89 protein-coding genes and 1 pseudogene are annotated in these 94,477 nt (G+C 64.4%); 47 read left to right on the top strand and 43 right to left on the bottom strand.

All coding sequences use genetic code 11. The annotated features are described in order from the left end of the window. Positions 1–232, top strand: a 232-nt coding sequence (locus tag UNPA324_RS11485; RefSeq protein ID WP_502705452.1) for a glutathione S-transferase family protein, incomplete at its 5' end; no start/stop codon positions are given. Between the two features lie 143 nt (positions 233–375). Here the strand turns inward: UNPA324_RS11485 and UNPA324_RS11480 are convergent. Then, complete coding sequence (locus tag UNPA324_RS11480; protein ID WP_128917332.1) at positions 376–810, bottom strand: hypothetical protein; 435 nt, start codon at positions 808–810, stop codon at positions 376–378. Positions 811–1,271: 461 nt separating this feature from the next. Between UNPA324_RS11480 and UNPA324_RS11470 the strand changes: the two genes are divergently transcribed. The 3 genes from UNPA324_RS11470 (at position 1,272) to UNPA324_RS11460 (ending at position 2,560) form a co-directional block, all read left to right on the top strand. Next, positions 1,272–1,655 carry a RidA family protein gene (locus tag UNPA324_RS11470; protein ID WP_128917334.1) on the top strand — a complete coding sequence of 128 codons (384 nt, stop codon included), beginning with the start codon at positions 1,272–1,274 and terminating at the stop codon, positions 1,653–1,655. A 154-nt stretch (positions 1,656–1,809) separates the two neighbouring features. Further along, entirely contained in the window at positions 1,810–2,070 is a 261-nt protein-coding gene (locus tag UNPA324_RS11465) for a hypothetical protein (protein WP_128917335.1), read from the top strand. Between the two features lie 238 nt (positions 2,071–2,308). After that, positions 2,309–2,560, top strand: a complete 252-nt coding sequence (locus UNPA324_RS11460; protein ID WP_128917336.1) for a hypothetical protein — start codon at positions 2,309–2,311, stop codon at positions 2,558–2,560. A 69-nt stretch (positions 2,561–2,629) separates the two neighbouring features. Here the strand turns inward: UNPA324_RS11460 and UNPA324_RS11455 are convergent, their stop codons facing one another. After that, a complete protein-coding gene (locus UNPA324_RS11455; RefSeq protein WP_128917337.1) occupies positions 2,630–3,115 on the bottom strand; it encodes a J domain-containing protein in 486 nt (161 codons plus the stop codon). Between the two features lie 111 nt (positions 3,116–3,226). Between UNPA324_RS11455 and UNPA324_RS11450 the strand changes: the two genes are divergently transcribed. After that, a complete protein-coding gene (locus UNPA324_RS11450; protein WP_128917338.1) occupies positions 3,227–3,994 on the top strand; it encodes an SDR family NAD(P)-dependent oxidoreductase in 768 nt (255 codons plus the stop codon). Positions 3,995–4,332: 338 nt separating this feature from the next. Beyond that, positions 4,333–4,581: a helix-turn-helix domain-containing protein gene (locus tag UNPA324_RS11445; protein ID WP_128917339.1), complete on the top strand. Its 249-nt coding sequence runs from the start codon at positions 4,333–4,335 to the stop codon at positions 4,579–4,581. On the opposite strand, the gene UNPA324_RS11440 is transcribed toward UNPA324_RS11445, so the two are convergent. After that, positions 4,578–4,820 carry a hypothetical protein gene (locus UNPA324_RS11440; protein ID WP_141934723.1) on the bottom strand — a complete coding sequence of 81 codons (243 nt, stop codon included), beginning with the start codon at positions 4,818–4,820 and terminating at the stop codon, positions 4,578–4,580. The two genes, UNPA324_RS11445 and UNPA324_RS11440, sit on opposite strands and share 4 nt — an antisense overlap. Before the next feature lie 159 nt (positions 4,821–4,979). On the opposite strand from UNPA324_RS11440, the gene UNPA324_RS11435 reads away from it, so the two are divergent. Beyond that, positions 4,980–5,501 (top strand): collagen-like domain-containing protein, encoded by a 522-nt coding sequence (locus UNPA324_RS11435; RefSeq protein ID WP_128917341.1) that lies wholly within the window; start codon positions 4,980–4,982, stop codon positions 5,499–5,501. Positions 5,502–5,634: 133 nt separating this feature from the next. Here UNPA324_RS11435 and UNPA324_RS11430 read toward each other — a convergent pair whose 3' ends face one another. Further along, complete coding sequence (locus tag UNPA324_RS11430) at positions 5,635–5,850, bottom strand: hypothetical protein (protein ID WP_128917342.1); 216 nt, start codon at positions 5,848–5,850, stop codon at positions 5,635–5,637. Positions 5,851–5,947: 97 nt separating this feature from the next. Further along, positions 5,948–6,214, bottom strand: a complete 267-nt coding sequence (locus UNPA324_RS11425) for a DUF2277 domain-containing protein (protein WP_126255206.1) — start codon at positions 6,212–6,214, stop codon at positions 5,948–5,950. Positions 6,215–6,343: 129 nt separating this feature from the next. Here UNPA324_RS11425 and UNPA324_RS11420 point away from each other — a divergent pair, with 129 nt between their 5' ends. The 3 genes from UNPA324_RS11420 (at position 6,344) to UNPA324_RS11410 (ending at position 8,596) form a co-directional block, all read left to right on the top strand. Next, positions 6,344–7,405 carry an alpha/beta fold hydrolase gene (locus UNPA324_RS11420; protein ID WP_141934722.1) on the top strand — a complete coding sequence of 354 codons (1,062 nt, stop codon included), beginning with the start codon at positions 6,344–6,346 and terminating at the stop codon, positions 7,403–7,405. Between the two features lie 166 nt (positions 7,406–7,571). Next, entirely contained in the window at positions 7,572–7,916 is a 345-nt protein-coding gene (locus tag UNPA324_RS11415; RefSeq protein ID WP_141934721.1) for a hypothetical protein, read from the top strand. Positions 7,917–7,993: 77 nt separating this feature from the next. Beyond that, positions 7,994–8,596: an MSMEG_1061 family FMN-dependent PPOX-type flavoprotein gene (locus UNPA324_RS11410; protein WP_141934720.1), complete on the top strand. Its 603-nt coding sequence runs from the start codon at positions 7,994–7,996 to the stop codon at positions 8,594–8,596. 208 nt (positions 8,597–8,804) lie between these two features. Here UNPA324_RS11410 and bfr read toward each other — a convergent pair whose 3' ends face one another. The 3 genes from bfr to UNPA324_RS35695 all read right to left on the bottom strand — a co-directional run bounded on the left by bfr (position 8,805) and on the right by UNPA324_RS35695 (position 10,164). Further along, on the bottom strand, positions 8,805–9,293 hold the full coding sequence (gene bfr, locus UNPA324_RS11405) for a bacterioferritin (RefSeq protein ID WP_024339472.1): 489 nt from the start codon (positions 9,291–9,293) through the stop codon (positions 8,805–8,807). Positions 9,294–9,427: 134 nt separating this feature from the next. Continuing rightward, positions 9,428–9,700: a (2Fe-2S)-binding protein gene (locus tag UNPA324_RS11400; protein ID WP_128917347.1), complete on the bottom strand. Its 273-nt coding sequence runs from the start codon at positions 9,698–9,700 to the stop codon at positions 9,428–9,430. Positions 9,701–9,861: 161 nt separating this feature from the next. Further along, the gene (locus tag UNPA324_RS35695) at positions 9,862–10,164 is read right to left on the bottom strand and encodes a hypothetical protein (RefSeq protein ID WP_128917348.1); all 303 of its coding nucleotides are present in this window, start codon (positions 10,162–10,164) and stop codon (positions 9,862–9,864) included. A 135-nt stretch (positions 10,165–10,299) separates the two neighbouring features. Here UNPA324_RS35695 and UNPA324_RS11390 point away from each other — a divergent pair, with 135 nt between their 5' ends. Beyond that, positions 10,300–10,623 carry a hypothetical protein gene (locus UNPA324_RS11390; RefSeq protein WP_128917349.1) on the top strand — a complete coding sequence of 108 codons (324 nt, stop codon included), beginning with the start codon at positions 10,300–10,302 and terminating at the stop codon, positions 10,621–10,623. A gap of 226 nt (positions 10,624–10,849) precedes the next feature. Then, positions 10,850–11,131 carry a hypothetical protein gene (locus UNPA324_RS11385; RefSeq protein ID WP_128917350.1) on the top strand — a complete coding sequence of 94 codons (282 nt, stop codon included), beginning with the start codon at positions 10,850–10,852 and terminating at the stop codon, positions 11,129–11,131. A gap of 81 nt (positions 11,132–11,212) precedes the next feature. On the opposite strand, the gene UNPA324_RS11380 is transcribed toward UNPA324_RS11385, so the two are convergent. From UNPA324_RS11380 to ettA, 3 genes are all read right to left on the bottom strand, one after another. Beyond that, complete coding sequence (locus UNPA324_RS11380) at positions 11,213–12,400, bottom strand: lytic murein transglycosylase (RefSeq protein WP_246667296.1); 1,188 nt, start codon at positions 12,398–12,400, stop codon at positions 11,213–11,215. Positions 12,401–12,453: 53 nt separating this feature from the next. Continuing rightward, positions 12,454–12,654: a hypothetical protein gene (locus UNPA324_RS11375; RefSeq protein WP_128917352.1), complete on the bottom strand. Its 201-nt coding sequence runs from the start codon at positions 12,652–12,654 to the stop codon at positions 12,454–12,456. Between the two features lie 74 nt (positions 12,655–12,728). Further along, on the bottom strand, positions 12,729–14,378 hold the full coding sequence (gene ettA / locus UNPA324_RS11370) for an energy-dependent translational throttle protein EttA (RefSeq protein WP_128917353.1): 1,650 nt from the start codon (positions 14,376–14,378) through the stop codon (positions 12,729–12,731). A 234-nt stretch (positions 14,379–14,612) separates the two neighbouring features. On the opposite strand from ettA, the gene UNPA324_RS11365 reads away from it, so the two are divergent. Together UNPA324_RS11365 and UNPA324_RS11360 are read left to right on the top strand one after the other, a co-directional pair. Next, on the top strand, positions 14,613–14,828 hold the full coding sequence (locus tag UNPA324_RS11365; protein ID WP_063201904.1) for a hypothetical protein: 216 nt from the start codon (positions 14,613–14,615) through the stop codon (positions 14,826–14,828). A 130-nt stretch (positions 14,829–14,958) separates the two neighbouring features. Beyond that, the gene (locus UNPA324_RS11360) at positions 14,959–15,921 is read left to right on the top strand and encodes a D-2-hydroxyacid dehydrogenase family protein (RefSeq protein WP_141934718.1); all 963 of its coding nucleotides are present in this window, start codon (positions 14,959–14,961) and stop codon (positions 15,919–15,921) included. Between the two features lie 57 nt (positions 15,922–15,978). Here the strand turns inward: UNPA324_RS11360 and UNPA324_RS11355 are convergent, their stop codons facing one another. Continuing rightward, positions 15,979–17,184, bottom strand: a complete 1,206-nt coding sequence (locus tag UNPA324_RS11355; protein ID WP_181769362.1) for a L,D-transpeptidase — start codon at positions 17,182–17,184, stop codon at positions 15,979–15,981. Positions 17,185–17,505: 321 nt separating this feature from the next. Here UNPA324_RS11355 and UNPA324_RS11350 point away from each other — a divergent pair, with 321 nt between their 5' ends. Beyond that, entirely contained in the window at positions 17,506–18,375 is an 870-nt protein-coding gene (locus tag UNPA324_RS11350) for a hypothetical protein (protein WP_141934716.1), read from the top strand. Between the two features lies 1 nt (position 18,376). Here UNPA324_RS11350 and sseA read toward each other — a convergent pair whose 3' ends face one another. The 3 genes from sseA to UNPA324_RS11335 all read right to left on the bottom strand — a co-directional run bounded on the left by sseA (position 18,377) and on the right by UNPA324_RS11335 (position 21,190). Next, positions 18,377–19,237: a 3-mercaptopyruvate sulfurtransferase gene (sseA, locus tag UNPA324_RS11345; RefSeq protein ID WP_141934715.1), complete on the bottom strand. Its 861-nt coding sequence runs from the start codon at positions 19,235–19,237 to the stop codon at positions 18,377–18,379. A gap of 140 nt (positions 19,238–19,377) precedes the next feature. Continuing rightward, entirely contained in the window at positions 19,378–19,791 is a 414-nt protein-coding gene (locus UNPA324_RS11340; RefSeq protein ID WP_128917358.1) for a rhodanese-like domain-containing protein, read from the bottom strand. A gap of 223 nt (positions 19,792–20,014) precedes the next feature. Beyond that, a complete protein-coding gene (locus UNPA324_RS11335) occupies positions 20,015–21,190 on the bottom strand; it encodes a vWA domain-containing protein (protein WP_141934714.1) in 1,176 nt (391 codons plus the stop codon). 123 nt (positions 21,191–21,313) lie between these two features. Between UNPA324_RS11335 and UNPA324_RS11330 the strand changes: the two genes are divergently transcribed. Together UNPA324_RS11330 and UNPA324_RS11325 are read left to right on the top strand one after the other, a co-directional pair. Next, positions 21,314–21,559 (top strand): GlsB/YeaQ/YmgE family stress response membrane protein, encoded by a 246-nt coding sequence (locus UNPA324_RS11330; protein WP_128917360.1) that lies wholly within the window; start codon positions 21,314–21,316, stop codon positions 21,557–21,559. Between the two features lie 95 nt (positions 21,560–21,654). Then, positions 21,655–22,497: an AAA family ATPase gene (locus UNPA324_RS11325; RefSeq protein WP_128917361.1), complete on the top strand. Its 843-nt coding sequence runs from the start codon at positions 21,655–21,657 to the stop codon at positions 22,495–22,497. 1,100 nt (positions 22,498–23,597) lie between these two features. Here the strand turns inward: UNPA324_RS11325 and UNPA324_RS11310 are convergent. From UNPA324_RS11310 to UNPA324_RS11295, 4 genes are all read right to left on the bottom strand, one after another. After that, positions 23,598–25,244 carry a GMC family oxidoreductase gene (locus UNPA324_RS11310; RefSeq protein WP_128920082.1) on the bottom strand — a complete coding sequence of 549 codons (1,647 nt, stop codon included), beginning with the start codon at positions 25,242–25,244 and terminating at the stop codon, positions 23,598–23,600. 16 nt (positions 25,245–25,260) lie between these two features. Continuing rightward, the gene (locus UNPA324_RS11305; protein ID WP_128920083.1) at positions 25,261–25,854 is read right to left on the bottom strand and encodes a GNAT family N-acetyltransferase; all 594 of its coding nucleotides are present in this window, start codon (positions 25,852–25,854) and stop codon (positions 25,261–25,263) included. Between the two features lie 200 nt (positions 25,855–26,054). Then, complete coding sequence (locus tag UNPA324_RS11300) at positions 26,055–26,981, bottom strand: SMP-30/gluconolactonase/LRE family protein (protein ID WP_141934713.1); 927 nt, start codon at positions 26,979–26,981, stop codon at positions 26,055–26,057. A 139-nt stretch (positions 26,982–27,120) separates the two neighbouring features. Beyond that, the gene (locus UNPA324_RS11295) at positions 27,121–27,966 is read right to left on the bottom strand and encodes an AraC family transcriptional regulator (protein ID WP_128920085.1); all 846 of its coding nucleotides are present in this window, start codon (positions 27,964–27,966) and stop codon (positions 27,121–27,123) included. A gap of 171 nt (positions 27,967–28,137) precedes the next feature. Between UNPA324_RS11295 and UNPA324_RS11290 the strand changes: the two genes are divergently transcribed. Beyond that, the gene (locus tag UNPA324_RS11290) at positions 28,138–29,241 is read left to right on the top strand and encodes a mandelate racemase/muconate lactonizing enzyme family protein (protein WP_141934712.1); all 1,104 of its coding nucleotides are present in this window, start codon (positions 28,138–28,140) and stop codon (positions 29,239–29,241) included. Positions 29,242–29,250: 9 nt separating this feature from the next. Here the strand turns inward: UNPA324_RS11290 and UNPA324_RS11285 are convergent, their stop codons facing one another. Beyond that, on the bottom strand, positions 29,251–29,607 hold the full coding sequence (locus UNPA324_RS11285; RefSeq protein ID WP_141934711.1) for a hypothetical protein: 357 nt from the start codon (positions 29,605–29,607) through the stop codon (positions 29,251–29,253). A gap of 185 nt (positions 29,608–29,792) precedes the next feature. Between UNPA324_RS11285 and UNPA324_RS11280 the strand changes: the two genes are divergently transcribed. After that, positions 29,793–30,017 (top strand): hypothetical protein, encoded by a 225-nt coding sequence (locus UNPA324_RS11280; RefSeq protein ID WP_028138161.1) that lies wholly within the window; start codon positions 29,793–29,795, stop codon positions 30,015–30,017. Between the two features lie 279 nt (positions 30,018–30,296). Here the strand turns inward: UNPA324_RS11280 and UNPA324_RS11275 are convergent, their stop codons facing one another. Beyond that, positions 30,297–30,953 carry a glutathione S-transferase family protein gene (locus UNPA324_RS11275; protein ID WP_141934710.1) on the bottom strand — a complete coding sequence of 219 codons (657 nt, stop codon included), beginning with the start codon at positions 30,951–30,953 and terminating at the stop codon, positions 30,297–30,299. Positions 30,954–31,107: 154 nt separating this feature from the next. Here UNPA324_RS11275 and UNPA324_RS11270 point away from each other — a divergent pair, with 154 nt between their 5' ends. Beyond that, positions 31,108–32,331 carry a polyhydroxyalkanoate depolymerase gene (locus UNPA324_RS11270; RefSeq protein ID WP_128920089.1) on the top strand — a complete coding sequence of 408 codons (1,224 nt, stop codon included), beginning with the start codon at positions 31,108–31,110 and terminating at the stop codon, positions 32,329–32,331. Between the two features lie 30 nt (positions 32,332–32,361). Here the strand turns inward: UNPA324_RS11270 and UNPA324_RS11265 are convergent, their stop codons facing one another. From UNPA324_RS11265 to UNPA324_RS11210, 11 genes are all read right to left on the bottom strand, one after another. Then, on the bottom strand, positions 32,362–34,191 hold the full coding sequence (locus UNPA324_RS11265) for a sensor domain-containing diguanylate cyclase (RefSeq protein ID WP_502705465.1): 1,830 nt from the start codon (positions 34,189–34,191) through the stop codon (positions 32,362–32,364). A 246-nt stretch (positions 34,192–34,437) separates the two neighbouring features. Further along, positions 34,438–36,630, bottom strand: coding sequence for a glycosyltransferase (locus UNPA324_RS11260; RefSeq protein WP_141934709.1), 2,193 nt, complete (start codon positions 36,628–36,630; stop codon positions 34,438–34,440). Between the two features lie 12 nt (positions 36,631–36,642). After that, positions 36,643–37,923 carry an HlyD family secretion protein gene (locus UNPA324_RS11255; RefSeq protein WP_245471845.1) on the bottom strand — a complete coding sequence of 427 codons (1,281 nt, stop codon included), beginning with the start codon at positions 37,921–37,923 and terminating at the stop codon, positions 36,643–36,645. A 304-nt stretch (positions 37,924–38,227) separates the two neighbouring features. Then, positions 38,228–41,548: an adenylate/guanylate cyclase domain-containing protein gene (locus UNPA324_RS11250; RefSeq protein WP_181769360.1), complete on the bottom strand. Its 3,321-nt coding sequence runs from the start codon at positions 41,546–41,548 to the stop codon at positions 38,228–38,230. Positions 41,549–41,865: 317 nt separating this feature from the next. Beyond that, entirely contained in the window at positions 41,866–42,381 is a 516-nt protein-coding gene (locus UNPA324_RS11245) for a hypothetical protein (protein WP_128920092.1), read from the bottom strand. 341 nt (positions 42,382–42,722) lie between these two features. Then, entirely contained in the window at positions 42,723–44,585 is a 1,863-nt protein-coding gene (locus tag UNPA324_RS11240) for an ABC transporter ATP-binding protein (RefSeq protein ID WP_141934707.1), read from the bottom strand. 200 nt (positions 44,586–44,785) lie between these two features. After that, positions 44,786–45,712, bottom strand: coding sequence for a 2-hydroxyacid dehydrogenase (locus UNPA324_RS11230; RefSeq protein ID WP_141934706.1), 927 nt, complete (start codon positions 45,710–45,712; stop codon positions 44,786–44,788). A gap of 7 nt (positions 45,713–45,719) precedes the next feature. Then, positions 45,720–47,048, bottom strand: coding sequence for an NAD(P)/FAD-dependent oxidoreductase (locus tag UNPA324_RS11225; protein ID WP_141934705.1), 1,329 nt, complete (start codon positions 47,046–47,048; stop codon positions 45,720–45,722). A gap of 41 nt (positions 47,049–47,089) precedes the next feature. Next, on the bottom strand, positions 47,090–47,965 hold the full coding sequence (locus tag UNPA324_RS11220; RefSeq protein WP_141934704.1) for an ABC transporter permease: 876 nt from the start codon (positions 47,963–47,965) through the stop codon (positions 47,090–47,092). A gap of 3 nt (positions 47,966–47,968) precedes the next feature. Further along, the gene (locus tag UNPA324_RS11215; RefSeq protein WP_141934703.1) at positions 47,969–48,919 is read right to left on the bottom strand and encodes an ABC transporter permease; all 951 of its coding nucleotides are present in this window, start codon (positions 48,917–48,919) and stop codon (positions 47,969–47,971) included. A gap of 27 nt (positions 48,920–48,946) precedes the next feature. Continuing rightward, positions 48,947–50,638, bottom strand: coding sequence for a peptide ABC transporter substrate-binding protein (locus UNPA324_RS11210; protein ID WP_128920098.1), 1,692 nt, complete (start codon positions 50,636–50,638; stop codon positions 48,947–48,949). A 218-nt stretch (positions 50,639–50,856) separates the two neighbouring features. On the opposite strand from UNPA324_RS11210, the gene UNPA324_RS11205 reads away from it, so the two are divergent. Both UNPA324_RS11205 and UNPA324_RS11200 read left to right on the top strand, forming a co-directional pair. After that, complete coding sequence (locus tag UNPA324_RS11205) at positions 50,857–51,489, top strand: cupin domain-containing protein (RefSeq protein ID WP_141934702.1); 633 nt, start codon at positions 50,857–50,859, stop codon at positions 51,487–51,489. Between the two features lie 132 nt (positions 51,490–51,621). After that, positions 51,622–53,487, top strand: coding sequence for an ATP-binding protein (locus UNPA324_RS11200; protein WP_141934701.1), 1,866 nt, complete (start codon positions 51,622–51,624; stop codon positions 53,485–53,487). A 10-nt stretch (positions 53,488–53,497) separates the two neighbouring features. Here UNPA324_RS11200 and UNPA324_RS11195 read toward each other — a convergent pair whose 3' ends face one another. Continuing rightward, positions 53,498–54,523 (bottom strand): AraC family transcriptional regulator, encoded by a 1,026-nt coding sequence (locus UNPA324_RS11195; RefSeq protein ID WP_128920100.1) that lies wholly within the window; start codon positions 54,521–54,523, stop codon positions 53,498–53,500. A gap of 189 nt (positions 54,524–54,712) precedes the next feature. Between UNPA324_RS11195 and UNPA324_RS11190 the strand changes: the two genes are divergently transcribed. Both UNPA324_RS11190 and UNPA324_RS11185 read left to right on the top strand, forming a co-directional pair. Beyond that, the gene (locus UNPA324_RS11190; protein ID WP_027560751.1) at positions 54,713–55,162 is read left to right on the top strand and encodes a cupin domain-containing protein; all 450 of its coding nucleotides are present in this window, start codon (positions 54,713–54,715) and stop codon (positions 55,160–55,162) included. A 104-nt stretch (positions 55,163–55,266) separates the two neighbouring features. Further along, positions 55,267–56,757, top strand: coding sequence for a flavin-containing monooxygenase (locus UNPA324_RS11185; RefSeq protein WP_128920102.1), 1,491 nt, complete (start codon positions 55,267–55,269; stop codon positions 56,755–56,757). Here UNPA324_RS11185 and UNPA324_RS11180 read toward each other — a convergent pair. Continuing rightward, positions 56,742–57,467 carry a GntR family transcriptional regulator gene (locus UNPA324_RS11180; protein WP_128920103.1) on the bottom strand — a complete coding sequence of 242 codons (726 nt, stop codon included), beginning with the start codon at positions 57,465–57,467 and terminating at the stop codon, positions 56,742–56,744. The genes UNPA324_RS11185 and UNPA324_RS11180 overlap by 16 nt on opposite strands. Before the next feature lie 174 nt (positions 57,468–57,641). Here UNPA324_RS11180 and UNPA324_RS11175 point away from each other — a divergent pair, with 174 nt between their 5' ends. From UNPA324_RS11175 to UNPA324_RS11145, 7 genes are all read left to right on the top strand, one after another. Next, positions 57,642–58,544: a VOC family protein gene (locus tag UNPA324_RS11175; protein WP_141934700.1), complete on the top strand. Its 903-nt coding sequence runs from the start codon at positions 57,642–57,644 to the stop codon at positions 58,542–58,544. Then, positions 58,541–60,148 (top strand): bifunctional 3-(3-hydroxy-phenyl)propionate/3-hydroxycinnamic acid hydroxylase, encoded by a 1,608-nt coding sequence (locus UNPA324_RS11170; RefSeq protein WP_141934699.1) that lies wholly within the window; start codon positions 58,541–58,543, stop codon positions 60,146–60,148. Before UNPA324_RS11175 ends, UNPA324_RS11170 begins: the two co-directional genes overlap by 4 nt. Next, positions 60,145–60,993, top strand: coding sequence for a fumarylacetoacetate hydrolase family protein (locus UNPA324_RS11165; protein ID WP_141934698.1), 849 nt, complete (start codon positions 60,145–60,147; stop codon positions 60,991–60,993). Before UNPA324_RS11170 ends, UNPA324_RS11165 begins: the two co-directional genes overlap by 4 nt. Positions 60,994–61,107: 114 nt before the next feature. Beyond that, entirely contained in the window at positions 61,108–62,433 is a 1,326-nt protein-coding gene (locus UNPA324_RS11160; RefSeq protein WP_141934697.1) for an MFS transporter, read from the top strand. Between the two features lie 104 nt (positions 62,434–62,537). Beyond that, entirely contained in the window at positions 62,538–63,611 is a 1,074-nt protein-coding gene (locus tag UNPA324_RS11155) for a hypothetical protein (RefSeq protein ID WP_141934696.1), read from the top strand. A gap of 409 nt (positions 63,612–64,020) precedes the next feature. Continuing rightward, complete coding sequence (locus UNPA324_RS11150; RefSeq protein WP_141938825.1) at positions 64,021–65,139, top strand: alpha/beta fold hydrolase; 1,119 nt, start codon at positions 64,021–64,023, stop codon at positions 65,137–65,139. 195 nt (positions 65,140–65,334) lie between these two features. Beyond that, complete coding sequence (locus UNPA324_RS11145) at positions 65,335–65,922, top strand: MarR family winged helix-turn-helix transcriptional regulator (RefSeq protein ID WP_283810237.1); 588 nt, start codon at positions 65,335–65,337, stop codon at positions 65,920–65,922. Between the two features lie 111 nt (positions 65,923–66,033). On the opposite strand, the pseudogene UNPA324_RS11140 reads toward UNPA324_RS11145, so the two are convergent. Then, positions 66,034–66,824 (bottom strand): annotated as a pseudogene (locus UNPA324_RS11140) (transporter substrate-binding domain-containing protein). 235 nt (positions 66,825–67,059) lie between these two features. Between UNPA324_RS11140 and UNPA324_RS11135 the strand changes: the two are divergent. Next, on the top strand, positions 67,060–68,253 hold the full coding sequence (locus tag UNPA324_RS11135; RefSeq protein ID WP_164936344.1) for an efflux RND transporter periplasmic adaptor subunit: 1,194 nt from the start codon (positions 67,060–67,062) through the stop codon (positions 68,251–68,253). Positions 68,254–68,262: 9 nt separating this feature from the next. Beyond that, positions 68,263–71,421 (top strand): efflux RND transporter permease subunit, encoded by a 3,159-nt coding sequence (locus tag UNPA324_RS11130; protein WP_141934695.1) that lies wholly within the window; start codon positions 68,263–68,265, stop codon positions 71,419–71,421. A 171-nt stretch (positions 71,422–71,592) separates the two neighbouring features. On the opposite strand, the gene UNPA324_RS11125 is transcribed toward UNPA324_RS11130, so the two are convergent. Together UNPA324_RS11125 and UNPA324_RS11120 are read right to left on the bottom strand one after the other, a co-directional pair. Further along, the gene (locus tag UNPA324_RS11125; protein ID WP_128920111.1) at positions 71,593–73,854 is read right to left on the bottom strand and encodes a cation:proton antiporter domain-containing protein; all 2,262 of its coding nucleotides are present in this window, start codon (positions 73,852–73,854) and stop codon (positions 71,593–71,595) included. A 405-nt stretch (positions 73,855–74,259) separates the two neighbouring features. Further along, entirely contained in the window at positions 74,260–75,432 is a 1,173-nt protein-coding gene (locus UNPA324_RS11120) for an MFS transporter (RefSeq protein ID WP_141934694.1), read from the bottom strand. A gap of 62 nt (positions 75,433–75,494) precedes the next feature. On the opposite strand from UNPA324_RS11120, the gene UNPA324_RS11115 reads away from it, so the two are divergent. After that, the gene (locus tag UNPA324_RS11115) at positions 75,495–76,292 is read left to right on the top strand and encodes an AraC family transcriptional regulator (protein ID WP_164936345.1); all 798 of its coding nucleotides are present in this window, start codon (positions 75,495–75,497) and stop codon (positions 76,290–76,292) included. A 290-nt stretch (positions 76,293–76,582) separates the two neighbouring features. Then, positions 76,583–77,935: a malonyl-CoA decarboxylase gene (locus UNPA324_RS11110; protein WP_141934693.1), complete on the top strand. Its 1,353-nt coding sequence runs from the start codon at positions 76,583–76,585 to the stop codon at positions 77,933–77,935. A 135-nt stretch (positions 77,936–78,070) separates the two neighbouring features. Here the strand turns inward: UNPA324_RS11110 and tarD are convergent, their stop codons facing one another. From tarD to UNPA324_RS11085, 5 genes are all read right to left on the bottom strand, one after another. Further along, positions 78,071–79,240 carry a D(-)-tartrate dehydratase gene (tarD, locus tag UNPA324_RS11105; protein WP_141934692.1) on the bottom strand — a complete coding sequence of 390 codons (1,170 nt, stop codon included), beginning with the start codon at positions 79,238–79,240 and terminating at the stop codon, positions 78,071–78,073. Between the two features lie 144 nt (positions 79,241–79,384). Further along, a complete protein-coding gene (locus UNPA324_RS11100; RefSeq protein ID WP_164936347.1) occupies positions 79,385–79,627 on the bottom strand; it encodes a DUF3297 family protein in 243 nt (80 codons plus the stop codon). Between the two features lie 11 nt (positions 79,628–79,638). Next, complete coding sequence (locus UNPA324_RS11095; RefSeq protein ID WP_128920117.1) at positions 79,639–80,115, bottom strand: glutathione peroxidase; 477 nt, start codon at positions 80,113–80,115, stop codon at positions 79,639–79,641. A 2-nt stretch (positions 80,116–80,117) separates the two neighbouring features. Beyond that, positions 80,118–81,518 (bottom strand): amidase family protein, encoded by a 1,401-nt coding sequence (locus UNPA324_RS11090; RefSeq protein ID WP_128920118.1) that lies wholly within the window; start codon positions 81,516–81,518, stop codon positions 80,118–80,120. 235 nt (positions 81,519–81,753) lie between these two features. Next, positions 81,754–82,011: a DUF6894 family protein gene (locus UNPA324_RS11085; RefSeq protein ID WP_128920119.1), complete on the bottom strand. Its 258-nt coding sequence runs from the start codon at positions 82,009–82,011 to the stop codon at positions 81,754–81,756. Positions 82,012–82,289: 278 nt separating this feature from the next. Between UNPA324_RS11085 and pqqA the strand changes: the two genes are divergently transcribed. From pqqA to UNPA324_RS11035, 10 genes are all read left to right on the top strand, one after another. Further along, positions 82,290–82,370: a pyrroloquinoline quinone precursor peptide PqqA gene (gene pqqA / locus UNPA324_RS11080; RefSeq protein WP_007595659.1), complete on the top strand. Its 81-nt coding sequence runs from the start codon at positions 82,290–82,292 to the stop codon at positions 82,368–82,370. A gap of 131 nt (positions 82,371–82,501) precedes the next feature. Then, positions 82,502–83,431 (top strand): pyrroloquinoline quinone biosynthesis protein PqqB, encoded by a 930-nt coding sequence (pqqB, locus tag UNPA324_RS11075; RefSeq protein WP_128920120.1) that lies wholly within the window; start codon positions 82,502–82,504, stop codon positions 83,429–83,431. 20 nt (positions 83,432–83,451) lie between these two features. Then, positions 83,452–84,207: a pyrroloquinoline-quinone synthase PqqC gene (gene pqqC / locus UNPA324_RS11070; protein WP_430641959.1), complete on the top strand. Its 756-nt coding sequence runs from the start codon at positions 83,452–83,454 to the stop codon at positions 84,205–84,207. Between the two features lie 12 nt (positions 84,208–84,219). Next, positions 84,220–84,531: a pyrroloquinoline quinone biosynthesis peptide chaperone PqqD gene (gene pqqD / locus UNPA324_RS11065; RefSeq protein WP_128920122.1), complete on the top strand. Its 312-nt coding sequence runs from the start codon at positions 84,220–84,222 to the stop codon at positions 84,529–84,531. Next, positions 84,528–85,709: a pyrroloquinoline quinone biosynthesis protein PqqE gene (pqqE, locus tag UNPA324_RS11060; RefSeq protein WP_128920123.1), complete on the top strand. Its 1,182-nt coding sequence runs from the start codon at positions 84,528–84,530 to the stop codon at positions 85,707–85,709. Before pqqD ends, pqqE begins: the two co-directional genes overlap by 4 nt. Further along, entirely contained in the window at positions 85,699–86,685 is a 987-nt protein-coding gene (gene pip, locus UNPA324_RS11055; RefSeq protein ID WP_128920124.1) for a prolyl aminopeptidase, read from the top strand. Before pqqE ends, pip begins: the two co-directional genes overlap by 11 nt. Positions 86,686–86,698: 13 nt before the next feature. Then, entirely contained in the window at positions 86,699–87,376 is a 678-nt protein-coding gene (locus UNPA324_RS11050; RefSeq protein ID WP_128920125.1) for a DUF4286 family protein, read from the top strand. Between the two features lie 236 nt (positions 87,377–87,612). Further along, positions 87,613–89,412, top strand: a complete 1,800-nt coding sequence (locus tag UNPA324_RS11045; RefSeq protein WP_141934691.1) for an FAD-dependent oxidoreductase — start codon at positions 87,613–87,615, stop codon at positions 89,410–89,412. Next, on the top strand, positions 89,382–91,229 hold the full coding sequence (locus UNPA324_RS11040) for a 2-oxoacid:acceptor oxidoreductase subunit alpha (RefSeq protein WP_164936348.1): 1,848 nt from the start codon (positions 89,382–89,384) through the stop codon (positions 91,227–91,229). Before UNPA324_RS11045 ends, UNPA324_RS11040 begins: the two co-directional genes overlap by 31 nt. 127 nt (positions 91,230–91,356) lie before the next feature. After that, entirely contained in the window at positions 91,357–92,412 is a 1,056-nt protein-coding gene (locus UNPA324_RS11035) for a 2-oxoacid:ferredoxin oxidoreductase subunit beta (RefSeq protein WP_141934690.1), read from the top strand. A 42-nt stretch (positions 92,413–92,454) separates the two neighbouring features. Here UNPA324_RS11035 and UNPA324_RS11030 read toward each other — a convergent pair whose 3' ends face one another. After that, complete coding sequence (locus UNPA324_RS11030; RefSeq protein WP_128920129.1) at positions 92,455–93,027, bottom strand: STM3941 family protein; 573 nt, start codon at positions 93,025–93,027, stop codon at positions 92,455–92,457. A 201-nt stretch (positions 93,028–93,228) separates the two neighbouring features. Between UNPA324_RS11030 and UNPA324_RS11025 the strand changes: the two genes are divergently transcribed. Next, entirely contained in the window at positions 93,229–93,852 is a 624-nt protein-coding gene (locus UNPA324_RS11025; RefSeq protein ID WP_141934689.1) for a hypothetical protein, read from the top strand. 41 nt (positions 93,853–93,893) lie between these two features. Continuing rightward, positions 93,894–94,343, top strand: a complete 450-nt coding sequence (locus UNPA324_RS11020; protein ID WP_141934688.1) for a DsrE family protein — start codon at positions 93,894–93,896, stop codon at positions 94,341–94,343. The last annotated feature ends 134 nt before the right edge of the window (positions 94,344–94,477 follow it).

Here is a 94,477-nt window from a genome sequence, read left to right as displayed (position 1 = left end):
TAAAGGGCTCGGCGATTTGTCCCGCCACATCAGCGATGCCGACTGGCTCGACGGCGCCTTCAGCGCCGGCGATCTCATGATGGTGACGGTGCTGCGCCGGCTGAATACGTCGGGCCTGCTGGAGGAATATCCTGATATCGCCGCCTATGTCGCCCGCGGCGAAGCGCGGCCGGCGTTCCGGCGGGCGTTCGACGCGCAGTTGGCGGTATTTACGGCCGCATCGCGCTCGTAGCGTGAGTCAGCTGCGCGGCGGCGCGAAGCGGAGCCCGCGCGGCGTAACCCACCGCTTCTCTTTCCGCGGTGACAGAAGTGGTGGGTTACGCCGAGCGATTACGCTTTGCGCAATCGCAGGGCTAACCCACCCTACGCACCGCCCTACCGCATCGTGATCGCAAGGCCGCTGAGATCTGCGTTCGCCATCAGGCCGACCTGCGTTCCCGACAGCTCCAGCACAGCGCCCTTCTGGTTGGTCAGCACGATGGCGCGGGCGCCGGCGCCGACGGCAAGGCCGGCACCGGCGGCGCCATAGACCCCGGCGACGTCGGAGGGGCGGTTGATGTTGCTGACGCGGCCGCGCAGCACGGTCTTGGAGCCTCCGAAGACGAGGCCGTAATCGAGGCCGCCGGTGGAGAGCCCATAGGTGCGGCCGCGGAAGCTGAGGACTCCGCTCCCGCCAGAGCCGCCGATGATCCAGCCCGCCTTGTAGATCGTCAGCGTCACGAAACCGCTGTCGGCCTCTGCCGCGGTCGAAAGTCCGGCCAGGGCGGCAATGGCGACCAGCGCGGCGCGAAGGGTGGATGCGAGCTTCATGGGGGTCTCCGGGGGGCTATTTTTTAGGGGGGACTCGAATCAGACGCGGCGAATGTATCTGATTGATCGGGGCGGCAACATGATGGGGGCGGCGTCAGTCGGGTTGTTCGCCAGACACTCAGCTGTCATCGCCCGGTTCAACCGGGCGATCCAGTATTCCAGAGGCCTTCGTCGGAGGGCTCGCTCTCGCCACGTCTGCCGCGGCGTACTGGATGCCCCGGTCAAGCCGGGGCATGACGACGGAGTGAGGGGCCATCGTCGAAGCCAACCGCATCATGCCATTCTGCCCCTGTCTTGCCCGACGGAGCAAATCCTCATTTTCGCTCTTCCCGAATTTGAAAAGCCCAATGATTTCCATCTCATGCCTACTGTGCATGGGGTTGTTTTCGCATTTTTTGGTTTGAGCGCCCCTCGCCTGCGGCTACCCTCAGGCCTTAGCGAACGTCTTTCGAGGTGATCCCATGCCGATCCAGCATTTCGCGCCCCCGCCGCACGTCAAGGCGCCGCCGCTGTCCTTTGCGACGCGCGTCGGCGATCTCCTGTTCGTCTCGGGCATTCCCGGCTTCGACGTCAATGGCGCGCTGCCTGATAGTTTCGAGGCGCAGTTCGCCAATGTCGTCGTCAACATCAAGCGCGTGCTGGACGAGGCCGGCGCCGGAATCCGGGACCTCGCCAAGGTCAACGTGCTCCTGACCCGCGCCTCCGACGTCGCCGCCATGAATGCGCTCTATGCCGGCGCCTTCGGCCCGCCGCCTTATCCGGCGCGCACGACCTGCGTGGTCCATGCGCTGCCCGATCCAAAGATGCTGATCGAAATCGAGGCGGTGGCCTCGCTAGCGAAGTGAGCCGCGCCTTGCGCGTGTGACTTGCCGGGCACTCCGCCAAACCAAGTGCCCTGCGCAGTCTGACATATCCGTGAACGGCCGCTCCCCGGCTTGCAAAGGACCTGCTTTTACCGCACGAATTTTCGGGTCACTCTTCCCCACAAGGAGATATTCCATGCGTCGCGTTCTCGCGCTCTGTGCCGTTGCCGGCATCGCTTCGTCCGTGTTCGCCGGGCCCGCATCCGCGGCGGTCGGCTATTACGTGATCCGCTGGGACAACACCGGCATCTGCCAGGTCTGGAACGAGGACCTGAAGTACAAGCCGTTCCAGTTTGGCGTGTCGACCTACAAGGTGGTCAGCAAGCCGCTGCCGACCTTCCAGGCCGCGTCCGACCTCCAGATCAAGCTGCGCGCCGAACGCCGCTGCACGCTCTAGGCTTGACGCGACAAGACGGATTTCAAGGACGGATCGCGCAAGCGGTCCGTCCTTTTCTTTTTGCAGGACCGCGGATTTGTCCCGCCGAAGTCAGCCATGGCGCGCGCGTTCTTTGAACCTGATCAACACGTCCAACTACTCACATCTTGTCCGGCGCGCATCCCCAAAAGCGTCCGGCACCAGCCCTCCCCGTCATTGCCGGGAGGCGCATCACATCATTCATTTCGAGGAGCTAATCATGCGTCGTATTTCCCTGCTGTGCGCTGCCGCCGGACTTGCCGTCACCTCGTTCGTCGCGGCGAGCCCCGCGGAGGCCAGCTATCACCTGATCCGCTGGCAGGACACCGGCTTCTGCCAGATCTGGGACGAGAGCATCCCGACCACGCCGTGGCCCTCCGACTATTCCCGCGTCAGCGCGAGCGTGCCGACCCTTGGTGACGCGCTCATGTTGAAGGATCATGCGTTGAAGAACGGCCACTGCAGCTGGTAATTCGATCGGCGGACGAAGGGCGGGCAAGGGCGCCAGCGTCCTTGCCCGCTCGTTTTTGATGAGACGCTCTCACGCGTCCTTGTGCGCGCCGGGATGGATCAGGACGTCGCGGGCGGCGGCGAGGTCGATGAAGGCTTGCGTGCTGCCGCCGTGGTCGGGATGCATGCCCTTGGCCGCGCGGCGATAGGCCTGGTTGATGTCCTCGCAGGTCAGCTGCACCGCGAGCGGCAGGCCCAGCATCTTACGGGCGCGATCCTCGCTGGAGAGCTGCTTCGGCTTGGCGTTGCGGCGGCCGAAGCGCGGCGCGGTCAAATCATGGACGACCTCGAGCACCACGCCGAGACGGCGCTGCGCCGCCAGCGTGACGCCGTCGTCGTCATTGTCGACCGCCTGGCGCAGCACCGGAAGCGCCTGCTCCGCCGCCTGACGCAGCGTGGGGTCAACGCTCATCCGCGCGATCTCGGCCACGAGCCGGACCGCCTCGGCGAAGTCGGCCGATGGCGCCGACCGCAGCCGTTCAAGGGCGAGTTTCCAGGAGTCGAGCCGTTCCATCATGCGCGCAACGTTTAGCAATCGAGATCAGTATGCCAAGGCTGCCGTTTCCGACCCCTTAATTTCGAGTTAGCGTTTCGTGAAACTTCGACAAGAAATCGGGAGGAAAATGTCATGGCATTGCTTGCAAACCACATCGCCGTCGTTACCGGGGCCGGTTCCGGCATCGGCCGCGCGATCGCCGCCGGCTATGCGCGGGAAGGCGCGCAGGTGGTGCTGCTCGACGTCAATTCCGAGACCGTCGCGGAGGCCGCCCGGGAGATCCGAAAATCGGGCGGCACGGCGGAGAGCTTTGCGCTCGACGTGACCCGGCGCGAGGATTGCTTCGCGCTGGCAAAGCAGGTCGCGGACAAGGTCGGGCAGGTCTCGATCCTCGTCAACAATGCCGGCATCACCCGCCGCAACGCCTTCACCGCCGAGACCGAGACGGTGGCGAAGGACTGGAACGACATCATCTCGCTCAACCTCAACGGCGTCTTCAACATGACGCAGGCCTTCCTCGCACCCTTGCGCGCCAGCAAGGGCCGCATCGTCAATATCGGCTCGATCCAGTCCTTCGTGCATCTGCGCACGCCGAGCTCGGCGGCCTATACGACCTCGAAACACGGCGTGCTCGGCTTCACCAAGGCGCTTGCCGTCGAGCTCGGCAAGGAAGGCGTGCGCGTCAACGCGATCGGTCCGGGCTTCATCGAGACCAACATCAACGCCAATGTGCGCGCGACCAATCCGGCGCTGGTGCAGGCCTTCGTCGACCACACCCCGCTGGCGCGCACCGGCAAGCCCGAGGATATCGTCGGACCCGCGCTCTTCCTCGCCTCGGATCTGTCGGCCTATGTCACGGGAACGATCGTGATGGTGGACGGCGGCTATCGGACGGTGTGATCAGAGGTTCTCACCATTTGCTCGGTGTCATCGCCCGCGAAGGCGGGCGATCCAGTATTCCAGAGACGACAGTGAGACGCCGAGAGTCCGCGGCGTACTGGATGGTCCGCTTTCGCGGACGATGACACCGTATTTGCCGCGCGAGATAGGTCCGCATCACCATTCACCTTCTGCCAATCGCGGCGGCTTCGCGGCATTCCCGAGGTCATCTGGTGCTGACCGCGGCGAATTAACCTTTCATTAACCAAACCCGACCACCGTAGATCCACGGCTTGGGGGTCGTTTGTTCTCGATCCGCTTCCAACGATGGAAGCGGGCGTTGATCGGGGAGTGTATTGATGACCACTGTTCATGTCGCTGCGTCCGAGCCGGGCGCGCAATTTCTTGCTCCTAACCAGATCGTTCCGCTTCTGATCGGCGCCACGGTCGACGAGGTCGAGCGCGAGCTCGTGCTCCAGACGCTCGCGCGCTGCGACGGCAACCGCACGCGCGCCTCGCGCGTGCTCGGCCTGTCGGTACGCACGCTGCGCAACAAGATCAAGCTCTACGCCGCCTCCGGCATCGACGTGCCCGCCTACCAGGATTAGCGTCCGAGAAGTCGCCGCTGAACCAGTCCGCCGACGATGACCGCCAGCGCGATCATCGCGACCGAGGCGGCGATGATCTCGACCGCACGGAGGAAGAAGGCCGTCATGACAGCCCATGACGGCTGCGGCTCCTCGGCGAATGCGACCGCCACGACGTCGGGCACCAGTTGGTGAGCGACGCCGAGCGCCGCTGCAAGGACGACGGCGAACAGGCAAAAGACTTTCCACGCGGCGCGCATCGGTCGGTCCTCGCGAGAGTTGGGTCTGGCCGTGGGATCGATGGCACAGGGCGCGTGCCGCCAATTGATGTTGATCAAGCCCGGCGTGCCGCGCGGGCGGAATTGCTGCTGTCGTCAAACGCCGCTAAGTAACTTGCTTCCGGTCAAGGGAGCAGCGGCGTGGCAGACGATCAGGGACGACGGCAGGGACCTCAAGGACCGCGCGGACGGCAGGGCGAGCCGGGACGGCCGGGACCGCAGGGTCATCCGGGCCGGCGCGGCCCCGACGGCACGCGTGGCAAGCCGGGTCCGCAAGGCAAGCCGGGGCCGATCGGAAAGGCGGGACCTCAGGGCAAGCCCGGTCCGCAAGGCAAGCAGGGCGAGGCCGGCCCGCGCGGGGCAATCGGCGCGCAGGGGCCTGTTGGACCGCAGGGACCTGCGGGGCCGCAAGGCCCGCGCGGCGAGCCGGGACCTGCCGGTCAATTACCCTCGATCGAACAGGTGCTGCCGTGGCTCGATCAACTGTTCGACGCCTGGGACGAGCGCCGCCGCCAGCGCGAACGTGAAGCCACCGAGCGCGAGGCACTCGCAGCCGCCGTGCAGGAGCCCGACGCAGCGATCGTCGACAACGAGAGCGACGACGGCGATGGCGACGAGCCCAGGAAAAAGAAGAAAAAGAAGAAGCACGGCCAGAAGGATTAGAAGTAAGCGGCAAGTTGGTTGCGTGCCCCGGACGCAGCGCGGCATGCAATGCTGCGCGGCTCGCGATTTTCTGGGCCCGGCTCTGCGTCGCAGCGTTGACGCGCTGCGCCGCGTCCGGGACACGAGCCTCGGTTCAGGCCGATGGATCATCCTTGTGCGGGAGCATGCCCATGCGCTCGAACTGCCAGCGCATGGCGCGGTACCAGAGATAGCCGACCGCCGCGCCGCACAGGGCCAGGATGATCACGCTCGCGCGCGAGGCCGAGCCGCTCCACCACATCATCCACGCCGTCCATAGCAGCGTGAAAACGATGGCACCTGCTTTCAGAGGAAGTAGGGGGCGGTTCATGGTCGTGCTCCGGGCTGTCAAAACCCCGGCAGACATCATTGCGGAGTCAGGCGCTCCATACCGTGAGCCAGATCACGGAACGAGTGGCCGGCGCCCACTAACCGAAGCGCAGCCGCGAGCGCTCCCTGGCCCTCTCCGCCTCGACCTCGCGGTCGCGCGCCGGCGCATGGGTATGCAGCGAGCTCAGCAGTTTTCGCGCGGCCTCCGAGACCTCCGCCACGGCACGGTCGAAAGCCGCCTCGTTGGCCTGCGACGGCTTGTTGAAGCCGGACAATTTTCGCACGAATTGCAACGCGCTGGCGTGGATCTCATCCTCCGTCGCCGGCGGCTCGAAGTTGAACAGCGTCTTGATGTTGCGGCACATGCAGGCCTCTCTCCGGATGTTTCCATGAAGACGATCGGCGGAGCCGAAATCCTACATCCTTCCCGGCATTTCTGCTAAGTTTCGTCCTAACGCGGCCGCCGACGACGAGCCGCAACGGGGAGAGAAAACATGAAAGCCACTTGCGCGGCGTTGTCGGCCATCCTGCTATCCGTCTCGACATCCGTATTGGCCGCAGATTATCCGGCCCCGAAGCAGGGCGACTGGATCGCCAAAGATTTCAAGTTCCACACCGGCGAGATCATCCCGGAGCTGAAGCTGCACTACACGACCGTCGGCGAGCCGACCGGCCAACCGGTGCTGGTGCTTCACGGCACCGGCGGCTCGGGCGCAAGCATGCTGTCAGCGGCCTTCGCGGGCGAACTGTTCGGCTCTGGGCAACCGCTCGACGCCTCCAAATATTACATCATCATTCCCGACGCGGTCGGCCATGGCAAATCGTCAAAGCCGTCCGATGGCATGAAGACCGGCTTTCCGAAATACAATTACGACGACATGGTCGAAGCGCAGCATCGCCTGGTGACGGAAGGCCTCGGCGTCAAGCATCTGCGGCTCGTGATCGGCAATTCGATGGGCGGCATGCAAACCTGGCTGTGGGGCGAGAAATATCCGAAGGAGATGGACGCGTTGGTGCCGATGGCTTCGCAGCCGACCGAGATGGCATCGCGCAACTGGATGATGCGGCGGATCATGCTCGACACCATCCGCAACGATCCCGAGTACAATGGCGGCAACTACACCAGCCAGCCGCGCATGATGAAATACGCCGTCACTGCCTACGGCATCGCGAGCATCGGTGGAACGCTGGCCTATCAATCGCAGGCGCCGACCGCGGCCAAGGCCGACAAGATGGTCGACGACCGACTGGCGGCACCGATCACGGCCGATGCCAACGACTTCGTCTACCAGTGGGAGTCCTCGCACGACTACAATGCCGGCGAGAAGCTGGAAGCGATCGAGGCCTCGCTTCTGCTGATCAATTCCGCCGACGACGAGCGCAACCCGCCCGAGACCGGCATCACGGACGCAGCGATGAAGCGGGTCAAGAACGGCAAGCTGTATCTCATCCCCGCAAGCACCGAGACGCGCGGCCACGGCACCACCAGCAATGCAAAGTTCTACAGCGAGCAGGTCCGACAATTGCTGCAGACCGCACCGGAGCGGACGATGTAAGACGGCAGACCACTCATATCGCAACGCATCATGTGCGGCGTCTCGGCGCCGCATATTATTTGAGCATGCAATGCGCCGACAGCTCGGGCTTAATCGCGTCGACGATACGAATCGAGGCGCGGAACAATGGCGCGCCACGGCACGACACGCGATGGGGGAGGATCGCATGCACAGGTTCGCACTGTGCGTTTGGCTGGCCGCGCTGACGAGCGCTGCGTTCGCATTTGACAACGGGCAGTACGATCACGTCCCGCCCGACATCCGTGCCTGGTTCAAGAGCGTGATCGCGCCGAACGGCGTGCCCTGCTGCGACATCTCCGACGGCCATCGCACCGACTACGACGTGCGCGCGGGCCGCTATTGGGTGCCAATCGAAGGACAATGGATGGAGGTGCCCGAGCGCGCCATCATCCGTGACCGCGGCAATCCGGTCGGCGAGGCCGTCGTGTGGTATGTTCACCACCGCGGAGCCATCATCATCAGCTGCTTCGTGCCGGCGGATGCCGTGTAACGCGTCTTCATCGATTCCATTGGCTGGCGGCGGCCCGATCGGGTAGGTTGCCGCCAATCCGATGCGGAGGCACGCCGTTGACCGATCTTTGCGCCGAAGACCTCGCCACCTTCTATGCCAAGCCGAGCCCGCGCGTGATTGCGAAGGCGCGTCCCGCGATCGACGCGCATGCGAAGAAATTCATCGAGATGTCGCCGTTCTGCGTGCTCGCGACATCGGGCAGCGATGGCAGCGTCGATGCCTCACCGCGCGGCGGCGGCATCGGCTTCGTCCACGTCGCCGGCCCCAACCAGCTATTGATGCCCGACCGCTCCGGCAACAACCGCATCGACAGTTTTCGCAACGTCGTCGAAGGCTCGGGCTTCGTGCAGCTGTTGTTCTTCGTCCCCGGCATCGACGAGACGCTGCGCGTCGGCGGACGCGGCACGCTGTCGGCCGACCCGGGTCTGCTCGCGTCCATGGTCGAGTTCGGTAAGCCGCCGCGCGCCGTGCTGAACGTTGCCGTCAACGAAGTCTATTTCCACTGCGGCAAGGCGCTGATGCGCTCGAAGCTATGGTCGTCGGAGAAGGTGCAGCGCTCGGTGATGCCGAGCATCGTCACGGTCATTCACGACCAGACCGGCCTCGGCGAACCGGCGAGCCAGGAGACCGTGGAAGAGATTTACAAGACGCAGTTGTGAGCGCTCCTACAATGACGGTGTCGTCCCGGACAAGCGCAGCGCAGATCCGCGACCTCCGCGCGAGCGCTTGCGCTCGTCGCGATAGCCACAGGGAGGCGTTTGGCGAAGATTCGGAGTTACCAGCCTCGCGCCACACTCCTCCCTGGAGTTATGGGTCCCTGCTTTCGCAGGGACGACACCGAGTGTGTGGCAGCGCTAGCGCGTCGAATTAATGCCCCTCGCCCTCGAGCCCGCCGACGTGCTTCTGGGTATAGAGTTCGAGGCCGATGCGGCCGATCAGGTCGAGCTGGGTTTCGAGGAAGTCGATGTGGTGCTCCTCGTCGCTCATCAGCTTCTCGAACAGGTCACGCGTGACATAGTCCTTGGCGCCGTGGCAGTAGGTCGCCGCTTCCTGGTAGAGCGCCCGCGCGCTCATCTCGGCGGCGAGGTCGCACTCGATGATCTCCTTGACGTTCTGGCCGATGCGCAGGGGATCGAGCACCTGCATGTTCGGGAATCCGTCGAGGAACAGGATGCGCGCGGTGAGCTTGTCGGCATGCTCCATCTCCTCGATGGACTCCTTGCGCCAGACCTTGGCCATGTCGAGCAGGCCCCAATTGTCGAGAAAGCGGTAGTGCAGCCAGTACTGGTTGATCGCAGTCAGTTCGTGACGCAGCGCCTTGTTGAGATAGTCGATAACTTTTGCGTCGCCCTGCATGATTCACTCCAGCTCTTGCAGTCCAAATCGGCCCCAACCGACTTTAGAACGTTTCTAAGTCAGTTTGCGGATGAGGGCAACTGGCTACCGAGAACGCAGCCGGGGAAAAGCTCAGCCAATCCGGCGGGAAGATTTCAGCAGGCTGCGAGGGCGAACTGGGCGGGCTCGGCCGTCTCGTCATTGGCTGCCACCGTGTGGTTGTGCGGGCAGCCGGTACAGCAGGACTGGGCGCAGGGGCCAAGCGCTTCGTCGATGATGGTCTTGATCGTCCGCGCGCAGCGGCCGCATTCGGCGCTACAGCCGAGGCATCCATAGACCTGCTTGGCATGGCGCACGGCGTCGTCGGACTCGGCGACGGCGGCGCGGATGTCGTCATCGCTCAGCACATTACAGGAACAAACGATCATGGAAGCGGCAGGCCCTTCGGTGATGCGACATCATCGATATTTAACGAGCCGGCCGGATGCAAAAGGAAAAACCGGTATTTGAAGCTATTCCAAACTGGCCCATTGGCAACCTAGAGCGGCTTCAAAACCCGGCGTTGCGCTGAATCAAGATTAGAGCGGATCTAGTCGCCGCCGCCCCCACCACCGTCGCCGCCACCTCCACAATCCCCGCCACCACCGCTGCTATCGCTGCTGGAACAGCTGCCGCCATCTGTCGAACTCCCTGAACCGTCGCCGGAAAACCAGCTCCCCAGTGAGAACCCGTCATTCGTCCCGCTGCAGGAGGTGTCGCTGCTGCTCCCGCCGTCGCCACCAGCGCCGGCGCGCGAGCGTCGGCCGCGGTTCTGGAGGTGGGTCAACCAGCCATAGCCGATCGCAAAAACGATCCCGGCAGCGATCAATGCGTTTATCATCGCGTTGCCCATTATCGCCTCCCTGGCAGAGCCGCGGTCCATTGAATTGGTCGTGCCCGGCAAAGGTGCCGTTCATTGATCATTCAAGCGAAATATGGAACTCTCCCCCCAAAGGGTCCCAGAGTGTTTGTACGAAAGGTCAAGCCAATGAAGAAATTGCTCCTGGCGGTCGCCGCCGTCGCCACCTTGGCCGTTGCGGCCGGAACGCCGGCCCAGGCCCAGCGCGGTGTCGCCGCGGGCGTGGCGGCCGGGATCATCGGCGGCGCCATTGTCGGCGGCGCGCTGGCATCTCCGTACTATTACGGACCCGGCCCGGGCTATTACGAGCCGGGCTACTACCCGCCCCGCTACTATGCACCGGGTCCCGGCTATGTCGCTGACGACTATTATGGCGGCGGCTGCGTCTGGCAGAAGCAGCGCTTCTGGGACGGCTATGGCTGGCGCGTCCGCCGCGTCAGAGTCTGTGGCTGAGGCGCCGCGGGCAGGGTTCGTTTGGACCGGTTCACTACGGATGCGCTGTTCATCTCGGGGCCTGAAAAAGACCGCTTTTTCACGTCACAGCTCCGTGTGCGTTTACCGTGGGTTGACCAATTGCGCGCTTCCTAGCTGCACGGCCAATTCCCTCAGCGTGTGCGTGAACCTTTGAAACCCGGGCGCCTCTAACAAGAGGACCCCATCTCCCAGGAGAGCCAAGAGCATGAACAAGACTTTAGTTGCCGCCCTCACGGTTGCGACGATCGCCGGTTCGCTGGTCACCGCCACGCCGCCCGCGAAAGCCGGTGACGGCGTCGGCGCCGGCATCGCGGCCGGCCTGATCGGCGGCGCCATCGTCGGCGGCGCCATCGCGTCGAGCCGTCCCGCCTATGGCGGGCCCGTCTACGTCGCCGAGCCCCCGCCGCCCGCGCCATGCTACTGGCGCCGTGAGCGCTATTGGGATGGCTACGGCTGGGTGAGCCGCCCGGTCCGCGTTTGCTACTGATCTGATCGCACCGCGCTCACGAGCGTCGCGATTGAAGCCCGGCCGAGACCATCGGCCGGGCTTTTTCTTTTTGCCGCTGCGCTATCGCGCCGCCTGGATCGAGCGCAGCACCTCTTCGCTCGGCCAGCAATCGACCTTGAGCCCCGCCGATTTCTGATAAGCGCCCAGCGCCGCGCGCGTCTGCATGCCGGCCTTGCCGTCGATCTTGTCCTTGTAGAGCCCGACGCGCGTGAGCCCGCGCTGCATGGTCTCGACGTCTTTCGTACGCAGCTGCTTGGAGGCCGACCAGGGCGTTGCGAACGGCAGCGGGCTCGTCATGCGGTCGCTGAGGTGGCCCACGAACAACACATAGAGGTCGGAGAAATTGTATTCCTTGATGACGAAGTAATTCTTCGTGGTCAGGAACGACGGGCCGTAGATGCCCTCCGGCTGCAGCAGCGAGGCCGGCTGCGCCTGCTCCGCCGCGCTGAGCTTTTGGCCGCGCACCGGCACAAAACCTTCGCGCAGCCACTGGCCGATCGGCTTCGTCATCTCGGGCACGCCAAGCGTGCAATCGATCTTCGCGGGCGCCTGCACTTCGTAGGCCCAGCGCACGCCGCTCTGCCAGCCCTTGTTGACAAGCTGTTGCGCGGCCGAGGCCAGCGCATCCGGCACCGAGTGCCAGATGTCGATGCGGCCATCGCCGTCGAAATCGACGCCATGCTTGTAATATTCGGACGGCAGGAACTGCGTCAGCCCGGTGGCGCCGGCCCAGGACGAGCGCATCTCCTTGCGCGTCACCACGCCGTCGCCCAGGATCTTCAGCGCGAGGATGAACTCGGTGCGGTACTGATCCTTGCGGCGCCCGACATAGGCCTGCGTCGCCAGCACGCGGACGAGATCGTAAGGCAGCGTGTAGCGGCCATAATCGGTCTCGCGGCCCCAGATCGCGAGCATCACGGTCGCCGGCACGCCTGACTTCTTTTCGATCTCGCTCAGCGCGGCGCGATATTTTTGCAGCAGCCGCTGTCCCTCGCCCGCGAGCCGCGCGATCGAGGCTTCCTTGACATAATCAGCGGGCACCTGCACGAACTCGGCCTGCGATGGCGCGCCAGTCGCGGGACGCCCGGGCAAGATCAGGTCGGGTAGCTTGTAGTCCGGCTCGAGACCGCGCGTCTGCTCGTCGAACGTCGTGCGCGAGACGCCTTCTGCCTGCGCCTCCGGCCAGAGCGAGGCGATGAACTGGGTAAAGGCGGCGTCGGCCGAAGAGGCCGAAGTGGGCACGAGCAATCCGAGGAACAGAGCGGACGCGACGGCCGCCAAACTCGATCGGCTCAGCCCGTTCACGCGTCAGCCAGATCGAGACGTCGCTCTATTCGCTCAATGCGAACATCCATACGGTCGAGCCGGTTCGACATATTGGCGTATTGGCTCTCCAGATTGCCAATACGCTGCTTCATCTCACGGATATCATCTCGCACATCGTCGACGGCGCCGCGAATGGGACGCAGGAGCTCGAGGACCATGTTGTCAGGCTCAACCATCGATCCACTTTATCACGGACCTGACCTGATGAAAATGCCAGCCAACGCCCCCGGAGGTGGCCGGCGTGCCGACATCACCGCGTCAGCTTCTTGTACTTCATACGGTGCGGGATGATGCTGTCCTGGCCGAGCCGGCGCATCTTGTCCTTCTCGTAGTCCTGGAAGTTGCCTTCGAACCATTCGACGTGGCTGTCGCCTTCGAAGGCCAGGATGTGGGTCGCGATACGGTCGAGGAACCAGCGATCGTGGCTGATGATGACGGCGCAGCCGGCAAAGTCCTCCAGCGCCTCTTCGAGCGCGCGCAGCGTGTCGACGTCGAGGTCGTTGGTCGGCTCGTCGAGCAGCAGCACGTTGGCGCCGGACTTCAGCATCTTGGCCAGATGCACGCGGTTACGTTCACCGCCGGAGAGCGCGCCGACCTTCTTCTGCTGGTCCGCGCCCTTGAAGTTGAACGACGAGCAGTAGCCGCGCGAATTCACTTCCTTCTTGCCGAGCAGGATCAGTTCGTTGCCGCCGGAGATTTCCTCCCACACGGTCTTCTTGCCGTCGAGCGCATCGCGCGACTGGTCGACATAGCCGAGATGCACGGTCTCGCCGACCGTGATCGTGCCTGAGTCCGGCTTCTCCTGGCCCGTGATCATCTTGAACAGCGTGGTCTTGCCGGCACCGTTGGGACCGATGACGCCGACGATGCCACCGGGCGGCAGTTTGAAGGTGAGATTGTCGATCAAGAGGCGATCGCCGAAGCCTTTGCTGAGCCCCTCGAAATCGACCACGTTGGCACCGAGCCGCTCGGCAACGGGAATGATGATCTGCGCGGTCTGGGTCTGCTTCTCGCTCGCCTGCTTGAGCAGCTCCTCATAGCGCTGGTAGCGGGCCTTGGACTTGGCCTGGCGCGCTTTCGGCGAGGAGGCGACCCATTCCTGCTCGCGGGCGAGCGTCTTCTGGTGGGCGGCGTCCTCGCGTCCTTCCTGCTCCAGACGCTTCTGCTTCTGCACCAGCCAGGACGAGTAATTGCCCTCGTAAGGAATGCCGCGGCCGCGATCGAGCTCGAGGATCCAGCCCGTGACGTTGTCGAGGAAGTAGCGGTCGTGGGTGACGATCAGGATCGCGCCGGGATAGTTGCGCAGATGTCCTTCCAGCCACGACACCGACTCGGCGTCGAGATGGTTGGTGGGCTCGTCCAGCAGCAGAAGCTCGGGCTGATCGAGCAGCAGCTTGCACAACGCGACGCGGCGACGCTCACCGCCGGAGAGCTTGGTCACGTCGGCATCGTCGGGCGGGCAGCGCAGTGCGTCCATGGCCTGGTCGACCTTGCTATCGAGATCCCAGAGGCCCTGGGCCTCGATCTCGTCCTGCAGCTTGGTCATCTCGTCGGCGGTTTCCTCCGAGTAGTTCATCGCCAGCTCATTGTAGCGATCGAGGATCGCCTTCTTCTTGGCGACGCCCTGCATGACGTTCTCGCGCACCGAGAGCTTCGGATCGAGCTGCGGCTCCTGCTCGAGATAGCCGACGCGGGCGCCCTCGGCGACCCAGGCCTCGCCGGTGTATTCCTTGTCGAGGCCGGCCATGATCTTGAGCAGCGTCGACTTGCCCGAGCCGTTGACGCCGAGCACGCCGATCTTGGCGTCCGGGTAGAACGACAGATGGATGTTATCGAGCACCTTCCGGGTCGGGTAACTCTTGGTCAGGCCCTGCATGAAGTAGATGAACTGGCGCGCCATCGGTCCCGAAAACCTTCGATTTGAGGAAATTTGCTTCGCCTGCGATGTAGCGATCCCGTCCCAAAAGGGCAACGTTTTCCGTCCGTTCACCACGGATGAATACGGACCGGACACCATCCGGCCATCGATCCGGACAATTGAAACCATCTTTTAATAAATCAGGCCGAAAGCTCGGTTTCGCGCGGAAACAGCGCCACCCGCTCAGAACGAACGGGAGCACAGCGAGGCCGCATCATGGCTCTGATCGAGACCCATTCTCTTCCTGTTCCGGCAGAAGCCGGCCACGTCTCCGACTTCGCCTCGGAGATCAAGGGATTCTGGAAGCGCTTCTTCGCCACCGCCTTCAATCCCTATCGGCCCGAACTGCACTACATGCGCGGCCCCGGCCCCGCCTGGCGCGCCAAGCACGGCATGGATGCGCCGTTCCGCCTGAAGCCCCGCGACCTCTGAGCGGCCTTTCCCTATCGGACTTTTGAAGACCGCAGCGACTTGCGCGCGGGTGCGATTGCGCGCAACCATGGCCTGATTTCGACGATGGCGCCCACCCAGCGCCCTCACCTCTCGCCATGGATGAACGCTGATGAGCCGGCTGCGCTGTGCAATTCTCGACGACTATTTCAACCTCGCGCTCGACGCCGCCGACTGGCAGAAACTGTCCGACCGCGTCGACGTCACCGTGTTCAGCCATCCCTTTGCCTCCGAACAGGCCGCGGCCAGCGCGCTGGCCGACTTCGAGATCATTTGCGCGATGCGCGAGCGCACCGCATTCCCCAAGAGCCTGTTCGAGAGCTTGCCGAAGCTGAAGCTGCTCCTGACCTCCGGCATGCGCAACGCCGCGATCGACATGGAGGCTGCCAGGGCGCGCGGCATCGTCGTCGGCGGCACGCAATATTCGCGTGACCCGACCGCACCCCTCGCCATGGGCCTGATCCTGGAGCTGACCCGCGGCATCGGCCGCGAGAATGCGCGCATGCATTCGGGCGAAGCCTGGCAGACCTTTGCCGGCGTCGAGATCGAGGGCATGACGCTCGGCATCATCGGGCTCGGCAAGCTCGGCAGCAAGATGGCTGGGATCGCCAAGGCGTTCGGCATGAATGTGATCGCCTGGAGCCCGAACCTGACGCCAGAGAAGTGCGCAGGCGCAGGCGTCGGCTACGCCACCAAGGAGGAGCTGTTCGCCAAGGCCGATATCGTCACCATCCATGTCGTGCTGAGCGAGCGCTCGCGTGGTCTCGTCAGCCGCGAGGACCTGGCCCGGATGAAGCCGACGGCTTTTCTCGTCAACACCGCGCGCGGGCCGATCGTGGACGAGCAGGCGCTGCTCGAAGCGTTGCAGCAGCGCAGGATTGCGGGCGCCGGCTTAGATGTGTTCGCAGTCGAGCCGCTGCCGGTCGACCATCCCTTCCGCAAGCTCGACAACCTCGTGCTGACGCCGCATCTCGGCTACGCCACCAAGGATGGTCTTGGCATCCATTACGGTCAGATGGTCGAGGCGATCGATGCCTTCACCAAAGGCAGTGATTTGCCGCGCAAGCTCGTCTGAAACGACGAAGGGCGTGCCGACGGCACGCCCTTCTGCAATCCAGTTCTCGCGAAGCTCTTAGCGCACGGTGACCGGCGCGGGCAGCGGCGGCACCACGGTCGGCTGCGTGCCCGGGACCGGACCAGCCTGAGCGGCCATCGGAGCCGGACCGGCAGCAGCACCGGAGGCGGGCGCCGCGGATGCGGTCGCCGTTCCCGGCGGCGGGCCGCCCGGCATCACGACCACGCGGGTGCCGACCTTGACGCGATCGAACAGGTCGGAGACGTCCTCGTTCAGCATGCCGATACAGCCCGACGAGACGAACTTGCCGATGGTCGAGGGCTGGTTGGTGCCATGGATGCGGTAGACGGTCGAGCCGAGATACATCGCGCGGGCCCCTAACGGATTGCCGGGACCGCCGGCCATGAAGCGCGGCAGATAGGGCTGGCGCTCGATCATCTCGGTCGGCGGATGCCAATCCGGCCACTCGGCCTTGCGGGTGATCTTCTGCACGCCGGTCCAGGTGAAGCCGTCGCGGCCGACGCGGACGCCGTAGCGGATCGCGCGGCCATTGCCGAGCACGTAGTAGAGATAGGTATTCGGCGTATCGACCACGAGGGTGCCGGCCGGCTCCTTGGTCTGGAACGAAACCTCCTGGCGGCGCAGGTTCGGCGGCAACTGCGCCGGCGCAGCGTCGGGCTGCTCCTCGGGCGGCAGCGAGGCAATCGTCACGGGACGGCCATCAGTGCCGACGGGCGGCTGGCCGGCCTGGACCGCTCCGGTCGCGGCGGGACCGCCGACAGCCTCCGGCGGACGCACGCCGTCACCGGCGGGAGCCTGTCCCTGCTGATCCGGACGATTGGCATAGATCACCGGCGGCGGACCGGCGGGGCGGCCATAGCGGGGATCGTCGGGCGACATCACGGGGCCCTGCGGCGGGGCGGCCGAATAGACCGGCGGAGCGCCAGCGGGGCGGCCATAACGCGGATCATCCGGCGACATCACCGGCCCCTGCGGCGCGGCCGAGTAGACTGGGGGTGCGCCGGCCGGGCGGCCATAGCGCGAATCGTCGCCCGGGCCGGGCGGCGGCAGCGATGCCTGCGGCGCCGCGTCGTCTTCGTCATCCAGCGCGTCGAAATTGGGCGTGCGGTCACCGGGCCGATACTCGGCCGGGGCGCCGTAGCTCGGGGCCTGCTGGACCGGATAGCTCTGAGCCTGCGCGAGCGAGGTTCCCGCCGCAGCGACTGTTGCGGCAGCGCATATCGTCAGAAAATGTTTGATCATCATCGCTCTTGTATAGTCCCCAAGCCCGATCGGACCGTTAACGGCCAGATGACGGAAGATAGCGGCACATTCAAGACATATCAGGCATATTTGCGCCGGTTTTGCCGATTTGTGATCCGCAAGACTACCGTTGCCCCGTTGCATCACGGGGCGGAAATCGCATCGTGTCGTGAATTGCCTGACACATCGGCCCCGAATTTAAGGGAACGGGTCGGAATCGTTGCGCTATGTTCGAATCAGCCTGATTCGCCGTCCATTTGAGCTCCCGATCTCCGCGCGGCGAACGCGGCAAACAGTACCGTCACCGCGTTCAGATGGCTCATGGGCCCTGGCACCCACGCCGCCGGGGCGGAAATTCGTAACCGCTCGATGCTTCCCGGCTTTCGCTTCCTGTTTGCCGCGATCCTGCTGTCAACCTCCATCCTGGTGTTCGGCCTGGGCGCCGCCGCGCTATTGCGGGCGAGCCACGAGCAGTATGCCAACAACTCGTCCTGGCTGAACGGGCCGCAGGAGCAGAGGTTCGCCCAGGCTCCCGAGCCTGCCCCGCCCGTGCTCGCGGTCCTTCGCGCCGAACCCGAGGTGATGGCCGAGCCGGAGCCGTCGTTGCGCGACCTCGTGCCGACCATTGGATTGCCGGCGAGTGAGCCTGAGCAAGCCGGCGCGCCGACAACCGAGGCCGAACTTCAGCCGCAGCTCACTCCGCCTCCGGCGGAAGCGGCGGCCGTCGAGCCGGTCCCGACCGAGACCACGGCGGAAGCCACCGTCCCGGCGTCCCCCGACACGCTCACGCCGGCCGATACCACGGCATCGATTCCCGAGATCAAGCCTGACATTCAGCCTGTCGCGGCCGCCAGCGAGCCGGCTCCCGCCAACTCCAATGCCGCCCCCGCCGCCTCGGCGCTCGAGATCGCCTCGGACAAGGTTGCGGCGCTGAACGCCCCGGCGACGACGGTCGTGAAGGACGTGCCGGCGAAGGCCAAGTCCGAGGCTAAGTCTGAAGCTAAGTCTGAGGCCAAGCCTGACAAGGCGGACAGCAAATCTGACGGCAAGGCGACGAAGCGGCAGGCGAAAGCGAAGAAGCGGCACCGCGTCGTGCGCCGTCCGCCGCCTCAGCAGTTGCAGCAGCAGCTCGATCCGTTCGGTCAGCAGCAGACGTTTGCGACGACGACGGCCACGAGGTCGCGCCAGTAATTTACGCCGGCCCGGTCGCGATTGCCGGGCCGCCCTCCTGGCCCCATTCCGACCAGGAGCCGTCATAGAGCGCGGTGTCGGTGACGCCTAAGCGATAGAGCGCGAGCGTCAGCACGCCGGCGGAGACGCCGGAGCCGCAGCTGGTCACGATCGGCGCATCGAGCTTGACGCCGGCGCCGGTGAAGGCGGCGCGCAGATCCTCGAGCGGCTTCATCGTGCCGGTCGCGGCGTCGAACAGCAGATTGTAGGGCACGTTGCGGGCGCCGGGGATGTGGCCGGAGCGGATGCCCGCGCGCGGCTCGGGCGCGCGGCCCTCGAAGCGGTCGGCGGCGCGGGCGTCGATCACCTGCTCGGCACGGCTTTCGACGTTGGCGATCAGCTGCTGCATGCTGCGCACGCGCTTTGGATCGTAGCTCGCCTTGAACGTCGCCGGCTTCGGCTTCACCTCGCCACTCTCCACGGGGCGCCCCTCGGCCCGCCACTTCTTCAGGCCGCCGTTGAGGATGCGCACGTTGTCGTGGCCGAAGGCCAGGAACATCCACCACGCGCGCGGCGCGGCAACCCAGCCTCCGGCATCGTAGATCACGACGGTATCGGCGTTGGAGATACCGAGATTGCCGACGTCACGTCCGAACTGCTCGGCGCTCGGATACATGTGCGGCAGCGGGTTGGAATGGTCTGACACCGCATCGACGTCGAAGAAGGCCGCGCCCGGCAGATGCGCGGCGAGATAATCGTCCTTCGGCAGCGGCAGCACGCCCGGCAGCTTGAAGCTGGCGTCGAGAATCTTGACGTTGGCGTCGCCCATGTGGGCGGCGAGCCATTCGGTGGAGACGAGGGGGTCGGTGGCGGTGTCAGTCATTGATGTACTCTCCGGCAGCTTTCTCGGTCGTCATGCCCGGGCTCGTCCCGGGCATCCACGTCTTTCGACCCGCAGGTGAGAACGTGGATGGCCGGGACGAGCCCGGCCATGACGGAGTGTGTGGTGTAGGTGTCGTACCCTCACCCCTTCTTCTTCGGCTCCCACTTCTCCACCGGCCCGCCGGCGTCGCGCCAGGCGGCGTAGCCGCCGGCGATGTGGGCGACGGGCTTGAGGCCCATGTCCTGCGCGGTCTTGGCCGCGAGCGCGGAGCGTAATCCGCCGGCGCAGTGGAAGACGAACTTCTTGTCCTCCTGGAAGATCGGCTTGGCGTACGGGCTCTGCGGATCGATCCAGAATTCGAGCATGCCGCGGGTGCAGGCGAAGGCGCCGGGGATGCGGCCGTCACGCTCGATCTCGCGGGGATCGCGGATGTCGACGATGACGACGTCGCCGTTCCTGGAGATCTCGATGGCATCCTTGGCGGTGAGCGTCTCGATTTCGGCATTGGCCTCGTCAATCAGCGCCTTGATGCCGCGGGTGATGTTTTGGGGCATGTGGTTCTCCCTCTTGTTACGTCGCCGTTCCGGGCGAACTGCCGGAGGTGGAGGTAACCTCTCCCGCTTGCGGGAGAGGTCGGCGCGCTCGAAGAGCGCGGCGGGTGAGGGCTCTCTCCTCTTTGGGGGACGTCGCTCGTGGAGAGACCCTCTCCCCAACCCTCCCCCGCAGGCGGGGGAGGGAGCGCAGTCCCGTCGCCGATCGAGCCGGACTAATCACGCATCAATGCGTCAATTCCTTCATCGCACCTTCCAGCCCCTCGATCGTGATCGGGTACATCCGATTGGCGAAGATGCGTTTGATGATGGTGGTCGATTCCGAATAATCCCAATGCTTCTGCGCGACCGGGTTCAGCCACACCGCATGCGGATAGGTGCGGATGATGCGGTCGAGCCAAACCGAGCCGGGCTCCTCGTTGACATGCTCGACCGAGCCGCCGGGCACCATGATCTCGTAAGGCGACATCGAGGCGTCACCGACGAACACGATTTTGTAGTCGTGCGGATATTTGTGCAGCACGTCCCAGGTCGGCGTGCGGTCGGTGAAGCGGCGCTTGTTCTGCTTCCACACGCCTTCATAGAGGCAATTGTGGAAGTAGAAATACTCCATGTGCTTGAACTCGCTCTTCGCCGCCGAGAACAGCTCCTCGACCTGCTCGATATGCGCGTCCATCGAGCCGCCGATGTCGAAGAACACCAAGAGCTTCACCGCATTGCGCCGCTCGGGGCGCATGTGGACGTCGAGATAGCCGTGATTGGCGGTCTCGCGGATGGTGGTGTCGAGATCGAGCTCGTCGGGCGCGCCGGTGCGCGCGAACTTGCGCAGGCGGCGCAGCGCCACCTTGATATTGCGGATGCCGAGCTCGACATTGCCGTCGAGATCCCTAAACTCGCGCTTGTCCCACACCTTGACGGCGCGGTTGTTGCGGTTCTTCTCCTGGCCGATGCGCACGCCCTCGGGATTGTAGCCGTGGGCGCCGAACGGCGAAGTGCCTGCGGTGCCGATCCACTTCGAGCCGCCCTGGTGCCTGCCCTTCTGCTCATCGAGGCGCTTCTTCAGGGTCTCCATGAGCTTGTCCCAGCCCATGGCCTCGATCTGCTTCTTCTCTTCTTCAGTCAGATATTTCTCGGCGAGCCTCTTCAGCCACTCCTCGGGGATCTCCGCCTTCTCCATGGCGTCGAGCAGGTTTTCCAGCCCCTTGAACACCGTGCCGAAGACGCGGTCGAACTTGTCGAGGTTGCGTTCGTCCTTCACCAGCGAGGCGCGCGACAGGTAGTAGAAGTTCTCGACCGTGTAGTCCGCAAGGTCAGCGTCGAGCGCCTCCATCAGCGTGAGGTATTCGCGCAGCGTCACGGGGACCTGCGCGTCGCGCAGAGAGGTGAAGAATTGCAGGAACATGGGTGACAGATTGCCCGTCGGGGGGCGAACGTCAAGGGGCGGAGTCCTTCGCGGGACTCTGGACCGGCAGGCTTTTTGCTCTAGAATTGGCGCCCTCACGGGGTTGTTTGGGGGACGTTTGCAATGGGAATTGTCGCAGCGCTCATCATCGGCGCGATCGCAGGCTGGCTTGCCGGCAAGATTGTCCACGGGGCGGGATTTGGGCTGGTCGGCAACATCGTCGTCGGCATCATCGGCGCGCTGGTTGCGAGCTGGGTGCTGCCACAGCTCCACATCGGGCTTGCCACCGGCACCTTCGGCGCCATCGTGGACGCCACCATCGGCGCGGTGATTGTGCTCGTCATCCTTTCGCTGATAAAACGGGTCTGAAAGCCTGACCGAACCAGGAACGGCCGCCGCGAGCGGCCGTTCGCTTGTCGCGACGAGGCGAGCGCCTCTCGCCGACAATGACCCAAGGACACGCAATGAAATTTACCGGCACCAAGGACTATGTTGCGACCGACGATCTCAAGGTCGCCGTCAACGCCTCGATCGTGCTCGAGCGCCCGCTGCTCATCAAGGGCGAGCCCGGCACCGGCAAGACGGTGCTGGCGGAGGAGGTGGCGAAGGCGCTGAACGCCCCGCTTTTGACCTGGCACATCAAGTCCACCACCAAGGCGCAGCAAGGCCTCTACGAATACGACGCGGTGTCGCGCCTGCGCGACAGCCAGCTCGGCGACGCGCGCGTCTCCGACATCAAGAACTACATCAAGCGCGGCAAGCTGTGGGAGGCCTTCACGGCCGAGCAGCGCCCGGTGCTTCTGATCGACGAGATCGACAAGGCCGATATCGAATTCCCGAACGACCTGCTGCTCGAGCTCGACCGCATGGAATTCCATGTCTACGAGACCGGCGAGACGATCAGGGCCAAGCAGCGCCCGATCATGATGATCACCTCCAACAACGAGAAGGAGCTGCCGGACGCCTTCCTGCGCCGCTGCTTCTTCCACTACATCAAGTTCCCCGACGCCGACACGATGGGCCGCATCGTCGACGTCCACTTCCCCGGCATCAAGAAGCGCCTGGTGGAAGAGGCGCTGCGCATCTTCTTCGAAGTGCGCGAGGTGCCCGGCCTGAAGAAGAAGCCATCGACCTCGGAGCTCTTGGACTGGCTCAAGCTTCTCCTCAACGAAGACATGAGCGTCGAGCAGCTGCGCGAGCGCGACCCGCGCAAACTGATCCCGCCGCTGCACGGCGCGCTGCTCAAGAACGAGCAGGACGTGCATCTGTTCGAGCGGCTGGCGTTCTTGAGCCGTAGGGAAGTGTGAGGGGAGCCGTGTCCCGGACGCGCTGCAGCGTGCAACGCTGCTGCGCAGAGCCGGGACCCAGAAGGCGACACGGCCTGCTCGGAGACATGGGCCCCGGCTCTGCAGCGCACCGCAAGGGCGCTGCGCCGCGTCCGGGGCACGAGAGCGGCGTGTGGGGCACACACTCTCCACGTCATTGCGAGGAGCTCTTGCGACGAAGCAATCCGGAATCTTTCCGCGGAGAGATTTCTGGATTGCTTCGCTTCGCTCGCAATGACGGAGTGTGACGCAACGGCTCCGCTCTTCCCGCTCCATCTCGCTTGCAGACACGCCTTCGCAGCCTCGCGGCTTAATTCGCCCGAGCTTTGCTTGCATTCCTCGCCCCACCAGAAAGAGGGCGCAGGGAAGGCCGGGTGCCGACATCGCACCCGCGGTCCGCTGCGCGAAATGCACACGCAGAGAAGACCGCACAGCAGCATACAGGTGGTGCCGATCACTCGGCCTTCCCTGCGCGATGGTCGGACGGCTTATGCCGTGATCTCCCGGGAGCCGAACTTTCCTTCTGGCCTCCCTCACCCCGCGAATTGGATGATGCAGTCTGCCCGGTTGGGCTCGCTCGCATCTCCGCGAAAGGCTTGACCGTAGCAACGACGGCCAGGACCACACGGTTTTGCCGTACGCGCTCAGCGCCGTTCGTCCGCACGCAGGGCGGGCTCACAGGGACTACCCGCCCTGCCCGCACCTCTCGTGCCGACGCTGCCGCGTCCACCGCAACCCGGCCCGCGTTTCGAACGACTCGCGAACCGCCCCTCTTCGTCGGGCCGGACTGTGTCGATCTATGCCGTAATTCCGAATTTCGGTAAAGTGGAATATTTTTGCAAAAGAGGGTTGACGCGGGAGCGACACAGCAAGCTGGTAGGGTGGGCAAAGGCGCACTTGCGCCGTGCCCACCACCTCTACAATATCGCAACAGAAGCGTGGGCACGCTTCGCTTTGCCCACCCTACGATACTGGGCAGAGCCGGGACCCAGACCTCACGTGGAGATCGTGGTGAGATGGGCCCCGGCTCTGCAGCGCAACGCTGAAGGAGCGCTGCGCTGCGTCCGGGGCACGGCATCCTCCTACGCCACCGCCGCGTCCGGAATCCTTGCGGCTTCCATTGGCGCCTTGCCGCGGATGAGGTCCGAGGCACGATCGGCGATCATCATGGTGGAGGCGTTGAGATTGGCCGAGATCATGCGCGGCATGACCGAGGCGTCGATGACGCGGAGACCCTCCAGGCCGTGGACGCGGAGCTGGTCGTCGACCACGGCCCAGGTGGAATCCGCCGGGCCCATGCGGCAGGTGCAGCCGGGGTGGAAGGTGGTGGTACCGCGCTCGGTGGCGGCGTGCAGGAACTCGTCGTCGGTGTTGACGTTGGGGCCGGGGAAATCCTCGTAGGCGTAATAGGGCGACAGCGGCGCGGACTTGAGAAGTCTGCGCGCGAGCTTCATGCCGCCGACGATGACGCGGCGGTCGAGCTCGGCGTCGAGATAGTTGGTCTGGATGATCGGCGGCGCGAACGGATCGGATGAGCGGATGCGGACATAGCCGCGGCTCTCCGGGCGCTGCTGCCAGGAGGCGACGGTCATGCCGGGCTCGTCCTCGAGCTGGCCCTGCACGCCTTCCTTGTAGGACGCCGGCGTGAAGGTGAGCTGCAGGTCGGAGCTTTCGGCGCTCTCGCCGGAGTGCCAGAAGCAATAGACCATGGTCGGCGACAGCGACAGCAGGCCGCGGCGTGCGGTCGCCCATTTCAGCGCCTCGATCCAGAGCGAGAGGCCGCGGCGGAGCTCGTTGATGGTCTTGATGTCCTTGACGCGCGCCACCGTGCGCGGGGCGTAATGGTCCTGCAGGCCTTCGCCGACCGGCAGCGCGTGACGCACGGCGATGCCGTGCTGCTGCAGCAGATCGGGCGAGCCGATGCCGGAGAGCTGCAGGAGCTGCGGCGAATTATAGGTGCCACCGGAGAGGATCACTTCCTTGTTGGCGCGCACTTCCACCGGCGTGCCGCCGCGGCCGCCCTTCATGTAGCGCACGCCGACGGCGCGCTTGCCCTCGAAGATGATCTCGGTCGCATGCGCATGGGTGTGCACATGCACGTTCGGCCGCTTCATCGCCGGCTTGAGGAACGCGGTCGAGCCGGAGACGCGCAAACCCTTGTCGATGGTGCGCTGGCAGTAGGAGACGCCTTCCTGTGTCTTGCCGTTGTAATCGGGATTGCGGGGAATGCCGAGCGACACCGCGCCTTCCATGAAGGCTTCGCAGAGCGGATCGCGCCAGTTCATGGTGGTGACGATGAGGTTGCCCTCGCGGCCGCGATAAATGTCCTCGCCCTCGCCGACGCGTTTCTCCAGCCGGCGGAAGTAAGGCAGCACGTCGGCATAGCCCCAGCCGCGGTTGCCCATCTGCGCCCAGGTGTCGAAATCCATCCGCTGGCCGCGATTGTAGATGTGGCCGTTGATCGAGGACGATCCGCCGAGCGTCTTGCCCCGTGGCGCGTAGATGCTGCGCCCGCCGGTCCAGGGCCCCGGCTCCTGCTGGTAGGCCCAGTTGATGCTCTTCATGTGGAAGGTCTTGATGAAACCCGCCGGCAGATGGATGTAGGGATGCCAGTCGGACGGGCCAGCCTCCAGCACGCAGACGCTGGTGTTGGGGTCTTCGCTGAGCCGGCTGGTGAGCACGCAACCGGCAGAGCCTGCGCCGATGATCACATAATCAAATCTATCCATGGTACCTCGGCCGCCCCTAGCGCGGCTTGTCGTTGAGTTGAAATTCCAGATGCGCCTGCACCGTCGGCCATTCGGCGGCAATGATGCTGTAAACCACGGTGTCGCGCAGCGTGCCATTCGGCGCGACCTGATGGCTGCGCAGGATGCCATCCTGCTTGGCGCCGAGGCGCTCGATCGCGCGGCGGCTCTGGTGGTTGAAGAAGTGGGTGCGGAATTCGACCGCGATGCAATTCAGCGTCTCGAAGGCATGCCGGAGCAAGAGCAGCTTGCACTGCGTGTTGAGCGGGCCGCGCTGCGCGCTTTTGCCATACCAGGTCGAGCCGATCTCGACGCGGCGGTTGGTGGCATCGATGTTCATATAGGTCGTCATGCCGACGATGTTGCCGCCGGCATCGAACACGGTGAAGGGCAGCATCGAGCCTGCAGCCTGCAGGCCCAAGCGGCGGTCGATCTCCTTGCCCATGTTCTCCGGCAGCGGGATCGCGGTGTACCAGAGTTTTGACAGCTCGCCGTCCTTGACGGCCTCGACCAGGCCCTCGCGATGCTGATGCGACAGCGGCTCGAGACGGGCGTGCTGTCCACGCAGGGTGACGGGATCGGGCCAGGGCATTTGAGGTCTCTCCGTTGTCATTGCGAGCGGAGCGAAGCAATCCAGACTGCCAACTCCTCATCCTGAGGAGCGCGTCTTCGCGCGTCTCGAAGGACGAAGGCCCGGCTGGTGGCCTCGCCCTTCGAGACGCACGCCAGGGGCGCGCTCCTCAGGGTGAGGGTCTGGGAGTTGCCTCGCCTCCCGTGCAATGACGGCTTGGCTCACTTATTCAAGAAATTCAACGGCAATCCGCTGCGGGGCCAGTCCATGGCGACCAGCTCGCCCTTGCCTGACAGCGTGATGTAGGCCGTCTTCAGCTCGGGGCCGCCGAAGGCGATGTTGGTGGTGACGCGGTCGCCGGTCGGGACCTGCTCGACCAGGGTGCCGTCGGGTGCGATCACCGAGATGCAGCCGGAAACGAGAGTGGCGACGCAGACATTGCCGCCAGCTTCCACCGCGAGCGAGTCGAACATCTGGTAGCCGCCGAGGCCGCAGATCGGCTTGCCCCGCTCGCCGCGATAGATCACGTCGCGCGGCTTCAGCGTGCCGGGCGCGGAGAGCTCGTAGGCCCAGAGCCGGCCTGTCGGCGTCTCCGCGATGTAGACGGTATTCTCATCCGGCGACAGGCCGATGCCGTTCGCCGGCAGGATGCCGTGCACGATCTCGACGAGCTCGGTCATGCCGGGCTTGAGATAATACATGCCGCCAACGTCCATCTCGCGCGCGCGGCGCTTGCCGAGATCGGAGAACCAGAGACCGCCCTGCTTGTCGAACACCAGATCATTCGGCCCCCGCAGATCGTGCGCGCCGCATTTGGTCGCGACGGTCTCGACCTTGCCGGATTGCAGATCGACGCGCTGGATCGAGCCGCCGAGATAGTCGTCAGGCTGCGGGCCCGGCATGATCATGTTCCGGGTCGGGATCCAGGAGAAGCCGCCATTGTTGCAGATGTAGATCTTGCCGTCAGGGCCGAGCGCGGCACCGTTCGGGCCGCCCGGAATCTTGGCGACGATCTCCTTGCGGCCATCAGGGTAGACGCGCGTCAGGCGCTGGCCGCGGATCTCCACCAGCACCACCGAGCCGTCCGGCATCACGACCGGCCCTTCGGGAAATTCGAGGTCGGTGGCGAGAACGCGGACATCAGACATTGCGAGACCCTCCCGGCTGCTTGTTATGACTTGCACGGGATGTCCGGCACGGCCCCACACGCAAGATTTGCCTGCGGTTATGACAAAGTCGCCCGGGCTTGCCAAGCAAGCGGGACGGTATGCCAGCGTTGCGGAAGCTCTACTCCCTCACCGGCACCCAGATCTCGAAGCCGCCATTGCCGGTTGCGGGATCGAAGGCCTCGCCGTAGCGCTCGAAGCTCGGCGCGTCCGCGGCCTCGAGACCCGATGCCGGCAACCACTGATTCCAGATCGTGTTGACGGTGCGACGGATCGAGGCGACGTGCTCGGTGTGGGTGAACACCGCATAGCGCTGCTGGGGAATGCGGATGCGGCCAAAGCGGCGCGGCAGGTCGGAGAAATCGGCGACCTCGACGCCGGCGATGTAGTCGAAATTGCCGGCATCGTCGCCATTGCAGCAGACGCCGTAAGCGACTTGATCTTTCCCTTGGCCGACACGTGCGGGAATGTCGGCGACCTCCTGATGGAAGCGCTGCCACAGGCCGGGGATCATGGCGCCGTTGTCGCAGGAGATACGCTCGGCGGGACCGGCGACGAGGAAAGCCTTCACGGTTTCGAAACGCGGCGGGGCGAGATGGTCGAGCATGGTGGAATCCATGAGGATCGGCTCCTGAAGCTTGAGGTGGCTGGCGCATGACGCGGCCCTGACGGCTTCGGGCGTGGTGCCGAACTGGTCGCGGAACGCGCGGGTGAATGCTTCGTGCGAGCCGTAATCCGCCTCCAGCGCCAGCGACAGGATGTCGGGCGCGCCGTCCGCAAGGCTGCGCGCGGCCTCCGTCAACCGGCGGGCGCGCACATAACGGATCACTGGCAGACCCGTGGCTGCGGCAAACGCACGTACGATGTGGAACCGCGACACGCCCGAGATCGCAGCGATCTCGTCGAGCGTCATCGGCTCGGCCAGATGGCTCTCGATATACCAGAGCGCACGCTGCGCTGGGTTCATGGCGGCTCAACCCTCGTTCGAAGCGCGGTCATGATGCGCGGCATGCGGCCGCGTCGCTTGATCGGCATTGCTGGCGGCACAGGAAGGATAATCCGACAATGGCCACTGGCAACGCTCCGGCGTTCGCGGCTACACTCGCCAGAACCGCTCGCGAGAAGGGGGAACCGGATCATGGACATCACCGATGTGCGGGCGCACCATATCCGCATCCCCTATGATTCCGGTGTCGCGAGCTTTCGTCAGGGCGCGTCCGCGATCACCGCGCTCGACATGGTGCTGGTCGAGGTCTTAACCGATGCCGGGCTGACCGGCTGGGGCGATGCCTTCGCCTATGTCTGCCCGCGCACCACGCGCAGCGCCGTCGAGGAGATGATCGCGCCGCAGGCCCGCGGGCTGAAGGTGCCCGATGCCGCCGGCATTCCCGCAATGATGGAGCAGATCCAGCGCAATCTGCATCTGTTCGGCCGCTACGGCATCACCATGTTCGCGATCTCAGGGCTCGACATCGCGCTGTGGGACCTTGCTGCCAAGATCGAGGGCGTGCCGGTGCATCGCCTGTTCGGCGAGACCAGGCGCACGGCCATTCCGGCCTATGCGAGCCTGTTGCGGATCGGCTCGCCCGACAACATCGCGGCCGAATGCCGGAAGGCGCTCGCGCTCGGCTATAGCGCGATCAAGCTGCACGAGACCACGGCGCCGGCGGTGTTCGCCGCGCGGGAGGCGATCGGGCCAGCCATTCCGCTGATGGTCGACATGAACTGCCCTCTGACGGCCGCGCAGGCGATCGCGTTTGCGACGACGTGCCGCGACGCGCGACCGATGTTCCTGGAGGAGCCGGTTTGGCCGCCGGAGGATTTCGCCGCGCTCGCCGAGGTCCGCCGCAAAGGCGGGCTCGACATCGCCGCCGGCGAGAATGCCTGCACGGACTATCAATTCCGCCAGATGATGGAGGCAGGCGCGGTGAGCCACGCCCAGCCGTCAGTGATCAAGGTCGGTGGCATCACCGAATTTCTGAAGGTCGCGGCGCTGGCCGACCGGCTCGGCGTCAAGATCGTTCCGCACTCCCCGTATTTCGGTCCAGGCCTCCTGGCGACGTTGCATCTGCTCGCGACGCGCGACGACGGGCTGGTCGAGATGTTCTATCTCAAGCGCGAGGCCTGCCTCTGGGGCGGCCGCGCCGACGTCGATGCCACGGGCCACGTCGCGGTGCCGACGGGACCCGGGCTCGGCTATGAGCCCGATCGCGGCGTGATGGAGCGCTATCGCGTGGCGTGATCGCCGCGCCTACTTCGCAGCGTCCTTGGCCAGCGGCGCGTCCTGCTTCTTCTTCAGATCCTCGGCCGTCTTCGCTTGGGCGGCCTGGAGATCGAGAAGCGTCTTCTGCAAGCCGGCGATGCCTGTCTTCAATGCGTCGATCTGACGACCCGCCGCATCCAGCTTCTGCTGATGGTCGAGATTGAGCTTGGTGATCGTCTTCTGCAGGAAGTCGACATTGCTCTGCAGGCAGCTGGTGCGCCGCTCCATGGTCTTCTCGACCGTGCAGATCTCGATGCCGGGCACGTCCTGCGCGTGCACCGGCGCATTCGCCAGCGTTGCGAGCAGCAATATCGCGAAACAAATGCCGGCATCTCGAAGCAGCATGAAAGGTTCCTCGTCCGATCGATCACGGCAATGTGCGCTGTTTGCGCACAGCCGGGAAAGGCTACCACACTCGTACCGCATTCTCGCGTTGAGCTTGCGTCCGTTCCCTCGGACGGGGAACGATGATCCGGACGCGGAAGAAGTGGGCGCTCGTTCCGCGGCTTTGTTTAGGGGAGATTTTTGGAATGGCAACGCGCGATAGACGACTGGCGGAATTCGATGGCGCCGGAGAACCACCGCCGGGCCTGGCGCTCGAAGTGCTGTGCGAGGACCACAGCGGCACGTACCAACTGCCCTTCGCCTGCCGCTATGTCGAGGGACGCTGGCAGAACCACGAAGCCGGCATCGCGGTCGAAGCCACCGTCATCGGCTGGCGCCTGCCGCGCGTGAAGCAGCGCGGGGCCGCCTGAAGCCGATATCTGTTCCAAAATGCAACGGCGCCGCGCTCCGCCTTAACCAACGGAACGCGGCCCGAACGAATCACGTCCGAATCAGCCGAACGGCCGTGTACGCATCTGTTCACGGCTAGATGTCGATGCTGCCGTGCAGGTGCGTACAATATCTGTGCAACGCGGGAGACGGCGTCGGCTGGTCACGATCGCCAAAGGTTAATCGTGACAAGCATATAGCTCTCAGGCTGGGTGAGCGGATCGCCGCCGCCGAAGCAGGCAAGGCCGCGCAATGGCTGCCTAATATTCGACCTCGAGCTCCTCGATGTCGGCCGGCTCCTCCCGCGCCGCCGCGATCCATTCGGCCATCTCGGGCATCGCCATGATGGTGTCGGCATAGGCCTTCAGCAGCGGCTCCAGCTTGACATCATAGGTGACGAAGCGCGTCACCACCGGCGCGTACATCGCATCGGCCATGGTGCGCTGCGCGCCGAACAGGAAGGGGCCGCCCGACCTCTCCAGGCAGTCAAGCCAGATGGACAAGACGCGGTCGATGTCGGCCTGCGCGCGCGACCAGATCTTGAAGCCGGGAAAACGTCCCTTCAGATTCACCGGCAGCGAGGCGCGCAGCGTGGTGAAGCCGGAATGGATTTCGCCCGAGATCGAGCGGCAATGGGCGCGCTGGATGCGGTCATCAGGGAGCAGGCCGGCGCCCGGCATCACCTCGTTGAGATATTCGCCGATCGCAAGCGTATCCCAGACCACCGCGCCCTCATGCCGCAGGCACGGCACCAGGATCGACGACGACAGCAGGAGAATCTCCGCGCGCGCCGACGGATCGTCCGGCGCGGTGACGATTTCCTCGAAATCGAGCCCGGAGAATTTCGCCAGCAACCAGCCGCGCAGCGACCAGGACGAATAGTTCTTGCTGCTGATGGTCAGTGTCGCCTTTGCCATATGGCCCTTCCCTGATCCCGCCTCTCCGCCGGCGCGCGGACCTGCCCTGTGCTTGCCGTGACGTGAGCAGCAAGCGACGTGCCAATTTGCGGGCGGTCCGGCTGCCGTTGGCGTCGTTATTGCATAGCACCGCGGAACGGGTGGGCATGTCAGTATGATGTCGATGTATTATCAGGCCTTTCAGAACCACATGGACCTGACGGCGCCGTGGCGCGCGGGGGCCTCGTCCGCGCTCAAGTTCGTCAATCTGGTGCCGCAGGGCATGTCGGATCAGCTCATTGGCCGGCTCTCGGCCGCCCTGGAGCTGATCTCACGTTCGACCCTGACCTATCACCGGCCCGCCTACGGCATCGAGCGCGTGATGGTGGGAAATCGCGAAGTGGCCGTCACCGAGGAGATCGCCTACGCGACGCCGTTCGGCTCGCTGCTGCATTTCAGGAAAGACGGCGTTGGCGAGCAGCCGCGCATGCTGCTGGTGGCGCCGATGTCCGGCCATTTCGCGACGCTCTTGCGCGGTACCGTGCAGACGCTGCTCCAGGACCACGACGTCTACATCACCGATTGGCACAATCCGCGCGACATTCCACGCCGCGAAGGCCGCTTCGGGCTCGACGACTACACCGAGCATCTGATCGACTTCCTGGGCCAGCTCGGCCCGCGCCCCCACATGGTCGCGATCTGCCAGCCTTCCGTCTCGGCGCTCGCGGCCGCCGCGATCATGTGCGAGGACAACCATCCCTCGCGGCCGGCGACGCTGACGCTGATGGCAGGTCCCATCGACACGCGGATCCAGCCGACCAGGGTCAACGACTTCGCCAAGAGCAGGCCGATCGAATGGTTCGAGCGCAATTTGATCAACTACGTGCCGGTGCAATGCCGCGGCGCCCTGCGCAAGGTCTATCCCGGCTTCGTACAGCTCACCGCGTTCGTCTCGATGAATCTCGAGCGCCACATCAAGCAGCATCTCGACCTCGCCAACCACATCGCCAAGGGCGAGAAGGACAAGGCCGCGACCATCAAGACCTTCTACGACGAATACTTCGCCGTGATGGATCTGCCGGCCGAGTTCTACATCGAGACCGTGCGCGACGTCTTCCAGGAGCACCTGTTGCCGCAGGGCAAGCTGATGCATCGCGGCCGTCCCGTGAACACCAGGGCCGTCAGCCGCATGGGGCTGATGACGGTCGAGGGCGAGAAAGACGACATCTGCTCGATCGGCCAGACCCTCGCCGCCCAAGACCTCTGCACCGGCGTGCGCGCCTATCGGCGGGTGCACCACATGCAGGCCGGCGTCGGCCATTACGGCGTGTTCTCAGGCCGGCGCTGGAATAACGAGATCTATCCGCTGTTGCGAGATTTCGTGCACGTCAATTCGTGAGGCCACGCCGCGGCGCGCTGGAGTTGCTCTTCAAGCCCGTATCGAGCCGGGCCACGCGACGACTTGCCCTGACATCACAAGGCGGTTGCGTCCGCCCTCCTTGGCGGCGTAGAGCGCCTTATCCGCAGCCGCTATCAGCGACGTGCAATCCGCCTTTTCGCCGAACGAATTATGTGTGGCCCCACCAATACTGAGGGTGACCTGCCTGGATGACGGGTTGAGCGCGTGCAGGATGCCGAGGCCCTCAATCGCCTGCCGGATTCGCTCGCCGACCTGCTCGCAACCTCCTGCGTCGGTATTCGGTAGCAGCAAGGCGAATTCCTCACCACCGTACCGGGCCGCCACGTCTGCCGGCCGTCTGGCCTGCTGCGCCAGGACCCCCGCGATCGAGCGGAGACATGAATCGCCCGCTTGATGCCCGTACCGGTCGTTGAAGCTCTTGAAATGATCGACGTCCATCAGCAGCAGTGACAGAGGCGTTCCTTCCCGCCTGGCCCGGTCCCATTCCGCCTCCAGCCGCTCGTCGAAGTGTCTGCGGTTTGCCAAGGCCGTCAGGCCGTCCGAACTGGCGAGAGCCGCCAGCCTATCCTCCAGATCCTTGCGTTCGGTCATGTCGCGCGAGATCGCCACCACGCCGTCGATGTGTCCACTCTGCGCACTCCTCGTGACGCGCAGTGCAGTTTCGACCCAGATCTCTTCCTTCTCACGATGACGGGCGCGATATGTGATTCTCGCCTCCTCGGCTTCGCCGTTCATCAATGCGGAGAGCGTTTGCTCAACTCGGGCCAGATCCGCGGGATTGATGCCGGCGAGGGCTGATGTATCCACCAATTCGTTCGGAGCCCAGCCAAGGATTCGAGCGGTGGACGGCGACGCATAGAGGATCCGTCCATCGACTGCGACGCGCATGACCATGTCTCCCGACTGCTCTGCAAGGAGGCGAAAATCCGCCTCCTTGGCGACCAGGGCAGCGGCCATCTTCTGCCGCAGGTGCAACTGGCGCACCAGAAAGAGCCCGGCAACACCGAGCCCACCTATCAGCGCCAGGACTGCGGCCATGCGCGTCAGCGCGGCTCGGCGCCAGGGGGCCAAGACGTCATCTTCCGATTCCGTAGCAACGAGGAGAACGGAGTAGCGGCTGCTGAGTTGATAAAAGCTCAGACGCCGAACGCCGTCGAGAGGCGACGTGAAGTAGTAGACGCCCGCCGCCGGCCGCTCGCGAATAGTCTTGAAAAGCGGAGCACTCGACAGATCGCGGCCCGTATATCCGTTGTCCGGGGTACGCGCGAGGACAATGCCTCCCGCGGTCGCCAGAGCGATTGAACCGTTCTGGCCAACGTCGAACCCGCGATAAAATTGTAGAAAATAGTCGACATCGATCGTCGTAAGGGCAACTCCGGCAAAACTGCCGTCAGGATGATTGAAGCGCCTTGACGCGGTGATGATCCATTGCCCGCCCGATCTGCTCTTCACCGGATTCCCAATGAAGGTCCCCCGGTCCGCCACGGCACGATGATGCTGGAAATAATCTCGATCGCTGTTGTTGAGACGGGCAAAATCCACTGGCGCGCTAGTTGCGAGCCAGCGGCCGGTCTCGTCGTAGATAAATACGGCGCGGATCCGGTTCGCGGCCTTGCGTCGGGTCAAAAAGGTCTGAATCTTGGCGATTGCCGTTGGCCCGGTTCCCTCCAATTCGAGTTGACCAACCAGCACATTCAGAACGGTGTCCGCGAGTTCGAACGTGTCGTCCGCGTGTTGCGTCAGCGACCGGGCCAGATTGGCCATGTCCGTTTCGGAGCCCTTCAGCACCGCCAGTCGCGAGGACCATTCCCGCCAGCCGCTGAGCGCGACAATCGCCATACAGGCGACCGCCACGAATGCCGAGACCCAGAACGTCAGACGCCCCTGGCGAACATCAGTACGGTGATCGATCAAGAGATGTTCCCTCCACCCTCAACCCCGTAAACGCCTTGGGCTAAGGGACAGTTGCCCGTTCCGGTTGAGTTTTTTGACAAGGCTCCGGGAGAAGACCGACGGCATCGATGAGCGGCTTGACCGTCGATCGATAACCCATCGACCGGTCGGGCGAGAAGGACACCACAGCAATCAGCCCGACTTGACGGCCTCGCTCAACGTGCCGGCCACTCGGCCAAAGTGAGGCTCAGTGAAACTGGCCGGATGCAGGCTTCGGACTCCGGCAAGATGTGCCAAATCGTCGATCCGCGGTTGAGGCCGAACGACCAGGCTCTCTGCCGGCAAACGCACCGGCGGCGAGAGCGATGCGGGCTTCGCGCCAGTTGTAACAATTTGAGGCAACGGCACGGCCATTGACCAGATGTTCTTGAGCATCGCCCTGTTCACGGAGCATGCGATGACACCGTTCTCCTTCAGACGGGCGACGGTAAAGAGCTTGCGAATCAGCAGGTCTCGTTCAAGCGATTGCGGCAAATGGAACTGCATCCCGACCAGCCGGCCTCGTTGTTGTACGATCATCGCGTCGATCCAGCCCACCTGCATGATGTGCACTCGCAGCGGTTCTCCAGCGCCAGGACAGTCAATGCCGGAGCCGAGCAGAACGCCAGCGCCAGAGAGGGAGATGTTGTTCACGCGCCCAGAAAGCCGTTCGCCGGTCCCAGTCTGGATCAAGACCGATTCATCGACGTCGAAACGCTCCTCGGCGCGTCCCATCCGAGCCTGCAGCGAGGTCATGCAGACGAAGAAGAGCACGACGATGTTCACCACCGACCAGAAGGCGACCATCGGTAAAGCGGCCGGATGATCGATCATCCGCCATTCCGGGATGGTGTTCAGAACCAGGCCGACAACCGTCAACGCCATCAGCGCCGCCGACGGCCAGAATATCTCCGCGGCGTAGCTTGCGCACCGCGCGGCAGCTCCCTTGGGCGTCACCTTGAACGCATGTCCCGTCGGCTTGACGAGAGTCCCGAGCACCGTCGGCAGAATCTTGAAGCTCTGGATCGTCGCCGACACCTGAGCGGCCAGCGGAAAGTGCACGTGCGGCGCAAACCAAGAGATGCCGCCGTTGAGCGCCAGGATCGCGGGGAACAAGTAAAAGAAGACCGACTCGGGGGTGACGTCGACGACAGGCGCTAGACCGGTCCACATGAACACGATCGGAACCACCACAACCATGAGCGCCCGCAAGCCCAATGAGAGCCAATGGGTCGGAAAGAACAGGAGCCGATGCATCAAGCCGAGTCCGGGGCCGAGCGGACCGGCGGCGAGATACAGAGTCTGGATCGCGCCACGCGCCCAGCGTTGCCGTTGCACGAAAAACGCGTCAAGGCTTTCTGGCGCCAATCCAATCGCCAGGGGCTCGTGGAGATAACGGGTGATGTAGCCTTTGCGCAGCAGGACCAGCGTCAGCAGAATGTCTTCGGTAATGGACTGGGTTGGCAAGGCATCCCCAACCACGCGAAGTGCTGCACGACGCGTGACGGAGTTGGAACCACAACAAAAGGCACCATCCCAGCCGTCGCGCGCGGGCATGATTGAATCGAAGAAGAACCGTTGTTCGTCCGGCAATCCCCTGTGCAGGCCGAGATTCGCCTGCATCGGATCCTCGTTGTAAAAGGTGTGCGGGATCTGAACGATTCCGATCTTTGGATCCGCGAAGAAGCCGATCGTGCGCATCAGGAATTTGCGCTGCGGCACGAAGTCCGCGTCAAAGATCGCAAAGAACTCGCCGCTCGTCTGCGTCAGCGCATGATTGATATTGCCCGCCTTGGCATTCAAGTTGTCGGCGCGCGTGAGATACCCGGCACCCTTTTCCTCGCAGAGTTCCTTGAGCCAAGGCCGGCGACCATCATCCAGAACCCAGACCTGGAAGTTTGGATAGTCCAGACACAGCGCGCCGGTGATCGTCTTTTCCAGCACCTCGAACGGCTCGTCATAGGTTGGAATAAGGACGTCGACCGATGGCAGCTCGTCATCCGGGAGGCTGCGAAGCCGACGCTCGTGCTGATCTGCCTCGCTGCGGCGATCGGTCCTGCGAAGGAAAATCAGATAAAGAATGAACTGATCCGTGAAGGTCAGGAGCTCAACGAAGAGACAGAACCAGATCCAGCAGACCTGATACCAAGTCCCGGTTGCCGGCAGCACCGTGGTGAAAATACGCCATTCGAGATAGCGGGCCACGACAAGCCAAACCGCGACAAAGACCGCGACGCGTGCCCAAAGGCGCGTGACTGGAAAGGTCGGCGCCAACAGGTACATCGCCGCAAAGATGCCCACCATCGGCGCGAACAGCTGAGAGAGAGACAGGGTCATGGCCTGCATGGAACACCTCGCTCACAGGGACGACTGGGCGAGCTCCAGGCGCGCGGTTAGCCATTTCAACTTCGAGCTGACCAATCGTAGCAAACCGTCGGCTCTGCGCTCGAAGCGCACTTCGGCCAGCCGTCCGATATCGCAGGAGCCATTGCGGTCGGCCCACGTTTCGTTTGGGGGAAGCGATATCTCGACGGTAATGTTGCCGGGATCAGGCCGCGGCACCCGAGCCGCAAGCAGTCGATCATCGGCGTAAGCAGCCGATCCCCGGACTTGCCGGACCTGGCCGGTCTTCCATTCGCCGCTCCCAATCAGGCGGACGGTAGCCGCATCTCCGGCCTTGATCTTCTCGAAATCGCGCTCGGGCAGTTCAACGACAATGAAGCGGCGTTGGCAGTCTGCAAAATCGAGGACCGATTGCCCTTCCGTGACCATCGAGCCCGGGCTGGCCGCGACTGACCAGACGACATGGGCGGCAGGCAACGACAGATCGTAGTGATCGAGACGATCAAGCCGAACGCGCTCCTCGGCGATTTCCGCGGCCAGTTGCGCAGAACGTGAGCTGTTTTGCAACTCGTCCGTCTCGAGCTCCTGGCGGCGGAGAACAAGCCGCTCGCGTTGCTGCTGGGAGTAGGGCACGTCATTGGCATCGCCACGAAGATAAAGACCTTTCTCGGCCGCCCCCAACTCGGTCTTGAGGCGCTGCAGGCGTTCATCGGCCATCTGGCACCGCGTTGCGGTTGCCTCCTGCGACGCCTGGGCTTCGCCGGAGCGGATCTGCGAACTGATGCCGAGCTTCACGAGCCTCTCCATCCGGCCCGCGACATCGTTCCGCTGCCGCGCCTCGGCGAGACAGCCGCCTTTTTCAACTTCCGTTTCGCCGATTTCGTGGCTCAGCCGCGCGACCATCCCCAAACGATAGTCCTCGCTGCGCTCGCGGAGCTTGCGATCGAGCTCGGCGATTTCCTCGAGTTGCCGACGTGCGAGCTCGGCGCGTTTGGTGGACACGGCAAGCTGCTGATCGAGGTCCATGAGGTGTCGGCGGTCCGGCGAACGCGCCCCGACCAGCGGCACCACCCGGCTCTGCTGGAAATATTCGCCCTTGCGCGGAAGATCAGGCGAGAGCTGACCCGCGAAGGGTGCGGTCACCCGCATCAGCTCGGCATTGACAAAGGCGGAGGGAGCGATTCGGTAGGTCACATACGGCAACAGGGCCCATCCGCTCAGCGCGATGATCCCGAGCGCCAGGGCTCGACGAACAACCCGGCTGCGAATGAAACGTTCGACGTGCAAACGAACCACGACTGGATCTCCAATGGGCTTTGGTCGCTGCGCCTGCCGCAGCGAAGGCAAACCAATCGTCGGGCGTTGGGATGAAGTTTGCGCCTTGAGGCAAGGAGCAATCCGACAACATTGCCGCCAGCCGAAATCAGGATTCGCCACCGCGGCAGACTCGCCTTCGCAACCACGAGAAGCATACCTAGGGTTCACCACATCAGGTTAAGCCGTGTCAAAACCGGATAACTACGGCTGCCGAATCGAGGATCAGGATATCGCTCCATTCCGGCTTGAAGTCGGCGCGGCGTTTGCGCCGATCACGGCGCGGCTAACGCCCATTCCCAAGTAGCTCTTTCGCTTCCAGGACTTCGGGAAGATTTTGCTCCGCCTCGAATTCAGCGAGCACGGGAGCGAGCACCTCGGATATCGCATTCGCTCGGTCATTTGCCTCTTGCAGCCGGGCAAGTTCAAGCGCGCTGCGCAGCTCGAAAGTCCTGGTCTGCTGGTGTCGCGCGATTTCCAGCGCTCGCTTCAGGGCATCTTCGGCACTGGATCCGTCATGGCGCGACAAGAGTTTACCGCGGACACGATGCAGCTCGGCATCAAGCCAATGCTGGCCGGACTGTGCCGTCCCGGCGATCAATTCGTCCAGGATATCCAGCCCGGTCTCGACTTCGCCCAGCTCCGCATTCGCCATGGCGACATGCAGCCCCCAAAACGGTTCGCAGAGGTAGCAATCGTTCTCGCGCAGCGAGGTCCAGCCGTGACGCATGTCCGCCAATCCGGCCATTCGGTCGCCGGCGCGCCACTTGGCGAGGCCATTCAGGTAGGTGCCCGCGGCCACGTATAGCGGCATCGTGTGGTCGCGCGCGAGACCGAGCGCCAGGATCGTCTCTGTTTGCTGCAGCGTGCCCCCGCATATCCCGTCGAACACTGCGCGATGAACCAGCGCATTCGCCTGGGACAGCGCTCGTTTTTCTGCCGGAGCACCCACCGCTTCCGCGGCAAGCTTGCGCGCACGAGCGGTGCTGCCGAGCGGCCAGAGCACCAGGGCAAGAAATCTCATGATCACGAACGGCAGATCCAGCGCCGAAGCCCTGAAGGTCGCGGGATCCGGCTCGGCACCATAGATCGCCAGCGCCCGCTCGAGATGCGTTCTCGCATTCAAGTAATCGCCCGCGAACCAGCAGGTGACGCCGCCCGCCCAATGGGCAACCACGGCGGCCACCGGCGAGTCCGGTCGTCGGTCAGCGGCGCTTCTGATGGCGTCCGCCAGCTCCCGCATCGGAGCGAGTTCGCCGTGCGTCAGGCAGGCATTGAAGAGTCCCGAATGCACCGGCGCCAGCTCAACGGGATCATCGATGTGGGCTGCGAACTGGCGCGCACGCGTCCATGCCGCGACCGTTTCGGGAGCGCTATGGCCGAGGCTGCCCCTGAGTGCACGGCCATATGCGATTTGAAGATGCAGCCTGCTCATCACCCGGCGCGGCTCGTCTGGCAACTGATCTGCGATCGCAATGGCCTTGCCGAGATGCGCGATCGCCTCGGAATAGGCCGAGCGTTTCAGTGCCTGCTGGCCCGCCTTGCGCCACCATTCGAGTGCGACCTCGCTCAGCCCCGCCTCAGTGAAGTGGTGTGCCAGGACTTCCGGCTCGGTCTCGGCGACGGCTGGAAACTTCTCGCGCAGGACCTCGCCAATTCGCGTGTGAAGCACCTGCCGTTTGCTCTTGAGCAGGCTCTCGTACGCCGCTTCCTGAACGAGGGCGTGCTTGAAACTATAATTTGCTTCGGGCGGCGCCCCACGGCGCAACAGCAATTCGGCCTCTTCAAGCTGTCCCAGCGCAGCCCTCAGGGTCAGATCATCGCGTCCTGCCACGGTCTTCAGCAGCGCGTACGAAAAGTCGCGGCCGATGGCCGCGCCTATCTGTGCCACCTCCTTGACCGGAGCGAGCCGGTCGAGCCGCGCCATCAGCGAATCCTGCAGCGTCGCGGGGATGGCAAGCGGCGGCAGCGGACTATTCAGGCGGTAGCGTCCGGCATCTTCGACGAGCAAGCCGGACTCCAGCACCATCTTGGTCAATTCCTCGACGAACAGCGGGATGCCGTCGGTCTTGTCGATGATCTGCTTCATCATCTCGCGTGGCAGCTGGCGGCCGACGACCACCTGCTCCACCAGCGCGCGCGTGTCCTGCCGGTCGAGCCGGTCGAGCCGCAACAGACTGACGTTGGCAAGGCCCGACCAGGAGGGCTCGAACTCCGGCCGGGATGTCATGAGCACGAGTATCGGCAGGGCCCTGATCCGATCGACCGCGAGATCGAACAGCTCGAGCGTCGTGGCATCGGCCCAATGCATATCCTCGCAGATGAGCAACAGAGGCTGGCCTCGCGCCAATCCCTCGAGCTGATCGAGAAGGACGGCAAACGTCTGTCTCCGCTGCTGCGCCGGGCTCAAGCCGAGGGGCGGGTAACGGTCGCCTATGGGAATCGAAAGCAGAGCCGCAATCAGCGGGGTTGCTCGGGCGACCTGCTGGGTTCCCAGCGCCAGCATGGCCTCGAGCTTGTCGAGCTTTTGTTCCGGCGTGTCGTTCAAGCGAATTGCGGCGGCGCGCTCGAGCTGCGCGATAAAGGGATGAAGTGCACTGTTGGTGTGATAAGGCGAACACTGATACCGCACTCGACGGTGTGTCCCCAGCGAGGGGCTCTCGGACAGTGTTGCCACAACGCGCGACTTGCCGATGCCAGCTTCGCCGGAAATCAATACGATCTGGCCCAAGCCCTGCCATGCCTCCCGCTGGCGCGAGAGAATGAATTCGATCTCGTCCTTGCGGCCGACAAAGCCGATCGAGCGCGCGGCGCGGACCGCCTCGAAGCGGCTCTCCGATGCGCTCGCTCCTTCCACCGCCCAGACCGCGATGGGCTCGCTTATCCCCTTGACCTCGCGACGGCCGAGATTGCGGAAGGTGAAGAGATCGCCAAGCAGCCGGCGCGTCGATGAAGCAACGACGACCGCCCCCGGCTCCGCCAGGCTCTGCAGCCGGGCAGCGAGGTTTGGCGTATCGCCGACGGTTGCGTGCTCCTCAGATGCATCTCCGCTGATGAGGCCGCCGACCACCACGAGCCCGGTCGCGATTGCGATCCGCAGTTCAACCCGTTCGCCGGCTCCTGTCTCGAGCTGGCGAATCGCAGCGATGATGTCGAGGCCCGCCCGCACTGCGCGCTCCGCATCATCTTCGTGGGCGCGCGGATAACCGAAGTAGACGAGGATTCCGTCACCGACGAATCTGGCAATCCTGCCGTCATAAGCGGCAATGACGCGCGCGCAAGCGGCGCGGTAGGCCCGGATCACTTCCCACAGATCCTCGGGATCGAGACGCGCTGAGAGCGCAGTCGATCCGACCAGATCGCAAAACATGACGGTGAGGTGGCGCCGCTCCGCGTCGTGAGGAGGAGACGGCGACGCGATCAATGCGGCTGGATCGAGCTCGGCAATGGCACGCAGCATCTTGCGGCGATGACCGAGCAGGACTCCGAGCTTGTCAAAGTCCTCGTCCATCAGTTCGGGGAGGATGCCCACGTCGATGCCATTTTGGGCAAAACGCTCTGCGTATTGCCCAAGCCCCAGCTTCTCGAGCCACTCCGCAATCTGCATGGCTCCCACCGATCTTGTGACTGGCAGTTAGCAGAATTTTGGACCACGGCCGCGCAGAGAGAATATCCCAACGCGGTCATGATGGCACGTCTTGTTTGCCGTGCGAAAACCTAGGTTACTCAGTACCGGTACGGTTTCGATCGGGACACTGCTCGATGCGAAACGGCTGCGCTACCAAACATCGCTGGCGCGCAGCGTTGGACAGCAGAGGTTGCGATGAATCGTCGTTGCTCATTCCAGACCTGAAGCCGAACCAACACTGCGGCTTGTGCTGACGTACGATGTCAAGCGGACGTTCTTCCATGAGCGCACGTCCTTCATTGCTTGTTGATGGGCGCTTCGTAGTTGCGAGCCATCGTGCCCGCCGCAACCTGAAGCGAAGAACCAACCACCCAACAGCCGGCAACAAAGCCTATCAGGCCGTTAGGCAGATTTTGATCAAGGACAAGGATGCTGACCGACAGAGTTGCGGCGATCGCTGCGCTGAACGTACCGGCTGCACTCATGATCTCGGCCGGCTCGGAACCGTTCCATTCTTCCGAGATGCTCGATGCCGGCTTCCGTGCGACATTGCCGGCCAAGTCGATTCCGACATAATAACTGAGAGCTCCGTAGATCATTGTTATCAGCACGATCCAGCCGCTTTCAAACAGTCCGCCTTTCTGACGCAACAGGGTCGCACCCACATAGAGGCCGCAAGAGGCTCCAACGGCTCCCAGCCCAATTCTTTCAAGGATATGGGCCGACTTGATCAGACTGGAACGGGGGATCCGAAGACTGCCGACGTGCCTTGTGAGGGAAAATGCGTTGGAAAATGCGCTGCTAATCTTCATTGGGGGCTCCTTCTGAGTAAATAGCAGCCTACCGGCCGACCCGAATAGAAGCTGCCAGGACGCGTTTCTCGATGCCCTTGATTCCAATTTCTGAAAAATCTGTGCTGAGTGATGGAGCTGGCTTGCTCGTGAGCAAGACGAGGAGCCAATCCAAAGCTGCGAGCACGCGGCTGCGCAGGCATTGCATCTCACCCGTGTTCGTCAATCAGGTCCGGGTGCGGCAATTTCTTGCGGACGTGGTAGTTCAGAAAGAGAGTGATCGAGTATGAAGCGGTTCACATACCGCTGTTCCCTGTCGCGCCATCCGCTCACGATTTCCGGAGGACATGTGGAGCTCGCAGTCAGCCCGACCATTCCTCGCCCCAGACCTGCACGACGTGGCCAGGCGAGACTTCGCGATATTGCCGCACCGGCGGCTGATAATCCGGCGCACGCACGGGACTTCTGATCTCGTCGTTCGACACGTCGCGCCGCGTGCCGCGCCGCGACGGATCGGGCACGGGCACGGCGACCATCAGCTTCTTGGTATAGGGATGCTGCGGATTGCCGAACACGGATGCGCGCGGGCCGATCTCGACGATCTCGCCGAGATACATCACCGCGACGCGGTGGCTCATGCGCTCGACGACCGCGATGTCGTGCGAAATGAAGAGATAGGCAAGGCCCATGCCGGCTTGCAGGTCGAGCATCAGATTGACGACCTGCGCCTTGACCGAGACGTCGAGCGCGGAGACCGCCTCATCCGCGACGATCAGCTTCGGCCCGAGCGCGAGAGCACGCGCGATGCAGATGCGCTGGCGCTGGCCGCCTGAGAATTCGTGCGGAAAGCGCGCGGCCATGTCGGCGGCAAGACCAACGCGCACGAGAAGGTCCGCGACCTTGTCGCGCGCCTGCGACGCCGAAGCCAGCCCGTTGGCAAGCAAGGGCGCGGCGATCGCCGTCCCCACCGACATGCGCGGATTGAGGCTCGCGAACGGATCCTGAAAGATGATCTGCATGTGCTTTCGAACGTCGCGCAAGGTGCGGCCATTCAGGGCGAGGACATCCTGGCCGTCGATCAGCACGGTGCCGCTGTCCGGCTCGGTCAGCTTGAGAATCGAGCGGCCCGTGGTCGACTTGCCGCAACCGGACTCGCCGACCAGCGCCAGCGTCTCGCCGGCCCGCAAGGTGAAGGAGACGTTCTCGACCGCATGGACGCGGCCGGAGACCTTGCCGAACAATCCGGAACGGATCGGAAAGCGCGTGGTGAGGCCAGCGACTTCGAGCAGCGGCCGCTCGGCCGTCGAGACGGTGTCGGGCGTCTCCGCCGGCTCGTCCGAGCTCCCCGTCACCTTGTCGACGATCGGAAACCGCATCGGCCGGGCGCAGCCGTCCATCGAGCCGAGCCGCGGCACCGCGGCAAGCAGCGCGCGCGTATAGGGATGCGATGGCGCCGCGAAGATACGCGCAGTCGCATCCGTCTCCACCGCCTGGCCGCCATACATCACCACGGTGCGGTCGGCGATCTCGGCGACGACGCCCATGTCGTGGGTGATGAAGAGGATCGACATCCCCTCCTCCTGCTGGAGCTCCTTGAGGAGCTCGAGGATCTGGGCCTGGATCGTGACGTCGAGCGCGGTGGTCGGCTCGTCCGCGATCAGGAGCTTCGGCCTGCAGGCCAGCGCCATCGCGATCATCACGCGCTGGCGCATGCCGCCGGAGAAGCGATGCGGGTGCTCGTGGAAGCGCGACCTCGCCGCAGGAATGCGGACGCGGTCGAGCAGGCGGATGGTCTCGGCCTCCGCCGCCGCGCGCGACAGGCCGCGATGCTGGATCAGCGCCTCCGCAATCTGGAAGCCGATGGTGAGCACCGGATTGAGGCTCGTCATCGGCTCCTGGAAGATCATGGCGACATCGTTGCCGCGGATGTCCTTCATGCTCGCTTCCGGCAGCGTCAGCAGATCGCGGCCGGCCAGCGTGACACGCCCCTCGACGCGGCCGATCTCCTTCGGGATGAGCCGCATGATCGACAGCGCGGTCACGCTCTTGCCCGAACCGGACTCGCCGACGATCGCCACGGTCTCTCGCGGCGCCAAGTCGAAGGAGACGTTGCGGACGACGGGAATCCATCGTCGCTCGAGCATGAACGACGTGGTGAGGCCGGAGACTGACAGCACGGGGGCTTCGGCAACGAGCTGCTCGGGTTTGGTCGCGCCGGTGCTCATACCTGGACCTCGAAGCCTGCCGCAGAGAAGGTGCGCTCCCTCCCCCGCTCGCGGGGGAGGGTTGGGGAGAGGGTGTCTCGACAACGAAGACTCCCCCAGAGGAGAGAACCCTCACCCGCGCCTTTGGCGCGACCTCTCCCGCAGGCGGGAGAGGTAAGAGGAGCTCGTGGCTGCACCAACGGTCTCATCATCATCGCGCCTCAATATCCGCGCGTGCGATCGACGCGCCCCGGCAACACTTCGCCGCGGCGGTGGCGGGCGATGACGTCGAGCACGAAATCGACGGCGGTGTCGGGCGTCGTCATGCTGGCATTGTGCGGCGTCAGCAAAATGCGCGGGTGGCTCCAGAACGGATGTCCTGAGGGAAGCGGCTCAGGATCGGTGACGTCGAGCACCGCACCTGACAACGCGCCGCTGTCGAGCGCGGCGAGAAAATCGGCCTCATTGAGATGCGGGCCACGGCCGACATTGACCAGCCTCGCCCCGCGCGGCAAGCGCGCGAACAGGTCCGCGTTCAGGATGCCGCGCGTCTCATCGGTGAGAGGCAGCAGGCAGATGAGGATGTCGCTCTGCGCAAGGAATTCGAATAGCGCTTCTGCACCCGCGTAGCAGGCGACGCCCTCGATCTCGCGCGGCGACCGGTTCCAGCCCAGAAGCGGAAAGCCGAATGCCTTGAGGCGTTCGAGCACGGCCTGCCCGAGCTGGCCGAGCCCCATCACACCGACGCGCCGACGCCTGGCCGGCGTGATCCGGATCTCGCGCCAGACCCGCTCCTTCTGTTGGCTGATGAATTGCAGGAGGTCGCGATGCAGGGCCAGCACGGCCATGGTGACATATTCGACCATGGTCTCGGCAATGCCGGGCTCCAGCATGCGGACCAGCGGAATGTGCGCCGGAACTTTCGTGGCATCGAACTGGTCGACGCCCGCGCCGACCGAGAACACGAGCTCCAGGTTCGGAAAGGTCGTCGCGATGTCGTCGGGCGGCACCCAGGTCACGAGGTAGCGCACGTCGGCGGGATCGCCGATATCGGGCCAGAGCCGGAACGGCAATTCGGGCGCACGCTCCGCAAAGAAGCGCGCCCATTCGGCGCCGCGCACCATGTTGGCCTTGTAGAGAACCGTCATGCGGCCCTCAGAACGGGCTGACCGGCGCCAGCCGCCGGCCGTCGATCATGCGCTTGTGGCTGTAGGCGGCGGGATCGACCAGCGGCGTCGCGCCGGTCACGATGTCGGCGGCGAGCTTGCCGGCCGCGGGGCCGATGCCAAAGCCGTGGCCGGAGAAGCCGGTCGCAAGGAAGAAGCCCGGCAGCGCATCGACCGGCGAGATCACGGGGATCGTGTCGGGTGTGCAGTCGATGGTGCCGCCCCAGGCTTCGGCGATCTCGATGTCGTTCAATTCCGGATTCGCCTTGATCAAAGACGCAAGCGCGGCATTGACCAGTGACATGTCGGGCTCGGGATCGCGCACGCGCTCAGTCTCGAACGGCGACGGCTTGTCGAGGCTCCAGCTGGTGCCGCGCACGATCTGCTCGAAGAAGGACTTGCCGAACGAGAGTTTCAGCCCGTTCTTGCGATGCAAATAAGTCGGCCAGAACGTGCGCGCGTAGCGGAACAGGTCGGGCGACAGCTCGACCGTGCCGCGGTTGCGCAGCGCCAACGTGAAACCGCCATCGAGGCGGCGACGAATGCAATAGAAATCCGTGCCGAGCGCACCGGAAGTGATCTCCGGCGCCGGCGTGGTCCGGCATGCGGTGGCGTTGACGAGGCCGATCGGCAGCTCGATGCCATGGCGGCGGCAGAACAGCGACGACCACGCCCCGCCGGAGAGCAGCACCGATTGGGTGCGGATGGTGCCCTTCTCGGTGACGACGGCGCTGACGCGGCCGCCTTGCGTCTCCAGCCCGCGCGCCGCGCAGCCCTGATGGATGCTGACGCCATGCTTGCGCGCGGCAGTGGCCAGCGCCGGCACGGCCATCGACGGCTCGGCGCGGCCATCGCTCGGCGTGTGAAGACCGCCGACCCAGGCGTCGGTATTCCCCGGCACGCGCTCGGCGACCTCTGCCGGCGTCAGCACGGTGGAGTGGACCTGCATCTCGCGCGCGACCGCGGCCCACCGCTCCCAGCTTGCGAGCTCGTCCTTGCTCTTGGTCAGGAACAGCACGCCGGTGCGACGGAAACCGGCATCGACGCCGGCATCGTTCTGCATGTCCTCCCAGAGCCGGAGCGCCTCGCGTGCCAGCGGAATTTCCTCGCGCGCGCGGCCCTGCTGCCGGCACCAGCCCCAATTGCGGCTCGACTGCTCGCCGCCGACATGGCCCTTTTCGACCAGCGCGACGGAATGCCCCTTCTTCGCCAGATGATAGGCCGCGGACACGCCGATCACGCCGCCGCCGATGACGACGACGTCCACCTGCGCCGGCAGGCGTTCGTCGCTGTTGATGCGATTGAGCGGCGGTGACATGGGGCACTCCTGGATTTCAGTTTCGATCGAAGTCTTGTTCGTCACGGGATGTTCATGCGCGGATCGAGCGCATCGCGCAGGCCGTCGCCGAGGAAGTTGAAGCTGGTCACGGCCAACGTGATGGCGAGGCCCGGTGCCATCGCGAGCCACGGCGCGCTGGTGAGATAGATCTGCGCGTTGTTGAGCATGTTGCCCCAGCTCGCGGCCGGCGGCTGGATGCCGTAGCCGAGATAGCTGACGTAGGATTCGAGCAGGATCGCCTTCGCGACGTTCAGCGTCGCCGCCACCACGATCGGCGCGATCGCATTGGGCACGAGCTCGCGGAACATGATGCGCAGGTTCGAGGAGCCGAAGGCGAGCGCAGCGACAGCAAACTCGCGCTCCCTCAGCGATCGCACCTGGGCTTCGACGACGCGCGCCACCGCCATCCAGGCGGTCGCTGCAATCAGTACGGTGGTGGTGACGAGGCCCGGTTCGGTGAGCGCGGCGAGGGCAAGCAGAAGAAAGATCGTCGGAAAGCACAGCACGGCGTCGACAAGCCGCATCAAGACCGCCCCGATCAGGCCGCCATAGAAGCCGGCGAAGGCGCCGACGACGATACCGACCGCCATCGCGATCATCATCGCGACGAAGCCGATCGACAGCGAGACGCGCGCGCCCATCATCAGCCGCGCCAGCACATCGCGGCCGAGCTCGTCGGTGCCGAGGATGTGCGCGCCCGAGAGCGGCGGCGCGAACCGCTTCATGATGTCGATATAGGTGTCGTCGAACGGCAGCAGATACGGACCAAATGCCGAACCGAGCACGAGCACCAGAATGATGACGCCGCCGGCGAGCGCCAGACGATGCCGGCGGAAGCGCCGCCAGGCGGCCTGGCCGGGCGCGAGCTGAACGGTGGAGAGGGCCGCGGTCGCCATCACCTAGCCCACCCGGATGCGCGGATCGACGACGGCGTAGAGGATGTCGGCAAGCAGCGAGCCGATCAGCACCATGGTCGCCGAGAACATCAGGATGCCCATCACCACGGGATAGTCACGATAGCCGATGGAATCGAGGAACAGCCGCCCCATGCCGGGCCAGGTGAACACGGTCTCGGCCACCAGCGCGCCGCCGAGCAGCGTCGGAAACTGCAGACCTGCCACCGTGATCATCGGCAGCAGCGCATTGCGAAGCGCGTGCACCGTGAGAATGCGCCATTCCGGCATGCCCTTGGCGCGCGCGGTGCGGATGTAGTCCTGGTTGATCACCTCGAGCATGGAGGAGCGCATGAAGCGGCCCCACATCGCGGTCTCCACCAGCGCCAGCACCATCGCCGGCGCGATGAGATGATGCAGGAGATCGAGCAGCGAGCCGTCGCCGACGGTCTCGCGATTGCCAGCCGGCAGCCAGCCGAGCTTGACCGAGAACACGTAGATGGTGACGAGGCCGAACCAGAAAGTCGGGATCGACAGCGCGATCATGGCACCGACGGTGGCGAGCATGTCGAACAGCGAATAGCGGCGCAGCGCGCCGAGGATGCCGATCCAGCAGCCGAGCAGCACCGCGATGATGGTCGCCGTCGCCATCAGCTCCAGCGTGGCGCCGAGATGCGAGGAGATCACCGACAGCACCGCGCCGCCGTCGCGATAGGACTTGCCCCAATCGCCCAGCAGCATGCGGCCGAACCAGTCGAGATACTGAATCGGCAGCGGGCGATCGAGGCCGAGCTGTCTGGTGACGCGGTCGAGATCCTCCTGCGTCATCTGCGCGGAGGCCGCGAATTGCGACAGCGGACCGCCGGGCGCCAGATGCAGGATGGCAAAGCCGATCGCCGAGACGATCACCAGCAGCATGATCGCCTGCGCCAGGCGGTTGACGACGTAACGGGCCATCTCAGGCTGCCCTGCGCACCTGATCCGTCAGGCCCAGTACCATTCGCGGATGTTCCAGCAATTGATCGAGGTGTTGATGTTGGGGCGGAAGCCTTGCAGCCCCTCTTTCACGCCCTCGGCGATGAAGCCCTGGAACAGCGGCAGGATGGCGAGGTCGTTGCGGATCAGCTTTTGCAGCTCGCCATAGGTCGCCTTGCGCTGCGCCAGGTCGAATTGCTTGGCGCCTTGGGCCAGCAGCCGGTCGGCCTCCGCGCTCTGATATTGATAAGTGTTGTAGCCGCGGCCGCCCTTGGCGGGAATGGCGCCGGAGCCGAAGCGCGGCGTCACGTCGGGGTCGCTGCCCAGCATGAAGTTCACGCCGACGATCACCGAATTGAACTTGGATTGCTGCCAGAAGTCGCCCCAGATCACGGCCGCCGGCATGTTGTTGACGCGCATCGCAGCGCCGATCGCGCGCCAGTCCTGGATCAGGAGCTGCTGAGTCTGCTCGCGCGCTGCATTGCCCGATGTCGTCGAATTGGTGAATTCGAGCTTGACGCCGCCCTTCTCGCGCACGCCGCCGGCGCCGCGCACCCATCCTGCGGCATCGAGCAGCGCGTTGGCCTTGGCGGGATCGTATTTGTGTTGCGACAGCTCCTGCTGGAACGACCAGGCCTGCTGCGGCACGAAGCTCTCGGTCTGCGTCGGCAGGCCGTAATAGAGCGCGTCGATGATCGCCTGCTTGTTGATGGCGAGGTAGAGCGCCTCGCGCACCGCGCGATCGGCGAAGGGACCGAACTCCAGATTAGGCGCGATATGCTCCACGGATGACGTCGAGGAGACGACGATCTTGCGGCCCTTCAGCGTCTTCGCCTCCTGCACGAAGTTCGGCAAGATGCCTTGCAGGCCGGTGTAGTCGACCTGGCCGGTGCGGAACTGGGTGTAGAGCACGGTGAGGTCGGGGATGTACTTGAACACTACGCGTTCGACGTACGGTCCCTTGCCGTGATAGCCGGTGTGGGCGTTGAGCAGGATGTGATCGCCGGGTACGCGCTCACCCCAGCGGAACGGCCCGGTACCAACCGGCGCATTGTGGAACGGCGAGGCGTTCGGATCTGACACCTTCTCCAGGATGTGCTTGGGCACGATGAAGGTGAGCGAGCCCAGGATCGACATATAGGGCGAGTAAGGCGCTTCCATGCGCCAATGGATCTCGTCCGCCGCGACGACCTTGATGTCCTTGACGAGGCTGTGGCCGACGCGGCTGCGCGCGCGGAAATTGGAATCGTTGATCAGCTCGAGCGAGAACTTGACGTCGTCTGCCGTGAACGGCGTGCCGTCGTGCCACTTCACGTCGCTGCGCAGCTTGATCTTCCAGGTCAGGCCGTCGGCCGACAGGCCGCCATTCTCGATGGTCGGGACTTCGCGCGCGAGGTCGGGAACGAAATTGCCGGCGGGGTCGATGTACCAGAGCAGCGAGAACACCTGCCACCAGACGCCCTGATCGACCTCGATGCCGGGCATCAAGGGATGAAACACGGTCGGCTCCTGCGACAGCGCCGCGATCACCTGACCGCGCGGCTTGTCCGGCGGATTGGAGGGACGTTCACTCTGGGCAAAGGCGTGGCCCGGCAGCGTCAAACCCGCCGCGGCGCCCGCACCGAGCTGGAAGAATTGTCGGCGGTTTGGAATGCCGAAGTGGAGTCCGCCAACGCCGAACCTGCCGGTGCTGTCTGCCATGACCAGTCTCCGTTCCCGCACGCGGCACCGTCTCCCGCGCCCCGAGACCCCGGCAAAGGGACAGGAGTGGGCTTTAGTGCTTCTAAATTTTTCAGTAAAAATTTCATCATGACTAAATACACCTGTCAATCGCATTGCTAGTATGCGCAACCTTTTCACTCCGACTGAAGCCTCGGACCGACACGGCCGGGGCTCATGATGATGCATGGGAGAGCGACATGGATGGTCGCGGCGACACCAACAGTCCGAAGGACGTCCCGGGAAACGAGGCGGACGATGCGGTCGACCAGCGCCTCGGCGAAACCGTGCGGCTGCTGCGTCAGCGCGCCGGCTTCTCGATCCAGGACGTCGCCAACCAGACGGGCCTCTCCACCGGCATGATCAGCCAGCTCGAACGCGCGCGTGCCATGCCGTCGATCCGCACGCTGCGCCTGCTCAGCATCGCGCTCGACGTTCCCATCTCCTATTTCTTCGAGGCCAGCGATCCCGCCGACGTGCCGCGCTACATCGTGCGCAAGAACAGTCGCCGGCTGCTGCGCCTCACCGCCAGCGGCGTGGTCAAGGAAGCGCTCACCCCCGAAGGCAAGGGCCAGCTCGAGCTCTACGAGCTCACGCTCAATCCCGGCGCCTCCTCCGGCACCGACTTCCTGCAGCACACCGGCGAGAAGGCCGGCTACATCCTGTCCGGCAGCCTGCGGCTCTGGCTCGACAACCAGGCCCATGTGCTGGAAGCCGGCGACAGCTTCCGCTTTCCGAGTACCGTGCCGCACATGTTCGACAATCCCACCCAGCAGGCGGCGCGCGTGATCTGGGTGACGACGCTGCGCCAAACCGATTCGCCGGCAGGTTGAGGCGTCCGCCGCCCTGTACCACTGCAAATTGCCCCTCGACGCCGCCACGCCGAGTCTGTAGCTCACATGAAGCGGCCCTCCCAGGACCGGGCGGCCGATGCGGTCCGCGGCTGGCGTCTTTGGTGTGAGACCATGAAACTCAGAGGGCTTCTGACACTCGCGATGGCCGCACAGGTCATCGTGACGGCCGTAGCCCTGTTCGCTTCCTATGCCGCGACCGGCACCCGTGAATTCGGCATTGCCCAGCTGGTCGCCGTGCTGGCAAGTGCCGCGGTAGCTGTGCTGCTCGTGCGCCTCTGCGCGCGCGCGATCGAGAGGTCGGAAGAGAAACGCGCGGTCGCGCAATCGGCCGAGCTGGCGCGGGCGCGCAGCGACAGCGCACAGATGGCGCAAGCCGTCATCAAGACCGCGCTCGATGCCTTCATTCAGATCGACGACAGCGGTGTCGTGCTGGAGTGGAGTTTTCAGGCCGAGGCCCTGACCGGATGGACGCGCCAGGAGGCGCTCGGTGCCGACGTCGTCGGCCTCATCGTCGCCGAGCCGCTGCGCGCCGCCTTCAGGCAGCGCATGGCGCGGCTGGTGCCGGAATTGTCGGACACGCCGTCCGGCCTTCGCTTCGAGCTCACCCTGGTCCACAGGAACGGCGAGCGGATCCTGGCCGAGGCCTCCAGCACGGTCTTGCGGCTCGGCGGACGCACCGTCGTCAACACCTTCGTCCGGGACATCACCCAGAAGCGCGCCGCCGAGGAACAACTGGTCCAGTCCCAGAAGATGGAGGCGGTCGGACAGCTCACCGGCGGCATCGCGCACGAATTCAACAACATGCTCACGGTGATCACAGGCACGATCGAGATCCTCGCCGAAGCCGTCAAGGACAATCCGCCGCTTGCGACCATCACCAAGCTGATCAGCGAGGCCGCCGATCGCGGCGCGGCGTTGACGTCGAGCCTGTTGTCCTTTGCACGCAAGCAGGCGCTGCAGCCGGTCGAGATCGACGTCAACGAGCTGCTTGAAGAGCTGGCAAAGCTGCTGCTGGCAACCTTCGACAAGAAGGTCGAGATCGTCACCCGGCTCGACCGCAACGTCTGGCTCGCCTTCGCCGACCGCGGCCAGTTGAGCTCGGCGCTGCTCAACCTGGCGATCAACGCGCGCGACGCCATGCTGGACGGCGGCAGACTGACCCTGACGACGCGCAACGTCGTGTTCGGCGTGCGCGAGGCCGTGGCGGTCGGCGCCGGCTATGCCGGCGACTATGTCGAGATCGAGATTGCCGACACCGGCACGGGCATTCCACAAGCCATCCTGGAGCGCATCTTCGATCCGTTCTTCTCCACCAAAGAGGTCGGCAAGGGCACGGGGCTCGGGCTCAGCATGGTGTTCGGCTTCGTCAAGCAGTCCGGGGGCGGCATCAAAGTCGCCTCCGAAGAGGGCCGCGGCACGACCTTCACCATGTACCTACCGAAGGCGGAGGCCAGCGCGTTGCGCCCGACCGGCTATGACGATCGCAAGATCGTCGGCGGCAAGGAGACCGTGCTCTGCGTCGAGGACGACCGCGACGTCCGCCACTACGTCGCGGTCCAGCTCGAAAGCCTCGGTTACAAGGTCATCCCGGCTGCCAATGCGACCGAGGCCCTCGCGATTGCGGCCGAAGGCACGCCGTTCGACCTGCTCTTCACCGACATCGTGATGGCCGGCGGCATGAACGGACGGGAGCTCGCCGAACAGATGGTGGCGGCGCGGCCCTCTTTGCGGGTCCTGTTCACCTCCGGCTACGCCTACGATTCGCTGCACGCGCAGGGCCGCGCCACGATGGGCGCGCCGCTCTTGAGAAAGCCCTATCGCAAGGCTGAGCTCGCCCGCATGCTGCGCCGCTGCCTCGACACCGCGGTCGACTCCGCCGGCGATGCGATCCCGACGCCCTACTCGGTGCAGGCCGACGTCGAAGCTTTTCTGCGCAAGCAGGCGGCGGAAGACACCACGACGCGGCCGCGGAAGTAGGTCTTCCGCCTCAGCTCATCCGCCGCCGCAGCGTGGCCGATGGCGTCTCGCCGAATTTTTCGCGGTAGGCGCCGGCCATGCGGCCGAGATGGGTGAAGCCGAGATCGAAGGCGATGTCGGTGATGGAAGAATCGGGCGATCCTTGCGCGAGCCGGGCGTTGAGACCGGCGAGGCGCATGTCGAGCAGCATCTGCGAGATCGACAGGCCGAAATGACGGCGGAAGCCGAGCTGGAGCGCGCGGATGCCGATGCCGGAGGCGCAGGCGAGCCGCGCGAGGTCGAGCGGCTCGCCGGCATTGTCCGCAAGATGATCGCGCGCGGCACGGAGCGCACGCGGCAGCCGTTCGGCCCGGCCGGAGAATGTTTGAATCGCATCCGACAGGCCATGTTGCTGGCCATTGAGGAGTTGATCGAGCAGCAGCTCGCGCCAATCGGCCATCGCGACCGCTGACAGCCTGCCGGAAGAACCAAGACGCTCGGCGAGCATCGTCAACTCGGCGAGGCTGCGCCGCAAAGCTTGCCCGGCCGGCGCCTCCAGGTCGATCACGGGATCGAACTCGACCGTGTCCGCCGCCCTGCCCGACAGCGCCGCGGCGCGCTGCTCGACCATGCGGCGGTCGAGCAGCAGGATCGCCTGCGCGCAGTCGCGCCACATCATTTGCGTCGGAATTGTTGGGGACAGCAGCGACGCCGTCCGCTCCGGCGCCGCATCGAGCTCGGCGACGCCGGCGCGGATGTGGGCTGTGCCCGCGAGCGGGATCTGCACCAGGAAGAAGCGCTCGAGGCAGCCGGGATCGATGCAGACCGATCCGCCATAGGCGACGTAGTTGATGGAAAAGCCGTCAAAGGCCGCGCAATTGTGCCGGGCCGAAAAGCCGGCCGCGCGCGCCTGCGCCGGCTTCAGATCGTGCGGACAGAAGATGCGGCCGATCTCTTCAGCCGCTTCGTCGACGTCGTCGGTGGTGACGCGGGCGAAATCCGCAAGCCGTTCGGCTGCGGACGCCCTTGCGGTCATTTCCAGCACGGCTGCGGACATCGTCGACCACGCTTCGCGTCGCGGAATTATTTTAAGCCTATAATAGTTTTCCGAACGCGAAAAGGGCGGCCTCCCCGAAATCATCATGCTGCACGGCAACAGGCGCTCCGTGGATTCGTTTAGCGGATAGACAGGCGCCCCATTGTTGACCGAAGCTCCATCCCCGCCGGAATTCATTGGGAGCGCGCCATGACTGCACTCGAAAAAGGCATTACCGCTAACGGCACAGGCTACGGCGGCAAGAGCTGGAACATTCTGGGCCAGGTTTATTTCCCCAAGGCCGTCACCGACTCCACCTTCGCGTTCGAGACCAACAGCGATCCCGGCCAGTTCGTGCCGGTGCACATCCATCCGACCCAGGACGAGTTCATCCTGGTGCAGGAGGGCACGCTCGACCTCAAGCTCGACGGCAAATGGGTCAAGGCCCATGCCGGCGATCTCGTGCGCATGCCGCGTGGCATCCCGCATGGCTATTTCAACAAATCCGACAAGCCGTGCCGCGCGCTGTTCTGGGTCTCGCCGATGCAGAAACTGGAGGCGCTGTTCAATCAGCTGCACAATCTGACCGACCCTGCCGAAGTCGTGCGCATCTCGGCGCTGCACGAGGTCGATTTCCTGCCGCCCGAGGCCAACGATTAGGCGGCCGCCTCCCCGTCCAATTCATCTGCTTGCAGGCCCGCCGGCCGCGCCTTGCGGCTGAACGTGGCCGCTTGCGCGCGGAAAACCACATTGCGAGCAAACCCATGATCACTCCCAAGCATGTCTGCGTGATTGGCGCCGGCGTCTCCGGCCTTGCCGCCGCCAAGACCTTCTCCGGCCGCGGCCACCGCGTCACCATCGTCGAGCGCAGTAGCGGTCTCGGCGGCGTCTGGGAGCCGGCGCGCTCCTACCCCGAGGTGCAGACGCAAAGCCCGAAGGAGCTCTACCGCTACACCGACCGCGCCATGCCGGAGGCCTATCCGGAATGGCCGACCGGGCCGCAGGTTCACGCCTATCTCGCCGATTATGCCAAGAGCTTCGGCCTCGACCGCATGTTGCGCCTCGACACCGAGGTTGCCGGCATGGCGCGGCGCGCCGACGGCAAGCCGGGCTGGACGCTCACACTGAAGAGCAAGGACGGCGTGAGCACGCACGAGGATTTCGATTTCGTCGCGGTTTGCACCGGCCAGTTCAACGAGCCGCGCGAGCTGCATTGCCCGGGCGAGGACGGCTTCCTCGCGCAGGGCGGCCAGATCCTGCATTCGTCGAAATACGGCGATCCCTCGCTGGCGAAGGGACGCCGCGTCGTCGTGCTCGGTGGCTCGAAGTCCGCAACCGACGTCGCAGTCAACGCGGTGAAATCGGGCGCGCGCGAGGTCACCATCGTGATGCGCGAGCCGGTCTGGCGCATCCCCTATTTCATCGGCGGCCTCGTGAACTTCAAGCGCATCCTCTACATCCGCGCCCAGGAGGAGATGTTTCCGGGCTGGGGCATCAGCGCGATGGGGCGGCTCGCGCACCGCATCGCCGCGCCGCTGGTGTGGGCGAACTGGCGCGGGCTGGAAAGCCTGCTCAAGGCGCAGCTCAAGCTCGGCCGCTGCAACATGGTGCCGAAAGAGCGGATCGAGGACGGCGTCAACTGCTCGGTGCCGATCGCGACGCCGGGCTTCTATCCCATGGTCGCCGACGGCCGCATCAAGGCGGTGTTCGGCACCTTCGACCATTACGACGGCGACAGCATCGTGATGAGCGGCGGCGAGCGCGTGGGCGCCGATGTCGCGGTGCTCGCGATCGGCTACAAGCTCGGCGTGCCGTTCCTGCCCGAAGCCTACCGGCAGAAGCTGGTCGATGCGGACGGGCAGTACCGGCTCTACCGCCTGATCGCCAATCCCGACCTGCCTGAGCTCGGCTTCGTCGGCTTCAACTCGTCGTTCTGCACCGTGCTCTGCGCCGACCTCGCCGCCAACTGGCTGGTGCGCTATGCCGACGGCCAGCTCGCGAACCAGCCGACGGCGCAGCAGATGCGCGACAACATCGAGATGATGCTGCACTTCAAGCGCGTCGAGCGGCCGGCCGCCGGCGTCTATGGCGGTCTGTGCGTCGCGCCCTATCACTACCGCCACTTCGACGAGCTGATGGCCGACATCGGCGCGACGCAGCAGAAGCGCGGCGGGCTGGCCGGGCGCTTCCAGCCGCCGGATGCGGATGCCTATGCGAAATTCCTGGCGACCGCGCCGGACTATCGCGCGGCGTGAGGCCTGTCGGACTCCGGCAGTACCGTCTCCAGGTCCGAATCGATCACATCCGCCGTGCGCTGATAATGCTTCTGGAGCAGCGCCACGGCTTCATCCGTTCTCCGGTCGAGCACGGCCTGAAGGATCTCTGCGTGCTCGGTCCCGATCTTGCGGACCGGATAGGCCTTGGCAATCGACATCATGCGGTAGCGGTAGAGCCGGTCGGCGAGCTGCTCGCAAAAGCCGAGCAGCGGGCGCGAGCCGCACAGGCCAATCAGCGTGGCGTGGAAGGCGCGGTGAGCTCTCTCCCAGTCGGGGTTGTCTGCGAACTTGTCCGGATCGAGCGAGCGCGGCGTGCGGTCGAGGCGGTGATGCGTCACCAGAAGCGCCTCCTCCCACGCTTGCGTCGCGTTCTGCATGGATTCCCGCAAGGCCAGCCCTTCGACCCAGCAGCGCGTCTTGGTCAATTCCCGAAGCTCATCCTTGCTGACCGGCTTCACGTAGAAGCCGCGCTGCTCCATGCCGACCACGAACTCTTCCGTGGTCAGACGGTTGAGAGCCTCGCGAAGCGGAGTCTGTCCGACATTGTAGTGCTCCATCAGGAAGCGCGACTGCAGCTTGCGTCCGGGGGCAAGGCGCGTGGTCAGGATGTCGGCCTTGAGGCGGGCATAGATGCTCGTCGCCAGCGTCGCCGGCGCGTCGGTCTTCGGGCTCGACAGGTCTGAGCTCATGGCGTCCCACTGATTCATCGCGTTTTTTGTACATCAGCCTGCGAGCGGCCAAGAATTTATAAATTACATCTTTACTGGCCGATTTGTATATATTAATTCTTCGCCCACAACAACCGGCTCTGGGGCGATCCGCGGCTATTCGGATGCGCCCCGTGCCTTTAGCGAGGAAGCCCGATGTCCGATTTTCCGGTGGTCGCGTTGCGCAGCGTCGAGATCGCGACGCCCCGCCTCGGCGCCTCGGCCGACTTCTATGCGAAGGTCTGGGGCCTCGATGTCGCTGCCGAAGCCGAGGGGACGATGTATCTCGCTGCGACGGGAACGGACTTCCACGTCCTCGAGCTCACGCAAGGCGAGCGGACTGCGCTCCGGAAGATCACCTTTCGCGTCCGCTCGCGCGACGATCTCGACCGCCTGTTCGCGCGCGCAAGCGAGGCGGACTGCGAGATCATCACGCCGCCGGGGTCATCACACGCGCCATCGGGCGGTGCGCACTTCGTGATCCGCGAGCCGCAGGGCTCCTGCATGGAGTTCGTCCACGGCGATCGCACCAAGACGGCGCGCATTTTGGCTGACCGCCCCGAGCGGCTCGCCCACGTCAACATCAACAGCGCAGACATCGAAAGACTCTCGACGTTCTACCAGGAGGTGCTGGGCTTTCGCCTGACCGACCGCTCCAAGCTGATGGCATTCCTGTGTTGCAACAGCGATCACCATGCGGTCGTGCTCGCGGAAGCGCCGATCAACGGTCTCAACCACGTCGCGTTTTTGATGCCCGATCTGGAATCGGTCATGCGCGGCTCCGGCCGTATGATCGATCACGGCTTTCCGATCGGCTGGGGCGTCGGCCGTCACGGGCCCGGCGACAACGTGTTCGCCTATTTCGTCGACCCGACCGGAATCGTCGTCGAGTACACGGCCGAAGTCCTCCAGGTTGACGACAGCTATCGTCCAAAGAGCCCGGCGGAATGGGTCTGGCCACCGGGACGCACAGACCAATGGGGCATTGCGCCGCCCAAGAGCGAAGCGTGCAAGTCGGCGCAACTCGCCGTGCTGTTCGACGCAGGTCGCCGCGCATGACGACGTCCACGGCTGCCACGGAGCATGATGTGCTTGTCGTCGGCTTCGGGCCGACCGGCGCCGTCGCCGCCGGCCTGCTCGGCCGTCTCGGCCATCGCACGCTCGTCATCGACCGGCTCACCGACATCTACGACAGGCCGCGCGCGATCGCGCTCGATCACGAGATCTTTCGCCACTTCGACAATATGGGGCTGGCCGATGCGATCGCGCCTCATGTCGAGCCCTTCACCGCGTCCGAGCATTTTGGCGTTGACGGCCAATTGATCCGGCGCGTCCACATGGTGACGAAGCCCTACCCGCTCGGCTACACGCCGAGCATGGTGTTCAGCCAGCCGCCGGTCGAGGCCGAGCTGCGCCGTCACGCCTTGAGCTTCTCCTGCGTGAAGGCCGAGCTCGGCGTCGAGTTGGTCGGTCTCGTGCAGCGGCCCGACCACGTCGAGGCGACGCTGAGGGACGCGGGCGAGCAATTGCGGACCGTGACGGCGCGTTACGTGATCGGCTGCGACGGAGCCTCGAGTACCGCGCGGCAGATCGCAGGCATCGCGCTCGACGACCTGATCTTCGACGAGCCCTGGCTCGTGGTCGACGTGCGGGTGAACGAGGACGCGCTCGCCAAGCTGCCGCAGAACTCCGCGCAGTTCTGCAACCCGGCGCGGCCCGTGAGCTTCCTGATCGGCCCGAAGAACCATCGCCGCTGGGAGATCATGCTGCTGCCGGGCGAAGACGCCAAGCAGATGGAGCGCCCGGAGAACGTGTGGAAGCTGCTCGCTCCCTGGCTCGCGCCGGAAGATGGAAAATTGTGGCGCGCGGCCTCCTACCGCTTCCACGCGCTGGTCGCCGCAAACTGGCGCAACGGCCGCATCATCATCGCCGGCGACGCCGCACACCAGCAGCCGCCGTTCATCGGACAGGGTATGTGCCAGGGCCTGCGCGATGCGACCAACCTCGCCTGGAAGCTCGACCGCGTGCTCAAGGACACTTCGCCCGAGACGCTGCTCGACAGTTACACGGCCGAACGCAAGCAACACGTGATCGAGCTGACCGGCAAGATCAAGGCGATCGGCCAGTCGATCTGCGAGCGCGATACGGCCGCCGCGCGACGCCGCGACGCGCAGATCCTCAGGGACGGCGGCGGCAAGCCGCTCGAGATCACCCGGCAGGAAATCATCCCGCCGCTGCGCACGGGCTTGCTGGCTGAGCAGGATGGCGCTGCGCGCGGCAGTCTGTTTCCGCAACCACGGATCTTGCGCGACGGCGCGCCCTGCCTGCTCGACAAGATCACCGGGCCCGCCTTGCGCGTGTTCATCGACGGCCGCCGCAGCGATGCGGCCTCGCTCACGGCACTCTGCGCGGCGCATCCCGAGCTGGCCGCAACGACGATCACGCCGGCCGGCGCCGGTGCAGCCGGCATGCTCGAAGAAATCGACGGTGTGCTGGCCGGCTGGTTCGACCGCCACGCGGCCGCCGCCGTGATCGTGCGGCCCGATCATTACGTGTTCGGCTCCGCGCATAGCGCATCCGAGCTCGACAGTCTCTTGCGTGAGGTCATGTCGCGCCTGCACACCCATTCCAATCCCGATCTGAAAATGGAGAAGACAGCATGAAACTCGCAACCGTTGCGATCGAGGGACGCACGACCTGGGGCCTCGTCGAGGGCGACAATTTCCTTGATGTCGGCGCCGTGCTCGCCTCGCGCTACGCCGATCTCCGGGCCGCCATCGCGGGTAACCTCGCAGGCGTTGCGGACGCCAAGTCCAAGGCAACCGCCACACCGCTCGCCGGACTCACCTGGCTGCCGGTCGTCCCGAACCCCGACAAGATCATCTGCGTCGGCCTGAACTACGAAACGCACCGCAAGGAAACCGGCCGCGCCGAGGTCGAGCACCCCACCATCTTCTCGCGCTATTCCAACAGTCAGACCGGGCATCTGAAGCCCATCATCCGGCCGCGCGTCTCGACTCATCTCGACTTCGAGGGCGAGCTCGCGGTCATCATCGGCAAGGGCGGGCGTTACATCTCCCGCAGCGAGGCGATGGGCCATGTTGCCGGCTATTCCTGCTACAACGATGGCAGCATCCGCGATTTCCAGCGCCACACCCACCAGTTCACACCGGGCAAGAATTTTCCCGATACCGGCGCGTTCGGCCCCTGGATGATGACGCCCGACGAGCTCGGCGGGCTCGGCGAGCTCAAGCTCACCACCCGCCTCAACGGGCAGATCGTGCAGGAAGCCCAGATCAAGCTCATGATCTTCGATATCCCGCGGCAGATCGAATATTGCTCGACATTCACCCGGCTCGAGCCAGGTGACGTCATCGTCAGCGGCACGCCCGGCGGCGTCGGCGCCAGGCGCACCCCGCCGCTCTGGATGAAGCCCGGCGACATCGTCGAGGTCGAGGTCGAGAAGCTCGCCATCCTGCGCAATCCCGTCGTCGACGAGGCGCCGTGAGCTGTCCGCTCGACGTCTTTGCATCTCGGCGGCGGCGAAGCTTGCCTTGTTCGCCGTCGGGCCGAGGCGCCTGACTTGAAACGACACAAGCAAAAAGCCAACGAGGGGAAACACATGAGCAACACCGCCGAGGTCATCGCCGGCCCGACCGACCGCGCCGAAGCCGCGCCCATCACGCCCGCGTTCCGCAAGCTCGTGGTCGCATCCTCGCTCGGGTCGGTGATCGAGCACTATGATTTCTTCATCTACGCTTTCACCGCTCCCATCGTGTTCGATCGCTTCTTCTTCCCGAAGATGGATTCGACCGCGAGCATGCTGGCGGTCTACGCCACGTTTGCAGTCGGCTTCGTCGCCCGGCCGCTCGGCGGCATGGTGTTCGGCCACTACGGCGACCAGCTCGGCCGCAAGGCGATGCTGACGATTACCTTCGTGCTGATGGGCGTCGCGAGCTTTCTGATCGGCTGCCTGCCGAGCTATGATTCGATCGGGCTGCTGGCGCCGATCGCGCTGGTCGCCTTACGCTTTGTGCAGGGCTTTGCCTTCGGCGGCGAATACATGAACGCGGTGTCGCTGACGCTGGAGAATGCGCCGTCGGCACGGCGCGGCTTCTTCGCTTCCTTTGTCAACGCGTCCGGTCCAATCGGCGTGATCCTGGCATCCGGCTTCATCGCACTGCTCGGCTTCGTCTCGAGCCCGCAGGATTTCGCGCAATGGGTCTGGCGCGTGCCCTTCGTGCTGAGCCTCGTGCTGGTGATGCTCGGCAGCTATATCCGCCTCCAGGTCGATGAATCGACCATGTTCAGGGCGGTCCAGGCCTCGGCCGCGCGGCCGAAGGCACCGCTGCTCGACGTGGCGCGGTCGTGGAAGAAGTCGGTGCTGTTCGGATGCCTCGCCAACATGGCCCACAGCACGTTCCAGTACATGAGCACGGTCTTTGTGCTCGGCTATGCCGTCAGGACGCTGGGCATGGCGCAGTCCAACGTCACCTTCGGCACCATGGTCGCCAACGTGCTGGAAATGTGCCTGGTGCCGCTGATCGCGGCCTATTCGGACCGCTTCGGCCGCCGCCCGTTCATCGCGCTCGGCATCCTGCTGGCCGCGGCCTGGTACCCGATCTACTTCCAGCTCGTCGCCAGCAAAGATCCGACGCTGCTCATCCTGGGCCTCGTCGTCTCGATCGGCATCATCCACGCCCTGATGTTCGCGCCGGAAGCAGCCTTCACCGCAGAGCAATTTCCGACGGAGGTCCGGGTCAGCGGTTCCTCCCTCGGCAAGCAACTCGGCATCATCCTGGGCGGCGGCATCGCGCCCCTCGTCGGCACCGCCCTGATGGGCTCAAGCGGCAGCTTCACACCTGTGATCCTCTATTTCGAGGCGATCGCGGCCTGCGCCTTCATCGGCATCCTGCTCGCCCCGGAAAGTTCGAAACGCGCGCTATAGGTGAGGAGGACGCTCGCTGGGATTGCGAGAGATTGCGTCTCGCCAGCCTCCGCGTCTGATGCTTACGATCGTGGCCACGATTCGTCAGGCGCCCGGGGAACCGCATGGGACCAAGATACCTTGTCGCCGCGACATTGACGGCGGTCGCCCTGCTGATGACGGCGCCCGCCGCCGGCCAACAGCGCGCGCTCACGCCCCGTCAATCGGAGGCGCTTGCCGCCTATGACCGCGCGCTCGCCGACTTCAAGTCGGTCCTGGCCGAGCGGCGGCGCCAGATCGAGGCCAAGCAGCCGCTGCCAAACCTGCCGGGACAGGCGCTTTATCTTGCGCGTGTCGCCGTGATCAGTACTTACAAGGATCTTACCGACGCCATGCCGTCGCGGATCGGCAGGCCCAACAAGTTCGAGATTCCGCCAGCCTATTTCGACGCCGACATCGAACCGCTGATCGACGAATATTCGAACTTGTTCGACGTCATGGAGGCGCCGCCGGCCGACGCGCAGAACTCGGCGACGCCGTTTAGGGATGTCGTCGATCTCGCCACGGTGATCGCGCGCGCCAAGGGGCTTGCTCCTGAGCGTGCGGCCGCTGCGGGACGCATCAGCCTCGGGCTGTTCTTCGCAGAAACCAACGGCAAGCAGAACGTCCGCAACGGTCGCTCGAACACCTATATGGGCAGCTTCCAGACCGGCCCCTCCGAGGACCGCAACGGTCACAGGAAATGGGAGACCATCAAGAACGAGGTCGCCGCGATCGATCCGTCCCTGAGCGCGCGCGACGACAAGGAAGAGGCGCGAGCCCGCGGCACCGATCACCGCTTCAACCACTGGACCAACGTGCGCGACGCCCTGATGAACGCACATGCGGACGTGTTCCGCGAGATCCCCGCCATCGTGAAGACACTGCCCGACCCGATCGACCAGATGAAGCTGTTCGAGCTGATCCAGATCGTGCCGACCCCGACGCGCGCCGCGCTCAAATCCGGCGATCTGCTGAACTACAGGGTCTCCAGCCCCACGATCATGAAGCACTTGCGCAACAACAGCATCTTCGCGTTCGGACAGGCCGACCGGGCGCGCACCTCCGCAAGCTTCCGCGAGATCCTAGGGGCGATGTGGCTGTTCAACCGGAAGTTCGAGAAAGCGATGGCGAAATACGCGGAGATCAAGCCGCGGTAGGGTCGCGTGCCAGGCGTGTTCTCCCCTTATTGCGCAGGGGAATAGCATGTGGCAGCGATTTCGCCTGCGGCCGTCCTTCGAGACGCCCGCCGTCGGCGGGCCCTCAGGATGAGACCAAGAGCGTTGCGCCATTTTTCTTGGCGAGGATCGATGCCGCTTAGCCTCATCCTGAGGAGACCGCGAAGCGGTCGTCTCGAAGGACGAGGCATGCGCTCAACTGTCGCTCGAAGTCACATGCGATCGCCCTGCCTTATTGCAGTGCGTGCGCATTCGCGGGAGACGATCATTCCAGCAATCTCGTTTATTCCCGTAGCCCCACAGATAAATTTCGCTGCGTCGGATCATTGCGAAAATCGTCTGCTTGCTTTTAGCTGGCGCCAAGCAAGGCAAACAACAAATGGGGGGTTATATGATCGTGTCCGGCGCCGGCCTCATTCGCGTTGCCGTCTTGGGTCTCCTGCTGACCGGATCGGCAGCGGCCCACACGCCGCAGCAGCCGCCGCATCGGCTCTTCAGCGAGGGAGACCTCAAACTGGAGAGCGGCGAGGTGATCAAGGACTTCTCGATCTCCTATGTCACCCACGGCACGCTGAACGCCGACAAATCCAACGCCGTCCTGATGGTGACGGCGATCTCGGGAAATCACCACCGGGTCGACTTCATGATCGGCCCCGGCAAGGCGCTCGACCCCGAGAAGTATTTCATCATCTGCACCGACGCGATCGGCAACGGCCTGACGACCTCGCCGAGCAATTCGAAGGCGCAGCCGCGCATGCAGTTTCCGAAATTCACGATCCGCGACATGGTCGAGTCGCAATACCGCCTGGTAAAGGAGAAATTCGGCATCTCGCATCTCGTCGCCGTGATCGGACCTTCGATGGGCGGCATGCAGGTGCTGCAATGGGGTGTCAGCCATCCCGACGACATGGATGCGCTGGTGGCAATGGTCCCCCTAGCGAAAACTCCGGCCTGGAGCGTGGCCGTGCTCGAAGCCTCGCGCAAGGCCATCATGAACGATGCCGCATGGAACGGCGGCAATTACGATGCGCCGCCCGAGAAAGGCATTCGTCTCTGGCGCGACATCCTCAACCTGCTCGCGGCGCGCACGCCGGATATGTATCAGGCCCAGTTCAAGAACGGCATGGATGTCCTGCCGTGGATGAAGGAGCAGGAAGACGCGGCGATGAAGGCATTCGACGCCAATGACTGGATCTACCAGACCTGGGCCTACGAACGCCACGATGTCGGCACCTCGCCCGGCTTCAACGGCGACACCGCGAAGGCGCTTGCCGCAATCAAGGCGAAGACGCTCATCCTGACCGGCACCAAGGACCTGCTCAATCCGGAATTCGAACCGATCGCGGCGGGCAAGAACATCGCTCATGTGAGGATGGAGACCATCAGTCCAGGCACCGTCACGGGCCACGCCTCCGCGGGCGGCTTCAATCCTGCGGACGTGGATTTTCTCAACCGCGAGGTGAGGGGCTTCCTGATGCAAGGAAGCGACCGCGCCAAGCCGGCGAATTAGGGTGGGTGCTGACGAGTGGCGATGTCGGCTTCTGGCAGCGGAGCCCAGACGATTTATAGCCAACCGGTTGTAACCGATTGCTGGCGCGCGAGCCATGGTTGCAAAACCTATGTATGTGTTGACCTCTCCCAATTAGACGTGCACTGCCAATTGCCATCCTGAACATGCAGAGTGGCATGTAAGCAAAGGTGCGGGATGATTGCGGCAGCTCGGGAAGCGGTCGACCTGCTGGTGCAAGCGGGAAATGCCTGGCATTTTGATGGTACCCGACAGGGATTGCATGATCGAGACTGGATGGCCTTGCGGTTTCTGGCTCGCGCCAATCGGTTCTCACGGACCCCCTCAGCACTAGCTCAATTCGTCGGCCTTACTCGAGCCACCGCGTCCCAGATGATCAAGGACTTGGAAGGAAGGGGCTACTTGGAGCGCAGGCGTTCTCCGACAGACAAACGGTCAGTAACTCTAGCTGTGACGCCGCAAGGCGAGATGATCCTCGCAAGCGATCCAATTAAGCCGCTTGTGAATGCAATTTACGCACTTGAGCTTGGTGCAAACAAGTTTCGAGACATACTCCGTCAGGTCTTGGACGGCTTGGACACCACTCAGCACTCCCATCATGCAGACACATGCAAGGAATGCATTTTTTTGGCAGAAACGGCTCGCGAACTTCCGCGCAAGATGCAGGCCGAATTTACCTGCCGATTTTTTCGGGCAAGTATCACTAGAGGAGAGCTCGACCTTCTATGCGTTAATTTTGAACGTCGAGAAGACCATAAACGTTGAGGCGCTTCTTGCCCTTCGGCGACCTTCAACGATGTCCGCTTTTGTGCCGCCGTTCCGGCACAAGCGGACATCAGACGCGACCAAGATCAAGCATCTAATCTGCCGCTGCCGCTATTCCGTCCGAATCGGCGAATCCTTCAAACCATTATCGTCATAGGCCTTGCGCAGCGTGCCGTTGACCGTGGCCTCCGTCATGAATTTGGTGACGAAGGTCAGCGCCTCGTTGTGGCCGAGCGGCACGGCGACCGCAGTCACCGTCTTCTTGAACGTCTCGTCCAGCACCCTTGTACCCGGGATCTTCTGCGCCATCTTGTTGAGCTGATCGCGCGACAGCGCGAAGGCGTCGATCTCGCCGCTGTTCAAGAGGCCGAAGATCTCGTCATAGGTCTGATAGCCGGTGACCTTCGCATGCCTCAGATGCGCGATCGCGCCGCGCATGGTGGTGGTGGCGTTGACGGCCGCAACTTTGACGCCGGGTTGGTCCAGCGTGGCGAAATTGGTGATGCTCGACCCAGGCTTGACGATATAGGTGGCATCCGCGACCTCGTAGATCGGGCCGAACAGCATCTTGGTCTCGCGCTCGGGATCTTTGGGGAGCCAGGTCACATCCCAGGTGCCCTTTGCGGAGGCATCGGTGATCTGTCCGGAATTCTGGTGCACGACATAATCGACGGGGACGCCGAGCTCGGCGGCCATCGCTTTGCCGAGATCGACGGGACGCCGGCATAGCCGGCTTCGGTCTTGGTCGACCAGAACGCGCCGCCTGCGGGGCTGATGGCGATCGCGACCCGCAGCTTGCCGGTCGGTGCGATCTCGTCCTTCAAGCCGTCTGCTAGCGCGGGCATGGCAACAATCGCTGCGAGAACGAGGCCGGCGAGGGCCGACCGAAATGGCGTTGGCATGTCATGGTCTCCTCACCTTTTCTTCTTCCCGGCCGCTCTGTTTGGCCGGCGCGACCTTTGACACAATTCTGGTCGATCATGCCCTCGGTGAAAAGCAGTTTGTGGTGATAAACTTGTCAAAGGCCACATCGCTCTTTGCAGTGCAAGGCCGGTGACTGCCATGGCTATGGTGTTCCGCGGCCAGTCATTTGTTGCTAGCCTGCCGCACCGACAGACAGCAATCGGGGGCTACCGAATGACCGCAGCGAATCCCGCCTCTCCCGCACGACGCAACGGAGCGTGGAGGCATATCGGGCGGGTCCTTTCCGCTGCGGCCTCCGTGGCCGTCCTCGCCGGCTGCGAGGACAAGAACACGTTCGTGGCACCGCCGCCGCCCAAGGTGGATGTGGCAACGCCCGTGCAGCGTCCGGTGACCCGCTACATCGAGGCCACCGGCAACACCGCGCCGATCAAGAGCGTCGATCTGGTGGCGCGGGTGCAGGGTTTTCTGCAATCGATCGACTATCAGGACGGCAGCTTCGTCAAGCAGGGCACCCAGCTGTTCACGATCGAGCCGGAGACCTACAAGCTCAAGCTCGAACAGGCGCAGGCGGCCGAGGCCGGCGCGCAGGCCTCGGTCCGGCAGTCGGAAGCCGATTACAAGCGGCAGGCCGAGCTGGTGCAGCGCCAGGCGGTCTCGCAAGCCACGCTCGATAACTCCACCTCGGCGCGCGACAACGCCCAGGCCAATCTGCAGCAGGCGCAGGCCAATACCAAGCTCGCCGAGGTCAATTACGGCTACACCAAAGTGACGGCGCCGTTCGACGGCATCGTCAGCGCCCATTTGGTCTCGGTCGGCGAGCTCGTCGGCGTCTCCTCGCCGACCCAGCTTGCCTCCATCGTCGCGATGGACCCGATCTATGTGAACTTCACCGTCAACGAGCAGGACGTGCTGCGCATCCGTGCCGAAGCCGCCCGCCGTGGACTGACGCCCGCCGATATGAAGCAATTCCCGATTCAGGTGGGACTGCAGACCGAGACCGGCTATCCGCACGAGGGCAAGCTCGACTACGTCTCGCCGACGCTCAATCAATCGACCGGCACGCTGGCGGTGCGCGGCCTCGTGCCCAACGACAAGCGGATGCTGCTGCCCGGCTATTTCGTCCGCGTTCGCGTGCCCTTCGACCAGGAGAACGCGGCCCTGCTCGTCCCCGACACTGCGCTGGGCAGCGACCAGGGCGGCCGCTATCTGCTGGTGGTCAACGGCGACAACGTCGTCGAGCAGCGCAAGGTGCAGATCGGCCCGGTCGACAACGGGCTGCGCGTCATCGAAAGCGGCCTGAAGCCGGACGACCGCGTCGTCATCGCGGGTCTGCTGCGGGTGATCCCGGGCCAGAAGATCGATCCGCAGGTGACGAAGATCGAGCAGCCGCAGGCCGCGAGCAAGTAAGGGCCAGCCATGATCTCAAAGTTCTTCATCGAGCGGCCCGTCCTCTCGAACGTCATCGCGCTGCTGATGATCCTGATCGGCGGCGTCGCGCTGTTCAATCTCGCCATCGCGCAATATCCCGACGTGGTGCCGCCGACCGTCCAGGTCACCACGCGCTATCCCGGCGCCAGCGCCAAGACCGTGATCGATACGGTGGCGCTGCCGATCGAGCAGCAGGTCAACGGCGTCGAGGACATGCTCTACATGCAGTCCTACAGCGGCTCCGACGGCACCTATACGCTCACCGTGACCTTCAAGATCGGCACCGACCTCAACTTCGCACAGGTGCTGGTGCAGAACCGCGTCTCCAGCGCGCTGTCGCAATTGCCGCAGGCCGTGCAGAACCAGGGCGTCACCGTGCAGAAGCGGTCGACCTCGATCCTGTTGTTCGTGACGCTGACCTCGCCGGATTCGCGATACGACAGCCTCTATTTGAGCAACTACGCCACCATCAACATCCGCGACGAGCTCTCCCGCCTGCCCGGCGTCGGCAACGTCACCGTGTTCGGCGCCGGTCAGTATTCGATGCGGGTCTGGCTCGATCCGAACAAGCTGCAGGTGCGCGGTCTGGTGCCGCAGGACGTCATCCAAGCGATCCAGCAGCAGAGCCAGCAGGTCTCCGCCGGCCAGGTCGGCGCGCCGCCGACGCCGGCGGGCCAAGCGTTCCAGTACACGCTCAACGTCAACGGACGTCTCGACGACACCAGCCAGTTCGAGAACATCATCGTCAAATCAGGCAGCAGCGGCGACGTCACGCGCGTGCGCGACGTCGGCTGGGTCGAGCTGGGCGCCCAGACCTACAGCCAGATCTTCTCGCTCAACAAGCAGCCGGCCGTCGGCATCGGCGTGTTCCAGTCGCCCGGCGCCAACGCGCTCCAGGTCGAGCAGGCGGTCGAGAAGAAGATGGCCGAGCTTGCCAAGCGGTTTCCGGAAGGCATCAAATACGATACGCCGTTCGACACCACCAAATTCGTCGAGGCCTCTGTGCACGAGGTCTACATGACGCTGATCGAGGCCGGCCTTCTGGTGCTGGTCGTGATCCTCGTGTTCCTGCAGGACTGGCGCGCGATGCTGGTGCCGGCAACCACCGTGCCCGTCACCATTATCGGTGCCTTCGCCGCAATGGCGGCGCTCGGCTTCACCATCAACATGTCGACGCTGTTCGCGATCGTGCTCGCGATCGGCATCGTGGTCGACGACGCCATCGTGGTGGTGGAAGGCGCCGCGCACAACATCGAGCGGGGCATGAACGGCCACGACGCCGCGATCAAGGCGATGGACCAGCTGTTCGCGCCGATCGTCGGCATCACGCTGGTGCTGATCTCGGTGTTCCTGCCGGCTTCGTTCCTGGCCGGTCTCACCGGACGGATCTATTCGCAATTCGCGCTGGTGATCGCGGCGACGGCGCTTCTGTCCGCCATCAACGCGGCGACGTTGAAGCCGACGCAATGCGCGCTGTGGCTGCGGCCGACGGTGCCGCCGGAGCAGCGCAACTTCTTCTACCGCGGCTTCAACGCGGTCTATGACCGCGTCGAGCGCGGTTACACAAGGCTGATCACCTTCCTCGTCAAGCACGCCACCGTCTCGGTCGCGTTCGCGCTGCTGGTCATCGGAGCCAGCGGCTACGGCCTGTCGCGCGTGCCAACCGGCTTCCTGCCGATCGAGGACCAGGGTTATCTGATCGCCGCGATCCAGCTGCCGGACGGCGCCGCGCTGGAGCGGACCCAGAAGGTGCTCGACAGGGCCAGCGAGATCATCAAGGAGACGCCCGGCGTCCAGCAGGTCATCACCATTGCCGGCATTTCCGCGCTCGACAACAGCGCCAGCCTTGCCAATGCCGGGGTCGCCTACATCATCCTGAAGGATTGGGAGGCGCGTAAAGGGCCCGGCGAGGATCTGCGCTCGCTGGTCTATGGCCTCAACGACAAGCTCGCGACCATCATGGAGGCCCGCACCATCGTGCTGCCGCCGCCGCCGATACAGGGCATCGGCAACGCCGCGGGCTTTTCGATGCAGGTCGAGCTGCGCGACGGCAACAGCGATTTCGCCAAGCTGCAGGCCATCACCGGCGCGATGGTCTCGAACGGCCAGAGCCAGAGCGCGCTACAGCGCGTGCAGTCATCGTTCCGTTCCTCGGTGCCGCAATTCAACGTCGAGATCGACCGGATCAAGACCCAGACGCTGCATGTGACGACGGATCAGGTATTCTCGGCGCTGTCGACCTATCTCGGCTCGTCCTACGTCAACCAGTTCAACAAATTCGGCCGCGTGTTCCAGGTCTATACGCAAGCCGATCCGGCCTTCCGCCTCACCGAGCGCGACATCGCCAACATGCAGGTGCGCAACTCCAACGGCGACATGATCCCGATCGGCACCGTCGCCAAGATCACGCCGGCGACGGGGCCGTCGCTGATCAGCCTCTACAACCTGTATCCCTCCTCGACCGTCATCGGCCTGCCGGCGCAGGGCTACTCCTCCGGCCAGTCGCTGAAGCTGATGGAGGAGATCGCCGACAAGACGCTGCCGCCCGGCACCGGCTACGAATGGACCGCGATGTCGTATCAGGAGAAGGCGGTCAGTAACCAGATCTACTGGGTGTTCGGCCTCGCCATGCTGCTGGTCTATCTCGTGCTCGCCGGCCAGTATGAGAGCTGGTACGCGCCGATCTCGGTGATCCTCGCCGTGCCGCTGTCGCTGCTCGGGCCGATGCTGATCCTCTCCGGGCTCAAGATCGACAACAACCTCTATTGCCAGATCGGCCTGATCCTGCTGATCGCGCTGTCGGCCAAGAACGCCATCCTGATCGTCGAGGTCGGGCTCGAGCTGCATGGCCGCGACGGCAAGCCGATCCTGGAATCCGCGATCGAAGCGGCGCGCGCCCGCTTCCGGCCGATCCTGATGACCTCGTTCGCCTTCATCCTCGGCGTGGTTCCCCTGGTGCTCGCCACCGGCGCCGGCGCCAGCGCCCGCAAGTCGATCGGCATCACGGTCTTCTCGGGCATGCTGGCCTCGACCTGCCTCGCGGTGCTGTTCGTGCCGGCCTTCTTCGTGGTGGTGCAGCGCTTCGAGAACTGGCGGGCGAGCAAAAAGGCGCCGAAGGTGAAGGCGGTGGCGGAGGTGAAGCCTTGAGAGTGTCGGTAGGATCAGCGGCGCGGCGTTCTCGGTGTAACCTCTCCCGCTTGCGGGAGAGGTCGGCGCGTAGCGCCGGGTGAGGGCTCTCTCCTCTGGGGGAGTGTCCCGATGTGGAGACACCCTCTCCCCAGCCCTCTCCCGCAAGCGGGAGAGGGAGCGCACCGTCGTCTAAGCCTTCTCCGCCGGCGCCTGCCGGGCCTCGCCGCTCGACACCAGCAGCACCGAGACCTTCGACTGCCGCAGCACGGCGTCGGCGACGCCGCCGAAGGAGAGATGATCGGCCTGGATGCGGTCGACGCCCATGACGACGAGATCGACGTCGGTGGTGTCGATCTCGCGCAGTATCGCGGTCTCCGGCGCCCGGTTCACCCGCAGCGTCGTGGTGATGTCGACCTCGTAGCGGGCGGCGAGATCGCTAGCGTCCTTCAGGATGCCCGCCTCCTGGCTGAGGCCGCGGGAGGCGCCGCGCTGCGCACCCTTGTCGCGTGTGGTCGCGACATAGATCACCCGGAGCGAGCCTGATCCGGCCTGCGCCAGCGCGACCGCGACCTCGGCGCCGCGCTTGGAGATGCCGCTGCCGGAGACCGGAACGAGGATGTTGAGGGCCTCGGGCATCGGCTGCTTCAGGTGCTTGCCCTTGGCCGCGGCGATCGCGAGCGGCCCCTCAAACGTCGCGGCAATGTCCTCGATCTTGCGGTCGAAGCGATCCTTGGTCGCGGAAACCTTGTCGATACCGACGACCAGCAGATCGAAACCCTTGCGCGCCTCGTCGGTGATGGTCTCGCCGAGTTCCGCACGCCGCGCCCGGGTGACGACGTCGACGCTGCCGGCCTCGCCCTCGCTGCTGGCGGACACGGCCGCCTTCTTCACCACGGCTTCATGGCTCTCCTCCTCGTCGCGACCCTTCTCCTGCTCCTTCGCGTTTGTACCGATATGCAGCACCGTGATCGGCAGGCCGCGCATGCCGGCGATCAGGCCCGCGAGGTGGGCGGCAAAGGTGGCATTGACGCTTTCGTCCACCGCCAGCAAAGGCCGCTCGAGATTGGCGAGGAAGCCGCGCTTCTCGAATTCCTCCCGCTCCAGCCGATCCTTCTCCTCCTTGTTCATCGGGAGCCTCGCCAGCGCCGCGCGCAGCATCGGCGGCATCGCCATCGTGGTCACGATCGCCATGGTCACGATCATCGTGAACAGGTTCTGGCTCAGCACGCCGATGGACAGGCCGATGGTCGCGATGATGACTTCGGTCGAGCCGCGCGCGTTCATGCCGCTCGCGAGCGCCAGCGACTCCCGCGTGCTGAGACCGCCAACAGTGCCGCCGACGAAGGCGCCGCCGAATTTGCCGACGCTGGCGATCGCGACCAGGAGGCCGGTGAGCATCAGGAGATTGGGATCTCGGAGCACCGAGAGATCGGCGGCAAGGCCGGCAAGGCCGAAGAACACCGGCATGAAGAAGCTGGAGATCAACCCGCGCAGGCGCTCGTCGATCTGCCGCGTCAGGATCGGGGATTCCCCGACCAGGATGCCGGCGACGAAGGCGCCGAGAACGGTGTGAACGCCGATGGCATGCGTGATCATCGCCATCATGCCCATCAGCAGCAGGATCACCGTGATAACAGCTGCGGCGCTGACGAGGTTGTCGTTGGCCCAGCGGATGAGCTGAAACACCAGGCGGCGGCCGATCGTGAAGCTGACGGCGAGGAAGGCGAGCGTCCCCAGCAATGCCTTCGCCACTGAGGCGAAATCCGGCGCTCCTTGCGAGGCCAGGCTGAAGATGACGGCGATGATGATCCAGCCGATGGTGTCGTCGATGACGGCGGTCGCGACGATGATCTGCCCGACATTGCGGCGCATGAAGTTCATCTCGCGCACGACCACGGCGACGATCTTCACCGAGGAGATCGACAGCGCCGTGCCCATGAACAGCGAAGCCACCAGGCGCTGTTGTGGATTGGGCAGCAGCGCATCGGGCAGGAACTCGCCGAGCGCAAAGCCGCAGGCAAAGGGCACGAGGATGCCGGCGATCGAGATCGCGATCGCGGCCTTGCCGACCTTCCGAACCAGCTTGAGATCGGTCTCCATGCCGGTCAGCAGCAAAAGGAGCAGGATGCCCACTTGCGCGATGCCGTCGATCATCGCCTTCTGCTCGGGCGATTTGGGGAAGATCGCGTGCTGCGCCTCCGGCCAGATCCAGCCGAACAACGACGGCCCGAGCATGATGCCGGCGAGCAATTCGCCGATCACGGAGGGCTGGCCGATCCGCTGCATGATCTCGCCGAGGCCGCGGCCGACCGCGATCAGCAGCACGATCTGCGCCACCAGCAGGAATTCGGAGGGACCTGCCGATTTGCCCGTTTCAGCACCGGCCGCAATGGTGGTGAGGACAAGCGCCGCGGGGACAAGGCCGAACGATCGGAGCAGGCGCGATGGCATGCAGGTGTCTTTCCCCCTTCACCCCGGCTTCGGGGCCATGGGGATAGAACCCGCGGGAGGTGGAGCGGGTTCCATATGCGCGCAGCGGGCGGTGACGACAAAGGTCGATAACAATGCCCGCCAGTTTCCTCGTCATTGCGAGCGCAGCGAAACAATCCAGAGTCCATCCGCGGAGGCAGCCTGGATTGCTTCGTCGCAAGGGCTCCTCGCAATGACAGGGGAGAGAAACTGGGGCCCGCGCCCCGCTCGTACCCCGGACGCAGCGCAGCGTCTCCCCGGCGATGCGAAGCATCGTCCGGTCAGGCGGTGCGCTGCAGAGCCGGGGTCCATGCGGCACGGGAATTCGTGGCGTCTGGGTCCCGGCTCTGCGCTCCGCTTCGCTGCGCTTGTCCGGGACACGAGAGCTCACGCCGCCTGCGGCGTCCGGATCTCGCGCGGCAGGATGATCGCCGCCGCGATCGCGAGCAGGCAGAGGCCGGCGAAGGCGTGCAGCATGGTGACGAAGCCGCCCTGCTCGTAGAGCCAGGCGACCAGGCCGACCGAGGCACCGGCTGCGGTGAAGCCGATGAAATAGCGCACGGCATAGGCGCGCGAGCGCCATTCCTCGCTGGTGTATTTGCCGACCATGGCGTCGTTCACCGTGACTTGGCCGAACGCGCCCATGACGATGCCGATCGAGACCAGGATCAGCGGCAGATTGTTCAGGCTGGCGGCCAGATACAGGAACGGCGCCAGCATGAAGGACAGCGGCAGCGCCACCGTCTTCAGCGAATAACGATCGAGCAGCCGGCCGATCGTGTACTGCGTCATCGCGCCGAATACGTAGACGCAGGCGGCGATGACCCCGAGCAGCGCCGGGCTTTTCGTCAAATCCGCCAGCCGCTCCGCAAACAGCTTTGGCAGCGCCACGGTGACGGCGTTGAACGTCGTCGAGATTGCGATCACGACGATCAGCAGCGACAGCACCACGCGCCACATGTCCTGTTTTGCCACCCGCGCCTGCGCCGCCGCCTGCTTGGCGCCCTTGCGGTCCTCGTGCACGACCAGCATCGCAAAGGCGATGCCGATCAGGATCGTGACCACGCCGGGAACGATGAAGGCAAAGCGCCAGCCGAAATATTGGCCGAGCACGCCGGTGACCAGCGCCGAGGAAGCCACGCCGAGATTGCCCCAGACGCCGTTGATGCCCATCTCGCGGCCGAGCCGGTCGGCATAGGACACGATCATGGCAGTGCCGACGGGATGATAGATCGAGGCAAAAATGCCGATCGCCAGCAGCGCGGCACCGAGCTGCGCCGGGGTCTGCACGAGGCCGACTGAGATCATGGACGCCCCGATGCCGACGAAGAAGATCAGCATCATATGGCGGCGGCTCCAGCGGTCGCCGAGCCAGCCTGTCAGCAGCGAGCCGGCGCCGAAGGCCACGAAGCCGGGCGTCGCGTAAGGCAAGAGTTCCGAATAGGCCATGCCGAGCGCCGGGCCCATGATGATGACGGCGGCGGCGAAGATCAGCATCGAATAATGGTCGATGAAATGGCCTGCGTTGACGAAACTGATCACCCGGCTGGGGCTGTTCATTTCCCGAATCCTCTCCTGCTGCGAAATGAGTTATATGTCCTCCCCATGACGGGATGCTGCCAATGACTGTCTTGGAAACGCCAATCCTGCGGGAGGTCCGCAGCAACCACCGCTCGCCCGCCGGCGTGCATCTGGTTGCCCGCGACTATCCCAAGGGCATGCGGATTGATCCGCACCTGCACCGCGAGGCGCAGCTGATCTATGCGGCACGCGGCACCATGCAGGTGACGACGCCCGGTGGACGCTGGCTGGTGCCGCCGGACCGGGCCGTGTGGGTCCCGGCCGGGCTCGATCACGCCCTCGACCTCCTCGCCGACATCGAGATGCGCACGCTGTATTTCGACCTGCCCTGGCTGAAGCGCGAAAAGCGCTATGCGGGATTGACCAGGGAATTCGTGGTGCGGGTGTCGCCGTTGCTCAACCAGGCGATCCTCGCGCTGTTCGACGCGCGCAACACCGAGGAACGGACCGAGCTCTTGGTGCGTCTGGTCCTGCTGGAATTGCACCAGGCCGAGGATTCCACGACCTTCGTGCCGCTGCCGCATGAGCCACGCTGCCGCCGCGCGGCGATGATCGTGCTCGACGATCCCACCGGCCTGCACGACATCGACACGCTGGCGCGCGCAGTTGGAACCTCCGCGCGCACGCTATCGCGGCTGTTCTCGACGGAGACGCAGCTGAGCTTCAAGAGCTGGTGCCAGCGCGCACGGATCGCCGCGGCGATCCAGCGGTTGTCCACGGATGGGAATGTCTCGGTGAAGCAGCTCGCGACCCAGCTCGGCTATGCCAGCGTGCCGGCTTTCTCGGCGGCGTTCCGGCAGGTGACGGGGCGCACGCCGACGGAGTTTGCGGGGAAGTAGGCTGCCAACATTCACAACAAGCCGTCATGCCCGGGCTTGTCCCGGGCATCCACGTTCTTCTTGCCGCGTGGCAAGGCGTGGATGGCCGGGACAAGCCCGGCCATGACGATGTGGAAACTGGAGTGGCCTAAACCGTCGTATGCGAACGCACCGCCTCCACCCGGCATGCCGTCATTCCCCAAACGCATCGCCCGACTAAAGTTGCCGCATTCCCCTGCTTGATTGTGATCGGCTTCCAGCCAAATCCCGTGTAAGCTTCCGCAACGCACAAACCTGACACGAAAGCCCCGATGGCCAACGCCTTCTTCTCCGACCTGCTCGCCACCATCTCCGAGCGCGGCCGCACGCTGCTTCGTCGCGGCGAGTCCGCCGGCACCAGACGGGATGCCGATGGGCTGCTCGATCTGTGCGATGCGCTGCTCTCGGGCCGGGGCGAAGCATCGGGCATCGCCATCGCGCGCGAGGTGCTCGACATCTACCGGGAGCTGGATGCGGCGGGACGCCGCGCCTTCTTCGACGGACTGATGCGCGATTTCGGCCCGGACCGGGAGCGCCTGGCCAAGGCGATCGAGACATGGCGCGCCGCGCCCAGCGACGAGGACGCAAGCGCGCTGCATTTCGCCTCGGAGCCGCGGCGCCAGGAGCTGATCCGAAGGCTCAACCGCGCGCCGGGCGGCACCGGCGACCTCGTCAACATGCGCGCCGATCTGCTCGGCATGATGAACGGGCACACCGATCTTGCCGCGCTCGATCGCGACGTCTCGCATCTTCTTTCTTCGTGGTTCAATAGAGGGTTTCTCGTGCTGCGCAGGATCGACTGGTCGACCCCGGCCAACATCCTCGAAAAGATCATCCGTTACGAGGCCGTGCACGAGATCTCTGACTGGGACGATCTGCGCCGCCGCCTCGATCCGGTCGACCGCCGCTGCTACGCCTTCTTCCACCCCGCGATGGTGGACGAGCCCCTGATCTTCGTCGAGGTGGCGCTGACCGAGACGATCCCGGGCGCGATCGCGCCGCTGCTCGCGGTCGACCGCCAGCATCTGCCGATCGAGCGCGCGCGCACCGCAGTATTCTATTCGATCTCCAACACGCAGCGCGGCTTGGGAGGCATCTCCTTCGGCAGCTTCCTGATCAAGCAGGTGGTCGAGGAGCTGCGCCGCGAAACGCCGAAGCTCGACACATTCGTGACGCTGTCGCCGGTGCCCGGCTTCATGCAATGGGTGAAGCAGGACAAGGACCTGCCGCTCTCCGACGAGGACCGCGAGGTGCTGAAACGCCTCGACGATCCCGAATGGTTCGAAAGCCCCGAGACGACGGCGCTGCTGCGCGGCGTGATCGAACCGCTCGCCGCGCACTACTTCCTCAAGGCGCGCACGCCGAAGGGCAAACTGATCGATTCCGTCGCCCGCTTCCATCTCGGCAACGGCGCCCGGCTCGAACGCATCAACTGGCTGGGCGACCTCTCGCCGAAGGGCCTGCGCGAATCCGCCGGCGTGATGGTCAACTACCTCTACCGCCTCGACGACATCGAGAAGAACCACGAGGCGTATGCCAATGACGGCGAGGTCGTGGCGTCCAGCGCGGTGAAGAAGCTGCTCAAGAACGAAGGGCGGCGGCTGCTGGATATGCGGTTGTCGTAGGGAGACTTCGCTCGCGCCACATCGTCATTGCGAGCGTAGCGAAGCAATCCAGACTGCCTCCGCGGAAAGTGCAACGGAAAGACTCTGGATTGCTTCGGTTCGCTCGCAATGACGGAGTGTGGAGCGGCCGTCGGGCTACTCCGCCAGCGCCTTCATTTCCTTGTAGAGATCGGACTTGCCCTCGAAGCCGATGCCCGGGAGATCGGGCATGGTGATGTGGCCGTTCTCGACGCGGACACCATCCGGGAAGCCGCCATAGGGCTGGAACAGATCGGGGTAGCTCTCATTGCCGCCGAGTCCTAGGCCGGCGGCGATGTTGAGCGACATCTGGTGACCGCCGTGCGGGATGCAGCGGCTGGGAGACCAGCCGTGGGTCTTCAGCACCTCGATCGTACGCTGGTATTCGCACAAGCCGTAGGACAGCGCGCAGTCGAATTGCAGCCAGTCGCGGTCCGGGCGCATACCGCCGTAGCGGATCAGATTGCGGGCGTCCTGATGGCTGAACAGGTTTTCGCCCGTGGCCATCGGACCGGGATAGAATTCGGCCAGCGCGGCCTGCAGCGCGTAGTCGAGGGGATCGCCGACCTCCTCGTACCAGAACAGGGGATAGTCCCGCAGCATCTTGGCATAGGCGATGCCGGTCTCGAGATTGAAGCGGCCGTTGGCATCGACGGCGAGTTGCGCGTCCTTGCCGATCTCTTCCAGCACGGCCTCGATGCGCTTGCGGTCCTCGTCGATATCAGCACCGCCGATCTTCATCTTCACGACATTGTAGCCGCGATCGAGATAGCTGCGCATCTCGCCGCGCAGCATCGACAAGCCCTTACCGGGATAATAATAGCCGCCGGCAGCGTAGACGAAGACGCGTGGATTGGCGGCGACACCGTGCCGTTCGGCGAGCAAACGGAACAGCGGCTTGCCGGCGATCTTGGCCACCGCATCCCACACCGCCATGTCGATGGTGCCAACCGCGACCGAGCGCTCGCCATGGCCGCCCGGCTTCTCGTTGGTCATCATCACGGCCCAGACCTTATCGGGGTCGAGATTGTCGCCGGCTTCATTGAGCAACGAGTTCGGAGCGGCTTCGAGAATACGCGAGGCAAAGCGCTCGCGGATCAGGCCGCCCTGGCCGTAGCGGCCGTTCGAGTTGAAGCCGTAGCCGACGACGCGCTTGCCGTCGCGCACCACGTCGGTGACGACGGCAACGAGGCTGGTCGTCATCTTGGTGAAGTCGATATAGGCGTTGCGGATCGGCGATGAGATCGGTTTGGTGATTTCGCGGACGTCGACGATGCGGACGGACATGAGGGCGGCTTTCGATTGTCGAGTGAAGTTCGTGAGACTGTTTCCCCGTCATCCTTCGAGGCTCGCCGAAGAGGCGAGCACCTCAGGGTGACGGAGATGCACTTGGACGCGTCGCGCCCCATCATTGCGATGACGGCTTCGCCGTCACTTCTTATCCCTGAAATACGGCTCGACCGGACCGTGCACCTTGATGGTCAGCGGGTTGCCGTGGCGGTCCTTGGCGTTGCCGGCGGTGACGCGGACCCAGCCTTCGCTGATGCAGTATTCCTCGACATTGGTCTTCTCGATGCCCTTGAAGCGGATGCCGACGTCGCGCGCCAGAACGTCCGCGTTGTAATAAGGGCTGTTCGGATCGACCGACAGGCGGTCGGGAAATTCGTCGCTCATGATTGTCTCGCTCACAACAGTGTTTCGATTTGATGCCGCAATCCTTCGGGCCGTGCGGTCGGCGCGTAGCGCGCGACCACCTTGCCCTCACGGTCCACCAGGAATTTGGTGAAATTCCATTTGATGGAGGCCCCTAACAGGCCCGATTGCTGGCGTTTCAGGTACTCATACAGAGGGTGCGCATTTGCGCCGTTGACGTCGATCTTCTCGAACAGCGGAAAGGTGACGTCGTAATTGGTCGAGCAGAACGCCTGGATCTCGCTCGCCTGCCCCGGCTCCTGCGCGCCGAACTGGTTGCAGGGAAAGCCGAGCACGGAGAAGCCGCGCGGAGACAGATCGCGATGAAGATCCTCCAGGCCGCGATATTGCGGCGTGAAGCCGCATTTGCTCGCGGTGTTGACGATCAGCAGCACCTGCCCTTCGAAGCGGCGCAGGGCGACCTCCTCGCCGGCCAGCGAATTGGCCTTGAAGTCGTAGATGACGGACATCGCTAGCCCACGGGATCGATCGGCGACGGCGGCACGCCGCCCGCCTCGATCGCCTCGCCTGCGCGCAGGCAGAGATCCTCGCGATAGCGGCCGGACACGACGTGCACGCCGACCGGCGCCTTGCCGACCAGACCAGTGGAGACCACGAGGCCCGGCAAGCCCATGAAGGGGATGGCGATCTGCGGCAGCTGGGCTTCCCAGACCCGCTTGAAGGATTCATCGTCCTTGCAGTCGAGATGATCCGGGAACGGCAGCTCGCCCGAGACCGGCGTCAGCAGCACCGCATATTTCTCGAAGAACAGCATCCAATCACGGGTCAGCGCGGCTCTGCGGGTCAGCGCCTTGGCGTAATTGGCCTGGTCCATCGGCGTCACCCTGGCGCGGTTGCCGCGCAGGCAGGCCAGCGCGCCGGGATCGCCCTCGCGCTCGGCCGCCTCGAGCTGCGCTTCATAGCCGTCGCCGAGCCACAGCTTGATCTGCCACTCGACCGCCTCGCGCATCGGCGGCGTATCCTCGATCACATCGACGGTCCAGCCAGCGCGCTCCAGCCGCTTGCCGGCATCGCTCACCGCCGCTTTCACCTCCGGCGTGGTGGCAAGGCCGCCCGGATTGAGGCAGAGCGCGGCGCGCTTGTCCCGTGCGGGGCCTTCGAGCGGCACCGGCACGAACCAGGGATCACGGATGTCGCGCGCCGCCATCGCTTCGAGCGCGATCCTGAGATCGTTGACGGTGCGTGCCAACGGGCCCGACACCGCCATGATCTGCGGCCCGATCGGGCGCTCCGGCAGCGCGGGATTGAAGGCGGGGATGCGGCCGAGCGTCGGGCGCAGGCCGTGCACGCCGCAGGCATAGGCGGGATAGCGGATCGAGCCGGCGATGTCGGTGCCGTGGGCGACGTGGCCGATGCCGGCCGCGACCGCGGAACCGGCGCCGCCGGACGAGCCGCCCGGCGTCAGCGAGGCATCGCGCGGGTTCTTGGTATCGCCGTGGATAAGATTGGTGGTGAACCAGCGATAGGAGAAGGCCGGGCAATTGGTGCGGCCGAGCAGGATGGCGCCCGCTTTACGGAAATTGGCAACCACCGGATTGTCCTCGCGCGCGATCAATTCGCGCTGGAGCTTCAGACCGTTGGTGGTGGCAAAGCCTTCCTGGTCGACATTGGCCTTGATGGTGACGGGCACGCCGGCGAGCACCCCTAGGTCCTCTCCTCGCGCGATCGCGGCATCGACGGCATCGGCCTGCTTGAGCACGTCGTCCGGCCGGTGGTCGATCACGGCATTGAGCTTGGGATTGACGGCATCGAGCCGGGCGAGACCGGCCTTGGCGGCCTCCCGGGCGGACACTTTCTTGGACTTGACGAGGGCGGCGAGGTCGGCGGCCGACAGGCGCCAGAGATCTTGCATGGTTTGCTCCGTGTATCCGGCGTGTTTTAGCGCCGGGAACGCGGCAAAGCCATGCGGATTTCGCAGAGGCGAAAGGCGGCGAGGCTTGGATTGCTGCATCCGTTGTCATTGCGAGCGAAGCGAAGCAATCCAGAATCCCTCCGCCGAGGCGCTCTGGATTGCTTCGTCGCATCAGCGCAAAATTGCTACGCAATTTTGTCGCGAGCTCCTCGCAATGACGGGGAGCCAGATAGGGCTAATGCCGCGTCGCGGACGGATCCGGCAGGTCCAGCAGCGCCTCGGTGAAGGGAAACTCCAGCACGACCTCGCCTTCGGCGTCGGTCACCTCGATCACCGCCGCGAGCAGGGCCCGCTGGGTGCCTTCCGACTTCACCACCTCCAGGATCATCTGGCGGGCGACCTCCCAGGCGCGATCAGGATTGCGCAGGTCCTCTCCGTCAGGATCCACGATCAGTTCGTCGCCGATACGGGTGTTGAAGAAATATCTGGGCATGCCTGATCCAATGGGGTCGCCTGTAGATGATTGGAAGCCGTTCTAAACTCACAACTCGTTTATCCCGACAGGGATCACGACCTATCGGCGGTTTTTGCCTATGTCCATTGCGCATCTTTACGGCCGCATTTATGGCCGCAACACGCCCTCTTTGCAGTGCAGCAATTCCACCGACCTACTACCTAGGTCCGGGAAAATTTCACTAGCGAACTTCTCCACTCGCATTAACTTAGCGGGTGGGCGGATACGTCCGAATTCGCAAAAATGGAGAGCCAAAAATGGCATGGAAAGCCCCGAAGATCGTCGAAGTGCCCTGTGGCATGGAAATCAACATGTATGTGAGCGCCACCCGCAAGTAAGCCGGTCGGCGATTTCGCGTTCTGCGGCGGTGGATCTTTCGGTCACGACGCGTTTCCGAAAGAAAGAATCTGTGTCGGCATCTGCGTCGGCCTGAGATCCACCGCGCGTGTTCCTTTCCAGGAGACGGATCATGCTTCGCGTCGTCGTCCTGGGCGCCGCAGCCGGCGGCGGAGTTCCCCAGTGGAATTGCGGCTGCGAGGGTTGCCGGGCCGCCCGCAACGGCGGGGATGAGCTGCACCGGACGCAGGCCTCGGTCGCCTTCAGCGGCGATGGCGAGCATTGGTTCCTGATCAACGCCTCTCCCGACCTGCGCCAGCAATTGAATGCCACGCCGCAACTGCACCCCAAGGCAGGCGCCTTGCGCCATACGCCGATTGCGGGCGTGATCCTGACCAACAGCGAAGTGGATGCGGTGGCGGGCCTGCTCTCGATGCGCGAGAGCTCGCCGTTCACGATCTATGCGCATGAGAAAGTGCTGGCGATCCTTGCCAGCAACAGCATCTTCAACGTGCTGAACGAGAAGCACGTCCGGCGCCAGCCGATCGGCATCAATGAGCCATTCGAGCCGCGCCTCACCGATGGCGCACGCTCCGGGCTGGAAGTGCTGCCCTTCGCGGTCCCGGGCAAGTCGGCCTGGTATCTGGAAGGCAAGGCGCATCCCGGCGGCGACAGCGGCGACGGCGACACGCTGGGCCTGAAGATCACCGACAAGGCGACCGGCAAGTGCTTCTATTTCCTCGCAGCCTGCGCCGAGGTGACCGACGCGCTCAAGGCCGAGATCGACGGCGCTTCGCTGGTGTTCTTCGACGGCACGGTCTGGACGGACGACGAGATGATCAAGTGCGGCCTCGGCCACAAGACCGGCAAGAGCATGGGGCATGTCGCCATGTCCGGCGACGACGGCGCCATCGCGCAGCTGGCCGACCTCAATATCGACAGGAAGATATTTCTGCATATCAACAACTCGAACCCGGCGCTGCTGCCTGCCTCGGCTGAACGCAAGACTGCTGAACAAGCGGGATGGCAGATTCCCGCAGACGGAACGGAGATCGTGCTGTGAATGCCGCATCCATGACTGGAATGACTGCGCTCTCGATCGGCAGGGATATCAGGCTCAACTCGGCCGAGGAGCTCGAGGCAACGCTGCGCCATATCGGGGCGACGCGCTATCACAGCCTGCATCCGTTCCATAAGCTGCTGCACGGCGGCAAGCTGAACAAGGGCCAGGTGCAGGCCTGGGCACTGAACCGCTACTATTACCAGAGCACGATTCCGATCAAGGACGCGGTGGTGATCTCGCGCTTCCGCGACCGCGCCACGCGCCTGGAATGGCGCCACCGCATCGAGGACCATGACGGCGATGTCGGTGCGGAAGGCGGCATCGAGCGCTGGATCAAGCTGACCGAAGGCCTTGGCCTCGACACGGCCTACGTGGAATCCACCGAAGGCATTTTGCCGGCGACGCGCTTCGCGGTCGAGGCTTACGTGCACTATTGTCGCGAAAAAAGCCCGCTGGAGGCGATCGCCTCCTCGCTGACCGAGCTGTTTGCGCCGAGCATCCACGAAGAGCGCATCGCCGGCATGCTGCAGCATTACGATTTCGTCAACCCTGATACCATGAGCTACTTCAAGCGCCGCCTCACGCAGGCGCCGCGCGATGCCAATTTCGCGCTCGACTATGTCAAGAGGCATGCCACGACGCCGGAGCAGCGCGCCCAGGTATGCAACGCGCTGATCTTCAAGACCAACGTGCTGTGGGTGCAGCTGGACGCGCTCCAGCACGCCTATGTCGAGGGCAATATTCCGCCGGGCGCGTTCGTGCCCAAAGCGGGCTGAAGAGGAGTAGCGATGGCCGGGCCGCGGAACATCAGCGTCAGCGAGGCGAGCCGCCCCGTGCTGCCGCGGCATGCCAAGCTGAAATATGACGAGACCCGCAAGGTCTGGGTGATCCTGGCGCCGGAACGCGTGCTGGCCCCGGACGAGATCGCGGTCGAGGTGCTGCAGCTTTGCGACGGCAAGCGCAGCGTCGGCGACGTGTCCGATCAGCTCGCGGCAAAATACGCGGCCCCCCGCGACGCGATCCTGGCCGACGTCATCGTCATGCTGCAGGACCTCGCCGACAAGGGCTTTCTGACCGAGATCAGGGAGAAGACGTCATGAGCGACGTGACCATCCCACCCAGCGACAGCCTCGCCGTGCTGGAGAAGCAGCGTTCGACGGCCGAGACCTTCGGCATTCCGCTCGCGGTGCTGCTCGAGATCACGCATCGCTGCCCGCTGCAATGCCCCTATTGCTCCAACCCGGTCGAGCTCGACCGCTCGGGCAAGGAACTGACCACCGAGGAATGGAAGAAGGTCTTGGGCGAGCTCGCCGAGATCGGCGTGCTCCAGGTCCATTTCTCCGGCGGCGAGCCGACGGCGCGGAAAGATCTCGTCGAGCTGGTGAAGCACGCGAGCGACGTCGGCCTTTACACCAATCTCATCACCTCGGCCGTGCTGCTGACGCGCGACAAGCTCAGCGAGCTTGCCGACGCCGGGCTCTGCCATGTGCAGATCTCTTTCCAGGGCATCGAAGAAGGCCTCTCCGACCGCGTCGCCGGCTACAAAGGCGGGCATCGCAAGAAGCTCGAAGTGGCGAAATGGACGCGCGAGCTCGATTTGCCGCTCACCGTGAATGCGGTGATGCATCGGCAGAACCTGCATCAGCTCCCTGACATCGTCCAGATGGCTGTCGATCTCGACGCCGACCGGCTCGAGGTGGCCAATGTGCAATATTACGGCTGGGCCCTGAAGAACCGCGCCGCACTGATGCCGACGGTGGCGCAGCTCGACGAGTGCACGGCCATCGTTGAGGAGGCGCGGGAGCGGCTCAAGGGCACGCTTGCCATCGACTACGTCGTTCCCGATTATTACGCGCTGCGGCCGAAGAAATGCATGGGCGGCTGGGGCCGGCAGTTCTTCAACATCTCGCCCGCCGGCAAGGTGCTGCCCTGCCACGCCGCCGAGAGCATCACCGGGCTTGAGTTCGAATCCGTGCGCTCCAACCATTCGATCGCCTGGATCTGGCAGAACTCGGAGGCCTTCAACCGCTATCGCGGCACGGGCTGGATGAAGGAGCCGTGTAAGTCTTGCGAATTCCGCGAGATCGATTTCGGCGGCTGCCGCTGCCAGGCCTTTGCGCTGACCGGGGACGCCGCCAACACCGATCCGGCCTGCGCGCTGTCGCCGCTGCACGAGACCATCTTCAAGCAGGCCGAGCGCGAGGCCGAGGGCGAGACCAGCCGCTTCCTCTACCGCAATTTCGCCGGCGGCACCCTGGAATCCGAGAATGGGACCTGACGCCGACGCAGGCACAGCGGCAAGGCGCGCCGATCCCTTTGCGCCGCTGACCTCCGAAATGCTCGACGTCGGCGACGGCCATGAGCTCTACGTCGAGAGCGTCGGCCGCAGCGACGGCATCCCCGCGATCTATCTGCACGGCGGGCCCGGCAGCGGCTGCCAGCCGGACCATCGCCGACTGTTCGACCCCGACCGTTTCTGCGCGGTGCTGTTCGACCAGCGCGGCTGCGGCCGCAGCCGGCCCAAGGGCTCGCGCGAGCACAACACCACGGCCGATCTGATCGCGGACATGGAGACAATCCGCGAAAAGTTCGGCTTTGAACGCTGGATGCTGGTCGGCGGCTCCTGGGGCGCGACACTGGCGCTGGCTTATGCGCAGGCGCATCCCGATCGCGTCTCCGGTCTTGCACTGCGCGCGACGTTCCTCGGCACGCGGGCCGAGGTCGAGACGGCGTTCACGGTCCGACTGCGGCAATTCTACCCCGCTCTCTGCGAGGATTTTCTGAGCGTGCTGCCGCCCGAAGAGCAGGCGCAGCCGGTGGACGCCTATTGGCGCCGCATCCTCGATGCCGATCCGGCTATGCACGGACCTGCGGCGCGGGCCTGGCACGACACCGAGCGCGCGTTATCCGAGCACAAGGCGGCCAAGGCGCGGCTCGACCTCGCCTCGCTGAACGTCTGGCGCACGCTGCCGGCGACGCCGTTCATGGAGGCGCATTATTTCGTCAACAACTCCTTCATGAGCGAAGACCAGCTGTTGCGGAACGCGGGTCGGCTCGAAAGGATTCCCGGCATTATCGTGCAGGGCCGCTACGATCTGTTGTGTCCTCCCGAGACATCCCACGCGCTCGCGAAAGTTTGGCCCAGTTCCGAGCTTCGCATCGTGGAAGAAGCCGGACATTCGCTTTATGATGCCGGCGTGAGGGACGCGGTCATGAAGTCGATCGCCGACCTCGCATCGAAGATCGGGCGATGAGAGGACAAGAAGAATGCCGCTCGCCGGGAAGGGCATGCTGCTGACGTCGATGAATATCGACGCTTCAGATGAAGCCGATTTCAATCGCTGGTACGATTGCGAACATCTGGAAGAGCGCGTCGCAATCGAGGGTTTCCTGGAAGCACGGCGCTATGTCGCGCATGCCGCCAATCCCAAATACCTCTGCCTTTACTCGACCGCGACGTTAGAGGTGCTCGACAGCCCCGCCTACAAGGCGCGGCTCGCGAACCCGACCGACTGGTCGCGGCGGACCATGGCGCGCTTCAAGGACATGCTCCGCGTCGTCGCGCGGATCACCGTCAGCAACGGCACCGGACGCGGGGTAGCCCTGGGCGTGGTGCGGCTGCGGCCGAGGGCGGACAATGCGGGGGCATGGCGTGATGCGCTGCAAGACAAACTGGCGCCTGACAGGCACGATGGCATCATCTCCATGCACCTTCTGGAGAGCGAGCCGGAATTGTCGGGCACAACGGCGGAAATACCGGCGGCGCGTAACGAAGGTGCGCGCGACTGGTTCGTGCTGATCGACGGCGCGCATGTCGGCGCGGTCTCGGCCGTGATCGCCGAGCGCTTCACCGGCCCCGCTGCCGCGCCCTTCCCGCTCCCCGTCTCCGTCGGGACCTACTGCCTGATGTGGGATCTCGCGAAGAGCGACATCGCGCGCAGCTGACGCGCTCATATCCATCGCGAATGCTGCACCGCACGCGCATCACGCGCCGCCGTTAATGCTGTGCGCGCTTGGCTCCTATGAAAGAGGGGAAGCGCGAAAATTTGCCGTTGTACTTCGGAGCCGTTCTAATAAGCTAACCCAATGACGTCATTCAGAAACCAGATCGACGCACGTTAAGCGTTCGCCAAGCTCAGAAGAGGCCGCCGGGTCTTTGAGCCCGCGCGGACAGGGTAGGAATGAAACCAACCGATATTGCGGCCCCCGACTACTTTCACAAAGTGGTCGATTGCCAATGGGCCTGTCCTGCGCACACCCCGGTTCCCGAATACATCCGACTGATCGCGCAAGGCCGCTATAGCGACGCCTACATGATCAATTGGAAATCGAACGTGTTTCCCGGAATATTGGGACGCACCTGCGATCGTCCATGCGAGCCGGCGTGCCGACGCGGACGCGTCGAGGAAACACCCGTCGCAATCTGCCGCCTCAAGCGCGTTGCGGCCGACTTCAAGGACGACATCAAGCAGCGCTTGCCGAAGCCCCCGCCGAAGAACGGCAAGCGCGTCGCCTTCGTCGGCGGCGGTCCGGCCTCGCTGACGGTGGCGCGCGATCTGGCACCGCTCGGCTATCACTGCACGGTGTTCGATGCCGATCCCGAAGCCGGCGGCATGATGCGCACGCAGATCCCGAAATTCCGCCTGCCCAATTCCGTCATCGACGAGGAGACCGGCTACATCCTGGGCCTCGGCGTCGAGTTCAAAGGCGGTCACCGCATCGAGAGCATGAAGGCGCTGCTCGCGGAGAAATACGACGCGATCTTCGTCGGCTCGGGCGCACCGCGCGGCCGCGAGCTCGACATCCCCGGCCGGAAAGAAGCAGCAAGCCACATCCATATCGGCATCGAATGGCTGGCCTCGGTCTCGTTCGGTCACACCGACAAGATCGGCAAGCGCGTGATCGTGCTTGGCGGCGGCAACACCGCAATGGATTGCTGCCGCACCGCGCGCCGGCTCGGTGGCGAAGAGGTGAAAGTTGTCGTCCGCTCCGGCTTCGAGGAAATGAAGGCCTCGCCCTGGGAGAAAGAGGATGCGCTCCACGAGGACATTCCGATCCTCAATTTCCTGGTCCCCGTGGCCTTCATCCATGACAATGGCAAGCTCACCGGCATCACCTTCCAGAAGGTGAAGGCCGAGTACGATGCCAAGGGACGCCGCAACCTCGTTCCCTCGGGTGAGCCGGACCAGACCATCGCATGCGACGACGTGCTGGTCGCGGTCGGCCAGGAGAACGCCTTCCCGTGGATCGAGCAGGATTGCGGCATCGAGTTCGACAAATGGCACATGCCCAAGGTCGATCCCAAGACCTTCGTCTCGACCAACCCAAAAGTCTTCTTCGGCGGCGACGCCGCGTTCGGCCCCAAGAACATCATCTGGGCGGTCTCGCACGGCCATGACGCCGCGCTGTCGATCCACAAGATGCTCTCGGGCGAGGACATTACCGAGCGCCCGCTGCCTGAAGTGCACGTCTCGTCGCAGAAGATGGGTATCCACGAATGGAGCTATGACAACGACATCTCCAACGACAAGCGCTACAAGGTGCCGCATCGCGACAAGGTGATTGCGCTGAAGGACATCCGTGCCGAGGTCGAGCTCGGTTACGACGTCAAGCTGGCCTTGGGCGAAGCCGAGCGCTGCCTGAACTGCGACGTGCAGACCGTATTCTCGACCTCGCTCTGCATCGAGTGCGATGCCTGCGCCGACATTTGTCCGATGGATTGCATCACCTTCACCGGTAACGGCGAGGAAAGCGATTTGCGCCAGCGCCTGAAGGCGCCCTCGGCGCATCCGGACCAGGATCTCTACGTCTCTTCGGATCTCAAGACCGGGCGCGTGATGGTCAAGGACGAGGACGTCTGCCTGCATTGCGGGCTGTGCGCCGAGCGTTGTCCCACAGGCGCGTGGGACATGCAGAAATATTTCATCGAGATGACTTACGCAGGTTCGACATGCCCGACAAAAAGCCGATCAGCAGCGTAAACGACTTCGTCGTCCGCTTCGCCAACGTCAACGGCTCGGGCTCGGCCAGCGCCAACGAGATGTTCGCGCGCGCGATCCTGCGCCACGGCGTTCCGGTCTCCCCCCGCAACATCTTCCCCTCCAACATCCAGGGCCTGCCGACCTGGTACGAGGTGCGGGTGACGGAAGACGGCCATCTCGGCGCCCGCGGCGGCGTCGACATGATGGTGGCGATGAACCCGCAGACCTGGGACAAGGACGTCGCCGGCATCGAGCCCGGCGGCTATCTGTTCTACGATTCCACCAAGCCGATGCCGTCGACCAAATTCCGCGACGACATCACCGTGATCGGCGTCCCCTTAACCGCCATCACCAACTCGACCTACACCGATCCGCGCCAGCGCCAGCTGTTCAAGAACATCATCTATTTGGGCGCGCTCTCGGCCCTGCTCGACATGGACCCCAAGCTGATCGAGCAGCTGATCGGTGAGCAGTACAAGGGCAAGGAGAAGCTCTTGTCCTCCAACGTCCACGCGCTGCATCTCGGCCGCGACTGGGCGCTGCAGAACCTGAAATGCCCGATAGGGCTGCGGGTGAAGAAGTCCGACAAGGTCGGCGACCGCATCTTCATCGAAGGCAACAGCGCCGCCGCGCTCGGTGCCGTCTATGGCGGCGCCACTGTTTGCGCCTGGTATCCGATCACGCCGTCCTCGTCGGTGGCCGAAGCCTTCACCGCCCATTGCAAGAAGTACCGGCACGACCCTGAGACCGGCAAGGCCAAATACGCGATCGTGCAGGGCGAGGACGAGCTGGCCTCGATCGGCATCGTCATCGGCGCGTCCTGGAACGGCGCGCGTGCCTTCACTGCGACTTCAGGCCCCGGCATCTCCCTGATGACCGAGTTCATCGGCCTCTCCTATTTCGCGGAGATCCCGGCGGTGATCATGAACATCCAGCGCGCCGGCCCCTCGACGGGCATGCCGACCCGCACCCAGCAATGCGACATCATCGCCTGCGCCTATGCCTCGCATGGCGACACCAAGCATGTGCTGCTGTTCCCGGAAGACCCGGCCGAAGCGTTCGAGTTCGCGGCCGCCGCCTTCGATCTCGCCGAGCGGCTGCAGACCACGATCTTCCTGATGCTCGATCTCGACATCGGCATGAACCACCGGCTCTGCCGCCCGCTGAAGTGGGACGATGCGAAGCAATATGACCGCGGCAAGGTGATGACCGCGGAGATGCTGGAAGAGGGCCGCGACTTCGGCCGTTATCTCGACGTCGACGGCGACGGCATTCCCTACCGCACCTACCCCGGCACGCACCCGACCAAGGGCTCCTATTTTACCCGCGGCACGTCCCGGGACCGCTATGCGCGCTATTCCGAGGAAGGCTCGGTCTACGCCGACAACATGCAGCGACTGATGCGCAAGTTCGAGACCGCGCAGGATCTGGTGCCACGGCCGCTGCAGGCCAATGCGGAACGGCCGACCAAATATGGCGTGATCTATTTCGGCTCGACCTCGCCGGCGATGGACGAGGCGATCGGCCTGTTGGAAGCGCGCGGGCACCAGCTCGACCGGCTGCGTATTCGCGCCTTTCCGTTCCATTCGAGCGTGGCGAGCTTCCTCGCCGAGCACGACTTCGTCTATGTGGTCGAGCAGAACCGCGACAGCCAGCTCCGCCAGCTCATCGTCAACGAGAACGGCATCGACCCGGTGCGTCTCGTGCCGATCGTGCATTACGACGGCTCGCCGATCACCGCCCGATTCATCGCAAAAGCCATCGGCGACCACCAGGATCACCTCAAGGTGACCCCGCTCCGCAAGGCCGTGTCATGAGTTGCGCGCCACTCTCTCCGTCATGCCCGCGCTTGTCGCGGGCATCCACGCCTTTCTTCTCCGCCACCAAGACGAGGATGGCCGGGTCAAGCCCGGCCATGACGGGCTTGGCATCGCAGGTGCTCGCATGACTTACATCGCAAAACCGAAATTCCATCATCCCGGGCTGAAGAAGAACGAGCTCGGCTACACGCACCGCGACTACGAGGGCAAGATCTCGACGCTGTGCGCCGGCTGCGGTCACGACTCGATCACGGCTTCGATCATCGAGGCCTGTTACGAGCTGTCGATCGAGCCGCACCGGGTGGCGAAGATCTCCGGCATCGGCTGTTCCTCGAAGACGCCGGACTACTTCCTCGGCAATTCGCACGGCTTCAACTCCGTGCATGGCCGCATGCCCAGCGTGCTGACCGGCGCCAACCTCGCCAACCGCGACCTGATCTATCTCGGCGTCTCCGGCGACGGCGATTCCGCCTCGATCGGCTTCGGCCAGTTCGCGCATTCGATCCGGCGCGGCGTCAACATGACCTATATCGTCGAGAACAACGGCGTCTATGGCCTGACCAAGGGCCAATTCTCGGCGACCGCCGACCGCGGCTCGAAGTCCAAGAAGGGCGTCACCAACACCGACAACGCCATCGACCTCGTCGCGATCGCGCTGCAACTCGGCGCCACCTTCGTCGCGCGCTCGTTCTCCGGCGACAAGACCCAGCTGGTGCCGCTGATCGCGGCTGCGATCCGCCACAAGGGCGCGTCCTTCATCGACGTCATCAGCCCCTGCATCGCCTTCAACAACCACGCCGGCTCAACCAAGAGCTTTGACTATGTCCGCGAGCACAACGACGCCGTGAACCGGCTCGACGTCCTGGTCGGTCGCGATCCCATCGCGGTCGACTATGCCCCCGGCACGGTGCAGGTGGTCGAGCAGCATGACGGCAGCAAGATCGCCTTGCGCAAGATCGACGCCGATTACGATCCGCATGATCGGCTGGGAGCCCAGACCTTCCTCGCAAGGCACGCCGCCAAGGGGCAGATCGTCACCGGGCTTCTGTACGTCGACCCCGATGCGGAAGACCTGCACGAGCACCTCAACACGGTCGAGACCCCGCTCAACTCGCTGGAGGCGGGTACGCTGTGCCCGGGCTCGGCGGTGCTGGACAAGATCAACGCCAGCCTGCGGTGAGGCGCACAGTATCAGGAGGGCATCGGCCGACGCTGGGACGCCTTAGCTGACAGGCTCGGGCTCCGTCGCGGGATGGGCCGTATATGCCAAACGGCCGGCCTTCCAATATTGCTTGCAGGTCTCGAGCAGCGTTTCGCCGTCCATCGTCAGGCCGCCGGGATTGACGAGCACGCCCTCGGCGCCGACCGCTTTGTTCATGATCGATACGATGCGCTTCAGAAGACCAACGTCGAAGCGGTCGGCGACAAGCGGGTCGAGCTTGAGCACCACGATCATGTGACTGCGATACTGCCAAACCGATATGTCCCGCACGGATCTCCAGGAGATGGTGTCATCGGCAATGCGGGTGTCGCGAAGACCGACGCGGGTGATGAAAAGGACCGGCTGCCTGGTTGAGACTAGCCTCCAGAACGTCCTGCAGGTCACGAACCCAAACAGCACGACACCGAGATAGCTAGCAGCGATCTGAAACGCGGAGAGGGTCTTGACGTGAAACCAATTGAAAGCGACCGCGGCGCACAGAAGCGTCAGCAGCAGGCCGGCGGCCAGCATCTTCAATAGCCGCGGCACGGAATAGCCAATCGCAAGGTTGGGCAAGCTCTGACTTACGGACATTTTGACCGCCACCAGTCATCTGCAGCAACCGGAGGTTTACCGACCCTCATCCTTCTAAACTGTTAAGGCTGGAACCTTGCGCGAGGCTGCCGGCAAGGCGAGCGGCTGGGAGCGCTTGAACGCGCCGTTCGCCGCCTGCGACTAACCGGCAGTCGGCCGCCCTTCTCGTGGGGGACGACGGTTCAAACGCCCGGTGCGATCATGAAGCTTGCTCTTTTCCTGCCGCTCGCCCTTGCCGCCTTTGTCGGCGTCGCCCATGCCGATGAGGCCGACAAGGTCCGGGAGACCACCAAAGCCGAAGCTGACGCCTTCACGGCCCGGATCTATGCGGGGGCGCCCGGCGACAAGGCCTATGCCTGCTTCGTCCGCCGCTACGACGCCGAACATCTGGCGCGCCATCCCAGGCAGAAGGTGGCCTCGATGAAGCTGCTGATCTCGGCTGAGACCGACGAGGAAGACAAGCAGCTCCACAATTCCTTCCGCATGGGCTTCCGCTATCGCCATCGCAGCGGGGATTTCGACTCCAGCGGCTCGTGCGGCAGCCACGCGGTGCTTCTCAGCCAGGGCGACGAAATCCGCATGGGCTGTGGTGTCGACTGCGAAGGCGGCGGGATCGAAGTGGCGCTGTCCAAGGACAGCAAGGCCGCCATCGTTCGGCTTCAACAAATCAGGGTCTGGCAGAACAACAGGCCGGACGACGAGGCCGAGCATGCGCTGGTGGCTGGCGCCGACGATAAGATCTTCCGGCTCGACCGCACCGACACCAGCGACTGCGCCTCGCTCGTGACCGACCGCAAGGAGCTCGCCGCGCTGCGTCACAAATGATATGTCTCGGGCGAATTCAGGCTTAGTCGAGGAGATCCGCCATGAACCGCCGCAACATCTTGTGGACCGCCATGTCGACCCTGGGCGCAGCGCTCGGCGCCTCCAGCGCGAAAGCCGCAACGGACGCGGGCACGGGCAACAAGCTGAAAGTGGTCTACCATCTCAGCGACGCCGAGAAGGTCAATTTCGTGCTCGGCAACATCCAGAACCATATCGAGGGGGTCGGCGGTCCCGAGCATGTCACGCTCGCGCTGGTGATCCACGGACCGGCGTTGAAGGCGTTTCACTCGGCGCAGGCCAACCCCGACATCAGCAAGCGGATCGGCGAATTCTCCAAGGACGGCGTCGAGCTCGCCGCTTGCGGCAACACGATGAAGGCCCAGAACGTCACGCTGAAGGAGCTGCTGCCGGGCTTCGTCAGCGCGGAGAAGGGCGGCGTGGTTCGTTTGGCCGAGCTGCAGTCGCAGGGGTATTTGTACTTGCGGCCGTAGCGGCAGCGTTCGAGGCACACCTTCTTGGCCGTCATTGCGAGCGCAGCGAAGCAATCCAGAATCCCTCCGCGGAGGCAGTCCAAATCTGGATTGCTTCGCCGCATCAGCACAAAATTGCTACGCAATTTTGTAGC

Origin of the sequence: Bradyrhizobium sp. UNPA324, assembly GCF_006658635.1 — a bacterium.
GTDB lineage: Bacteria > Pseudomonadota > Alphaproteobacteria > Rhizobiales > Xanthobacteraceae > Bradyrhizobium > Bradyrhizobium nanningense.
The sequence above is the reverse complement of the archived record's forward strand: the minus strand, read 5'-3'. Positions and strand labels throughout refer to the sequence as shown.

Coding starts and splice junctions, on each gene's coding strand:
- UNPA324_RS11480 (WP_128917332.1), bottom strand. CDS start 810: ATGAAGCTCGCATCCACCCTTCGCGCCGCGCTGGTCGCCATTGCCGCC.
- UNPA324_RS11470 (WP_128917334.1), top strand. CDS start 1,272: ATGCCGATCCAGCATTTCGCGCCCCCGCCGCACGTCAAGGCGCCGCCG.
- UNPA324_RS11465 (WP_128917335.1), top strand. CDS start 1,810: ATGCGTCGCGTTCTCGCGCTCTGTGCCGTTGCCGGCATCGCTTCGTCC.
- UNPA324_RS11460 (WP_128917336.1), top strand. CDS start 2,309: ATGCGTCGTATTTCCCTGCTGTGCGCTGCCGCCGGACTTGCCGTCACC.
- UNPA324_RS11455 (WP_128917337.1), bottom strand. CDS start 3,115: ATGATGGAACGGCTCGACTCCTGGAAACTCGCCCTTGAACGGCTGCGG.
- UNPA324_RS11450 (WP_128917338.1), top strand. CDS start 3,227: ATGGCATTGCTTGCAAACCACATCGCCGTCGTTACCGGGGCCGGTTCC.
- UNPA324_RS11445 (WP_128917339.1), top strand. CDS start 4,333: ATGACCACTGTTCATGTCGCTGCGTCCGAGCCGGGCGCGCAATTTCTT.
- UNPA324_RS11440 (WP_141934723.1), bottom strand. CDS start 4,820: ATGCGCGCCGCGTGGAAAGTCTTTTGCCTGTTCGCCGTCGTCCTTGCA.
- UNPA324_RS11430 (WP_128917342.1), bottom strand. CDS start 5,850: ATGAACCGCCCCCTACTTCCTCTGAAAGCAGGTGCCATCGTTTTCACG.
- UNPA324_RS11425 (WP_126255206.1), bottom strand. CDS start 6,214: ATGTGCCGCAACATCAAGACGCTGTTCAACTTCGAGCCGCCGGCGACG.
- UNPA324_RS11420 (WP_141934722.1), top strand. CDS start 6,344: ATGAAAGCCACTTGCGCGGCGTTGTCGGCCATCCTGCTATCCGTCTCG.
- UNPA324_RS11415 (WP_141934721.1), top strand. CDS start 7,572: ATGCACAGGTTCGCACTGTGCGTTTGGCTGGCCGCGCTGACGAGCGCT.
- bfr (WP_024339472.1), bottom strand. CDS start 9,293: ATGCAGGGCGACGCAAAAGTTATCGACTATCTCAACAAGGCGCTGCGT.
- UNPA324_RS11400 (WP_128917347.1), bottom strand. CDS start 9,700: ATGATCGTTTGTTCCTGTAATGTGCTGAGCGATGACGACATCCGCGCC.
- UNPA324_RS35695 (WP_128917348.1), bottom strand. CDS start 10,164: ATGGGCAACGCGATGATAAACGCATTGATCGCTGCCGGGATCGTTTTT.
- UNPA324_RS11390 (WP_128917349.1), top strand. CDS start 10,300: ATGAAGAAATTGCTCCTGGCGGTCGCCGCCGTCGCCACCTTGGCCGTT.
- UNPA324_RS11385 (WP_128917350.1), top strand. CDS start 10,850: ATGAACAAGACTTTAGTTGCCGCCCTCACGGTTGCGACGATCGCCGGT.
- UNPA324_RS11375 (WP_128917352.1), bottom strand. CDS start 12,654: ATGGTTGAGCCTGACAACATGGTCCTCGAGCTCCTGCGTCCCATTCGC.
- ettA (WP_128917353.1), bottom strand. CDS start 14,378: ATGGCGCGCCAGTTCATCTACTTCATGCAGGGCCTGACCAAGAGTTAC.
- UNPA324_RS11365 (WP_063201904.1), top strand. CDS start 14,613: ATGGCTCTGATCGAGACCCATTCTCTTCCTGTTCCGGCAGAAGCCGGC.
- UNPA324_RS11360 (WP_141934718.1), top strand. CDS start 14,959: ATGAGCCGGCTGCGCTGTGCAATTCTCGACGACTATTTCAACCTCGCG.
- UNPA324_RS11355 (WP_181769362.1), bottom strand. CDS start 17,184: ATGATCAAACATTTTCTGACGATATGCGCTGCCGCAACAGTCGCTGCG.
- UNPA324_RS11350 (WP_141934716.1), top strand. CDS start 17,506: ATGGGCCCTGGCACCCACGCCGCCGGGGCGGAAATTCGTAACCGCTCG.
- sseA (WP_141934715.1), bottom strand. CDS start 19,237: ATGACTGACACCGCCACCGACCCCCTCGTCTCCACCGAATGGCTCGCC.
- UNPA324_RS11340 (WP_128917358.1), bottom strand. CDS start 19,791: ATGCCCCAAAACATCACCCGCGGCATCAAGGCGCTGATTGACGAGGCC.
- UNPA324_RS11335 (WP_141934714.1), bottom strand. CDS start 21,190: ATGTTCCTGCAATTCTTCACCTCTCTGCGCGACGCGCAGGTCCCCGTG.
- UNPA324_RS11330 (WP_128917360.1), top strand. CDS start 21,314: ATGGGAATTGTCGCAGCGCTCATCATCGGCGCGATCGCAGGCTGGCTT.
- UNPA324_RS11325 (WP_128917361.1), top strand. CDS start 21,655: ATGAAATTTACCGGCACCAAGGACTATGTTGCGACCGACGATCTCAAG.
- UNPA324_RS11310 (WP_128920082.1), bottom strand. CDS start 25,244: ATGGATAGATTTGATTATGTGATCATCGGCGCAGGCTCTGCCGGTTGC.
- UNPA324_RS11305 (WP_128920083.1), bottom strand. CDS start 25,854: ATGCCCTGGCCCGATCCCGTCACCCTGCGTGGACAGCACGCCCGTCTC.
- UNPA324_RS11300 (WP_141934713.1), bottom strand. CDS start 26,981: ATGTCTGATGTCCGCGTTCTCGCCACCGACCTCGAATTTCCCGAAGGG.
- UNPA324_RS11295 (WP_128920085.1), bottom strand. CDS start 27,966: ATGAACCCAGCGCAGCGTGCGCTCTGGTATATCGAGAGCCATCTGGCC.
- UNPA324_RS11290 (WP_141934712.1), top strand. CDS start 28,138: ATGGACATCACCGATGTGCGGGCGCACCATATCCGCATCCCCTATGAT.
- UNPA324_RS11285 (WP_141934711.1), bottom strand. CDS start 29,607: ATGCTGCTTCGAGATGCCGGCATTTGTTTCGCGATATTGCTGCTCGCA.
- UNPA324_RS11280 (WP_028138161.1), top strand. CDS start 29,793: ATGGCAACGCGCGATAGACGACTGGCGGAATTCGATGGCGCCGGAGAA.
- UNPA324_RS11275 (WP_141934710.1), bottom strand. CDS start 30,953: ATGGCAAAGGCGACACTGACCATCAGCAGCAAGAACTATTCGTCCTGG.
- UNPA324_RS11270 (WP_128920089.1), top strand. CDS start 31,108: ATGATGTCGATGTATTATCAGGCCTTTCAGAACCACATGGACCTGACG.
- UNPA324_RS11265 (WP_502705465.1), bottom strand. CDS start 34,191: ATGGCGATTGTCGCGCTCAGCGGCTGGCGGGAATGGTCCTCGCGACTG.
- UNPA324_RS11260 (WP_141934709.1), bottom strand. CDS start 36,630: ATGCAGGCCATGACCCTGTCTCTCTCTCAGCTGTTCGCGCCGATGGTG.
- UNPA324_RS11250 (WP_181769360.1), bottom strand. CDS start 41,548: ATGCAGATTGCGGAGTGGCTCGAGAAGCTGGGGCTTGGGCAATACGCA.
- UNPA324_RS11245 (WP_128920092.1), bottom strand. CDS start 42,381: ATGAAGATTAGCAGCGCATTTTCCAACGCATTTTCCCTCACAAGGCAC.
- UNPA324_RS11240 (WP_141934707.1), bottom strand. CDS start 44,585: ATGAGCACCGGCGCGACCAAACCCGAGCAGCTCGTTGCCGAAGCCCCC.
- UNPA324_RS11230 (WP_141934706.1), bottom strand. CDS start 45,712: ATGACGGTTCTCTACAAGGCCAACATGGTGCGCGGCGCCGAATGGGCG.
- UNPA324_RS11225 (WP_141934705.1), bottom strand. CDS start 47,048: ATGTCACCGCCGCTCAATCGCATCAACAGCGACGAACGCCTGCCGGCG.
- UNPA324_RS11220 (WP_141934704.1), bottom strand. CDS start 47,965: ATGGCGACCGCGGCCCTCTCCACCGTTCAGCTCGCGCCCGGCCAGGCC.
- UNPA324_RS11215 (WP_141934703.1), bottom strand. CDS start 48,919: ATGGCCCGTTACGTCGTCAACCGCCTGGCGCAGGCGATCATGCTGCTG.
- UNPA324_RS11210 (WP_128920098.1), bottom strand. CDS start 50,638: ATGGCAGACAGCACCGGCAGGTTCGGCGTTGGCGGACTCCACTTCGGC.
- UNPA324_RS11205 (WP_141934702.1), top strand. CDS start 50,857: ATGGATGGTCGCGGCGACACCAACAGTCCGAAGGACGTCCCGGGAAAC.
- UNPA324_RS11200 (WP_141934701.1), top strand. CDS start 51,622: ATGAAACTCAGAGGGCTTCTGACACTCGCGATGGCCGCACAGGTCATC.
- UNPA324_RS11195 (WP_128920100.1), bottom strand. CDS start 54,523: ATGTCCGCAGCCGTGCTGGAAATGACCGCAAGGGCGTCCGCAGCCGAA.
- UNPA324_RS11190 (WP_027560751.1), top strand. CDS start 54,713: ATGACTGCACTCGAAAAAGGCATTACCGCTAACGGCACAGGCTACGGC.
- UNPA324_RS11185 (WP_128920102.1), top strand. CDS start 55,267: ATGATCACTCCCAAGCATGTCTGCGTGATTGGCGCCGGCGTCTCCGGC.
- UNPA324_RS11180 (WP_128920103.1), bottom strand. CDS start 57,467: ATGAGCTCAGACCTGTCGAGCCCGAAGACCGACGCGCCGGCGACGCTG.
- UNPA324_RS11175 (WP_141934700.1), top strand. CDS start 57,642: ATGTCCGATTTTCCGGTGGTCGCGTTGCGCAGCGTCGAGATCGCGACG.
- UNPA324_RS11170 (WP_141934699.1), top strand. CDS start 58,541: ATGACGACGTCCACGGCTGCCACGGAGCATGATGTGCTTGTCGTCGGC.
- UNPA324_RS11165 (WP_141934698.1), top strand. CDS start 60,145: ATGAAACTCGCAACCGTTGCGATCGAGGGACGCACGACCTGGGGCCTC.
- UNPA324_RS11160 (WP_141934697.1), top strand. CDS start 61,108: ATGAGCAACACCGCCGAGGTCATCGCCGGCCCGACCGACCGCGCCGAA.
- UNPA324_RS11155 (WP_141934696.1), top strand. CDS start 62,538: ATGGGACCAAGATACCTTGTCGCCGCGACATTGACGGCGGTCGCCCTG.
- UNPA324_RS11150 (WP_141938825.1), top strand. CDS start 64,021: ATGATCGTGTCCGGCGCCGGCCTCATTCGCGTTGCCGTCTTGGGTCTC.
- UNPA324_RS11145 (WP_283810237.1), top strand. CDS start 65,335: ATGATTGCGGCAGCTCGGGAAGCGGTCGACCTGCTGGTGCAAGCGGGA.
- UNPA324_RS11135 (WP_164936344.1), top strand. CDS start 67,060: ATGACCGCAGCGAATCCCGCCTCTCCCGCACGACGCAACGGAGCGTGG.
- UNPA324_RS11130 (WP_141934695.1), top strand. CDS start 68,263: ATGATCTCAAAGTTCTTCATCGAGCGGCCCGTCCTCTCGAACGTCATC.
- UNPA324_RS11125 (WP_128920111.1), bottom strand. CDS start 73,854: ATGCCATCGCGCCTGCTCCGATCGTTCGGCCTTGTCCCCGCGGCGCTT.
- UNPA324_RS11120 (WP_141934694.1), bottom strand. CDS start 75,432: ATGAACAGCCCCAGCCGGGTGATCAGTTTCGTCAACGCAGGCCATTTC.
- UNPA324_RS11115 (WP_164936345.1), top strand. CDS start 75,495: ATGACTGTCTTGGAAACGCCAATCCTGCGGGAGGTCCGCAGCAACCAC.
- UNPA324_RS11110 (WP_141934693.1), top strand. CDS start 76,583: ATGGCCAACGCCTTCTTCTCCGACCTGCTCGCCACCATCTCCGAGCGC.
- tarD (WP_141934692.1), bottom strand. CDS start 79,240: ATGTCCGTCCGCATCGTCGACGTCCGCGAAATCACCAAACCGATCTCA.
- UNPA324_RS11100 (WP_164936347.1), bottom strand. CDS start 79,627: ATGAGCGACGAATTTCCCGACCGCCTGTCGGTCGATCCGAACAGCCCT.
- UNPA324_RS11095 (WP_128920117.1), bottom strand. CDS start 80,115: ATGTCCGTCATCTACGACTTCAAGGCCAATTCGCTGGCCGGCGAGGAG.
- UNPA324_RS11090 (WP_128920118.1), bottom strand. CDS start 81,518: ATGCAAGATCTCTGGCGCCTGTCGGCCGCCGACCTCGCCGCCCTCGTC.
- UNPA324_RS11085 (WP_128920119.1), bottom strand. CDS start 82,011: ATGCCCAGATATTTCTTCAACACCCGTATCGGCGACGAACTGATCGTG.
- pqqA (WP_007595659.1), top strand. CDS start 82,290: ATGGCATGGAAAGCCCCGAAGATCGTCGAAGTGCCCTGTGGCATGGAA.
- pqqB (WP_128920120.1), top strand. CDS start 82,502: ATGCTTCGCGTCGTCGTCCTGGGCGCCGCAGCCGGCGGCGGAGTTCCC.
- pqqC (WP_430641959.1), top strand. CDS start 83,452: ATGACTGCGCTCTCGATCGGCAGGGATATCAGGCTCAACTCGGCCGAG.
- pqqD (WP_128920122.1), top strand. CDS start 84,220: ATGGCCGGGCCGCGGAACATCAGCGTCAGCGAGGCGAGCCGCCCCGTG.
- pqqE (WP_128920123.1), top strand. CDS start 84,528: ATGAGCGACGTGACCATCCCACCCAGCGACAGCCTCGCCGTGCTGGAG.
- pip (WP_128920124.1), top strand. CDS start 85,699: ATGGGACCTGACGCCGACGCAGGCACAGCGGCAAGGCGCGCCGATCCC.
- UNPA324_RS11050 (WP_128920125.1), top strand. CDS start 86,699: ATGCCGCTCGCCGGGAAGGGCATGCTGCTGACGTCGATGAATATCGAC.
- UNPA324_RS11045 (WP_141934691.1), top strand. CDS start 87,613: ATGAAACCAACCGATATTGCGGCCCCCGACTACTTTCACAAAGTGGTC.
- UNPA324_RS11040 (WP_164936348.1), top strand. CDS start 89,382: ATGCCCGACAAAAAGCCGATCAGCAGCGTAAACGACTTCGTCGTCCGC.
- UNPA324_RS11035 (WP_141934690.1), top strand. CDS start 91,357: ATGACTTACATCGCAAAACCGAAATTCCATCATCCCGGGCTGAAGAAG.
- UNPA324_RS11030 (WP_128920129.1), bottom strand. CDS start 93,027: ATGTCCGTAAGTCAGAGCTTGCCCAACCTTGCGATTGGCTATTCCGTG.
- UNPA324_RS11025 (WP_141934689.1), top strand. CDS start 93,229: ATGAAGCTTGCTCTTTTCCTGCCGCTCGCCCTTGCCGCCTTTGTCGGC.
- UNPA324_RS11020 (WP_141934688.1), top strand. CDS start 93,894: ATGAACCGCCGCAACATCTTGTGGACCGCCATGTCGACCCTGGGCGCA.